Source organism: Streptomyces sp. NPDC001070 (genome assembly GCF_053598835.1).
Map to the genome: position 1 here is coordinate 1 of NZ_JBSFLB010000010.1, position 111,344 is coordinate 111,344.

Consider the following 111,344-nt stretch of genomic DNA (forward strand, 5'->3'; position numbering starts at 1 on the left):
AACGCGGTGTGGAGCTTCTGGATCGCGTACGTGCTGACCCGGCCCCTGGGCGCGTCGATCGGCGACTACCTGTCGCAGCCGACGGGCGACGGCGGTCTGGGCATCGGCACCGTGGTCACCAGCGTCCTGTTCCTGGCGGTCATCCTCGGGCTCGTCGTCTATCTGTCGGTGACGCGGCGCGACGTCGTCGAGGGCGACCGTCCGGCCCCGCAGGCGGGCTGACGCCCCCTCACCCGTCCGGCCGGCAGGTGTCGCTCCCCTGCCGGCCGGACATTGTGCCGGGTGGTCGGCCGCGGCATCCAACGCCCGCCCTGCCCCGCCCCGCGCTGCCCCGTGACGGCTACGCCCGGCCGGTCCGGGCGTCAGGGGCGATGCGGTAGAGCACGTTCGGGCGCAGCGGTCCTTCGGGGGCGCTGGGGTCGTCGAAGTCGCCGGCCGGGTCGCGGGTCATGCCGATGCGGCGCATCACCGCCTGGGAGCGGAGGTTGGTGGCGGTCGTCACCGCGAGGATCTCGGGGAGCCCGAGGGTGCGGAATCCGAAGGCCAGGACGGCCAGGGCGGCCTCGGTGGCGTAGCCCTTGCCCCAGGCGGCGCGGGCGAGGCGCCAGCCGATCTCCACACCCGTGAACGGCAGACCGTCGTCCACCGGATCCAGGCCCGCGAAGCCGGCGAACTCGCCGGTCTCCCGCACTTCGACCGCCCACCAGCCGTAGCCGCGCTCGTCGAACCCGGCCTGGAACCGGGCCACGGAGGCATCGCTCTGCTCCCGGGTCAGCACGTCCCCCAAGTGCTCCCGGACCTCGGGGTCGGCGTTCATCGCGGCCCAGGGTTCGAGGTCGGAGTCCCGCCATCGGCGGAGGATCAGGCGATCGGTGCGCAGTTCGGTCACGCCGCCCAGCCAAGGGGAATCGCCGCCTCGGCGGCAACGCATTTTCCGGGGCCGCTCAGCCCGGCGGCAGGGTGACCACGAAACGCGCTCCCGAGGGCCGGCGCGGCTCGTAGCGGACGTCGCCCCCGGCGGAGCGGGCGAGGCGGCGCGCGAGCGGCAGGCCCAGGCCCGCGCCCGGGTGCCCGTCGTCCGGATCGGCGCGCCGGCCCGGCTGGAACAGATACGCGACAAAGGAGGGCGGCACTCCGGGGCCGTCGTCGAGGACCTCGACGCGTACGCGGCCCTGGTCCCGGGCGGCCAGCACGACGACCTGTGCACGGGCGTGGCGCAGCGCGTTGTCCACGAGGGGGCCGACCATGCGCTCCAGCAGCGCGGCGGGGACACCGGCCGTCGGAGCGTCCCCGCCGGGGACGGCGAGCGAGACCGCCACGGACGAGTCGGCGGGCACCCCGGTGAGGCGTCGCAGCACCGGTACGACGTCGCTGGTCCCGGGAGCCGTGGCCGCGGAGCCCCGCGCGTCGTCGAGCAGGGTGTCGCAGATCGTGCGCATCGACCGGGCGGCCTCGGCGATGGCCAGATGGGCGGCGCGGGTGTCGGTGCCGGAGCGGGGGCGCGCCCGCAGCCAGTCGAGCTCGGCGGTGATCCGGGCCAGGGGGTTGCGCAGTTCGTGCGACAGCTCCCGTGTGAGCTGCTGCTCGTGGCGCAGCACGGTACGTATGCGATCCAGCAGCGCGTCCAGGGACGTGCCGAGCCGGGCGAGTTCGGCGGGCCGGTCCGTGTCGGCGAAGCGTTCCCGCGAGGCGATGGCGCCCCACCGCGCGGCCTGTTCGGTCATCGCCCGCACCGGACGGAGTGCGCGTCCCACCGCGAGTCCGGTCAGGACGTACATGCAGACGAGGACGGCTCCGTCCAGCGCCAGCGAGCCGGCCAGCAGGGTGCCGGCCGATGCGCGGTACGGGGACAGGTCCAGGGCCGTGACCACGACAGGGGGTGCTCCGGTGCGGGGGCCGTGGTCCGCGGCGGGCACCGAACACAGCCGTACGGGGCCGTCGTTCGCGAGCGTGGCGCAGTGCCGGCCGGGCTGTGCGGCGACCCGGGCGGCGGCGCGGGTCAGGGCGCTGCCGGCCGGGGAGGAGGCCGGGTGCTCGATCAGCCGGGTGCCGCTGTAGATCCACACGTTGGTGTCGAACAACGCGTCGTCCGGCATCTCCAGGACGCGTACGGGCACGTGGCGGGTGTCGACGGTGGCCGCGACGGCGTCGGCCCGGGTGCGCAGCTCGTCGTCCGCCTGGTGCTGCAGGTGGTCGCGGACGACGGTGTTGAACGCGACGGTGAGCACCACCATCAGCAGGGTCGCCGTGGCGAGGGCGGCCAGCGACAGCCGCCCGCGCAGGGTGCGGGGGCGCGGGCGGCCGGGAGTCGTCGTCATGCGAGGCGGTGCCCGAGTCCGCGCGCGGTGCCGATCGTCAGATCGCTGCCCGCCTCACGGAGTTTGCGCCGCAACCGGGTCAGGTACTGGTCGAGGGTGTTGTCGCTGACGTGGGCGCCGTCGGGCCAGCCGGCCCGGACGAGTTCGCGCCGGCGCACCATGCCACCGGACGCGGCCATCAACGCGGCCAGCAGCCGGAACTCGGTCGGCGTGAGGGCCACCTGGGTCTCCCGGACGGTGCAGCGGTATGTCACGGGGTCCAGCACCACGTCGCCGGCGGCCACGGGGGCCGGCGGCCCGGCCCGCCGCAACGCGGCGCGCAGCCGGGCGGTGAGCTCCGCCAGGTGGAACGGCTTGGGCAGATAGTCGTCGGCCCCGGCGGAGAATCCGCCGAGCCGGTCCGTCAGCCGATGGTGGGCGGTCAGGAAGAGGACGGGGGCGAGGAACCCGTTGGCGCGCATCGCCTGGCACACGTCGCGGCCGTCGGCGTCGGGCAGGCCCACGTCGAGGACGACGGCGTCCACGGTGTCGGCGACGAGGCGCAGGGCGGTGGCGCCGTCTCGCGCGGGCACCGTGTCGAAGCCCTCGTCGCGCAGGGCGCGCAGCAGCACGTCGCGCAGAGCCGGGTCGTCCTCGACGACCAGGATCCGCTGACGGCCACCGCCCGTGATCCACCTCACCGGCCGCCGTTCCCGGCTCGTCGCCGCTGGTCGCCGGCGGGCGCGTGGGGCAGCCACCGGGCGGCGAGGCCCAGGCACAGCCCGAGCCAGGCCAGGGCGAACAGCCAGCCTCCGACGACGTCGCTGAACCAGTGGACCCCCAGGTAGACACGGGTCAGTCCGACCGCCACGCCCCAGCAGGCGGCGGAGACCGCCAGCACCGTGCGGCCGGGTGGATCGCGCAGCAGGACGGCGACGACCAGCAGCCCGGCGATCGTCGCGGACGTGGCGGCGTGGCCGGAGGGGAAGGCGAACCCGGTGGCGTGGGCCGCCCACTCCTCCGCGTACGGACGCGGCCGAGCCACCAGTCGCATGACGGCGAACCGCGCCGCCTGCCCCGCCACCAGGCACCCCAGGGCGCCCGCGGCGGCGATGACGCGCTGCCGCGCGGTGCGCCCGGCGACGGCCCCGGCCAGGACGGCCAGCGCGTAGGCGATCACGCCCGTGCCGGTGGCGGTGACCAGGCGCGCCGCCGTCACGGCGACATCAGGGCGGTGCCCGGTCGACCAGGAAAGCAGGGTGCCGTCGACGAGGAAGGGTGTGCCGTGGCGGCTCGCCACGACGGCGGTGAGCATCGCGAACGCGGCCAGCGCCCCGAGGCCGACCGTGCCCGCCGGGCCCCGGAGCCCGCGCTGCGCGGGGGTCGTCGCGGCGGGGGTCGCGAACCGGCTCATCGGGCCGCCATCGTGCCGAGCGCTGTCAGGGACGAACGGGCGCCCCGGACATCGACGCCAGGCGCCGGCGCGGATCCGGATGCGGGTGCGGGTGCGGGCGGCGCAGCCGCGGGCGGTGCGGACATCGTCGCGGGCCCTCTCCTCGGTCGGATACGCGGCGCACGCGCCCGGGCGCACGAACACCTGGACAACTACACGCGCGTAAATCGTCTACAGCACTGTAGACGATCCAGCACCCCCGGCAGGTTCCCCGACACCTCCGACACCACCTGGGTTGCAAATCCCGATCCAGGTGGCCTAGGTTGGATGTACCTACTCAGCTGTGAACGGAAAGAGCAACCCATGGACATCAAGAACTCCGTTGCCGTGGTGACCGGCGCGAACCGCGGTCTGGGCCGGCACCTGGCCGCCCAGCTGCTCGAACGGGGCGCCGCCAAGGTCTACGCGGGCGCCCGCGATCCCGGCTCCGTCGACCTGCCGGGCGCGGTACCGCTCCAGCTGGACATCACCGACCCCGAGTCGGTCGCCAGGGCGGCAAGGACCGCCTCCGACGCCACCCTCCTGATCAACAACGCCGGCGTCAGCACCCACACGGGCCTCACCGACGGGGACATGGCCGACATCCGGCTGGAGATGGAGACCCACTACTTCGGCTCCCTCGGCGTCACGCGGGCCTTCGCGCCCGTCCTCGCCGCGAACGGGGGCGGAGCCGTCCTCAACATCCTCTCCGTACTGTCGTGGGCCCACTTCCCGGGATACGGCGCCTACAGCGCGGCCAAGGCCGCCGAGTGGGCGATGACCAACGTCGTCCGGCAGGAACTCGCCCCGTCCGGTATCGACGTGACCGCGCTCCACGTGGGCTACATGAACACCGACATGGCCGACTACGTCGACCCCTCCGACAAGGTCGACCCCGCCTGGGTGGCGGGCCTGGCCCTGGACGGCATCGAGCAGCGCGCGCTCGAGGTGGTGGCCGACGACAGGAGCCGCAACGTCCGGGCGGCCCTGTCCGGCGGGCTGGACCTGCTCTACCCCGGCCTGCCCGCCCCGGCGGCGCGGTGACACGGCGGCGCGGCGCGGCCGGACGCCCCGCTGAATTGGAAAAGGCAATTCAGAGGTAGAATAAGCCATGCCCAGCAGCAAAGCCTCCCGTGAAGAAGAGACCGCCTGCTCGATCGCCTGCACCCTCGAGGTCGTCGGCGACAAGTGGACGTTCCTGATCCTGCGCGAGGCGGCGCTGCGGGGGGTGACGCGCTTCGCCGACTTCCGCCGCGAGCTCGGGATCGCCGCCGACATGCTCACCGGCCGCCTCGCCGCGCTGGTGGACGAGGGGATCATGGAGAAGCGGCCGTACCGGGAGCCGGGCAGCCGTACCCGCTACAGCTACCACCTCACGCCCGCGGGCGAGGAGCTGCGACTGATCCTGGCGGCGCTCCAGCAGTGGGGGGACGTGCACCGCACCCCCGCGCGGGGCCCGAGCCACCTGCGGCGGTCGGCGGGCGGGGGACGCCCGGTCAGCGTCGCCTTCGTCGACGACACCGGCACCGTGCTCTCGGCGGACGAGGTGCGCTTCACCCCGGCGGAGGGCGCCGAGCACTGACCGCGAAGGCGCGCCCGCCGCCGGGCCGCCGCCGGGATCCGCACCGCGCGGGGCGCGGGACGCCGGGGAGGTTCACGACCAGCCGGGCGCGGTGCGGACGATCCTGTCCGCGCGGATGTGGCTCATCGGATTGCTGGTCACCCGGTAGCGGACGTTGGGGACTTGGGCCGCGGCCCGGACGATGCGCACGGTGACCGGGCCCGCCCACTCGTACCCGTGCCGGTCGGCGTGGCGGAGCAGGGAATCCGTCAGCTCCTCCCCCACTCGGGCCCGGTACGGCGTCAGCTCCCGGTGCGGGGTGTCGGCCAGTTCGACGGTGTACACATTGGGCACGACCACGCGCCTGGGGCCGCACACCACCGCCCGCGCGTCACACTCGCGGCGCAGGGCGGCGAGCAGTTCCACCGGCTCGCGTGGGCGCAGCCTCGCCAGCAGCGCCCGCTCCCACCGCTCGATCACCCGTTCCCATCGATTCAGCGTTCCCATGACGATGCGCCTGCCCCCGGCGCGCATCGTGATGCCGGCCTGCCACCCCATCAGCCGTACCGCGTCGATCCCGGCCGCCGGCCGCGGCGCCCCCTGGCGCCGCCGGACTCCCCCGGGCTCCCCCGGCCGATCCGGCGATCCTCACGCGCGTGGCGAGTGCTCTGGAGTGGCGAGGTGTCAGATCCGTCCATAGCGTCTGTTTTCGGCTGATCACATATCACGGAAAGCAGGTGCACACACATGAATCTCTGTCGGTCCCGCAGGGCCGTCGTCGCGGCGGCCGCCACGGCGACCATCGTGGGCGGCGCGGTCGGCTGCGGCAGCCAGTCGCAGACCTCGGCCTCGCAGTCCGCGGACGCGCAGAAGATCTCCGTTCGCGCGGGTGAATCCATCCAGGCAGCGGTGAACCGTGCGAAGCCCGGCCAGGTCATCGACATCGCGGCCGGTACCTACCACGAGAGCGTCCAGATCAGCACGCCGCGGCTGACGCTGCGCGGAGCGGGCACGGGCACCGTGATCGCCCCCAGCGCGAAAGGCAAGGAGAACGCCTGCGCCAAGGCGGGCGAGGGGATCTGCGTCAGCGGTACGGCGCAGAAGAAGACGTCCGACGTACGGCTGGAGTCGCTGACGGTCGCCGGGTTCAAGAAGGCCGGCATCCACGCGACACGGGCCGACGGGCTGCAGGTCCTCCGGGTGACGGCGCGGGACAACAAGCAGCAGGGCATCCTGCTGGAGAAGTCCGTCCGCGGCGTCTTCCGCGACAACACCGCCCACAACAACGGCGAGTCCGGCATCTTCCTCGCCAACTCCATGGACACCGAGGGCGGCGCGCTCGACACCCAGGGCGCCGTCATCAGCAACAACAAGCTGACCGAGAACCGGATCGGCGTCGGCCTGCGCCGCGTCCGGAACGTCACCGTCAAAAGCAACCAGATCACCGGCAACTGCGGCGGCGTCTTCGTCGTCGGCGACGAGGGCGTCCCCCGCGGCGGCGCCCTGACCGTATCCCACAACACGGTCACCGGGAACAACAAGTACTGCGCGCCCAACGCCCGCCTCCCCTTCATCCAGGGCACGGGCATTCTGCTCACGGGCGTGGAGAAGACCGTCGTGACCAACAACGAGGTCCGGGACAACCACGGCAAGTCCCCGATGTCCGGGGGCATCGTGCTGTTCAGCAGCGTCGTCGGCACGTCCAACTCCGAGAACTCCATCCGCGACAACGTCGCCCGCGGCAACAAGCCGGCGGACCTCGCCAACCGCGACCTGAAGGGCAAGGGCAACACGTTCGTCAACAACACCCTGGACACCACGGAGCCCAAGAAGCTGAGCTGACGTCCCCGGATCAGAAGCCGGGCAGACGACGGAAGACCGCCCGGGCCCACATCGGCGGGTCCGGCGGCGGTCCCGGTGGCGAGGGGATCGCGGCCGCCCGGGGCGTCACCTGCGTCGCCTCGTGGCCCGCGCCGCTCACACGCGCGGGGCCGCCCTCCTCGTGGCCGCTCGCCGCGGCACGCAGGGCGCCCACGAACTCCAGGCACGACTCGTAGCGGTCCTCCGGCACCTTCGCCAAGGCCCGGGCCATGACGTCGTCCATGGCCGGCGGGATGTCCGGGCGCCGCTCGGTCAGAGGTGGCGGCTGGTCGTACTGGTGCGCCCACAGCAGCGCCATGTCCTCCTCGCGCTCGAAGGGCAGGCCGCCGGTGAGGCTCTCGTAGACGACGCAGGCCAGGCTGTACAGATCGCAGCGGCCGTCCACCGGTCGCCCGGAGATCTGCTCCGGCGCCACGTAGTCCAGCGTGCCGACGAACTCACCGACGGTGGTGAATCCGGTCAGCGACAGCGATTTCTTCGTCAGCCCGAAATCCGTGAGATAGACGTGCTCCGGGTGCTCGCTGTCGGTGCCCTTGGCGACCAGGATGTTCCCCGGTTTCACGTCGCGGTGCACCAGGTCGTGATCGTGCGCCGCGTCCAGTGCGGACGCCACCTGGGTGCCGATGCGCAGTGCGGTGGGAATGGGGAGCGGGCCGTCCCGGTCGAGAAGTGCCCGCAGATCTAGGCCCGAGACATAACGCATGGCGATGTAGAGAACACCGTCCGTTTCCCCGGCCTCGAATATCGGCACGATATGCGGGTGGTCGATCGCCGCCGCCACGCGTGACTCGTGGGTGAACCGGCGGCGGAAGGTGTCATTGCGGGCCAACTCCGGGGCCAGCAGCTTCAGCGCCACCGTACGGTCCAGCCGGAGATCCTTCGCGCAGTACACCACGGCCATTCCGCCGCGGCCGATCTCCCGCTCCACGCGATACCCGGCGATCTGGGCCCCGATGAGCCCGGACGACCGCCCGGCGTACACGCTCACGTCATGCGGAATCGAACCCATCGCGCACCACCGTCACGCGACCGGATATGGGAGACCTTTCAACGACCATCGGCCCGGATTCCCCCTTCACGGCGAATGCGAACGCCGGCGTCACGTGCCGCCGCTCCTTTCCTGAATTGTATCGACTGGCCTCCCGTAATTCGCGGCCGTGCGTTCCCCCCGCCGGTTGGGGTACAGTTCCCGGGTCCTGTCGTCTCCGATAGAGGTGGACGTTGCTCGTCTGAGGTCCGCGAACATCGCGCGCCACGGCCCCGGTGCCGTACGCCGGTCACGCAGCAGCCGGCGCTCCCGCCGCCCGTGACCACGCGCGCTTGCGACCTCGGTGCACGAGCCGTCCCCGGTCTCCGGAGGACCGCACCCCCCGTCCCGTTCCGGTCGCCGCGTGGTGCTCGCACACGAAGCCCGCCTTCCCTGCGCTTGCGACTGCGAGAATCATCATGTCCAACCCCACCGCGCCCGGCGCGTCCGTGGCCTGCTCCGCCCTGTCCTTCCGGTGGCCGGACGGCACGACGGTGCTCGAGGGGCTCTCCCTGACCATCGGCCCGGGACGCACCGGGGTCGTCGGCGCCAACGGCACCGGCAAGTCGACCCTGTTGCGGCTGCTGGCCGGCCGGTTGCGCCCCACCCGCGGGTCGGTGACCGTCGGCGGCAGCCTCGCCCACCTGCCCCAGGACATCACCCTCGACACCGCGCTCCGCGTCGACCAGGCCCTCGGCATCGCCGAGCGGCGCGCCGCGCTGCGGGCCATCGAGGCCGGGGATGTCGGCGTGGAGCGCTTCGAGACGATCGGCGACGACTGGGACGTCGAGGAACGCGCCCTGGCGACCCTGGGCTCCCTCGGGCTCGGCGGCCTCGAACTCGACCGTACCGTCGGCCGGATGTCCGGCGGGCAGACCGTCCTGCTGCGCCTGGCGGCACTGCTCATGCGGCGCCCGGACGTCCTCCTGCTCGACGAACCCACCAACAACCTCGACCTCTTCGCGCGCCGCAGGCTCCACGAGGCCGTCGACTCCTGGCGATCGGGCGTCCTCGTCGTGGTCAGCCACGACCGTGAGCTGCTGGAGCGCATGGACCGCACGGCCGAGCTGCGCTCGGGCTCCGTGACCTGGTACGGCGGCGGCTGGTCGGCCTACGAGGAGACCGTGGCCGCCCAGCAGGAGGCGGCCGGGCGGACGCTGCGCGCCGCCGAGGCGGACGTGCGCCGGCAGCGACGCGAACTGGAGGAGGCACGCGTCAAGTCGGCGCGCCGCAGGCGGCACGGCCAGAAGATGGACGACCAGCGGCGCGCACCGCGCATCGTCGCCGGCGAGCGCAAGCGCTCCGCGCAGGAGTCGGCGGACCGGCTCCGCGGCGTGCAGGAGGACCGGCTCCAGCAGGCGCGCGAGCGCCGGGAGGAGGCGGCGGACGCGATCCGCGACGAGGCCGGGATCCGGGTGAGCCTGCCGCACACCGCGGTCCCCGCGGGCCGCACCGTGCTGACCCTGCGTGAACTGCGCCCGCGTTTCGGGACGTTGCGGGAGGGCAACCTCCACGTCCACGGGCCCGAGCGTGTCGCGCTCGTCGGCCGCAACGGCGCAGGCAAGACCACGCTGCTGCGCACCCTCACCGGTGAACTCGCCCCGCTGTCGGGCGAGGCGAGGGCGCACGTGCCGCTGAGGTTCCTGCCGCAGCGCCTCGACCTACTGGACGGGGAGCTGAGCATCGCGGCCAACGTCGCCCGCACGGCCCCCGGAGTCCCCGACAACCACATCCGCGCCCAGCTCGCGCGCTTCCTGTTCCGGGGTGCCCGCGCCGATCAGCTCGCGGGCACCCTCTCCGGCGGGGAGCGCTTCCGCGCCGCCCTGGCGGCGTCGATGCTCGCCGAACCCGCCCCGCAGCTGCTGATACTGGACGAGCCCACGAACAACCTCGACATGGCGAGCGTGGGGCAGCTGACGAGCGCCCTGGACTCCTTCGAGGGGGCGCTCCTGGTCGCCGGCCACGATCTGTCGTTCCTTGACGCGATCGGCATCACCCGCTGGCTGCTCGTCGGGGAGGAACTGCGCGAGACCACCGCGGAGGAGGTGCGGGACCTGCTCGAACGCTCCGGCGACGGCTGACCCCGGACTCCCCGCCGTCGCGGCGGGTTCCGGGTCGACGCCCCGGCACCCGCCGCGCGTGAGTTCCTCCCCCGCGGGTGTCCCCCGCGGGCCGTCAGTCCTCCGCGGCGCCGTCCCTGGCGCGCGGCACGGTGAGGGAACGGCGGTGCAGCAAGGTGGGGTTGATCACGGACGGCGGCCTGCGCAGCCGCGTGGCCTGCTCGTAGTCGTGGGCGTAGCCGAGTAGCACCGGCTCGCTCCAGGCCCGGCCCAGGAAGGTGATGTTGAACGGACGGCGGTTGGCCGCTAGGTAACCCGCGGGGACGGTGACCGAGGGATAGCCCGCCTTCGCCCCGATCGACGAGCTGCCGCTGCCCACGAACAGCAGGGCGGTGACGTCGTGTTCCGCCATGAGGACGTCGATGCGGTCCTTGCTCTCCTCCAGGTCGCGGGCGCGGGCGGCCTTGTACTCCACGGTGTCCGCGCTGTCCGGCCCGAGGTCCCTGGCCTGGGAGGCGACGGCGAGGGTCTGCCCGAACTTCAGGGCGACGCCCGCATGGGCCTCGTTGTACGCGATGACGTCGGCGAGGGTCCGCACCGGGGCGCCCTCGGGCAGGCGTGCCAGATAGGCGTTCAGGTCGCGCTTGAACTCGTGGCTCAGCACCGGGGAGGCGACGTCGTAACGGGGCCGCGCCTCGATGGTGACGTCGACCAGTACGGCGCCGCGCTCCGCGAGGGCGGCCAGGGCCGCGTCCCACAGCGTCCGCTCGTCGGTGCCGTCCTCGGGCGCCTGCTCCGCGACGACGCCGATGCGCGCGCCGTGCAGGGCGGTCGGGGACAGGTCCGCGGTGAAGTCGTGGCCCTCCAGCGGGTTGCCCTCGGTGGCGGGGTCCTCCGGATCTGTGCCGGTGATGACGGTCAGCAGGGCGGCGGCGTCCGCGACGGTCCGGGTCATGGGCCCGGCGGTGTCCTGGCTGGAGGCGATGGGCACGATGCCGGTGCGGCTGATCAGTCCGAGGGTGGGTTTGACGCCCACCCCGGAGGTGGCCCAGGAGGGACTGAGGATGGACCCGTCGGTCTCGGTGCCGATGGTGACGGCGGCGAGTCCGGCCGCGGCGGCCACGCCCGAACCGGCGCTGGAACCGCTCGGGGTCTCGCTCAGGTCGTACGGATTGAGCACCTGGCCGGCGAGCGAGCTGTAGCCGCTGGGCATGCCGAGCGTGAGGTAGTTGGCGAACTCGGTGAGATTCGCCTTGCCGAGGATCACCGCTCCCGCCTCGCGCAGCCGCGTCACGAGCGGGGCGTCCTGGGCGGGGTGGGAGTCGGCGAGGACCACCGAGCAGGCGGTGGTCGGCATGCCCAGGACGTCGATGTTGTCCTTCACGAGCACCGGTATGCCCAGCAGCGGCCCGCCGGGGCCGCCGCGCGCCCTCCGCTCGTCGGCGGCCGCGGCCTCGTCCAGGGCCGCCGGATTGACACAGCGCACCGCGTTCAGGGCCGGTCCGCCGACGTCCAGTTCCTCGATGCGCCGCAGATACGCGCGGGTGAGGGAGACACTGGTGGCGCCGCCGGAGTCGAGCAGGGCGCCCAGTTCGGCGACCGTCGCGATCTCCAGGTCGGCGGGAAACGGGTCCTGCGGCGCTGCCTGCGCAGCACCGGGCCGGCTGCCTGTCGAAGCCGGTTCGGGGCCGGTATTGACGTTGATGTCGCCCTCCAGGGTGAGCAATGCGTTGACGCGACCGGTGTCCGTGCGCCCCACGCGGCCGTCCCGCGGGGCACCACCATCATCGTCACCGTCCCCCCGCGGCGCGCACCACCTTCCCGAACACGCCCGAATGCGCCGGAGCGCCCGGGCGGGGCGGCCCGGGCGAGTGCGCTGCTCAGAGGAAGCGGCGGATGGGCGCGGTCGCCGCCTCCTGCGTCCGCTGGAGCGCGGAACGGCTGCGCCAGCGGGTGCCGTCGATGCGTTCACTGCGCAGCAGGTCGGCGTCGAAGTCGGCGTCGAGCCCGGCGGTGAAGGTCTCGTCGAGCACCGCCAGCATCACTTCCTCGTCGTGGTCGAGGGAACGGCGGTTGAAGTTGGTCGAGCCGATCAGGGTCGCGACTCCGTCCATGGTGATCACCTTGGCGTGCATCATGGTCGGCTGGTAGTGCCACACCTGGACGCCGCAGTCGATGAGCCGCTGGTAGTAGCGCTGCCCGGCCAGTTGGCAGACGCGTTTGTCCGTGTGCGGCCCCGGCAGCAGGATCTCGACCTCCACCCCGCGCCCCGCGGCGCGGCACAGGAGGTCGATGAAGTAGGGGTCCGGAGCGAAGTACGCGGTGGCGAGCCGGATGCGGCGCTCCGCGGAGGCGATGACCACGCGGAGCAGGGTGCGCATGTCCTGCCAGCCGACGCTCGCCGAGCCGCGCACCACCTGGACGACCGCGCCGCCGCTCTGCTCGTGCTCGCCGAACCGGTCGCGGTGGTCGAAGAGCCCGTCGCGCCGGCACTCGGCCCAGTTCTGCGCGAACGCCGCGGCCAGCCCGTCCACCGCGGGGCCGGTGACCCGGACGTGGGTGTCCCGCCATTCGCCGGGGTGACGGGCGTCTCCGCACCACTCCTCGGCGATGCCGACGCCGCCGGTGAAGGCCACCTGGGCATCGACCACCAGGACCTTGCGGTGGCAGCGGTGGTTCTGCTTGAACGGCGAGAGCCGTACGGGCTTGCGGAACCAGGCGACGTCCACGCCGGCCCGGTCCATGCTGTCGAGCAGCTCCCGTTCGATCAGCCGTCCGCCGAAGCCGTCCAGGAGCAGGCGCACCCGCACCCCCTCCTCCGCCTTGGCGGCCAGCGCGTGCGCGAAGTCCCGCGCGATCTGGCCGCGCCAGTAGACGAAGGTGGTCATGTCGACGGTGTGCTTCGCCGAGCGGATCGCGTCCAGCATCGCGGGGAAGATCTCGTCCCCGTTGCGCAGGGCCTGCAGGCAGTTGCCCTCGGTCGCGGCGATGCCGATCAGCCGTTCCAGACGGCGCCGCAGCTCCTGCTTGCGGTCGGCGGCGGCCGGCTCCGGCCGTGGTCCGTGCGTACGGTCGGTCTCCTCGAGCGAAGCGCCCATGCCGTCGTGCCCCCCAGTTCCGGAACCGCCGCGGCCGGTTCGGCCGCGGCGTCGCGTGGCATACTCCAGCCGTATGCCCGGCCGGAGGCGGCTTATCCGGAGTGGCTACGCGTTCCCGTGGGGCGCGGGGGTCTCCTCCCGCCTCTCCCGCAGCACCTTGGCTCGGGAGGCGAGCGGTACGGCCGCCGCGAGGAGCCCGGCCGCGAGCGCGGCCAGGCCCCAGGCGGGGGCCGGCCGCCACGTCAGGCCGAGCGTGTTGTCGAGCGACCAGGCGCCGGGCCCGGTGAAGCCGAGGACCGCGGCGACCGCGCCGTACCAGAACGGCACTTCGCAGCCGCCCTTCTGCGCCCAGAAACCGTTGGGCGCCGTCGCGGTGGCGGCCACCGCCATCGTCCCGACGACGACGGCGCACCCGCCGGGTGTCAGCAGCCCGGCCGCGATCGATGCCGCGCCGGTCAGCTCGGTCACGCCGGCCACCAGGGCCATCCGCGGCCCGGGGACGAAGCCCCAGCGCTCGAAGATCGCGCCGGTACCCGCGAGCCCCGCTCCGCCGAACCAGCCGCGCAGCTTCTGCGTGGCGTGGCCGAAGAGCAGGGCGGCGAGCAGCAGTCGGAGCAGCAGCAGCCCCATACTCATGCCTCGGACCTCCTTCGGTTCAGTGGCCGTGCGTCGAGGCGCTGCGGTAGTCGGTGTAGGTGTACGGGTTGTCGAGCACCTTCGTCTCGGGGACGTCGGGGTTCATGCCCTTGCGCCACTCCTCCTCGCCCATGGCCGAGCGCAGGTGGTCGACGGTCTGCTCGACCTCGCGGCGCACGGCGGCCAGGTCGACGCCGAGCAGGCGGTGCTCGTGCTTGACCACCCGTCCGTCGACGAGCACGGTGTGCACGTCGCCGCGCTGTGCCTGGAAGGCCACCTGGCCGTAGGGGTTGAGGAGCGGGAAGGAGACCGGCGAGTGGTCGTTCTTCAGCAGGACGATGTCGGCCTTCTTGCCCGCTTCGAGGCTGCCCAGGTCCTGCTCGCGGCCGAGAGCGCGGGCGCCGCCGAGGGTGGCCCACTCCACGACCTGGTCGGCGCGCAGGGCGCAGTGGGTGACGGTGTCGCCCTTGGCGTGCGCCTCCAGGTGCGCGCGGGCGCGGTCGGCGCCGAGGGTGGTGCGCATGGCGGAGAACAGGTCGCCGCTCCACCACACGCTGGTGTCCATGGACAGGGAGACGGGGATGTCGTGCGAGCGGATCGCCCAGGTGGTCGGGTAGCCCTGGCCCGCGCTCTGCTCGCTCTCGGTGGACACCGAGATCGAGCCTCCCGTCGCCGCTATGCGGTGGTACGAGTCCGCCGAGAGCGTCGACGCGTGGACGTACACCGTCTGCGGGGTCATGAAGCCGTTCTCGTACATCAGGCGGATCCCGTCGTCGTTGGTGGCGCCCCAGACCCCGGCGTGGGTGGTGACGGCGACGCCGAGGTCGCGGGCCACCTCGAAGGCGGGCTTCTCGGGGAAGGCCGGGTCGCCCGTGACGTCGAAGGCGAGCTGGAAGCCGAGCATGTCGTCACCGTTGATGCGGCGGCTGACGAAGTCGCGGAACTCCGGCGCGGCGGTCCATTCGGCGGGCGCCTGCTGGATGTTGCCGTAGGCCAGGACGAAGCGGCCGGGCACGGACCGCAGGGCGTCCACGGCGGCGTCGGCGTGGTCCACGGTCTGCAGGCCGTGCGACCAGTCGACGACGGTGGTGACGCCGGCGTCGAGGGCCTCCGCGGCGGCGAGCCGGTTGCCGGCGTGGACGTCCTCGGGGCGGAACTTCCTGCCGTGCTCCAGGTAGTACCAGACGAAGTACTGCGTGAGGGTCCAGTCGGCGCCGTAGCCGCGCATCGCGGTCTGCCACATGTGGCGGTGCGTGTCGATCATGCCCGGCATCACGATGCCGCCCGTGGCGTCGATCTCCACCGTCCCGTCCGGCACCGCCAGCCGGGGGCCGACCGCCGCGATCCGGTCGTCGACGACGAGGACGTCGGTGTCCGCGAGCACCTCGCGCTCACGGTTCACGGGCAGCACGGTGCCACCGCGCAGGACTACGGGCCGCCCCGGGGTGAATGCCTCGACCTTATCCATCACTGAACTCCCTTGGCCGCTTGACGGACATGAGTACGCTATTCGGTCAACGGGGTGAGCGCTAGCCTCGCGACATGGTTCGGAAGGCCTGCGTACGGTAGCCGCGGCGGACACTGTCCCAGGACGAGACACCGCAGTACGGGCAAGCCTCCGAGCAGCCAAGGCGGTGCCGGTCCCGCTTGACGACCTCGGCGTTCCGCAACAGAATCACAATGACGGACGGCTGTCCGTCCTGCGGTCAGACGAAAGGTGGCACTGGATGTCAGAGAGCACCGCGCCCCAGCGACCGGGCACAGCGGGCCCGCTGTCCGGGCTGCTGGTGGCCGACTTCTCCCGGATCCTGGCCGGGCCCTACGCCACGATGCTGCTGGCGGATCTGGGCGCGGACGTCGTGAAGGTCGAGGGGCCGCGGGGGGACGACACCCGGAGCTGGACGCCCCCGGTGCGCGGCGAGGCGTCCACCTACTACCTGGGCGTCAACCGCGGAAAGCGTTCCATCGCCCTCGACCTGCGCGACGAGGGCGACCTGGCGGCGGCGCGCGAACTGGCCCGCCGGGCGGACGTCGTCATCGAGAACTTCCGGCCCGGTGGCCTGGTCAAGTACGGGCTGGACTACGCGTCGGTGCGCACCGGGAACCCGGCCGTGGTCTACGCGTCCATCAGCGGCTTCGGCTCCGGCCCCGGACGCGACGTGCCGGGCTACGACCTGATGGTGCAGGCCGTGTCCGGGCTCATGAGCCTCACCGGGGACCCGGACGGCCCGCCGTTCCGTGCCGGGATCTCGGTCTTCGACGTCATGGCGGGGAACCACGCCACCATCGGCATCCTCGCCGCGCTGCGGCACCGCGACGCGACGGGCGAGGGCCAGCACGTCGAGGTCAACCTGCTGTCGTCGGCGCTGACCGGACTGGTCAACCACAGCTCGGCCTACGTGGCCGGCGGCGAGGTCCCGTTCCGCATGGGCAACGCGCACCCGAGCGTGTTTCCGTACGAGCCCTTCCCCACGGCCGACAACGACCTGATCGTGACCGCCGCCAACGACGGCCAGTTCCGCAAGCTGTGCGAGGTCCTCGGCATTCCCGGCGTCCCCGACGACCCGCGGTTCGCGCGCAACGCCGACCGCACCGCGAACCGCGAGGAGCTGCGGCCGCTGCTGGTCGAGCAGTTGGTCAGGCGCGGCGCGAACGAGTGGTTCGAGCTGCTGGTCGAGGCAGGCGTGCCCAGCGGCCCGATCAACACCATCGACGGCGGCTTCGCCATGGCCGAGCGGTTCGCGCTCGACCCCGTCGTCACCGTCGGCGAGGGCGACCGAGCGGTGCCCACGACACGGCACCCGGTGACATTCTCGGCCACTCCCGCGGTGTACCACCTGCCGCCGCCCGAGCTCGACGAACACGGTGCCGAGCTGCGCGCCTGGCTGGCCAAGGACCCGGAGGACACCCGTGACTGACCCGTCCGCGCCGAGCGGCTACCCCACCGCGCTGGGCGCCTCGGACCGCAAGAGCATCACCTTGCTCGGCCACGACCTCGCCGAGGACATCATGGGCACGGTCGGCTTCGGCGAACTGGCCTTCTGGCTGGCCACGCAGCGCCGGCCCGCCCGGGGCGAGACCCGGGTCCTCGAAGCCGTGCTCGCGGCCCTCGCCGACCACGGCTTCACGCCCACGGCCATCGTCACGCGGCTGACGTACCTGTCCGCGCCCGACTCCGTCCAGGGCGCGCTGGCCGCGGGCCTGCTCGGCGGGGGCTCCCGTTTCCTGGGCGTCACGGAGGACACCGGGACGTTCCTGCACGAGGCGCTCGCCGCGCACGGCGAACCGCCCCGCGACGAGGCGGGCTGGGACGAACTGGCGCTGCGTCTGGTGCGCGAGCAGCGGGCGGCCGGCCGCTTCGTGCCGGGCCTGGGCCATCACGTGCACAAGGACGGCGACCCCCGTACGCCCCGCCTGATGGGCATCGCCGCCGAGGAGGGCCTCTTCGGGCCGCACCTGTCGCTCTTCGCGGCCATCGGCCGCGTGCACCCCCAGGTGCTGGGCAGGACCCTGCCGCTCAACGGCGCCGGTGTGTGCGGGGCCGCGCTCGCCGACCTCGGGCTGCCGCTGCCGCTGCTGCGCGGCTTCGCGCTGCTCGCGCGCACCGCCGGACTCATCGGCCAGCTCGCCGAGGAGATGCGCAATCCGGTCGCCAACGACATCTTCCTCTCCGTCGACCTGAACAACCGGCCCGTACCTCCCCGGCCGGAGACCGACGGAGGCTCCCATCGCTGAGAGTGCCCGGCGGCAGGGCGCGCACCGCTGACGGCGGGTGTCCGGGGGCTCATCAACCGCTCCGGCAAACACCCGGGCCGTCGTCGGCGCGGCGGGCCGGCCGAAGCACTGGCGCCCTCACCGGCACGCACGACCGGCACGGATGAGCAGCACAGCGGTCATCACCGAACCCGCAAGGAACACCGAGGAGCAACCATGTTCGTCAACGAGGACAACATCACCGAGCTGGCGGCCCAGCGCTGGGCGACCTCGCACGCCCCGCGCCAGGCGGAGCTCATGTCCGCCCTGATCCGTCACCTCCACGCGTTCGCCCGCGAGGTGGAGCTCGCCGAGGACGAATGGATGGCCGCGATCCAGTGGCTGACCGCGGCGGGCCGGATCAGCGACGACAAGCGTCAGGAACTGATCCTCGCCTCCGACGTGTTCGGGCTGAGCACGCTCGTGGTGCAGCTGAACAACAAGTTCGCGCCCAGGGCCACCCCCGCCACCGTCCTCGGCCCCTTCCACATCGACGGATCCCCCGCCGCCCCGTACGGCTTCGACATGTCCGACGGCATCGCCGGAACGCCGCTGTTCATCACCGGCAAGGTCACCGGCCTGGAGGGCAAGCCCGTTCCCGGGGCCGTTCTCGACGTGTGGCAGGCCGACGCCGACGGCGCCTACGAGGCGCAGCTCCCCGAGATCGACGAGGCGCGGCTGCGCGCGAAGTACCGCGCCCGCGAGGACGGCACCTACTGCGTCCGCACCATCGCCCCGCGCGGTTACGCCATACCCATGGACGGACCGGTCGGCGACCTGATCAGCACCACCGACATCAGCCACTTCCGCCCCGCGCACGTCCACTTCCTCATCAACGAGCCCGGGTACGAGAAGCTGATCACCCATCTGTTCCAGGAGGGCAGCGAATACCTGGACAGCGACGTCGTGTTCGGCACGAAGGAAGCGCTGGTGGTGCGGTTCACCGAACGGCCGGCGGGATCCGCGCCCGACGGGACCGCGATCGACGTGCCGTACCTGCACGCCGAGTACGACTTCGTCCTGCAGTCCGTCTGACGCCGCGTCGGTCGCGGGCGCTTCGGGCGGGCACCGACGAAGGCGGACGAAGACGTCAGCCGGCGGCGATGCCCGCGCCCTCGGCGCCGCCGGGGTCCCCGGTCTCCGCGGCGCCGTGCGCGAACGCCGCGGCGGCGGGCCGGACCTCGGCGTGCGGCCGGCTCTGCCACAGCGCCCAGTCCGCCGATACCTCCCCCGCCGCGCGCAGCAGCAGGGGGAGGTGCTTCGTGGTGAGCACGTCCACCGCGGTCTCGGCGGCGTGCACGGTGACGTTCATCGCCGCGCGGACCACCCCGTCGCCGTCCCGCACCGGCACCGCGACCGACCGTACGCCGGGGGCGAGTTCCTCGTCGGCCAGCGCCCAGCCGCGGGCGCGCACCGTGCGCAGCTCCGCGGCGAGCTCCTCACGCGACCGCTCCGGGAACTCCGGCAGTCCCGAACGGCTGGGCTCGGCCAGGACGGCCTCCAGTTCCTCCGGGCCCAGGGCGGCGAGCAGCACCTTGCCCTGGGAGGTCTGCGGGGCGGGGAACCGGGTGCCGATGTCCACCCGCAGCGCGATGATCTTCGGCACGGAGACCCGGGCCACGTAGACGATGTCCGACCCGTCCAGCTGGGCCATCGAGGACGACTCCCCGGTCTGCTTGACCAGGGTCTCCAGGTGGGGGCGGGCCACATCCCACAGGCCGAGCGAGCTCACGTAGGCCATGCCCAGGCGCAGCACACGCGGTGTCAGGGTGAACGCGCCCTGGTCCGAGCGGACGTAGCCGAGCTCCTCCAGCGTCAGCAGCAGGCGGCGGGCGGTGGGCCGCGCCAGCCCCGTCGCCGCGGCGATCTCGCTCAGCGTCAGCCGGTGGTGCCGGGCGTCGAAGCAGCCGAGCACGTCCAGCCCGCGGGCCAGTGCCTCCACGAAGTCCGGACCGCTACCGCGCCCTGCCATCCGATGCCTCCCGCGTCGACGACGGCGATGCCCGGTACGTCGGTGACCGTAGGGCGGACCGCTCCCAGGCGGCGTCGCGCCTGCGTCCGTTCCCTTTTGCCGGCCCCCGACTGCACAGGCATCCTCTCGTCAGCCATTATACGGACGATCGTCCGCCGTGACGGCGGCACTCGGTCCCGTGGCCTCGCGCGTACCCGCGTCTGCCGGGAGCGGGCAACGAGCGCCCGGCCACGCCCCCGTCACCGGCAGGACGCTCCGCCGGGATCCCGCCGACTGAATGGGCACGTCCCGGACCCGAGACACCGGCAACGCTCTCCGCCTGGGACGACGGTGCCCCGGCGGGCCCGCGGGCCCGCCGTGAGCCCGGGTCAGTGCACGTTTCCCCGCGGCTTCAGGGGCACCCGCGGCAGTTCGGGCGCGGGCAGCGGCTCGCCGTCGTATCCCTTCACCTGGCCGAACCGGTCGCCGGTCATCCAGTCGGCGCGGGCCCGCTCGATGTCCTCCTGGGTGCGGCCGATGAAGTTCCACCACATGATGATCTGCTCCCCGAAGGGCGTCCCGCCGAGCAGCACGGTCCGGGCCGGGGAGTCGGAGCGGTTGGTCACCGTCAGCGTGTCACCGCCGGGGCGCAGATAGCCGAGTTCGGCCGGCCGCAGCCGCGTACCGGACATGTCGACGTCCCCGCTGTCGACCAGCAGGCCGTGCTCGAAGCGGGGGTCGATCGCCAGGGTGACGGTCGCTCCCGCTTCGATGCGGAGTTCGGCGCCGAGCAGGGGGGTGAAGGTGGGGACCGGCGAGGTGTCGCCGGCGAGGGAACCCAGGAACACCCGCGCCTCGCCCCCGCCGAGGGCGACCGGCGCCGGGACGTAGTGGTGGAAGTCGCGGGCGGTGTCCCGGTGCTCCTCGGGAAGCGCCACCCACAGCTGGACGCCGTGCAGCACCGTGGTGCGCTCGGTGGACACCTCGGAGTGGCTGATGCCGTGCCCGCCGGTCATGAGGTTGAGCTCGCCGGGGCGCACCAGGGCATGGGTGCCCAGGCTGTCGCGGTGCTCGATCTCGCCGCTGAAGAGCCAGCTCACGGTCTGCAGCCCGGTGTGGGGGTGGGGCGCGACGTCCATGCCGCCGGTGGCGGCGATGTCCTCGGGTCCGTAGTGATCGGCGAAGCACCAGGCGCCGATCAGCGAGCGGGACCGCTGCGGCAGGGTGCGCCGGACGGTCATCGCCCGGGGCCCGCCCAGGGGGACGTCGCGGGCGGACAGGATCTCCACGGTGGCCTCGGCCTGGGTCTCACTCATCTGTCGCGCTTCTCACACAACGGGTGCTTCCGATTTCAACAATCATGGAGTTGATGATACGGCGGTGCCCGCGAAGGACGACGGGCACCGCAGGGCGGCCGGAGACGGCCCGGCGAAGGAGTGATGGTGAGCGACACGACCGCGGTACGGACGGACAGGCGGATCTTCATCGACAAGCAGAGCCCGCGCGCCTACAAGGCGATGCGGGCGGCCGCCGAGACCGTGCGCGCCGTGGCCACGGAGGCCGGGCTCGACCGATCCCTGGTGGAGCTGGTGAACATACGCGTGTCGCAGCTCAACGGCTGTTCCTTCTGCCTGGACCGTCACTCCAGGGCGGCGCTTGACGCGGGCGAGACGCCGCAGCGGCTGTCCGTGCTGCCCGCCTGGCGCGACACCGAACTGTTCACCCCCCGCGAGCGGGCGGCACTCGCCATGGCCGAGGTGACGACCGACCCCACCGACGCCGCGGCCCAGGAGCAGGCCTACGAGGCCGCGCGCGAGGTGTTCAGCGACGACGAGCTCTCGGCCCTGATCTGGGTGGCCATCACCATCAACTCCTTCAACCGGGTCTCCATCCTCAGCAAGCACCCGGTGCGCCCGGCCCCACGGCCCTGACGCGCCGCCCGGGGTGAAGCCCACCCCGGACGGCGGGTCCGGCGGGGCCCGCGCCGGCCCGGGGCCGCGGTCAGCCGATCGGCTCCCGCTGGGCACCCGGGCCGCTCTGGACGCGCTCGATGTACTCGGGGGCCAGGCGGCTGACCTCGTCGAGCCGGGCGAGGTCGTCGTCGGTGAGCGTGAGCGAGGCCGCCGCCAGGTTGTTCTGCAACTGTTCCATACGGGTGGCACCGACGAGCACGCTGCTCACCCCGGGCTGGTGCATCACCCAGGCGAGCGCCACCTGCGCGACCGTGGCGCCGTGCCGCCCGGCGATCTCGTCGAGGCGGTCGACGATGTCGTACCCGCGCGCCTCGTCCACCGGCGGGTTCGACGCCTTCCCCCACCGCGTCGACCTGTCGTGCTCCATGCCGCGACGGAACTTGCCGCTCAGGAATCCGCCGGCGAGGGGGCTGTAGACGAGCAGCCCGAGCTCCTGGTCGCGGACGGCGGGAAGGATCTCGCGCTCGATGTCCCGGCCCACGAGCGAGTAGTAGGCCTGCAGGGAGACGAAGTGCTCCAGGTCGTGCAGGGCCGAGACACCGAGCGCCTTCATCAGCTGCCACGCCGCGAGGTTGGACGCGCCGATGTAGCGCACCTTGCCCTGGCGGACCGCGTCGTCCAGCGTGCGGAGCGTCTCCTCGAGCGGGGTCAGCGTGTCGAAGCTGTGGATCTGGTACAGGTCGATCCGGTCGGTGCCCAGCCGCCGCAGGCTGTCCTCCAGCTGGCGCATGACGTGCACGCGGGACAGGCCCATGTCGTTGGGACCGGCGCCCATCCGGCCGTAGACCTTCGTGGCGAGGACGACGTCGTCGCGCCGCCCGCCGAGTATCCGGCCGAGTACCTCCTCCGACTCGCCGGCGGAGTAGATGTTCGCGGTGTCGATCAGGTTCACGCCGGCATCGAGCGCGGCGTCCAGCATCTTGCCGGACTCGGTGTCGCCGAGGCCCCCGAGCACCTTCCAGAAGTCGTGGTCGCCTCCGCCGAAGGACATCGTGCCCAGGCCGAGCCGGGACACCAGAAGTCCGGTGTTGCCAAGTCGCGTGTAGCGCATGTCGTCGTCTGCCTTGCCTCTACGTGTCACTGCCCCGCGGACCGGACAGCGGTGCGCCGTTCAGGGGCACATTGGACAGTATGCACGACACTATGTCGGACACAGTGTCCGAGGCAGTACGGTGACATGCGGGACGAAGAGAATGGGCGTCCGGTCAACCAGGGAGCAGCAGGCATGGCATCGATCACCCGCCCGACCCGCCAGACCAGGCGCCGCGCGGACTCCGAGGCGGCGGTCCTCGCCGCCACCGAGCGGCTCCTCCAGGCCGGGGCCACCTTCACCGAGCTCGGCGTCCAGCGGATCGCCGCGGAGGCGGGCGTGGCCCGGTCGACCTTCTACCTGTGCTTCCGCGACAAGACCGACCTGCTGATCCGGCTCACCGCCCACATGAAGGAGGAACTGTTCCGGATCGGCGGCGACTGGCGGCCGACCGGACCGGACGGCGGCCCCGACGGCCTGACGGCGATCTACGTCGAGCAGCTGCGCTACTACCGCGAGCGCGGACCGCTGCTCGCCGCCATCGCCGAAGTGGCGGCCTACGACGCCGAGATGCGCGAGGCGAGGGCGCGGGAGATCGACCGGTTCACCCGGCACATCACCCTGCTGATCGAGGCGGAGCAGGAGGCCGGCCGTCTCCACCGGGGAGTGGACGCGGCGACCGCCGCGCAGGTGCTGGCCTGGGGCGGTGAGCAGGTCATCGCGCGCCAGGTGGCGATCGGTGACCCGGCCCGGGACGAGGCGGTGGCCCGTGACCTCGCCGAGTCGCAGTGGTACGGCACCTACCGCCGCCCGGAGGCCTGAGCCCTCGCGCACGGCGGAGCGGGCGCGACCCGAGATGCGACTCGGCCAACTCCCGCCTTTACGTTCGAGGGGCGGGGCGACGAGAGCAGCGCACCCCTCCCCCACCCACGGAGCGATTCCGCGCGAAGTGCTACGACTGCGTCCGGGAAGCCCGCCACCACAGCGACGGCATCGGCGTCCGCACCCGCTGCGGCCTGTCCACCTGCGCGGAGCACTCCCGCGTCGTCCGCCTCCTTGCCACCAGCCCAAGGGGCCGGGCCGGGCGACCGGCCGCCTCACCGCCCGCCGGGTCGTCTCCACCACCTGCCACACCGCCGAGACCGCCGACTGAGCACGGCCGCCCCGCGACCACCTCAGCTAAATTTGACTTCGTCAATTCTCGGGCGTAGCGTCGGTCAGCGCGCGGCTGTGGTGCGTGCCCGCGGTCCGCCACCCGCGCGGCGAGCAAGAAGGAGCGTGACGCCGGCCATGGAGCAGCCAGTGGGCGACCTGCTCAAGAGCAGGGGGCTGCGCAGTACGGCACAGCGCCGCGCCATCCTCACCGCCCTGCAGGGCCACCCGCACTCCACGGCATCCGAGCTCGAGGCGCGGATCGGCGTCGGCCCGTCCGCCCCGGGCGGGCTGTCCAAGCAGGGCCTCTACAACGTGCTGGAGGACCTCACCAAGGCGCAGCTGATCCGCTGCATCGAGCCCGCCGGCTCCCCCGCCCGCTACGAGCTGCGCGTCGGCGACAACCACCACCATCTGGTCTGCCGCAACTGCGGCCGCATCGAGGACGTCGACTGCACGGTCGGCGCCGCCCCGTGCCTGGACCCGGTGGAGAACAAGGGCTTCGCCATCGACGAGGCCGAGATCACCTGGTGGGGCCTGTGCGACCGGTGCCAGAAGGCCTCCACCGAGGCGTAGCCACGCCCTTGCGGCCCGCACGCCGCACCCCTCGGAACGTCGAGCCCTTGGATCCGCATCCGCACGAACCAGGGGCTTTCGTGCTGCCGGGAGCGCGGTCCGCCTCCTCCCCGGCCCATCCGCCCACTCTCGCCGCAAGCTCGGCGGCCACGCGGCGCGAGCGCGGCAGCCGCCCCGAACTCCCCGCATCCGCAAGGGCATCCGGCGGGAGCGATCACCGCCGGGGCGGTCGTCGACGGCGCCCCGGCGGACCGCACGGAGACCGCTCGGCGATCCGATCGACTCACGCACCGCCTAGATTTGACTCGGTCCAATCTGAGAGTAGTGTGGGAAGCACGACACCACGGGCCCACGCCGGCCCCACCTCCGGCATCAGCGATCCGGTGCCGCGCGCCCGCCCGCGGCGGGCCCGCCGCGGGCACGTCTCCCCCTTCGCCGGCCGGGGGCACACCTCAACACACCGACCGATCCCGGCCCGTGCCGCCGCCACCCGGCGCAGCAGGGGGCCGCCGCGGCGGAAGCGGATCACACCGCACACCGCTCACCCCTCGGAACGGAGTTCACCGTGACCTCGACCCTGCACGACTCCCGTACCGCCAATCGGCGCCGCGCCTACGACGCCGCGCCGTTCATCGCCTCCGAACCGCTGGCCACCACCCTCCAGGACGTCCTCGTCGACCTGCTCGAACTGCACACGCAGACCAAGCAGGCGCACTGGAACATCGTCGGCACCGGCTTCCGCGGCCTCCACCTGGAACTGGACGAGATCGCCGCCACCGCCCGGGACGCGGCGGACGAGTTCGCCGAACGGATGCGGGCCCTCGGCGCCGCCCCCGACGGCAGGACCGACGCCGTGGCGCGGAGCACCACGCTCCCGGAGTTCCCCCAGGGCCGCGTCGAGGTCGCCCGCGCGGCGTCCCTCGTGCTCGGCCGCCTCCACACCATCGGCTGCGTGCTGCGCGCCGCGTTCAGCGCGACGGGCGACGAGGACCCGGCCACCGGGGACCTGATCAACACCACGCTCCAGGCGATCGAGAAGCACGCCTGGATGCTGCGCGACCGGCTCGCCCACGCGTGACGCCCCACGGGGACCGCCACGCCCCGCTCCCGCCCTCCGGCGCAACCGGCGGGCGGGGGCACGACCGGCCGGCGGCCGTGCCGCGTGAACCTCCCGCCCCCTCAGCTCCGTTCGTACGGCCGCAGCGCGCCGACCGAGCGCCGGACGGCCTCGGCGTGCCCGAACAGCCCGGGCAGGCCGCCGGTGTGCAGGAAGACGGTCCGCTGCCCGCGGCGGATGTCCCCGTCGCGTACCGCCGCGACGAGTCCGGCCATGGCGCGCCCGGTGTAGGTGGGGTCGAGGGCGAGTCCCTCGGTACCGGCGGCCGTCATCATCGCCTCCATGACCGGCTCGTGGAGCGTGGCGTACCCGGCGCCGACCTGGTCGGTGCGGATGCGCAGCGATCCGGGGTCGACGGCGCGGTGCGCGACGGCCCCGGTCAGGCCGGCGACGATCGCCGCGGGCTCGTCCACGGCCCCGCAGTGGACACCCAGAACCCGTTCCTCGCCCAGCGCGGCGACGAGGCCGGCCATGGTGCCGCCGGAGCCGAGTGCCACCACCACGTGTGCGAGGCCGGGCAGTTGGGCGTGGAGTTCCTCACCGCACTCCACGTAGCCGTGGGCACCGGTGGGGCTCGAACCGCCGAAGGGGATCAGGTACGGAAGCGCGCCCTCGCTGCGCAGCTGCCCGCACACGTCCTCGGCGACGCCCGCGAGGGTGCTGGGCTCGCCGTCGCCCGCCCACAGGACCCGCGCGCCGAAGAGTCCGTCGAGGACGAGGTTGCCGGTGCCGGAACCCGCGTCGGGTGCCGTACCGGGGAACACGAGGACGACGTCGAGCCCGAGTCGCGCACCGGCGGCGGCGGTCAGGCGGGCGTGGTTGCTCTGCGCCGCGCCGACGGTCACCAGGGTGTCCGCGCCCGCGTCGAGGGCCTCGCCGATCGTCCACTCGAGCTTGCGGACCTTGTTGCCGCCACCGCCCAGCCCGGTGAGGTCGTCACGCTTGATCCACAGGTCGTCCGCGTCCAGCCCCAGCGCGGCGGCCAGGCGCGGCATCGGCTCGACGGGGGTGGGCCAGGTGGACAGCGTGATCTTGCCGGGCATCGACTGCGCTCCAGGGTCCGACTGCGGCGGGGACCGGCGCCCTCGACGGCGCCGGTGGACTCCATTGTGGGCCTCCCGGGGCGCAGACCTGCGCCCCGGGAGGCGGAGGAGGCGGACGGTGCCGCGTTGGCCGCCGCCGCGGCTCCGAGGGACACTCGAAGTCTCCCCCTGAGGAGGTGGGATCGCCGTGAGCGAGTACGAGCGCTCCATGAACATGACGGCCTCTGCCGACCGTGTTTTCGACCAGGCGGAGGACCTCGGCCGCATCGAGTCCTGGCTCCCCGACGAACTGCACGTCCGCTCCGCCGCCCCGCCGGACGTCACCGTGCACGACGACGACACCGGACGGGACGCCGACGCGCTCTTCCGGGCCGACCGCGCGCACAAACGGCTGGAGTGGGGCACCCGGGAGGACGACCGGTACTCGGGCTGGCTGCAGGTGGACCGCACGGACGAACGCAGCAGCGAGGTGACCATCCACCTGTCGTTCGTCGACGAGAGCATCGCGCCGCCGAGGAACGCCGTCGACCAGGCGCTGGACGAGAGCCTGCACCGTCTGTCGCGGATGGTCACCGCCTGATTCCGGCGGCGCGACCGCGCTGCCGGGGCCGCCTGTCGGCGCCGGCCGCACCGCCGAAACGAGAGGACGGCTCCCGGGGTGTCGCACATCCCGGCGGACCCGGGTCCGCCCTCCCGCTCCTCCGCCGTGAATCCCGGTTTGGACCGAATCAAATATGAGGCTGGGTCCGGAGCCGCGTCACCAGGGCAGCGGGCCCTCGGCGTCGAAGTAGCCCCCGGTCGGGCCGTCCGGGCCGATCTGGGCCATGCGGACGATGATCTCGGCGCCCTCCTCTACGGTCTGCGTGCCCGTGTTCCCGTTCAGGTCGGTCGCCGTGTAGCCGGGCTCCACGGCGTTGATGCGCATCTCGGGGAACGCCTTCGCGTACTGCACGGTGATCATGTTGACCACCAGCTTCGACGCCGGGTAGGCGACCCCCGGGTAGAGGTACGCCGGCGCGGACGGATCGGTGACCCGGGCCATCGACGCCAGACCGCTGCTGACGTTGACCACCACCGGGGCGGCGGAGCCCCGCAGCAGCGGCAGGAACGCGTGCGTCACGCGCACGACGCCGAAGACGTTCGTCTCGAAGACCGGCCGCATCGTCCCGGGCGTCACCTCCGCGGCGCCGATCACGCCGTTGCCCGGTGTGCGTCCCTCGATGCCCGCGTTGTTGATCAGCACGTCCAGGCCGCCCTCGGCCTCGACGGCCTTCACGGCGGCGGCGACGGACGCGTCGTCGGTGACGTCGATGTGCACCGTCCGCGCGCCCAGCCGCTCGGCGGCCAGGCGCCCGCGTTCGGCGTCCCGGCTGCCGATGTAGACGGTGTGCCCCGCGGCGACGAGCCTGCGGGCGGTCTCGAAGCCGAGGCCCTTGTTCGCTCCGGTGATCAGCGTTGTCGTCATGTGTCTGCTCCTGGTGTGAGCGCCAGTGATGTGCCTCCAGGCTCCGCCGGGCCGGCCCGGGCAGGCAGTCGACCCGTTTTCCTGGGACTGCGGGTACCAGGCAGGTGCCCGACCGGCGACGCACACTGGGGACCATGGCGGCAACGGAGTTCGGCAGGGCGGTTCGGCGGTGGCGCGACAGGGTGGCCCCGGACGCCGCCGGGCTGCCCGTCGGCGGGCACCGGCGGGCGGCGGGGCTGCGGCGCGAGGAGCTGGCCCAGCTGTCGGGGGTCTCCGTCGACTACGTCACCCGGCTCGAACAGGGCCGGGCCTCCCACCCGTCGGCGCAGGTCGTGGAGGCCCTGGCCAGGGCGCTGCGGCTGTCACCGACCGAGCGGGCGCACCTGTTCCAGCTGGCCGGGCTGGCGCCTCCGGGCCCGGACACGGTGCCCGCGTACATCACCCCGAGCGTCCAGCGGCTGCTCGACCGGCTGACCGGCACCCCGGTCGCGGTCTACGACGCGTCCTGGACGCTGCTCGTGGCCAATCCGCCCTACGCGGCGCTGATGGGCGATCCGTCCGGATGGCGCGGCAACCAGCGCAACGGCGTGTGGCAGCACTTCCTCGGCGGCGGCCGGGCCCGGCGCACTCCGGAGTACCTGCCCGCGTTCGAATCGGCGCTCGTCGCCGACCTCCGCGCGGCCGCCGGCCGCTACCCGGCCGACCAGCAGCTGCGGCAACTCGTCACGGAACTGCGCGCGCACAGCGACCGCTTCGCCGAACTGTGGGACGCCGGCGCGGTCGGCCGTCACGAGGCGGCACGCAAGACCATCGACCACCCGCGCGTGGGCCCGCTGACGCTGGACTGCGATGTGCTCACCGTGACGGGCAGCGATCTGCGCATCATGGTGTACACCGCGGAACCGGGCACCGAGGACGCCGAACGCCTAGCGCTGCTCACCGTGCTCGGCACCCAGCAGCTCACCGGGTAGCGGGCAGCCGTCATCCGCCGGCCCGGGCCCCGTCCACCCGGGCCGCGAGCTGCTGGAACGCCGTCGGGAACGTCCTGAGGGGCAGGAAGTCGCGGATGCGGCGGGCACACTCCACCGGGGACGTCGCGGTGGTGTCGCACTCGAGGTCGTACAGGCCGTGCGCGTGGACGAGGCCGAACTGGCGGACCGCCAGGCCCGCCGGACGGTCCCCTCGCTCCCGCTCGCGCCGCTCCAGTTCCCCGGGCGAGCAGTGCACCCCGACCAGGACGACATCCTCCGCAGGGAAGAGCCCGAGGCAGTCCCGCAGTCGCCACGGCTCGCTCAGGACATGGTCGACCACCACGTTGTTGCCGCCCGCGGCCATCCCGGCGACCGCGCGGTGGAAACCCATCCAGGTGCGCCGCAGGACGCCCGGCAGTTCGTCCGGGGTCACCTCGCGGCGGGAGCGCATGGCGTGGAAGGCGTCCACGGGCAGGTGGAAGTAGGTCTCGTCCAGGGTGCGCAGCAGTTCCCGCGCGATGCTCGACTTCCCCGAGCTGGACGTCCCGTTGAGGAAGACGATGAGGCCGGTCCTGGCGACGGCGTCGGGCAACGTGCCTCCTCCGCCGCCGGCCCGCCTCGGGCCGCGGGGGCGGCTGCCCTACGGCGCTTGCGTGCCGGGCGCGTTGGGGGCTGTCGACGGCTGGGTGGGGGGAGGACTCACCAACCGGTCCTCCACTGCGGACAGGACGAGCATCAGGCCGAGCAGGAACACCGGCAGCCCGAGCGCCAATGCGGCGATCATCGCAGATCCTCCGTGTGCGGCGGCGGCGTTCGCCGGCAGCGGGCGAGGACGTCGGACGAGCGGCGGCAGTCGTGGGCGAGGTGTGGCACGGGCGACATGGGCACCTCCACTTGGCGTCGCATGCCCGCCTTCCCCGCTTCGGGCGTTGTATGGCGGCGCCCGGGAACCCCGGCGCTCCCGCATGCCCGTCCCGGGCGCCGGGCCCGGTCGGGTCAGTAGCGGAAGGCGTCAGGGCCGTCGAGCCGGCCGAACCGCCGCGGGTGCGGAATCTGCTCCGGGCGCTGGGCCCACCGCGCACGGCGACGGCGGGCGCCTCCGTGCTCGCTCCAGTAGAGGACCGCGACGACGCCGGCCGTCGCGCACAGCAACGCGCCGACGACGACGCTGTACACGGTGCCCGCCGAGATCGCGCCGATCAGGGCGCCCAGCACGACTCCCAGCATTCCCGCACCGAAAACGAGCCTGCGAATCTTCAAATCCATGAAGAATCACTCCCTTTCGCCAGAACGCATTCCCCGGTGAACGCCCGTCAATCCACGAATCGCCTTAACGAGTGACAGCCGGGCCGGGTTTGTGACGAGCCATCAAGCCATTCCCGGCGAATTCCGGCGCCCGAGGGGACGGAGCGGATTCAGGTGAGGGCGGCCACGGCGGTGAGGTACAGGACCTCCTCGGCGCGCTCCCACGACCAGCCGTTCTCTACCACCAGGGTGCGCCAGCCGGTGGGGCCGAACCAGAACCAGAGCAGGTCCGCGGTCTCTTCCGGCGAGTAACGGTGGGGCACCGCGCTGATGTCCAGGAAGTGCCGGGCCACATCGCGTAGTGCCTGACGATATGCGGCCGTCGCCCTTTCCCAGAGCGCCTCCCCGTTCTCGTGGACGGGGAGTGCCTTGTGAATCGCCTCGTGCACCCTGAACTGACCCTCGTTGCCCGCGCGAGTTCCCCGCGAGAGCGCCTGAAGGACCGCCTCGGGCGTCCGCAGGGCCAGGATCTTCGCGACGGCCTCCTCGTAGCCGGACCGCACGACGGCCTTGTCGACGAGCCCGTCCAAGATGTCGGACTTGCTGCCGACGCTCGCGAAGACGGTCTTCGACGCGACTCCGGCCGCCGCTGCGATGTCCGCGACGGTCACCCGCCCGTAGCCGCGCTCGGCGAAGAGCTGCTCGGCCTGTTCGAGGATCAGCGCGCGCGTCCGGGCCGCGGCCTTCTCACGGAGCGGGGAGACATACACACGCTTGGCGGACATGGCGCCATCCTACGGGATATCCTTGCCGCTTTGACCTATCCAATCGGTCCTCTATAACCTCAATATCGGGTGCGCGGCTCGCGCACGCCGTGGGACCGACCCGTGCGGCGGGCGGGCGAAAGGTGGGAACGATGGCGATGGACGCCAAGGACCTGGCCGAGGGGCTGTTCCGGATCCTGGAGACGGGCGACGCGGAGCTGGCCGCCGCGGTCGTGGGCGCGGACAACCACAACCGCGAGGCGGCCGTCTCGCCGGCGGCGTGCTCGATACCGGGCCCCGCCGGAACGCTGGCCTCCGGCGCGTGGCTGCGCTCCGCCTTCAGCGATCTGCGGTTCCCCGTGCTGGGCATCGCCGGCAACGACGATCAGGTCTGGGTACGGCTGCGCATGCAGGGCCGGCACACCGGCCCGTTCGTGCGCTTCCGGGACGGCGCGCTCGACCAGGCGATCCCTCCCACGGGGCGCGAGATCGACTTCGAGCAGGTGCACCTGCTCGACATCCGCGAGGGCAAGGTCGTCCGGCACGAGGCGCTGCGCGACGACGTGACGATGCTGGGCCAGCTCGGCGTCTTCCCCCCGTCACCGGCCGTGGCCATGCGGATGGTGGCCTGGAAGGTCTCCGGACGCGCCGCGCGGGCTGCCGACCAGGTCACGAAGCTGGCCGCGGAGGCCGCCGGGCAGGCACGGGCGTAGCGGGCCGGCCCGGCCGTCACGTCGGCGGAGAGCCGGCGATGCGTCCTCGTAAGGGGTCCGTTCGGACGGTCCGGCGACCCGGCGTGCGGACACCTGGCCCAAGACCGCCAGGGAGGCGACGTGACGGCGGGCTCCGGCTCAGCGGCCGCCCGAGGCGCCCCTGGCCAGGAGGAGCAGGGCGTCGACCAGGTTCTCTGCGGAGCTGCCGGTGGCCAGGCGGCGCAGCTGCATGCCGAACACCAGGGCCACGACCGTCGACGCGGCCTCCTCGGCGTCCGGTACGCCGAGCGCGGTGAGGACGGAGGCGGCGAGGCGGTCGTAGGCGGCGAAACACTGGGCGGCCGCCCCGCGCAGCGCGGGGTCGCGGCCGGCCTGGACGTACAGCTCGAAGGGCGCGAGGTGCGTGCTGTCGAACGTCGTCACCTCGGCGACCTGACCGACCAGCGCGGCGGCGCCCTTGAGGTCGATGCCCTCCTCCTGGCCCTGCGCGGCCAGTTCGGTGAAGCGGCCGGTCTCCTCCTCCACGAAGTGCAGCAGGCTCTCCCGCAACAGGTCGTGCTGCGTGGCGAAGTGGTAGGTGACGGAGCCGAGGGACACCCCGGCCTCCTGGGCGATGCGCCGGTTGGTGACCGCGGCGACGCCGTCCTGGCCGATGATCCGCAGGACGGCGCGGATGATGTTCTGGCGGGTGCCGGCGGGGTTGGGCATGCCCGTCATTCTGTCACCGCCGGCGGGGCGCGCCGCTCGTACCAGCGCTGATCGCCCTCCAGCTGCGCGGCGAGGGAGACCAGCAGGGGTTCGCTGTGGGCCGGGCCCAGGAGCTGGGCTCCGACCGGCAGGTCGCCGCTGAAGCCGGCCGGGACGCTGACGCCGGGCCAGCCGAGGACGTTCCAGGGCCAGGCGTACGGGCAGGCGGCGATCACGGCCTGATCGGTCCGCCAGCCCGACAGCTCCGTCATGGCGCCGATCGACGGCGGCGGGGTGGCGGTGGCCGGGGTGAGGAGCACGTCGAAGCGGGTGAAGATCTCGCCGACGCGGCGGTGCTGGCCGCTCTCCGCGCGGCGCGCGCGCCGCAGGGCCGCCCCGGCGAGCAGGCGCCCGTTCCGGGAGGCGGCGCGGGTACGGGCGTCGAGGAGGGCACGGTCCGGGACCCGGTCGCTCCACTGGCTGATGCCGGCGAGGGCGCGCGGCAGGAAACTCAGGCCGATCAGGCCGTAGCGCGGCTCGGCCTCCTCCACGTGGTGGCCCAGCCGGGCGAGTGCCTCGGCCAGTTCGGTGACCGCGCGCCGTACGGCGGGGTCGAGCGGGACGCGGGCGGCGACGAAGGGGGGCCGCCAGGACAGGGCGATCCGCAGCCGGCCCGGTTCGCGTCCGGCCGCCTCGGCGGCGGCGATGTCCGGGGGCCGGTGGATGTCGCCCGGGTGCTGCCCGGCCGCGGCGTCCAGCAGCAGCGCGGCGTCGGCGACGGTACGGGCGAGCGGGCCGTTGCCCGTGAGACCGTGGAAGGACTCGGCGTCCGGCCAGGTGGAGACCCGGCCGCGCTGCGGCTTGATGCCCACCAGGCGGGTCCAGGCCGCGGGGATGCGGACCGAGCCCGCCCCGTCGGAGCCCAGCGCGGCGGCCACCACCCCGGCCGCCACGGCCGCGGCGGAGCCACCGGAGGAACCGCCGGGCGTGTGGCCGAGATTCCACGGATTGCGGGTCGCGCCGAAGGCGGGCCCCTCGGTGAACGGCCACTGCCCCAGTTCGCAGGTGTTGGTCTTGCCGACCACGATCGCGCCGGCCGCGCGGAGCCGGCGTACCGCCTCCGCGTCCTCGGACTTGTCGGGGAACGCCCCGGCGCACCCGAACGCGGTGGGCTCGCCCGCCAGGTCCATGTCGTCCTTGATCGCGACGGGGACGCCCAGCAGCGGCAGCCGCTCTCCGCGTTCCAGCCGCCGGTCGGCGTCCTCGGCCTCCGCCAGGGCGGCTTCGGCGCGCACGCGGCGGAAGGCGTTGACGGTCGGCTGGGTGGCCTCGATCCGTTCCAGCGCGTGGCGGACCAGGTCCGCAGAGGTGACGTCGCCTTCGCGCAGTGCCCGGGCCTGCGCGGCCAGGCCCTCCGTACGGGCAGTGGACATCGCCGCCCCCTCTCCCTATTGTTCGTTCGAACGAACGAGACGGGAGGTTAGACGGATGCGCATCGCTGGTGCAACTGTTCTGCTCACCGGCGCCACGGGTGGGCTCGGCCAGGACATGGCACGCGAACTCGCCGCAAGAGGCGCGCGGTTGACCCTCAGCGGGCGCCGCACCGACGTTCTCGAACCCCTGGCGAAGAGCCTGGACGCCCGTGTGGTGGCCGCCGACCTCGCCGACCGGGCGGACGTGGAACGGCTGGCCGCCGAGTGCGCCGGCGTCGACATCCTCGTCGCGAACGCCGCCCTGCCGAGCAGCGGCGACCTGCTCGACTACTCCCCCGATCAGCTCGACCGCGCCCTGATGGTCAACCTGCGGGCGCCGGTCCTGCTGGCACGGCTCCTGGCCCCGGCCATGGTGAAGGCCGGGCGCGGCCACATCGTCCTGATCGGATCCCTGTCCGGCAAGGCCGCCTCGCGGTCCACCTCCCTTTACAACGCCTCCAAGTTCGGGCTGCGCGGCTTCGCCCACGGATTCCGCGAGGACCTGCACGGCACCGGGGTCGGCGTGTCCCTGGTCCAGCCCGGATTCGTCCGGGAGGCGGGCATGTTCGCCGACACGGGGGCCAGGACACCTGCCGGCGCCCGTACGGTGACGCCGCGCCAGGTCACGGCGGGCGTCGTACGAGCCGTCGAGCGCAACCTCGGCGAGGTGAACGTCGCTCCGCCCGAGCTGCGCCTGCTCACCGCCGTCGCCGGTCAGTTCCCGGTCTTCGCGGCCCGTGTCCAGCGCCTCAGCGGGTCGGCCGAGCGCGCCACCCGGGACATCGTGAAGGCACAGCAGCACCGCCGCTGACCCGCGCGAGCCGCACGCCGCGGTCCCGTTCGCGGTGTGATGACCACCGGGCACGCCCAGCCGTGGGGGACGCGCTGCACCGCGCAGGGCCAGGCCATCTGGTCCGAACACCCGCTCCCGGACGGCGCGGGCGCCGTCCGCACGTGAAGGCACCCGCGCCCGTCGCGCCCGTGCACCGGCTCACGCGTCCGGGTACCGGCGGCGGCGCCAGATCCACGACACCGCGGCGGCCGCCACCGCCCAGCCGAACAGCACCAGGTACGGGAAGGCGTACTGGTTGTCCGGGAAGTAGATCGCGTTGTGCTGGGCGTTGACCGACGCCCCGGGCGGCAGCCAGCGCCCCACGGCCCCGAGCGGCTCCGGCAGGAGGAGCCACGACACCGCCCCGCCGGAGGACGGGTTGCCGAGCAGCACCATGAGCAGCCACGTCGGCAGGATCGCCCACCGGCCGAACAGCATGTAGAAGGCCGTGAACACCAGGGCCGACGTCACCATCGTGAGGGTGAGGATCCCCCACGACTCCGGAAACGGCAGCCGCAGCACGCGCAGGCCCCAGTCCACCACCGCGACGATCGACAGGCTGCCGAGCACGGAGTACGTGACGATCGTCAGGAACCGCTCCAGCGGCCGCAGATCCGCCGCGTGCACGGTCAGTTGCACCGCGCCCAGGAAGCCGACGATGACCGCGGCCAGCGTGATGTAGAAGATGGCGAGCCCCTGCGGGTCGCCGGGCTGCAGCGGCCTGAGGTTGCCCAGGGTGAGGCGCACACCGGCCTCCGCCGCCGCCCCCGGTGCCGCCGCCGCCAGCACTCGGGCCACCGAGGCGCCCGCGGCCGGCACCAGGTCCAGCGAGACACCTTGCCCCCCTCGGCTCGTCTGCAGGACGGCGAACACGTGCTGCCGGTCCACTGCGTCGACGGCCTGCGCGCGCGTGGCGAACCGCCGCTGGTCCAGCTGTGTGCTCAGCGCGGAGTCCAGGCCCGCCACGAACTTCCGCAGATCCGGGGAGTCGTCCACGACGCCGACCGGGACGTGGTGCGGCGTGGGGTGCGCCATGGCGAAGCTGTACGAACCGGCGAACAACCCCGCCCCCACGGCCAGGAGCAGCACGATGACCAGGGCCGGCCGGAAACGCGACAACCCGGAGGGGTGAGTCATCGGCATACGCGCATCCCATCCTCCGAAAGGCCGGGCCACGCCTCCGGGTCCGGCGTCACTCCGGCGTCACTACGGCGGCACCGCTTGCCGCGGCTACGTCGGCGCCTGGCAGCGGCGCGGGAGCACAGCCGGGATGCGGGGGCGGACCCGCGGCCCAAATTACTGGCGGTGCCACCTGCCCGCCACCTGACGGAGTACCGGGCGCACACACCGGCGGGACGGGTCCACTCCACGGTCCGGCCCGCTCACCCAGCGGCCTGCAGCGCCCGCACGGCCCAGTCAAGGGCGGGCTTCCGGCTCTCCAGGACGGGCCAGCCGTTGATCACCGCGAGCAGCCGGACGTACCGCTCCCGGCGCGGGTCGGAGGCGGCCCGCAGGCGCGTCAGCAGGCGCCGCCGGGGCCCGGCGCCGTCCGCGCCGCCGACGAGGTGCGCGCAGTCCGCGGTGAGCGCCGCGACGACCGGGCGCGCCCGTTCCGAGGCGGGGTCGATGCCGGCCGCCACCGCCGGGCCGGTCCGCTCGCCGACCGCGGCGACCAGGTCGCGGCACGGCACCGTGGTCCCGGCACGGGCCCGGTCGGCCGCGTGCTCCTCGGCCATCCGCCGCAGGACGGCCCGGAAGCCGGGGTCCTGGCACAGCTCGGCCAGCTCCACCCACGCCTGGAGCTGCCCCGCGTCGGGCTCGTCGGGCAGCGTCGGGGTCAGGGAACGGCGGTAGCCCGCGCGGGCGGGATCGTCGTCGAGTCCGCCGAGTACGGCGTCGAGGAAGTCGTCGATCAGCCGTCCGCGTCCCTCCGCGGACAGCCTTGCCAGTTCGTGCATGAGCTCCGTCTCCTCAGGGGTGGACCCGCGCCGGGCGACCGCCGTCAGCACCGCGCGCCGCAGCCGGAGGGTGCGGATCTGCGCCTCCAGGGCCTCGGCGTGTTGGGCGGCGACCTCGGGCAGGGACAGGTCCCGGTCCACGACCTTGCGGATCGTGGCCAGGTCCAGTCCCAGGTCGCGCAGGGTGCGCACGAGTTCCAGGCGGGCGACGGCGTCGCTGCCGTAGCGGCGGTAGCCGGCCGGGCTGCGGCCGGCTGGCGTCACGATCCCGCGGTCGGAGTAGAAGCGGATGGTCTTGACCGTGAGCCCGGTACGCCGGGCCAGGTCGCCGATCGAGTGGAGCGCGTCGCCGTTCATGGCCCCCACTCTCGCGTCTCCCCCTGAGGGAGACTCAAACCGGGGGCCACGGTCGGGGCCCACCCGTCGGAATTCGCCCGTCAGCCCCCGCCCGCGCGGGCCGCGACGGCCCGCGCCGCCGCGGCGACGCCCCCCTCGCGGGTCGCACCGGTGAGCGGATCGCTCGGCGCGTACCGCACTGCGACGCCGTACTGGGCGCAGCGGGCGGCGATGGCGGGGCAGGCGCGTTCGGCGAGGGCGGCGATGGTCAGGGAGGGATTGACGGTGAGGGAGGTGGGGACGGCGGAGCCGTCGGTGACGAACACGCCGGGATGGGTGCGCAGTTCGTTGACCTCGGTCAGCGCGGAGATCGCGGCGGAATCGCCGAGCCGGCAGGAGGCGAGGGGGTGGGCGGTGACGGTGCCCGCGACGTCCTCGCTCCAGGGGCGGACGGTGGCGAGGCCGTCCTGCTCCAGCACCGTCCGCGTGTGGGCGTCGGCCTCGGCCCAGCCGCGCCGTGTGTTGCCGGTCGGCGCGAACCGCATGCTGCCCAGGCCCAGGCCGTTGGCCAGGCGGGTGAAGCTGCCGGTGGGGGGCGGTACGCCGAAACTGCCCTCGGCCTCGTCCTCGGTCATGGCCAGAACGGTGAGCCAGGAGCGCCAGCGGGCCCGCATCTGTTTCTTGGCGACGCCCGACCAGCGCTGCGCGGCGGTCTGGGCCAGCGTGCCCGTGACGGCGGGGAAATAGATCTGCTGCAGGGTGAACCGGGAGAACTGCGGCGCCTCCGCGTCGAGCCGGTCGAAGGACGCGGTGGTGATCGGCATCCCGATGTGCAGGGCCTCGTACGCCACTGTCGCGCTGCGCGCGAGTCCGAGCAGCGAGCGGACCTTGCCCTCGTCCATCACCGCGACGCTGACCCGGTCGCCGTTGCCGGAGAAGTAGCCGCCGACGGCCGACGGGACGCCGCCGAGGGCGAGCGCCGACCGCTGCAGGAGGACCGGGGTGCCGACGGCGCCCGCGGCCAGCACCAGGACCTTGGTGTGCAGGGTGCCCGCTCCGGTGGGGCAGGTGTAGTCGTCCGGGTCGACGGTGGTGTAGTCGACGGCGTAGCGGTAGCCCGGCTCCGTGGACGCGCGGATCAGCTGGACCTCGTGCAGCGGCCGGATCTCGGCGCCGTGCGCCTCGGCGGCGGGCAGGTAGTTGAGCAGCATGGAGCGCTTGGCTCCGAAGCGGCAGCCGGACAGCATCCAGTTGCAGTCGGTGCAGCGGGCCCGGTCGACGGCGACGGGCACCGGATTGCAGGTGTGTCCGGCACGGTCGCACGCGGCGGCCAGTACTCCGCCCGCGTACGAGACGTCGGGCCAGTCCAGTTTGGTGACGGGCAGGGCCTGTTCGACCTGGTCGTACCAGGGGTCGAGGGCGGCGCGGCTGATGGAGGCGGGCCACAGGCGGCGCCCGGCCGCGTCGCGCCGGTCGAAGACGAAGGAAGGCGCGCGCAGGGAGGCGGCGAAGTAGACGACGCTGCCGCCGCCGACGCAGTTGCCCGCGACGACCGAGATCCCGTCGCCCTTGATGACGTCGACGATGCGGGGATACGCGCCGAGGTTGAGGTCGTGGGTGAAGTCCTCCGTGGCCAGGCGCGGTCCGCGTTCGAGGACGGTGACCCGGGCTCCGGCGGCGGCGAGTTGGTAGGCGGGGATCGCGCCGCCGAAACCGCTTCCGATGACGAGGACATCGGTGGTCTGGGGGCTCATGCGGGGCTCCCGGAGGGGGTGGTGGCTGGGTGCGGGGCGGCGAGGGCAGTGCCGTAGGAGTGGGCGGGGTACCGCCACAGGCCGTCCGCGTCGGGCTGCGGGAAGCCGATCCACACCAGGCCGGGGTGGCCTTCGGCGAGGGCCTGGGCGGTGTGGCGGTGGGCGGCGGTGTCGAAGGCCAGGCCGACGAGGAAGCTGAGCAGCTGCCAGACCGGGCGGTCGGGGTCGTCCGCCTGGAAGAGCCCGCCGACGACGGCCGTACGGTGGTCGAACGCGAGGCCGACGAAGGGCGGCCGATCGAGGGGGAGGAGGATCAGCCGGCTGACCGCGTAGGCGGTGGCACGGGCGTCCAGCAGTGCCGCGATGCCCGGCAGGAGCGGGCCCAGCGGCAGGTCGGGCGAGGTCAGCAGCGCGATGGCGCCGGCCTGTACGGCGCCGGGGCCGGGCGCGGCACCTGCCACCGCGCGGTCGGAGGGGGAACGTCGCTCTCCCGGTATCAGCGTGTCGGCGAAGGCCTCCAGTGTGGAGACCGGCCAGGAACCGAGCGCGGCGGCCCCGGCGGGAGTTGCCGCTGCCGCCGCCGTGCCCAGCGCGGGCAGGGCCGCGACTGCGGCGGCCAGACCGCGCAGCACGGCGCGCCGGTCGATGCCGGGGGCGGCGGGGAGGCCGGGGAGGCCGGGGACGCGAGCCACGGCTACTGCACCGCGCACAGCAGGCTGAAGGGCAGTGTGACGGCCAGTCCCGTCTCTCCGGCCTCGTCGCCGTAGGCGTCGAGGACGTCGGCGAGGTCCGGCAGATACGGACGCAGCGCGGCCACCAGGTCGCCGATGCCCGCGCTCACCCCGTTGACCTTGAAGTTCGTCAGGCGCATCGCCGCCCGGCGGCCGTGCTTGTCGAACCAGTACCGGCCGTCCCAGGAGACGTACGGGACCGCCCCGGTGGTGGACTGCACGCTCCAGTGGTCGCGCTGGTAGTAGCGGCACACGGGCAGGGCGAGGGCGAAGCGGGCGGGTTCTGCGAGCAGGAAGCGGAGGGCGCCGCCGTTGTCGAGGGTGATGTCGCGCTTGGAGTACTCCACGCACACCGGGTCGGACAGCCACAGCCAGGGGTCGGGCGTCTCGCCCTCCCCGTAGGAGTGCCAGTCGCACGCGGCGGCGAACGACGGCTCGGTGTAGGGGTCGGGGGCCGTGGCGGAGGCGGAGGCCGGGGTGGCGGCTGCGGCGGCGGTCGCGGCGAGCAGCACGGCCACGGCGGACGTCAGCAGGCGTGAGGAGCGGCGGAAGCGGGGCATGGGCAGACTCCGGCGGTCGTGGGAACGGGGCGTACGGGGCCTGGGCACCACGCAGGATGCCCCTGACGAGCTGTCAGAGCAAGAGGTTGAACACAGACTCATTGAATGAGTGGCTCATCCACTGCCTCAGTGTGTTGACGAGCCGCCCAACTCCTCGGTGGGCTTGGAGCAGACCACTTCGAGAGGACGGCCACGGTGGAGCCACTGCCCCGCGAGACCATCGTCGACGTACTGGAACGCCGCCTGCAGGACGACATCCTGGGCGGCACCCACGCCGCCGGCAGCCTCCTGCCCCCCGAGCACCGGCTCGCCCAGGGCTACGGCGTCACCCGCACCACCGTCAAGCACGCCTACGGCCGGCTCACCCAGGCAGGGCTGCTGGAGACCCGCCACGGCGTCGGCACCCGGGTCCGCGACTACCTGCGCCTGGGCGGCGCCGACCTGCTGCCCATGCTCGTCCGGCACAGTTCCGACTGGCTGGCCGACATCTTCGAAGTCCGCGGCAGCGTAGGCGCGTTGATCGCCGAGCGGGCGGCCGCGGCCGCCACTCCCCCGCAACGGGCCCGGTTGCGCGCGCTGCTGACCGCCGTCGCCGGTGCCGCCGACCCGGACGCCGTCCAGCTCGCCGACGCCGAGGTCCACCGCGCCCTCGCCCAGGCCACCGGCAACCGCGTCTACGTCCTCCTCACCAACACCCTCTTCGCCGCCTACCTGCCGCTGCGCGCCCGCCTCGTCGCGCCCTTCCGCGACCCCGCCGAGGCCGCGGCCCGGCTGGAGCCCCTGGTCGCGGCGGTCGAGGCCGGCGACTGCGCCGCGGCGCGGGCAGCGGCTCAGGCGTATCTGTCGGCCACGCAGCGGATCATGCTGGAAGCGCTCGAGGAGTCCGGCGGGCCGTCCCGTAACTGAGCCGCGGCGACGGTGTCCGCGGCCGGCCCGGGGCCCAAGGGCCGGCCGGCTCCGGCAAGGTCGCCTCGGACCGGCCCGTACGGCGCCCGTCAGGGGCAACCCCCGGACTCCTCCGCCGAACCGCTGCCGGCGGCCGCGGCGAGGCGGACGCCCAAGAGGCGTCCGGCGGCGTTGACGGTCACCCGCAGCGACGCCACGGCCGGATTGCGGTTGTCGCGGAAGGGTTGGGTGACGATCCACGTCGCTCCCTGGCCGTCGTCGGTACGCTCGGCCACCGGGCGCCTGGCGGACGCCGCGTGGCCCGGCGTGGTCGACGACCCGCACGTCGACAGCGGTTGCCAGGAGGCAGGCGACGGCCGCGACCGGCGACCGCGTCCACCTCCCGGGCGGCAACGGGCCGCACCTCGTCGACCGCGCCGACGGCCGGATGCACGTGATCGGTCCCGTGGACTACCTCACCGGGGAACGGGAGGCGGAGTACCGGGCTCGCGTCCGCGGGATGCCCGTGCGGACCGCGGTGGACGAGCTGGACGACCCGATCCGCGAGCGGACCGCCACCCGCGGCCGCGTCTTCGCCATGGTCGGGTTGCGGGAGCGGATACCGTCCCTGGCTCCTGGTGAGGCCCTGGCCGCAACGCGCCCCCGTGATCCGCCCCGTCTCGGAGTGAGCACGCGACGCGCCATGACCGGAGGCGCCGGCCAGGACGGGGGAGAGCCCGGCCGGCGCCGGTCTGTGTTGCGGGGCCGCGGTGGCGGTCGCCTCCCGGCGAGGGGCTCCGTGGGGCTTCAGCCGAACGATCGTCCCCACGGGCGATGGATGAGCCCGGGGTCACAGTCCCACTCACGGCACCCGCGAATCTTCCAACGGTGAACCAGCCCCGATTGTTCCCGCGTCCCGGTGGTAGGGAGCCGCGGCAGGCATGGCGGCGGCCCGCTGCGGGGAAGCGCGTTGCATGACGAAGACCGGTCTCCCGGACGGCATCCGGGCCTGCCTGTTCGATCTCGACGGCGTGCTGACCAAGACCGCGGTCGTGCACGCCGCCGCCTGGAAAGAGGTGTTCGACGACTTCCTGCGCCGCCGCGACGGCGCGGACTTCCGTCCCTTCGACAAGGTGGCCGACTACGACGAGTACGTCGACGGCCGTCCGCGCGCGGACGGCGTACGGGCCTTCCTCGCCTCGCGCGGCATCGAGCTGCCCGAGGGCGCCGACGACGACCCGCCCGAGCGCGACACGGTGCACGGGGTGGGCAATCGCAAGAACGAGATCCTGCTGCAGAAGATCCGCACCGAGGGTGTCGAGGCCTATCCGGGCTCGGTCCGCTACGTCGAGGCCGTACGCGCCGCCGGCCTGCGGACCGCCGTGGTGTCGTCGAGCGCCAACTGCCGCGACATCCTGGTCTCCGTCGGCATCGAGGACCTCTTCGACGTGCGGATCGACGGTGTCGTGGCAGCCGAGCGCAAGCTCCCCGGGAAGCCGCACCCCGACACCTTCCTGGAGGCGGCCCACGAGTTCGGGCTCGAGGCGAAGGCGGCGGCCGTCTTCGAGGACGCGCTGGCCGGCATGGACGCGGGCCGCTCCGGGCATTTCGGGTACGTCGTGGGGGTGGACCGCGTGGGCCAGGCCGACGCGCTGCGTGCGCACGGCGCCGACATCGTGGTCCGGGATCTCGCCGAGCTGATTGGAGCGGAAGCGTGATCACCCACTCCTCCTACGTGGTCGAGCCGTGGTCGGTGCGCGAGACCCGGCTCGACCTCGACGTGCTCGCCCAGAGCGAGTCGGTGTTCGCCCTGTCCAACGGCCATGTCGGCTGGCGCGGCAACCTCGACGAGGGCGAGCCGCACGGGCTGCCGGGCTCCTATCTCAACGGTGTGCACGAGCGGCATCCGCTGCCGTACGCCGAGGCGGGCTACGGCTATCCGGAGGCCGGCCAGACCGTCATCAACGTCACCAACGGCAAGATCATCCGGCTGCTCGTCAACGACGAGCCCTTCGACGTGCGTTACGGACGGCTCGTCTCGCACGAACGCGTCCTCGATCTGCGCGCCGGGCTCCTGCGCCGCACCTGTGAATGGACCTCCCCGGCCGGTTGCACCATCCGGGTGAGCTCCACCCGCCTGGTCTCGCTGACCCAGCGGTCCATCGCCGCGGTCGTGTACGAGGTGGAGGCCGTCGACGACGTCCGGCTGGTCGTCCAGTCGGAGCTGGTGGCCAACGAGCAGCTACCGAAGGTGTCCGGCGACCCCCGGGTCTCCGCCGTACTGGAGTCCCCCCTGCGGCCGGAGGAGAACCTGGCCCGGGACAACCGCCTGCGGCTGGTGCACTCCACCACCGTCACCGGGCTGCGGGTCGCCGCGGCGGCCGACCACTCCGTGCAGGGGCCGCCGTCCACCCAGAGCTTCAGCGAGAGCAGCGACGACACCAGCCGGCTCACTGTCACCTGCTCGCTGACGGCCGGGGAGACGGTACGCCTGGAGAAGATGGTCTCCTACGGCTGGTCCCAGGTCCGTTCGCTGCCCGCCGTCCGCGACCAGGTGGAGGCCGCGCTCGCGGGCGCCTGCAGTACGGGCTGGCAGGGGCTGTGCGACGAGCAGCGCGAGTACCTCGACGCCTTCTGGGCCCGGGCGGACGTCGAGATCGACGGCGACGCCGAGATCCAGCAGGCGGTCCGCTTCGCGCTGTTCCACGTGCTGCAGGCCGGCGCCCGCGCCGAGCAGCGGGCGATCCCGTCCAAGGGCCTGACCGGCTCCGGATACGACGGGCACTCCTTCTGGGACACCGAGGGCTTCGTCCTGCCGCTGCTCACCCTCACCTCGCCGGACTCCGTCGCGGAGGCGCTGCGCTGGCGTCAGGCCACGCTGCCCGCCGCGCGGGACCGCGCGAGCCAGCTCGGCCTCAAGGGCGCCGCCTTCCCCTGGCGGACCATCGACGGTTCCGAGGGCTCCGGCTACTGGCCGGCGGGGACGGCCGCGTTCCACATCAACGCGGACATCGCCGACGCCGTCGTCCGCTACGTCAGGCTCACCGGCGACGAGGGCTTCGAGCGGGAGACCGGCGTGGAGCTCCTGGTGGAGACAGCCCGGCTGTGGCACTCCCTCGGCCACCACGACCCGCACGGCGACTTCCACATCGACGGGGTGACCGGGCCCGACGAGTACAGCGCCATCGCGGACGACAACGTCTACACCAACCTGATGGCCCAGGCGAACCTGCGTGCCGCCGCCGACGTCGTCGAGCGCCACGCCAAGGAGGGCGCGGCGCTCGGCGTCGACGACGAGGAGACCGCGGCCTGGCGGGACGCCGCCGCGGCGATGACGATGCCGTACGACAGCGCGCTCGGCGTCCACGAGCAGTCGGCCGGATTCACCCGGCACCAGGTGTGGGACTTCGCCGGCACCCGTGCCGACCAGTACCCGCTGATGCTGCACTTCCCCTACTTCGACCTCTACCGCCGGCAGGTCGTCAAGCAGGCGGACCTGGTGCTGGCGATGGTGCTCCACCCGGACGCCTTCGACGACGAGCAGAAGGCCCGGAACTTCGCGTACTACGAGCCGCTGACCGTGCGCGACTCGTCCCTGTCGGCGTCGACCCAGGCGATCATGGCCGCCGAGGTGGGCCATCTGCGCCTGGCCTACGACTACCTGGGCGAGGCGGCGCTGATGGATCTGCACGACCTGGAGAACAACACTCGCGACGGCCTGCACATCGCCTCCCTCGCCGGCACCTGGGCGGCCCTGGTGGTGGGATTCGGCGGGCTGCGCTACCGGGAGGGCGACGTCGGCTTCGCCCCCCGGCTGCCCGAGAAACTGCGGCGGCTCGCCTTCACGGCGCAGGTGCTCGGACGGCGGCTGCGGGTGGAGATCACGGACTCTACGGCGACCTACACGCTGCTGGAGGGTGAGCCCTTCGAGCTCCGCCACTACGACGACAGGCTCACCGTCTCCACCGACCACCCGCAGAAGCGGAAGGTGCCGCCGCTGACCTCGCGTCCCGCCCCTGAGCAGCCTCCCGGGCGCAGCCCCCGGCACCGCTGAGACGGCGGGGCCGGGCCCGCCATGGTGCGGGCCCGGCCCCGTCCTGCGGGTCCGTGGTCAGTGCCGGGAGGTCAGGACGGGCTGCTCGGCCGGGGCGGTTCCGGCGACGACGCGGCCGGGGCGGACGCCGCGACGCTTCTCCAGTGCCGCGGAGGCGACTGCGAGCACCAGGGCGGAGGCGGTGAGGATCGCGCCGACGAGGTTCGGCGAGGTGTAACCGAGACCCGCGCCGATGACGACGCCGCCGAGCCAGGCCGACAGGGCGTTGCCGAGGTTGAAGGCACCGATGTTGACGGCGGAGGCCAGGGTCGGGGCGCCGGACGCCTGATCCAGGACGCGCTTCTGCAGGGGCGGTACGGTCGCGAAGCCCAGGGCGCCGATGAGGAAGATCGTCGCGCCCGCCGCGACCTTGTTGTGCGCGGTCAGGGTGAACAGCGCCAGCACGGCGGCCAGGGCTCCGAGCGCCGTGTAGAGCATCGGCATCAGGGCGCGGTCAGCGAACCTGCCCCCGGTCAGGTTGCCGAGGACCATGCCCGCGCCGAAGAGGACCAGCAGCCAGGTGATGGAGGAGTCGGCGAAGCCGGCGACCTCGGTCATCATCGGGGCGATGTAGGTGATGGCCGCGAAGACGCCGCCGAAGCCCAGCACGGTCATCGCCATGGCCAGCAGGACCTGGACGTTGCGGAAGGCGCGCAGTTCGTGGCGCAGGCGCACGCCCTCCGGCCTGGGCATGTCCGGCACCAGCTTGGCCACGCCGGCCAGGCCGAGGACGCCGAGGGCGGCGACGACGTAGAAGGTGACGCGCCAGCCGGCGCTTTGCCCGATGTAGGTGCCCAGCGGAACACCGACGACGTTGGCCACCGTGAGGCCGGCGAACATCATCGAGATGGCGCGCGCCCTCTTCTCCGGGGCCACCAGGTCGGCGGCGACGACCGAGCCGATGCCGAAGAAGGCGCCGTGGGTGAACGAGGCGAGGATGCGGCCGGCCAGCATGACTCCGAAGGCGGGCGCGAGCGCGGAGACCAGGTTGCCGAGGATGAACAGGCCCATGAGCAGCATGAGCATGTTCTTGCGGGACACCTTGGTGCCCAGGAGCGTCATGATCGGCGCGCCGATCATGACGCCGAGTCCGTAGCCCGTCACGAGCAGGCCGGCGGTGGGAACGGAGACCCCGAAGTCACTGGCGACCTCGGGCAGCAGGCCCATGATCACGAACTCGGTGGTACCGATCCCGAAAGCCCCGATGGCGAGGGCCAGGAGCGCGAGAGGCATGGCGGAGACCTTCCAGATCTTGCAACGTCACCTAACAGGCGCACACAATAGTTGCACGCGCGCTATAGCGTCAAACGCTGGACATCTGCACCGGGCGGCATACCATGGCCGGTAGCAGCGGTGAAACCTCCGCCCGCACCCGCACAAAGGGGACTTCGATGACCGCCACCGACCCGGCCCTGACCGCCCTCGCCCAGGGGTGGCACGCCCTGTCGCTGCTCCATGGACGGATCGAGGGCCGCATCGAGAAGCAACTGCAGACCCACCACGACCTGAGCGTGCGCGAGTACTCCCTGCTCGACGTCCTCAGCCGCCAGCACGACGGCGAGGGCGGCCACCTGCAGATGCGCCAGGTCGCCGACGCCGTGGTGCTCAGCCAGTCCGCGACGACCCGCCTGGTCACCCGCCTGGAGGACCGCGGCCTGCTCGCCCGCTACCTCTGCCCCACCGACCGGCGCGGCATCTACACGGACGTGACCGAGGCCGGCCTCAAGCTCCTGGAGGAAGCGCGGCCGACGAACAACGCCGCACTGCGCGCGGCCATGGACGAGGCGGCCCTCGTCCCGGAGCTCGCCCCCCTGGTCAAGGCGGTCGAGGACCTGCAGGGCGCGACCGTTCCGGCCGCCTAGCCAGTCTCTTGCGCACGCAACTATTCAGCGTTTGCAATTAACTGCGTGCGCAAGTAATGTGGTCGTGGAGCCCGGGGAGCGCACCCCGCCCCTCCCCGGGAATTCACCCGTCCGCCCTCGCACCGGCGGCCCTCGCCGGCCGCGACGCGAAAGGATCAGCACCATGACCACCCCCATCCCGAACGTCACGCTGAACAACGGCGTCACCATGCCGCAGCTCGGCTTCGGCGTCTTCCAGGTGCCCGACGCCGAGACCGCGGCAACCGTCACCGCGGCCCTGGAGAGCGGCTACCGCAGCATCGACACCGCGGCGATCTACGGCAACGAGGCCGGTGTCGGGCAGGCCCTGGCCTCCTCCGGCATCGCCCGCGACGAGCTGTTCATCACGACCAAGCTGTGGAACAGCGACCAGGGCTACGACCGGACCCTCGCCGCGTTCGACGCCTCGCTGGCCAAGCTCGGCCTCGACCACGTGGACCTCTACCTCATCCACTGGCCGACCCCGGCCCGCGACACGTACCCGGACACGTGGCGCGCCTTCGAGAAGATCCTCTCCGAGGGCAGGGCCCGCGCCATCGGCGTCTCCAACTTCCGGCCGGCGCACCTGCAGCGCCTCCTGGACAACAGCGACGTCGTCCCCGCGGTGAACCAGGTCGAGCTGCACCCCCAGTTCCAGCAGGCCGAGCTGCGCGCCTTCCACGCCCGGCACGGCATCGCCACCGAGGCATGGAGCCCGCTCGCCCAGGGCGCCGTCCTCAAGGACCCGACGGTCACCGGCATCGCCGACCGCCTGGGCAGGACCCCGGCCCAGGTGATCCTGCGCTGGCACCTGCAGATCGGCAACGTCGTCATCCCCAAGTCGGTGACGCCCGAGCGCATCCGCCAGAACATCGACGTCTTCGACTTCGCTCTCTCCGACGCCGACATCGCGGCCATCGCCGCCCTCGACAGCGGTACCCGGATCGGTCCGGACCCCGACACCTTCAACTGACCGCCGGGGACGGGGAGCCGTCGTACCCGCCGGGCCGCGGACCGTCCGCCACGGCCCGGCAGGCGGCGGGGCACCACGACCCTGCGGACCGTCCGGTGGCGGAGGCGTCACCCACCCGCCCCGCTCACCGAGCGCCGCGGCCCCGCCCGGTGAGGCTGGGAGGAGGGGTTCACCACGTGATCGCCCGACGGACACCGGGACAGCCGAAGAGCAGGCAAGGGAGCAGTGCATGCGCATCGATCTCACCGGACGGACCGCCCTGGTGACGGGGTCGACGCAGGGCATCGGAGCGGCCATCGCGGCGGGGCTCGCGCGGGCCGGGGCAAGGGTCGCGGTCAACGGCCGCGACCAGGAGAGGGTGGACGAGGCCGTCGCGCGGCTGCGGGACGAGGTCCCGGAGGGTGATTACATCGCGGCCGGCGCCGACGTCGCGTCCGAGGAGGGCGCCAGGCACGCGTACGAGCAGGTGCCGGACGCCGACATCCTCGTCAACAATCTGGGCATCTTCGGCGCCAGGGACGCCCTCGACATCGACGACGCCGAATGGCGCCGCTACTTCGAGGTGAACGTGCTCGCCGCGGTCCGGCTCACCCGGATGTACCTCCCCCGCATGCTCGAGCGGGACTGGGGCCGCGTCCAGTACATCGCCAGCGAATCCGCGGTCGTGATCCCCGCCGAGATGATCCACTACGGCATGACCAAGACCGCGCTGCTCGCCCTCGGCCGCGGCTTCGCCAAGAGGGCCGCCGGGACGGGCGTCACCGTGAACTCGGTCCTCGCCGGGCCCACGCACACGGCCGGTGTGGAGGACTTCGTCCTCGACCTGGTCGGCCGCGATCTGCCCTGGGAGGAGGCGCAGCGGACCTTCATGCGCGAGCACCGTCCGCAGTCGCTGCTGCGGCGCCTGATCGAGCCGCCGGAGATCGCCAACATGGTGGTGTACCTGAGCTCGGAGCAGGCCTCCGCCACCACGGGCGGCGCCCTCCGGGTCGACGGCGGCTGCGTCGACGCCATCGTCCCCTGAGACTCAGGCGACGGTCGTGACGACCGCGTGGCGGTCCGCCGGCAGCGGGACGATCCGCTCCAGGGCGAGGCTCCGGAAGTGGGCGCTGCCACGGTGGGCGTCCAGGGCCGCACGGTCGGCATAGCGTTCGACGAGTACGATGTCGCCCTCGTCCGTCCCGTCCGGCTGGCAGGTCTGACAATTCAGGCAGCCGGGCTCGGCCCGGGAGGCGCACACCGGGTCGGGGAGCGCGGCGCGGATCGTGTCGCGGGTGCCGGGCGCGGGAGTCCAGCGGGCGATCGCGACGATCCGGCCCGTTCGCGCGTCGGCCAGCGGCCAGATGTTCGCGGGGATGTCGCTCGTGGGCCCACTCACCTCACGGTCTGGGGGCGTGTGGCGGGACGGCCCGCGCCCCTTCCGCGCAGGACAGCCCCCGCCGGCACCCATAGGATAAAGATCATTATGGAATAGCACGTTTTGCCCGAAGGTGAGCGGTATGAGTGCGCAGGGCATGAAACCGGCGTCACCCGGCGACAGCCGGCCCGACGCACCGGCGACAGGCGGAGAAGGCCCCGCCGACCACAAGCAGCCGTCACAGCACGGCTACCACCACCCCGCTGCCGGCTGGGGCGCCGCCAAGAGCGTCACCCGGGTCCTGCTGCGCGAACGCGCACTGATCGACGGCCCCCGCGCGATCTTCAAGATGAACCACGAGAACGGCGGATTCGACTGCCCCGGATGCGCCTGGCCCGACGACACCAAGGGCCTCAAGCTCGACATCTGCGAGAACGGCATCAAGCACGTCACGTGGGAGATGACCCCCAAGCGCGTCGGGCGGGACTTCTTCGCCGCGCACTCCGTCTCCGAGCTGTCCACGTGGACCGAGTTCGCGCTCGAGGACCAGGGGCGGCTCACCGAGCCCATGGTGTACGACGCCGACACCGACCACTACATCCCCATCTCCTGGCGGGACGCCTTCGACCTCGTAGGAAGCGAACTGCGCGCCCTGGACAGCCCCACGAGGCCGCCTTCTACACCTCCGGACGGCTCGGCAACGAGGCCACCTTCCTCTACCAGCTCATGGCGCGGGAGTTCGGCACCAACAATCTGCCGGACTGCTCCAACATGTGCCACGAGGCGTCGGGCCGGGCCCTGCAGGCGTCCCTGGGCACCGACAAGGGCACCGCCGACCTCAAGGACTGGGAGACCGCCGAGGCCCTGTTCATCATGGGGGTCAACGCCGCCTCCAACGCCCCCCGCATGCTGACCGCCCTCGCGGACGCGTACCGGCGCGGGGCCCAGATCGTGCACGTCAACCCGCTGATCGAAGCGGCCGCCACCCGGACCATCGTGCCGCACGAGATGACGGACATGGCGCTGTTCAAGTCGACCCGGACCAGCACGCTCAACCTCCAGGTGCGCGCCGGGGGCGACATGGCGCTGCTGCGCGGGATGGCCAAGGCGGTGATCGAGGAGTCCCTCCACGACCCCAAGGCCCTGGACCGGGAGTTCATCGAGCGCCACACCCACGGATTCGACGAGTACCGCGACCTGTGCGAGAAGACGCCGTGGGAGGAGCTGGAGCACCAGTCCGGGCTGACCCGCGCCGACATCCTCAAGGCCGCCGAGGTGTACTCACGCTCCGACCGCACCCTGATGAGCTGGTGCCTCGGCGTCAGCCAGCACGAGCACGGCGTGGACACCGTCCGGGAGATCGTCAACGTCCTGCTGCTGCGCGGCAATCTGGGGCGGGAGGGGGCCGGCCCCTCCCCCGTGCGCGGTCACAGCAACGTCCAGGGCAACCGCACCTGCGGCATCGACCACCGCCCGACCGAGGCCTTCCTCGACCGGCTCGCCGAGGTCTGCGCCATCGACCCGCCGCGGGAGCACGGGCTGGACACGGTCGGCACCGTCGCGGCCATGCACGAGGGCAAGGTCAAGGTGTTCGTGGGGATGGGCGGCAACTTCGTGCTCGCCGCACCCGACACGCCGTACACCGCACAGGGCCTCGCCAAGTGCGCGCTGACCGTCCACGTGAGCACCAAGCTCAACCGCAGCCACATCGTCCACGGCAGGAAGGCCCTGATCCTGCCCTGCCTGGGCCGTACGGAGAAGGACGAGCAGCGGCGCGGACTGCAGGCGACCTCCGTCGAGGACTCCATGAGCATGGTCCACCTGTCCGTCGGCATGAAGCGGCCGGCCTCCCCGCATCTGCTGTCCGAGCCGGCCGTCATCGCCGGCATCGCCCGCGCCACCCTCCCCGACAGCGCCACACCGTGGGAGCACTACGTCGAGGACTACGACCGGATCCGCGACACCATGGCCAAGGTCCTGGACGGCTTCGAGGACTTCAACCGCCGCGTACGGCTCCCGCTGGGCTTCCGGATCTGCCAGCCCGCCCGCGAACTGGTCTTCTTCACCCCTTCCGGGCGTGCCGAGTTCTCCAGCGCACCGCTCCCGGACGTCGTGCCCCGCGACGGGACGCTCGTGCTGCAGACGATGCGGTCGCACGACCAGTGGAACACCACGATCTACTCCGACAACGACCGCTACCGCGGCGTGGAGAACCTGCGCACCCTGGTCCTGATGAACCCGGCCGACATGCGCGCCCGGGGCATCGCACCGGGCAGCCTCGTCGACATCACGGCGACGGCACGGGACGGCAGCCACCGGAGCCTCGAGCGCTACCGCGCCCTCCCCTACAACATGCCCCGCGGTTGCGCGGCGGGCTACATGCCCGAGATGAACGTCCTCATCGCCGCCAACGACTACAGCACGCAGAGCGACCAGCCGCTGATGAAGAGCGTCCAGGTCATCATCGCCCCCGCCGCCGGCGACTGAGACGGCGCGCTTCGCACCACCCGGAAGGGCACCGGCGAGGGCCGCGACGGTCTCTGCGCCACCCGGACGGCGGAGAGAGCGTCGCGGCGTGGGCGGGGCCGGGTCAGCCCGCGAGTGTCCGGTGGAGCGATTCGAGGCCGTCGCGGTAGATGCCGGTGAACAGCTCGACGGCCTCGGCCTCGCCTACCCCGTCGGGGGTGAACCGGCCGCTCCACACGACCTCGGCGGACTCCGCCTCTCCGGGCAGGGCGTACACCCGGAGGTCGGCGAGGTAGCCGGTCACGGGGAAGGGCGCCTCGAGGATCGCGTAGGCATAGTGGCGCTCGGCCTCGCTGAAGGACACCAGACGCTCGACGATCACGTCCCCTTCGGGATTGCGCAGGCGGCGCACCCTGCCGCCTTCCAGCGAGGTGCTCTCGGGGATGTAAGGGAGCCAGTCGGGCAGGGCGTGGAAGCCGCCGATGAGCTGCCACACGCGTTCGGGCGATGCCGGTACGACGCGGCTGACCGAAGTGGATGCCATGGTCTTCCTCCTGTGCTTGTGGGGGGGATCAGGCGCCGCCGGGGAGCGGCGCGGCGGGGCTGACCAGGCCGGACTCACGAAGCTCGGCCCAGAACGCGGCCGGGACGTCCTCACGGAGCGCCGCGAGGTCCTCGGCGATGCGGCCCGGCTTGGTCGCGCCGGGGACGGCGGCGACGGCCACCGGGTGGGCGAGGGAGAACTGCAGGGCCGCGGCCTTGACGCTCACGTCGTGGCGAGCGGCGATCTCCTTGATGCGCCGCACCCGCTCGACGATCTCCGGGGGCGCGTCCTGGTACTCGAAGTGGGTACCGCCGGCGAGGACACCCGAGCTGTAGGGGCCGCCGACGACCATGCCGACGCCCTGCTCCTGCGCCTTCGGCAGCAGCCGCTCCAGCGGGCGCTCGTGGTCCAGCAGTGTGTAGCGGCCGGCGAGGAGGAAGCCGTCGGGCCGCGGCTCGTCCAGGTCGAGCGTCAGCTCGATCGGCTCGACGCGGTTGACGCCGAGGCCCCACGCCTTGATGACGCCCTCGTCGCGCAGCCGGGACAGCACGCGGAAGGCGCCCGTACGGGCCTCCTCGAACTTGCTCAGCCACAGGTCGCCGTGGAAGTCCTGGGCGATGTCGTGCACCCAGACGATGTCCAGCCTGTCGACGCCGAGACGCTTCAGGCTGCCCTCGATCGACCGCTCGGTGGCGTCGGCCGTCCACTCGTGGACGATCTTGTTGGGGCGGCCGTGCTCGAACAGTCCGCCCTTCTCGCCGAAGTCCGGGGCGCCCGGCTCCGGCTCGTCGAGGACGACGCGCCCGACCTTGGTGGCCAGCACGTACGCGTCACGGGGCCGCTGTGAGAGCAGCTCGCCGAGCCGCAGCTCCGCCAGGCCCGCCCCGTAGAACGGGGCCGTGTCGTAGAAGCGGATGCCCTGCTCCCAAGCGGCCTCCAGCGTCGCGGTCACCTCCTCGTCGGGGATGGCGCGGAACATGTTGCCGAGGGGGGCGGTGCCGAAGCCGAGGCGGCCGGGGATGAGTTCCTTGAGCGACATGGTGGTGCCTTTCGACGACCGTCCGGGTGGCACGGAGTGCTCCACCGCGGGGTCGGGATGTATGGAGGTGCCTCTGGTTTGCCGGGGGATCGGCCTTCGGCCAGAGGTGCGCTCCGACGCGGCCTGCACGCCGTCGAGCGCCTTACGGGATCGAAGATACTTGCAGACGCGGACTAATGCAAACGCGCCATACCCGCGCCATGTAAAGTTTGACTCGGGGGCGCCAGGAAGCGGCGCACGGGAATTAATCGGCGTATGCAATTATTGCCTAAGCTCGTAGGGTGCTGACGCATGGATGATGACCCCACTCATCGACGCGCGGCCCGTCCCCGACCGCCCCAGAGGAGACAGCTTCGTGAGCACCACCCTGTTCGAGCCCTTCACCCTTCGCTCGCTGACCATCCCGAACCGGATCTGGATGGCGGCGATGTGCCAGTACAGCGCCGCCCCGGACGGGGATCAGGCAGGCGCGCCGAACGACTGGCACTTCGCCCACCTGGCGGCACGGGCCGCCGGCGGGACCGGACTGATCATCACCGAGGCCACCGCGGTGAGCCCCGAGGGCCGGATCAGCCCGTACGACCTCGGCATCTGGAACGACACCCAGGTCGAGGCCTTCCGGCGGATCACGGCGTTCCTCAGGTCACAGGGCACCGTGCCCGGCATCCAGCTCGCCCACGCGGGCCGCAAGGCCTCCACCGAGCGGACCTGGGTCGACCGCGGAGCCCCGATCGCCCCCGGCGAGCAGCACGGCTGGACGCCGGCCGGCCCCAGCGCCGTACCGTTCGACGCCGGGTCCACCACCCCGGAGGAGCTGAGCACCGAGCAGATCGGCCGGATCGTGCGGGAGTTCGCCGACGCCGCACGCCGCGCCCTTGACGCCGGGTTCGAGGTCGCCGAGATCCACGGGGCCCACGGGTACCTCATCAACCAGTTCCTGTCCCCCCACAGCAACCACCGCACCGACGCCTACGGCGGTGACTTCGGCGGCCGCACCCGATTCGCCCTGGAGGTCGTCGACGCCGTCCGCGCCGTCTGGCCGCAGGACCTGCCGGTCTTCTTCCGCGTCTCCGCCACCGACTGGCTGAGCGAGAACGCCGACGACGACCGCGAAGGCTGGACCGCCGAGGACACCGTCCGCCTGGCCAAGGAGCTCCAGGCCCGCGGCGTGGACCTCATGGACGTCTCCACGGGCGGCAACGCCCCGAACGCCAGGATCGTCGCTGCCCCCGACTACCAGGTGCCCTTCGCCGAGCAGGTCCGCAACGAGACCGGGATGGCCGTCGCCGCGGTCGGCCTGATCACCGAGCCCGAGCAGGCCCAGGCCATCGTCGGCTCCGGAAGGGCCGACGCCGTCCTCCTCGGCCGTGAACTGCTGCGCGACCCCTACTGGGCGCGCCACGCGGCCGACGAGCTGGGCGGCCGCGTCAACGTCCCGGTGCAGTACCACCGCTCGTGACCCAGCGCGCGCCCCGCCCCCGCCGATCACTGCCCGGCGGGGGCGGAGCGGTGTTGCCCTGCCGTACCCCTGCTGCGGCCGCCGCGCGCGAAAATCGCCTTGCGCGCGCCTGCCCGCCCCGTACAGCATCTCGTCCGTGATCCCTCACCACCGCACCCCGTCGCCCCTCCCCCACCACGGCAACACGGCATGCGAGGATCACGACCTTGACCTACACCATCCGTGAGTACACCCCGGCCGACGAGCCGTCCTGGCTGCGCTGCCGGGTGCTCTCCTTCCTCGGCACCGCCTACTACGACGACGTCGACCGCGCCAAGCCTGCGATCCCGGCTCCCGGCCTGGAACTGGTGGCCGTCGACACGGCGGGCGCCGTCGTCGGGATCATGGACACCGTCGTCGACGGCACCCTGGCCACCATCGACACCGTCGCCGTCCACCCCGACCACCAGCACCGCGGCCTGGGCCGCGGCCTCCTGCACCGCACCCGCGCGGCGGTCCGCGACCGCGGCGCGACGACCCTCGACGCCTGGACCCGCGACGACCCGGACACCCTGGCCTGGTACCGCGCGATGGGCTTCGCCGAGAGCGACCACTACCTCCATGTATACGCCCACCGCTACACCGCCCCCGGCGAACCCGACCGCGCGATCCTCCAACCGCGCCCCGACCTCAGGCTCATGGGCGCCTTCCTGCACGCGAGGCTGGAGGACGAGGCCCGCATGCGCGACGAGTTCAGCCGGGTGCACGTCTGCCGGCGCTTCGCGATGACGACGGACCATTCTCACCAGCAGGATTCCTCGGCTGAGAACGGCTGACAGCCTGGCCGCTGCGGGTGGGTCCACCGCGGCGCCCCTCGCGTCGTCCGTGATGTCCGGCGACGACGCTTCTCCGAGCCATTGCCCGGAAAAAGCCGACAGCGGCACAACGTCTGCCACGTGCCAGGCAGACGGACACACGGGATGGCCTGCCCTGCCACCCGGCCTCCAAGCCGCGGCTCGACACCCACGCCGGGCAACCGGCCGAGGCGATCGACCGCGACTTCTCGGGACAGGTGACACCTGATCCTGGTGAGTGACACCACCCTGAGGAACGCCGAAGCCGGACCGGACATCTGCCCTGCCCGTCCTCCAGGAACCGTACGGCGGTAGCATCGAGCCCCATGATCGTATGGCTCAACGGCACGCACGGCGCCGGCAAGACAACGACCAGTGCACTCGTGCAGCCACTGATCCCGGGCTCACGGGTGTTCGACGCCGAGAAGGTCGGCGAGACGCTCATGGACATCACGCCGGGGCTGCCCGCCACGGACAACTTCCAGCACTGGCCGCCGTGGCGGCCGCTCGTCGTCGAGACCGCCCGCCGCGTACTCGAATACACCGGCGGCACCCTGGTGATACCCATGACCGTCCTGGTCGAGCAGTACTGGCGCGAGATCAGTACGGGCCTCGCCCAGCATGCCATCCCGGTACGGCACTTCGTCCTCCACGCTGACCAGGAAACCCTCCGCGGGCGCATCGCGGGCGACACTGTCCAAGGCCCCAACTCCCCGTTCCGTCTCCAATACCTTGAACCCTACGCCGAGGCGGCCCGCACGTGGCTGCACAGCGAGGCCGAGGTCGTCGACACCACGCACCTCACGCCCGCCCAGGCCGCCCAGCGGATCGCGGAGGCCGTCAAGAGTTGAGGTCCCACCCGCCACGCGAAACCGGGCACAGGCGGCAACAGAGAACGACCTTCCGTTGTCAAGCAGCGCGAATGGACTCGACCAGGGTCCCGGCTCAGCCCGCCACCGCGGTGTCATCCACCCAGAGAAGTCGCAGCCATCGACATGGACACTCCGCTCGCCGGCTCACGTGCCGACTCGCCGAATGAAGCGCTCGGTCACATGACGTGTGACTCAGCGCTTCAGCCGGCCAGGCGGTCGCCAATCGGCGGCCGGGGCAGGTCAGAGGGCGCCGATGTTGAGCAGCCGGTTGGGAGTGTCGCTGCGGACGCCGCGCACGGCACCGCGGGTGGCCGTGTGGTCGAGCCAGACGTGGACCTCGTTGGCCGTGGCGTGAGGGTGTGCCGACAGGTACAGCGCGATCACACCGGTCGCATGCGGCGCGGCCCAGGACGTCGCGCCGTCGTTCTCCGTGGTCGTACCGCCGCCGGCGAGGGCTGCGGTCACCTTCTGGCCGGGGGCGTACAGGTCCACGCACCGTCCGTAACCCGATCCGTAGGAGCCGCCGTCGCTCCACGCGCGGTCGTTCGAGGTGGAGGCCGCCACGACGATCGTGCCGGGGACGCCGGCCGGGGAGTGCTTGCAGGCGTCGTCATGGAAGTTGCCGGCCGACACCACCGTCGGGATGCCCGCGTCGACCATCTTCTTCACGGCGGACTCCAGGGCCGCCGACCGGTGGTCGAGGTTGAGCGACATGTTCACCACCGCAGGCTTCTGCGCGTGCGCGGTGACCCACTCGACCGACTTCACCAAGGCTGCCTCGGCCGCCGCCGGGGAGCCGCCGCCCTCGCTCTCGCACGGGATGCCCTGGACCCGTACGAGCTCCGCCTCGGGCGCCACCCCGTACCTCGCCCCGCCGATGATGCCCGCGACGAATGTGCCGTGGCCGGTCCCCGCCTCACTGAAGCAGTCACCGGAGTCCTTCGGGCCCACGAAATCGGCGCCGAGGTGGGCGCGTCCGCCGAACTCCTTGTGCGCGATGTCCATCCCGGTGTCGATCACGTAGACGTGAACGCCCTTGCCCGTGGCGGTGGTGGTCAACTTCCCGTTCAGCGGGCGCGACCGCTGGTCGAGAATGTCCAGGTTCCACGGCACGTGGCGGGTGATGGGCGACGCCGCGGTCTGCGTGATCCCGGACAGCTTCCCCACGGTGCCGGAAGACGTCGGCGCCGACCCGGAAGATGTCGGCGCCGAACCGGACGACGCCCCGTCCCCGGAGGGCGCCACGGACTCTGCCTTCCCGAGCGCGGGGAGCTCACCGCCGCTCCCCCCGGCCGCCGCGCCGGCTTCCCTGCCGCAGGCCGAGGCCCCGAGCACTGTCGTGATGGCCACCACCATGAGACTTGCCTTCGTCACGATCCGCGTCACAACGTCCCCCACATCCCGGCTTCGCACACAGTCAGCGCACAAGACGACCACAGGGGGCGGCCGGTTCCGGCGGCGCCCTGCCGGCGTTTGCGGGACAGCCCTCGGGCCGGCGGTCCGCGTATGCCTGGGGCGGGTCATGGCGCGCGGGTATCGGACCAGGGCGCGGCGGGTGGTCGCGCCGGTGGTGGTGCCGGCCGTGGTGGCCTCGGTGGTGGCGACGCTGCAGCCGGAAGGGCTGACACAACGTGTTCCACTGACTCCGCACAGCTGACCACCAGCCCTACTGCGGCGCCCTCAAGCCACTGCTCGAAGACCACGCCGAGCAACTCGCCAAGGCGATCGACCACACCTATTCGGGATCGGTGCGGCTCTTCTGAAGTGAGCTCGTCGGTCGCATTACCAGCATCCTGACGTCTCCCAAAGCCCTCCCCCATGGCCCGGCCGAGCGATAAGGTCCAGTTGTGCGTTGATCTTCAGGGCGGCAGCCACGTGCAGCCGCGGACGGTGCAGGGCGCCTCGTAACCGGGGTCGCCCCAGCAGGCATACCCGTCATCACCACACCGGAGATCCACACCATGACTGCTCAGCAGCCGCTCACCTACGACGCGTTCGTCGAACTCGCCGTCGCCGACTCAGCCGTCCTCGGTCTCGTCCTCAAAGGTTCCCAGGCCCACGACAGCATGATCACCCCGCACTCCGACCACGACCTGTACGTGATCGTCGCCGATGACGCCATGACCGACCTGACCCGGTTCGCGAGTCACCGCGGCACCGAGCTCGACCTCGTCATCGTCACTCTCACCCAGTTCTGCGGAGCCGGGACGCCCGGTTGGGAACGCTATGCCCTCGCCCGTGCTCGGGTGGTGCTCGACCGGCTCGACGGAGGCATCGCCCGCATCCTTGCCGACTGGGCCCTGCTGGATGCCGATGAGGCGTTCCGGGACGCCGGCGAATGGCTCGACGCTTACGCCAATTCCCTCTACCGCTCGGTCAAGAACCACCGGGACGGCCTGGCTCTGGCCGCCCGCCTCGACGCGGCCGACAGCATGCGGTTCCTGCTTGAGTTGCTCTTCGCTCTCCACCGTCGCCCCCGCCCTTACAACAAGTACCTGGAGTGGGAGCTCGCCCGGTACCCGCTGCCGGGCTGGGACACCGACGTGCTGCTGCGTGCTGTGGATCGCGTCTCGGCAGCAGGTGACGTATCCCGGCAGCGGCAGCTGTTCGCCCTTGTCGAGAAGGCGGCCCGAGAGGCCGGACACGGCAAGGTGCTGGACGCATGGGGCGACGACCTTGAGTTCATGCGACCGAAAGAGGCAGACAGCGACACTCCCTGAGCTCTGCCCTGGTCTCACGGCATCGGAGCCGCCCGGGATGGTTCCCTTCGCCGGGCTGAGCCCGCGGCAGTTCACCGAGTCGATCAGCGCACTGCGGCGCGAGGGCGCCGATCCGGTTCCCACGGCTTCAGGCCACCATCAAGGCCCTGAACGGGAGGGCCAAGCCACCCATGAAGAGGAATGCCATGCTTGAACACTCCGGCGATCGAGCAGTGAATGACTGGTGCATCGAACACCTGGGCTACCCGGTTGCCGAGCGCACGTTCACGGCGGGGAACCTGTCCGTGGTCCACGGCCTCCGGCTGACGAACGGCCGCGAGGTGGTGCTGAAGATCCGCGACAACGATGACGATGCGCGGCTGGGAGCCTGTACCTGGGTGCAACGCCGGATGTGGGAGGCGGGCTTCCCATGCCCGGAGCCATTGACCGGTCCGTTGCCGCTGGGCAGGAAGGTCGCCAGCGCCGAGACTTCCGTGCCAGGGGGTGGAGAGCCCGCGCCCGCGGATGCTCCCCGACAGTTCGCCGGCCTTCTGGCCGACTTTGTGACCCGCGCAGAGGATTTGGATCCGCAGCCGCTGCTACGGCCGGCTCCCGCATGGGTCCACTGGTACCACAAGGAGGACGGCGTCTGGCCGGTCCCGGATGACCGCAACGTCGACCTCAATGCTGAACGGTGCTCTGCCACGGCGTGGCTCGACGAGCTCGGCGCGGCCGTACGCGAGCGGCTTGAGGAGGTCCGCGACGCTGCCTGCGTGTTCGGACACGGGGACTGGGACGGCCGCAATGTGAAGTTTCGCGAGGGCCGGCCGCTCGTGGTCCATGACTGGGACAGCGTGGTCTACGAGCCCGAGGTGGTGATCATTGGCCAGGCCGCCGCCATGTTCGAGGGCGGGCCCACTGGTGCAGGCGCCTCGGTCGAACGGACGGTGGCCTTCCTGGAGGGGTACCAAACCGCGCGCCGACGGGTGCTGAGCAACAACGAACTGCAGTTGTGCTGGGCAGCGGGCCTGTGGGTACGCACCTTCAACGCCAAGAAGTTCCATCTCGACCACTTCGATGCGCTGGGACGAGACGAAGCCGAGACGAGGATGAGGCATGCCGGGATCTGATGACGGTGGAGCTGCGAAGCTCCCCGCACCACGGAGAATCCAAGTTGCGTGCAGTTCATCTGAGAGGTCGCTTTCATCGGCAGTGCGATGCTTTGCGGCTTTTCTGGAACGGGTTGGGGTGGTAGTAGCGGGGCTGTGGGTGGCCTTGATCCGGACGCCGGGCCTCAGAACTCGAACTCGACGTAGTCGATGTCGGTGAAGTCGACCTGCAGCCCCTGGGCACGGCGGCCGCGATCCTTGAAGTAGATCTCCTGCAGCCCCTCCGCCGCGATGGCCCGCAGTCGGTCCTCGCCGGCGCCCGCGGCCTGGGCGTCGAAGAGGCGGGCGGCGTAGTCGGGCGGGAGGGCCTGGGTGATCAGACGCACTCGGGCGTCGTCGGTGGAGCCCGGGGCCGCGGTGAAGCCGAACCGGGCGCGGGTCTCGATCACGATGCCGCCGGTCGTCGCCGCGTGCCGCCTGGCGCGTTCGCGCACGCGGGGCTGCCAGCGCCTACGGACCTCCGCCGCGAGACGGGCGGCCAGGTCCTTGCGGGGGCGTTTGATCTCGCCGGTCAGATAGCGCTCGACGGTGCGCTGCGAGACGCCGAGCAGGCCGGCGACGGCCCTGGTGCCCTTCTCCTGCTTGACCAGGAACCGCATCTGCGCCTGCGCCGACTTGGGGACGGGGCGGGTGAGGGTGTTGGCCGTGGCCTTGTCGAGGCCGTCGCCGAGCATGCCCACCTGGCTCTCCTACTCTCCGTCGAGTGCGGCGTCGCCGCCCTTGATGTGGCGGGCGGGATTGTGGCCGTCCTCGAGCAGCTCCACGGCCCACATGAGGGATTGGGTGCCCTCGTGTTTGACCATGCCGGGTGAGACGCCGAGCCGGAAACCGCCGGGCAGGGGCTTCCCCTCGGGCGTACGCGGCAGGAAGTCCAACGGGCCGGGGCCGTCGGACAGGTACACCGCGCAGTCGGACAGGACGGCGACGGGGAAGAGACCGGCGGCGGCGAACCTCACCATCTTGCGGTGCATGTTGACCCGCGCGGTGGCGATGACCGCGGCACGGATGTCGGGTCGCCAGGTGGGACGGTCGAGGGCGGGCCAGGGCTCCCCAGGGCGGTAGCCGGCGCCCTGGGGGCGCTCGCGGAGCTTGCCGATGCCGCCCTTGACGGTGGCCTTGACCGCCGAGAGCACGGCGGCGCGGGCCGGGTCGGCCTGCTTGTGGTGCTCCATCGCGGCGAGGAAGTCGGCCTCCGGCATGCCCGAGACGACGCCGAGTTCGGCCATGGTGGTCATGTAGGCGTCGCGCAGGCGGGTGTACCAGGCGTCGAGGTACGCGCCGTGCTCGGGACGGACGTACGCCTCGAGGGGGCTCACGTCGTGGCCGAGTTCGGCGGCGTAGGCCACGGTGGGGGTGGCGTACCAGGCGGGGCCTTCGGGGCGGGTCCCGTCCGGGGTGAACGGGTTCGGCAGGCGCGGGTCGAGGTCGATGCGGGAGAGGTCGACGAGCCAGGAGCCGGGCAGCGCCTTGTCGAACCGGGGGGCGCGGGCGTGCACGGCGGGCCCCAGGCCGACGTTCAGGCGGTTGGCGGCGGCGGCGAACGCCATGTTGACGTCGATGCCGACCGCGAACTTGCGCGCGCACTCGGCGTCGGTGAGCAGTTGCGGGTCGCGGATCCATTCGAAGGCCTCTTCGTCGAGGACTTCGTCCGGGGTGCGCCGGTGCCCGCGCGGGTACCGCGTGGCGACGACGGGGTGCTCGTCGGGGGCCTCGGGCGGCGCCGGTTCCACCGGCCGGGTGAGGGATCCGGGGTTCGGTCCCGGTACCCAGGCGCCGGTCGCCGGGTCCCTGACGGCGCGGGTCGGCGGGCGCAGGGCGGTCATCAGCTCCAGGCCGCTCACGGCGGTGGAACCGCGCGGGGTGATGACGCGGTGCGCGTAGTCCGCCAGCACCTGGGCGAGTTCGGGCGGCGGCAGCCGTTCGGCGTCACCCCAGGAGCGGGTGTCCAGCGCGCCCCACGGGAGGACCGCGAGCTGCACGCACTGCCGGCGGCCGTCCTGCGCCGGTCGGTAGACGCGGGCCCAGGGGCCGAATCCGCGGCGGGTGAGCTGCCACTTGGCACGTGCGATCTGCCGAACGACCTTGTGGTCCGAGGGCAGGCGCAGGGTCCTGCGGTCCTCCAAGGCGCTGGGCAGACCGAGGACTTCGGCGGCCTGGGGGGTCAGCACGATCAGCGGGTCGGCGTCCTTGCCGTTGCGGTGCAGTCGGGGCGCGCCGAGCTTTGCCTCGGCGAGCGTCCACTCGACCAGTGACGGGACGTCGGTCGCCGGGCACCGCAGGACGAGGCCGCCCGCGCAGTACGCGGTGCCGTCGCCGTCCAGCACCGCCAGGGGGCCGTTGGCGAAGCGCGGGTCCACCGGGGCGGGCGTGGCCGGTGCGGCGACCGGCTTCCCGGGGGCGGCGGGGGCCGCCTCCTGCCGGGCGGGTTCGGGCGCCTGCCGGAGCGGGGCGGAGGGCACAGTCGGCGCGGACGGCGCCGCCGGAGCGGGCCCGGCCGCGGCGCCGAGCTGCGCGGCGATGCCCTCGAGGAGCCTGGCGTACGCGGCGCGGGTGGCGCCCTGCGGCTCACTGCGGCCGGCCTCCCAGCCGGCCACGGTCGTCCGGGTGACGTCGAGCGCCCCGGCGACCTCGGCCTGCGTCAGGCCGTACTCGGTGCGCAGCCGGGCACGTTCGGCGGGCTCCGGCAGGCGGGTCCGCCGCGGCCCCGACTGCAGCAGGGAGTCGACGGGATCGGACGTGCTGGCCATGCGGCGGTGGGCTCCTTCGCTGCTTCAGTCCCGGCCGGTGCCGGAAGGACGACGGGGTTCCGCGTCGAGGAACTCGAGCAGGTGCTGCCCCGTGAGGATACGGGCCGGGTTGCGTCCCGGCGGCAGCGGAAGCCTGCGGCCCAGCGCCCACCGGAACCGCCGTGCCGGTGCCAGGTCGAACTCGTACTTGCCGCCGGTCCGTTCGTCGTTGCGGCTGCCGCGGATCTCGAAGGCCCCGACACAGACGCCGCCGTCGACGAAGGCCAGCAGGAAGTCCCCGTGCTGGGCGACGGTCCGGGCCGAGAACCGCCAGGCCCGAGCGGCGCTCTCCTCGACGGTCCACCCGTCGCGCAGCGCCTGCCGGACGTCCACGGCCAGCATCCCCGGGCCCCCCTCCGCCGTATCGTTCGACCGCGGAGCTCGTTTCAAGCCCGCATGAAGTGACTTTATCGGCCGTTAAAGCGGTTACGGAACAGTGACGCGCGGGCGCAACCGCCCGACGTACGCTGGGGCGTCATGGACGACCTCGTGGGATATCTGATCGTCACCGGCTCACTGGCCGCGGTCATGGGTCTCTTCACGTGGCTGGCCCGTGTGATCCGACGCCACGGACTCGCCGGGCAGGCGCTTTCGGCCGCCCTGGCCTCCTACGAGGAGGCGTTCCGCGTGACGTCCTGTGAAGCGCACCAGGAGATCCGGGCACAGGCGGACCGCAAGGTCCCGTTCGAGTCCCCGGACGAACCGTGGCGGCCGGCCCGGGCCGGCCTCGGGCCCCGTCCCGGCGCCCGCCTCTCGCCGGGGCACCAAACGTGGTTCCGCCGGATCCGTCACCTGAGGCGCGGCCTCGGGCGGTGACGGCTCACCGCGACGACGGCTCCCCGCCGGAGGCGGTGCCCAGGCGCAGGACGGGGGCTTCCTCCCCGGGGGCGCCCTGACGGGCGGCTCGGCGGAGCCTGGCCGGCGTGTCGCCCGCGGCAAGCCGGAAGGCGCGGCCGAAGGCGGATTCGGAGCTGTACCCCACGGCTGCGGCGACGGCGGCGACCGGCTGATCGGTCCCGGTGAGCAGGTCCGCGGCGATGAGCAGGCGCAGCCGCGTGAGGAACTCCCCGGCGTTCATTCCGGTCTCCCGGCCGAAGTGCCGGATGAAGGTCGCCCTGGACATGGAGTTGAGCGCGGCGAACTTCGCGATGCCCCAGTCGTGGGCGGGGTCGCGCAGGACGGCGTCGGTGACGGTGCGTACGATGTCGCGGGTCGAGGCGAGCCACGCCGCCCGGCCCCCTCCGGACACGCTCCGCAGGGCCATCGTCAGCAGGACGTCGCACAGGGCGTCCAGGACGGCTTCGGTGCCGGGGCCCGCCGTGCCCGCTTCGTCGCGCATGAAGGCGGCGAGGAGAGTGAGCGGGGCTGCCGGACCGGCCCCGAGCGGGACGTGCAGCACCTCGGGCAGCATGGCCATCAGCACCTGCCCCGCGCCCGGCCCCCATGCGTAGTGGCCGCAGAAGAGGTCGACGGATCCAGGAGCCGGTTCGTTGCCCACGAGCGTGTACGGCCCGACGTCCCGGCGGTCGACGGAGGTGGCGGGGCGGGCCCCGTGCGTGTGCACGCGGTGCGCGGTTCCCCGCGGCAGGAGTACCAGGTCGCCGACGCGGAGCTCGATCCGCCGGTCGGGCAGTTCGAGGGTGCACTCCCCCTCCAGCAGCAGGTGGAACGGGGCGCGGCCGGTGCCGTCCGCGGGGTTGTCCAGGGTGTGGCGGCCCGCGATCAGGCAGCGGATGTCGACGCTGCCTCGCAGGTGGGCCAGCCGGACCACGCGGCTCAGAGTGTCCATGAGACTTTCTCGACAGGAATTGACATTTTCCGATCTTTTCATCTCACCCGGGGCGCGGGCAAGGTGTCGGTCATGGACACCATGCACGTCGACCTCCTCGTGATCGGATTCGGCAAGGGCGGCAAGACCCTCGCGGCACGGATGGGCCGTCTCGGCAGACGCGTCGCCATGGTCGAGCAGTCGGCCGCGATGTACGGCGGCACCTGCATCAACGTCGGGTGCGTGCCGACCAAGGCACTGATCCACCAGGCCGAGGAGCGGCGGCCCGGCGATACGCCCGAGCCGGCGTTCCGGGACGCCGTCCACCGCACCACGCGCCTGACGGACTCCCTCCGGGCGAAGAACTTCGAGGCACTGGACACCCTCGACTCCGTCACGGTGGTCACGGGGCGGGCGCGGTTCGTCGGCCCCGCGACCGTCGAGGTCACCGCCGGTGCCGACCGGCTGCTCATCGGCGCGGAGACGATCGTCGTCAACACCGGCGCCGAGCCGGTCGTCCCGGACACCCCCGGACTGCGCGACAGCGCGTACGCGAGGACGAGCACCGACCTGGTCCGCTCGCCGGACCGGCCCGGTCGCCTGGTGATCCTGGGGGCGGGCTACCTGGGGCTGGAGTTCGCCGGGCTGTACCGGAAGTTCGGCGCCGAGGTGACGGTCCTGGAGGCGGGGGCCCGGGTGCCGCCGCGCGAGGACGACGACGTGGCCGACGCGGTGGCGCGCATCCTCGCGGACGACGGCGTCACGCTGGTGACAGGGGCGACGGTCACCGGTGTCACCGACGCGCCGGGGCACGCCACCGTGCGCTACCGCACCGGCGGGCTCGACCGCGCCGTCGATGCCGACGCCGTCCTGATCGCGACCGGGCGCAGGCCCGCCACGGACGGGCTCGGCCTCGACTCCGCCGGCATCCGCACCGCGGACTCCGGTGCCATCGCGGTGGACGAGTATCTGCGCACCAGCGCGCCGGGCGTCTTCGCCGTAGGTGACGTCAACGGCGGGCCGCAGTTCACGTACATCTCGCTCGACGACAGCCGCATCGTGGGCGACCAGCTGCTCGGCTCGGGGTCCCGCTCGACGCGGGACCGCGTGGCGGTGCCGTACACGGTGTTCACGACGCCGCCACTGTCCCGGGTGGGGCTGACCGAGCGCCAGGCACGTGAGCAGGGGTACGAGGTCGGGGTCGCCGCCAAGGCGGTCGGCGAGATCGCCGCGATGCCCCGGGCGAAGATCCTCGGGGAGACGCGGGGCCTGATGAAGTTCGTGGTCGACACGGCCACGGACCGGGTGCTCGGGGCGGCGCTGCTCAGCGTCGATTCCCAGGAAATGGTCAACACGGTCGCGCTGGCCGTCCGCCACGGGGTCACGGCGAGCGAACTGCGTGACGCCGTCTACACGCACCCGAGCTCGACCGAGGCCTTCAACGAGGTGCTGGCCGGCCTACGGTGAGCCGGGCCGTGCTCCCGCCGCCCCCGTTCCGGCGGCGGGACTTCCGGGCGCTACGCCCCCGCGACCGCCCGGTGCCGCCCCACGGCGCGGACGGCGTACCGCAGGGTCGCCGCGTACAGGGCCAGGAAGGCCGCGCTCACCAGGGCGATCACCAGCCACGTCAGGCCCTGCCAGCCGGACAGTCCGGCCCCGTGCAGCCAGCGGACGAGGAAGTTGCCGGTGGATGCGGCGGGGAAGGAGAAGACCCAGTAACCGGTGTGGAACGCCTCCTGGCGCACGTGCGGCAGCAGGAACAGGACGACCAGGACGGTGAAGAACACCAGCCCGGCGAAGCCGTACCCCACCGCGTCGACCCGTCCGCCGTGCGCGGCGGTCCAGGCGAGGCCGCCGACGGCCGGCGGGATGGTCAGGATCGTCAGCGTGGGACGGGCGGGAGCGGGCAGGCCGCTCGCCACGAGCCGGCCGAGGATGACGGTGCCGAAAGCGAGCCAGTACAGCACCCCGACGGCGAAGGCGGCCGAGGCCGCGTCGGGCAGTCGGACCGCCGAGGCGGTGGTGCTGGCGATGAAGGGCGCGGAGACCACCGGCAGGAGGTATCCGGGGTGGAGGGTGGCCGAGCTGAGGCCACCGGTCACCCAGTGGGCGAGCAGCCGCGCGGCGATGACGGCGGCGCCGAGCGCGAACACCGCGTAGAACCAGCGGGCGCCGTCGACTCCGAAGCGGGCGAAGTGGCCGGTGGCCAGCATGCCGATGATCGGTACGTAGGCGAGGGCGAAGCCCTGACCGGGGTGGTGGAGGTCGTCCCGCAGATTCCGCCAGCGTGCCCCGCCGTGGCGCAGGTACTGCACCAGCAGCACCACCCACACCAGGCCGCTCACCACGAACAGGACGTCGCTCACCCCGACGGGAGCGGACACCGTGGTCCACGCCGACTGCCACACACCGCCCAGACCCGCGGTGCCGAGGGACACCGACATCAGTCCCATGCGCGTCGCCCGCCTGGCGCCGCCGTCGTCCACGGTGACGGCGGCGGCGTGCGAGCGTCGCGACGACGTGGCCGGGGGCGCGTCGAGTACGGGGGTGTCCAATGCGACCGACTGCATCTGGGGCTACTCCTAGGGGTCCGGGCGCCGCGCATGGGCGGTGGTGATTTCGGGTGGTTGCAAATTTAAACCAGCCGACCTCGCGAGACCTTCCCGCCGGCCCGAAATGACCGGCACCTGTCCCGATCCGAGGGGAAGAGGGCCCGGATCGGCCGCCACTCGTCTCCGGGTCCCCTGCGGCGCGGCCGCCGAGATGCCCCCACCTCGCGGCGGGGACCATGGTCCGCATATGGGAGCGCCCCGGCCGCGCCGACACGGCGTTCCCCGGCGGCGACCGGCCCCTTCGGCGCCGCGCGGGGCCGGTGAGCGATGGGCGGGCGCGCTCCGTACCGCGCCGCGTCGCAGGAGGAGGCCGCACTCGACCGTGTTCAAGGACCTCGACACCGATCTGTTCACCGGTTGCCGCTACGCCCAGCTGGACCTGCCGCGGCAGCGCGCGCTGTCGGCGAGCGCGGTCACCTGCCGGCGTTGCTGCGGTACCCGTCCGGTCGCACGGAGATCCCGACGTGCCGCCCGGGCTCCCGCTCGGCGTCGACGTCGCCGCGCACTACCGGAGCGCGGAGGTGCCCATGCCGCCGGGCATCGTGCTCACCCCGTTCACCGCCGGCCTCGTCGAACATCCCGGCACGGACCTGGACACGGCGCTCCGGGAACTCGCCGGCCGGCTCCCGGCCGCCCCCGTCCGGTCGCTCGACGACCTGGCCGACGGTCTCCTGCGGGAGGCGCAGCGGACGGCGGGGGGCCGCGACGACATCGCGCTGCTGCCGGTCGGCCCGGGGCCGCGGGACACGTGACGGGCGGGAGCGCCGCGCGGGGTCAGAGCGCCCGGTCCGCGAGCAGGAACCGGCCCAGCGCGTCCCGTCTCAGTCTGCGCACCTCGGCCCACGTCCCGTCGATCGCCGCGCCGTCGCGCAGGCGGTACTCCGTGGGCCGTGCCGCACATCGGTGCGCGCGGCGCAGCGCCTCGACGCCCCGGGCCGTGTCGGCCACCACGTAGTAGTGCCGGACCAGCGCTCCCGATCCGGCACGATGGCGCAGCCCGATCAGCCAGACCGTGCCGCCCGCACCGTCGCACATGGCCCCGTCCGCGGGCGCGGTCCCGTCCGCAGGCACAGCCGGTTCGCCGCCCGACCGCGCCGGGTCGTCCGGAGGGCCGTCGGGTCCGGCGGGGCCGCGGGGGAAGGTGTCGGTCATCTCTCGCTCCAGCCACCCGGTCCTGCTTCGGAATCCACGGTGGCTCCGGGCCCGTACCCGCGGCCATGACCACAGGGCCGCCTTGCCCTCACATCCGGTCAGGGCCGGTAGACCGCCCCGGGCTGCGGAGTGCCGGGCGCGAGCAGCTGCGGAACGGTCACGAAGGTGAAGCCGCGCTGCTTGAGTGCGTCGATGATGCCGGGGACGGCCGGCAAGGTGCCCCGGTAACCGGCGCTGCGCCCGGTGGGGACGACGTCGTGGAGCAGGATGATGCCGTCGCGGTCCGACTGCTCCAGGACCCGCTTGGTGATCAGGGCGGAGTCGTTGGTCTCGAAGTCCTTGGCGGTGACGCTCCACAGCACCTCGGAGAGCCCCATCTCGCGGGCGATGCCCTGGACGGTGTCGTTGGTGCGCCCCTGGGGCGGGCGCACCAGGGTGGGGCGATGGCCGGTGAGGCGCTGAATGGCGTCGTCGGGGCGGCTGAGCTCCTGGCGTATCTCCTCAGGACCGATCCGCGTGAGGATCTTGTGCGACCAGGTGTGGCTCGCCACTTCATGGCCCTCGGCGGCCATGCGCTTGACCATCTCCGGGTACGTGTCGATGTGCCTCCTGCCGAGGAGGAAGAAGGTGGCGGGCACCTGCTTCTCCTTGAGGACGTCGAGCAGGCGCCCGGTGTTCTTGCTCGGCCCCGCGTCGAAGGTGAGCGCGATGCACTTGGCGACGCGGCAGTCGACGCTGCCGAACGTACCCGTACCCTTGTCACCGGCCTCCTGCCGCACTGTGCTCGGTGCGGTGGTCTCCACGCGGGTGCAGCCGGTCAAAGCGAGCGCGAGCGCCAGCGCGGCGGCGGGCAGGGCCGCCCACCTCCGGGCGGTCCTGGTGAAGGCGGCGTTCGAGCGTGCGGGCAGGGGTCGTTGGGGCCTGGCAGATCGCATACCGGTGACTGTACACACCACGTATACGCGAGATGTATAGCGGGGGGTGTTAAACCGGTCACACCGATCCGGACACCACGTCTACACGATGTGTATACCTGAAATGTATAGTGACGCGCATGTCCATCGGTCACACCCTTCTCGGCCTCCTGGAATCCGGCCCGCGCCACGGCTACGACCTCAAGCGCGCCTTCGACGAGCGATTCGGCCACGACCGCCCGCTGCACTACGGACAGGTCTACTCGACCATGTCGCGGCTGCTGAAGAACGGCCTGGTCGAGGTCGAGGCGATAGAGCCCGGCGAGGGACCGGAGCGGAAGCGGTACGCCATCACGGAAGCGGGCGTCACCGACGTCGTGCAGTGGCTCGCGTCCCCGGAGAAGCCCGAGCCCTATCTGCAGTCGACGCTGTACACCAAGGTCGTCCTCGCCCTGCTCACCCACCGCGACGCCGCCGAGATCCTGGACATGCAGCGCGCCGAGCACCTGCGTCTGATGCGCGAACTGACCGCGCGCAAGCGCACCGGCGACCTGGCCGACCAGCTCATCTGTGACCACGCCCTGTTCCACCTGGAAGCCGATCTGCGCTGGCTCGAGATCACCGCCGCGCGCCTGGACAGGCTCGCCCAGGAGGTGCGCGCATGACATCGGCCGAACCGCTGCTCTCCTGCGCCGGCCTGCGCAAGAGCTACGGCCCGACACCGGCCCTGGAGGGGGTGGACTTCTCCATACGCCCCGGCGAGGTCGTCGCCGTGATGGGCCCCTCGGGGTCCGGGAAGTCCACGCTGCTGCACTGCCTCGCCGGGATCGTCGTCCCCGACGGCGGCACCATCACCTACCGCGGCCGCGAACTGTCGGCGATGAACGACGCCCAGCGCAGCGCGCTGCGGCGGACGGAGTTCGGCTTCGTCTTCCAGTTCGGCCAGCTCGTTCCCGAGCTCAGCTGCGCGGAGAACGTGGCCCTCCCGCTCCGGCTCAACGGCACCTCCCGCAAGGAGGCCGCGCGTACGGCCCTCGAATGGCTGCGGCGGCTGGAGGTCGAGGACGTCGCGGACCAGCGGCCCGGAGCCATCTCCGGCGGGCAGGGGCAGCGGGTGGCCGTCGCCCGCGCGTTGTCCACCGGCCCCCGCGTCCTGTTCGCCGACGAACCCACCGGCGCGCTGGACTCCCTCAACGGCGAGCGCGTGATGCAGCTGCTCACGGAGGCGGCGCGGGACACCGACGCGGCGGTCGTCCTGGTCACCCATGAGGCCCGGGTGGCCGCGTACTCCGACCGCGAGGTCGTCGTACGCGACGGGCGGGCCCGGGACATGGCGCACGTCGCATGACGAGGGGTGACACCCCCGGCACCTTGCTCCGGTCCCGGGTCGGGGACCTGTCCCTGGGCATCCGGTTCGCGGTCACCGGCGGCCGCGAGACCTGGACGCGCACTCTCCTGACCGCCGTCGGAGTGGGCCTCGGGGTGGCCCTGCTGCTGCTCACCACGGCCGTGCCCAACGCGCTGACACAGCGTCACGACCGAGAACGCGCCCGCAACGACATGACGTACACCTCGGTCGTCACGCACCGGGCGGCCGACACCATGCTGATCGCCACGGTCGACACCACCTACCGGGGCGAGGACGTCCGGGGCCGCCTGCTGCAGCCCGAGGGGGATCGGCCGCCCCTGCCGCCCGGCGTCGGGAAGCTGCCCGCACGCGGCGCGATGGTGGTCTCCCCCGCCCTGCGGCGGATACTGGCCGCAGCGGACGGAAGGCTGCTGCGCGAGCGGCTGCCGTACCGGGTCACGGGCACCATCGGTCAGGACGGGCTGCTCGGGCCCGACGAACTCGCCTACTACGCGGGAACGTCCGGGCTGAGCACCGGTGGCGAGGCCGGCCAGGTCGGCCGGGTACTGCGCATCCACGCCTTCGGCTCCGTGAACCCGGGCACGCCGATGGACCCGGTCCTGCTGCTGCTCGTGCTCATCGTCTTCGTGGCGCTGCTCATGCCGGTCGGCGTGTTCATCGCGGCGGCCGTCCGCTTCGGCGGGGACCGGCGCGACCGCCGGCTCGCCGCGCTGCGTCTGCTCGGCGCGGACGCGGCGACGACGCGGCGCATCGCCGCGGGCGAGGCCCTGGCGGGCACGCTGTGCGGACTCGCCGTCGGCGCCGTGTTCTTCACGGCCGGACGCGCCCTGGCGGGCCAGGTCAGCCTCTACCGCGTCAGCGTCTTCCCCAGCGACCTCACTCCCGCGCCCGTACTGGCGGCGCTGGTCGCCCTCGCCGTCCCGGCGGCCGCGGTCGCCGTGACGCAGCTCGCGCTGCGCGGCGTGGTGATCGAGCCGCTCGGGCTGGTCCGTACGGCCCGGCCTCCGCGCCGCCGGCTGTGGTGGCGGCTGCTGCTGCCGCTCGGCGGACTCGCCCTGCTCTACCCCATGATCGGGCAGGGCAACGACAACGGGAACTTCAACCAGGCACTGGTCGTCAGCGGCACGATCCTGCTGCTGATGGGCGTCACCGCGCTGCTCCCATGGGTCGTCGAGTCCGTCGTCAGCCGGCTCGGCACGGGCACCCCCTCCTGGCAGCTCGCGGTGCGCGGGCTCCAGCTGAACAGCGGCACCGCGGCCCGGACGGTCAACGGCATCGCCGTCGCCGTGGCCGGGGCGATCGCGCTCCAGATGCTCTTCGCGGGCGCGGACGACGCCTACACACGCCGGACCGGCAACGACCTCTCCCGCGCGCAGATGGAGGTCTCCCTCCCCGCGGCCGACTCGCCGGCCGACGCCGCCCGGCGGCTCACCGCCGGCGGGGGTGTACGGCGGACGACGTGGCTGTCCACCGGCATGCTCGGCGAACGCGCCGTGGAGCCCCAGCGGTACATGGAGCTGACGGTGGGCACCTGCGGCGCGCTGCGCGAGGTGGCGAAGCTGCCCGCCTGCCGCGACGGCGACGTCTTCACCGTCCAGGACGGGTACGACCGCGACACGCCCCGGACGGCGAAGCCCGGGAAGGTCGTGTACGTCGACCCCGGCTACACCCGCTCCCCGGGGCTCGAACTCGCCTGGCGCCTCCCGCGCGACCTGGCCAAGGCGTACACCCGCGCCGATCCCAGCGGCTACAAACGCGGCGGCCTGCTGGTCACTCCCGGCGCCTTCCCCGCGGCCGCCGCCCCGGCGGTCACCGGCAAGGTCTACGTCTCGCTCGACCGGACGGCCCCCGACGCCCGGGAACTCGTGCGCAACACGACCGCGGCGATCGACCCGCTGGCCGACGCGCGGGACTACGCCGCGCAGGCCCAGTCCGAGCGCTTCGCCTCCATCCGCACGGGGCTGTTCGTCGGGGCCTGCTGTGTGCTGCTGCTGATCGGGGCGAGCCTGCTGGTCGCGCAGCTGGAGCAGCTGCGCGAACGCAGGAAGCTCCTTTCGACCCTGGTGGCCTTCGGCACCCGCCGCAGCACGCTGAGCCTCTCGGTGCTGTGGCAGACCGCCGTCCCCGTCGGCCTCGGCCTCGCGCTCGCCTCCGCGGTGGGTCTGGCCCTGGGGGCGGTACTCCTGCGCATGGTCGACACGACCGTCACCGTCGACTGGCCCGGCGTCGCCGCCATGACCGGCATCAGCGCGGCGGTCGTCCTGCTGGTGACCGCGCTGAGCCTTCCGGCGCTGATGCGCATGCGGCCGGACGGGCTGCGCACGGAGTAGTCCGGCCGCCCGCCCCCGAGGGGTCACGCCGGCGGCGGCGCCGTCGTGGCCCGGGGGGTGAGGAGCGCGGAGAGGACGGTGGTCTCGGGGACGTCGTCGCGGCCGGCGAGCTTGGCCATGAGGAGCTCCACCGCCCGGGTGCCGATCTCCGCGGAGGGGATGGCGACCGAGGTGATGGGGACGGGGGCCTGCTCGGCGGTCTCGTCGGGGCAGATCGCGGTGACCGAGAGGTCGTCCGGCACCCGCAGTCCCATGGCGTGGAAGGCGGAGATGAGCGGCTGTGTGATCGGTTCGTTGTGGACGACGATCCCGGTCAGCCCCGGCTGCTCGCGCAGCAGTTGCTCCGCCATGGCCCGCGCGGCGGCCGGGGTCTCCGGGCAGGGGTGCACGGAGGAGCGCAGGCCGAGCCGGTCGGCGGCGGCCGTGAAGCCCGCGGCGACCCGGCGGGCGAAGCCGGTGCCCCGGACGTAGACCTCGGGCGGTGAGCCGACGAGGGCGACCGTGCGGTGCCCCAGCGAGGCGAGGTGCTCCACGCACACCTCGCCGGCGCCCGCGAAGTCCAGGTCGACGCAGGTCAGGCCGGCCGGGTCGGAGGGGAAACCGATGAGCACGGACGGCCGGTCCAGGGTGCGCAGCAGCGGCAACCGGCGGTCGTCCATCTCGACGTCCATGATGATGAACGCGTCCGCCATCGCGCTCTCCGCGACCCGGATGATGCCCTCCTCGCCCTCGCTCTGCGTGAGGAGGAGGACATCGTGGTCGTGCTCGCGGGCCGCGGTCAGCACGGAGGTGGCGAACTGCATGACCACGGGCACATGGACGCCCTTGCGCAGCGGCAGTACCAGGCCCAGCACCCGTGACCTGCTACTGGCCAGAGACCGGGCTCCGGCGTGCGGCCGGTAGCCCAGTTCCCGGATGCTGTCCTCGATGCGCTGCCGGGTCTCCGGGGAGATCGGCCGCTTGCCGCTGAGGGCGTAGCTGACGGTGCTCGGGGAGACGTTGGCATGGCGTGCGACATCGGTGATCTTGACCATACAACTCCCTTGCTCGACTCGCGTGTTGTGCCGGACCGCCCTCAGGAGCCGGACAGCTCCAGGGTGAGGACGGCGGTCCCGGCCGCCGCACGCGCGCCGGGTCCGCCGGCCACCTCGACACCCCAGGGAAGGGACGCGTCGGAGGTCTCGGCCCGCAGGGTCGAGCCCTCGCGCACGACGGTGATCTCGGCCGCGGTCGTGCCGTCCTCGCGGGGGATCCGCACGGTGGTCCGGGAGCCGTCGGCGGGCTCGAAGACCCGGACGGTCACGTCGTCCGCCCACGCGTAGTCGGGGCGGTCGTTGACCGAACCCACCGGGATCGCGGAACCGGGGCGGGCCAGCAGCGGCACGCTGAGGTAGTCGTGGGTCTCGCGCACCCAGCGCGGGCCGGTGACCTTCTCACCGGTCGTGAAGTGGGTCCAGGTGCCCTCGGGCACGTAGTACGACACCTCGCCGTCCTCGGAGAACACCGGCGCGACGAGCAGATCCCCGCCGAGCATGTACTGGCGCTCCAGGGACGCGCAGCCGGGGTCCTCGGGGAACTCCAGCACCATCGCGCGCATCATCGGGACGCCCTCGGTGTGCGCCTGGTGCGCGGCACCGTACAGGTAGGGCATGAGGCCGAGCTTGAGCTGGGTGAAGGCGCGCAGCACGTCCACGGCCTCCTCGTCGAAGAGCCACGGCACTCGGTAGGACGAGGAACCGTGCAGGCGGCTGTGCGACGAAAGCATGCCGAAGGCGATCCAGCGCTTGAACAGGCCGGCGTCGGGCAGGCCTTCGAAGCCGCCGATGTCGTGGCTCCAGTAACCGAAGCCGGACAGGCCGAGTGACAGACCGCCGCGCAGCGACTCCGCCATCGACTCGTACGTGGACTCGCAGTCGCCGCCCCAGTGCACCGGGAACTGCTGGCCGCCGGCCGTGGCGGAGCGGGCGAACAGCACCGCCTCACCCTCGCCGCGGTGCTTGCGCAGCACGTCGAAGACGGTCTTGTTGTAGAGCTGCGTGTAGTAGTTGTGCATGCGCTCCGGGTCGGAGCCGTCGAAGTAGGCGACGTCGGTGGGGATGCGCTCGCCGAAGTCGGTCTTGAAGCAGTCGACGCCCATGTCGAGGAGGGCTTCGAGCTTGGAGGCGTACCAGGCGCAGGCGTCGGGGTTGGTGAAGTCGACCAGTGCCATTCCGGGCTGCCACAGGTCCCACTGCCACACGCCGCCGTCCGGGCGCTTGAGCAGGTAGCCGGCCGCCTTGCCCTCGGCGAACAGCGGGGAGCGTTGGGCGATGTAGGGGTTGATCCAGACGCAGATGTGCAGGTCGCGTTCCTTCAGGCGGCGCAGCATGCCCTCGGGGTCGGGGAAGACACGCGGGTCCCACTCGAAGTCGCACCAGTTGAACTCGCGCATCCAGAAGCAGTCGAAGTGGAACGCCGACAGCGGGAGGTTGCGCTCGGCCATGCCGTCGACGAAGCCGGTGACGGTCTGCTCGTCGTAGGAGGTGGTGAAGGACGTGGTCAGCCAGAGCCCGAACGACCAGGCGGGCGGCAGCGCGGGCCGGCCGGTGAGCGCGGTGTACTTGCGCAGGATGTCCTTGGGCGTGGGGCCGTGGATGACGTAGTACTGCAGCTGCTGGCGCTCGGCGCTGAACTGGACGCGCGAGACCTGCTCGGAGGCGACCTCGAAGGAGACCTTGCCGGGGTCGTCGACGAAGACGCCGTAGCCGGCGTCGGTCATGTAGAACGGGATGTTCTTGTAGGACTGTTCGCTGCTCGTGCCGCCGTCGGCGTTCCAGATGTCGACGGTCTGGCCGTTCTTGACCAGTGGCCCGAAGCGCTCGCCGAGGCCGTAGACGGAGGTGCCGACGCTCAGCCGGAGCTGTTCGCGGATGTGGTGGCCGCCGTCGGCGGTCTCCATCAGCGCCATTGCCTTGACGTCGCTGCTGGTGAGGGTGCGGCCGTCGGCCTGGAACTCCATCCGCCAGTCGCCGTCGCGGCTGAAGCGCACGCTCAGGTCGCCGGAGGTGAGCACGGCCTGCTTGTCGTCGACCGTCACGACGGGCTCGTGCGGCTCGTGGTGCAGTTCGAAGTGGGGTCCGGTCTCGACCTCGCCCTCGAAGTGGGTGACGCGCACGCCGATGACACCGGGCATGGGCGCGGTGCAGTCGACCGTGATGACCGGCCCCTTGAGGAGGTCGCCGCGGTGCCGGATGTGCTGGGTGGGCGCGTAGATCCGAAGCGTGCCGGGGCCCGGAACGGCATCGAGGACCTCTGCCGGATACGCCGCCGTGACGCCTTCGCGCAGCAGCCAGTACCCGTCGGTGAACTTCATGGTCGATGCCTTTCCCGGTGGGCGGGGCCACCGGCGTTCTCGGTACGTGTGGGGGCGGGCGGGGGTGGCTCTGCCTTCTGCCCGGGGAGAGGCGGAAGGCAGAGCCGCGGGCGGACCGCAGGGAGGTCACCCGCCCGGAGGAAGGGCCGCGGACGCGATGGTCCGGGCGCGGATCACTTCACGGCGCCGACGGCGATGCCGCGGGTCAGGGTCCGCTGGAAGAGCAGGAAGAAGACGATCGCGGGCAGCGCGCCGAGCAGGCCGGCCGCGTTGGTCATCGTCGCGTCCATGAGTCGCTGGCCCTGGAGCACGCCGAGCGCGACGGAGACGGTCTGGTTGTCGTTCGACGGCAGCATGACCAGGGGCAGCAGGAACTCGTTCCAGGTCCAGATGAAGAAGAACACCAGCAGGACGCCCAGGGTGGGCCGGCTGACCGGGACCACCATCCGCCACAGGATCTGCCAGCTGTTGGCGCCGTCGATCCTGGCCGCCTCGATGATCTCCTTCGGGAAGGCCCCGAGCACGGAGGAGAGGAGGTAGGTGCCGAACGCCGCCTGCACGACGCTGAAGACGATGATCAGGCTCAGCCTGGTGTCGTACAGGCCCACCTGCTTGGACAGGTAGTACAGCGGGTAGACCAGGGCCTCCTGCGGCAGCACGTTGGCCAGCACGAAGAAGGCGAGGAAGTACGCCTTGCCCTTGATCCTCCCGATGCCGATCGCGTACGCGTTCAGCACCGAGAGGATGACGCCGAACACGGCCACCGAACCCGAGATCACGATCGAGTTGAGCAGCGTGTGCCCGAAGTTGACCCGGGTCCAGAAGTCCGTCAGGCCGTCCAGGTGGAGGCCGTGGGGCAGGGAGAGCGGGCCGTGCGCGGAGTAGTCGGCGGGCGACTTCAGCGCGTTGATGAGCACGATCAGGAGCGGCAGCACCATGAAGATCGCGCCGAGGATCATCGCCACCAGCACGGGGTAGCGCTTGAGCGCCTTCACTGTGCGTCCTCCGATCGGGTCTGGAAACGCAGGCCGACCGTGGTCAGCGCCAGGATGATCAGGGTGAGCACCGTCGCGATCGCCGAGCCGTAGCCCACGTCGGTCTTCTCGAAGAAGGTCGAGAAGGAGAAGTAGGACGGCACGATGGTCGAGTCGGCGGGTCCGCCCTTGGTGAGGACGTAGACCGCGCCGAAGACCTTGAGGGCCGCGATGGTGCACCACAGCATCACCACGTAGATCTCGGGGCGGATCTGGGGCAGCGTCACATGCCAGAAACGCTGCCACCAGTTCGTCCCGTCCAGCTCGGCCGCCTCGTAGAGCGAGGGATCGACCCGCTGGAGTCCCGCCATGAAGATCACGACGGGGAACCCCAGCTGCACCCAGACCATGACGGCCATCACGCTGTAGAGCGCGAACTTCGGGTCACCCAGCCAGTCCTGCTGGAGCGAGCCCAGGCCGACCGCCTTCAGCAGCTCGTTGAGCGAGCCGTTCTCGGGGGCCAGGATCCAGCTCCAGACGATGCCCGCCACGGTGATGGGCAGGACCTGCGGGAGGTAGAAGCAGGCCCGCAGCACGCTGGCCAGCTTCGAACCGAAGTGCTTGCCGATGAAGTCGAACAGCGCCGCGGCCACCACGAGGCCGACGGCGGTGGGGATGACCGCCATCGCCAGGACCATGGCGACGCTGTGCCGGAAGGACTCCCAGAACCGCGAGTCCTTCATCAGCTCCCGGTAGTTGTCCAGCCCCGCCCAGGCGGGCGAGCCGACGCCCTGCCAGTGCGTGAAGCTGAAATAGATGTTCATCGCGAACGGCACGATCACGACGGCCAGGAAGGCGATGACACCCGGGATCAGATACAGCGCGTAGGGATTGCGCAGCCGGAGCGGTCGGGCACTCATGACGTGGGCGCACCCGCGTCATAGGCCTTCTGCAGCTCGTCGAGGACCGCGTCGGGGCTCGCGCTGCCGGTGATCAGCTTCTGGGTGGCCGAGACCAGCACGTCGTAGAAGCCGGGGACCGGCCAGTCCGGGTAGAAGGCGAGACCGTCCTGGTCCGAGACCTTGTTGAAGTTCTCGATCAGCTCCTTGGAGCTTGGGTCGGTGATCGCCGAGGGCTCGGCCGCGACGGGCACGCCGCCGTTGTTGCCGAGGGTGTTCTGGATCTCCTTCTTCATCGTGATGTTGATGAAGTCGTAGGCCAGCTGCTTGTTCTTGGCGTTCTTCGGGACGACCCAGAGGTTGCCGCCCGAGCCGAGGGTCATCTTGGAGTCCGGGAAGAGGAACGAGCCCCACTTGAACTTGTTCTCGTCACGGAAGCGGCCGTACCACCAGCTGCCCGAGAAGAAGATCGGGGACTTGCCGCTGATGAAGGAGACGCCGGCGTCCTCGGCCTTGGCGCCGCTGCTCGTCTTGGCGATGTAGCCCTTCTTCACCCAGTCCGACAGGGTGTTGGCGGCGTACGTCCAGGCGGCGTCGTGGAAGTCCGCCTTGCCCTTGTAGAGCTCGAAGGAGTCGACCCAGCTGCGGTCGGCCTTGGTCAGGGCCAGCTGGTACATGTACTGGTGGGCCGGGTACTCGGCGCCGCCGTTGGCGAGCGGGGTGATGCCCTTGGCCTTGAACGCGGCCAGCGCGTCCTCGAACTCCTGGAACGTGGTGGGGACCTTCACGCCGTTCTTCGCGAAGAGGTCCTTGTTGTAGTACACCATCGTGTACTCGCCGAAGTTCGGGATGCCGTACCAGTTGCCCGAGCCCATGACGCCCTTGGCGTCGTAGCGGCTGGTCGTGGTCACGCTGGGGCTGAGCATCTTGTCCCAGCCGTACTTGGTGACCTGCGGGGTGAGGTCGGTGAGCAGCCCCTGCTTGGCCAGCAGGCCGGCGGTGGCGTTGCCCTTGTTGTACTCCATGAGATCAGGGGCGTTGCTCGAGTTGAGCACCATCGAGGCGGTCTTCTGGATCTGCTCGAAGCCCTTCGCCTCGAACTCCACCTTGACGCCGGGGTGCGTCTTCTTGAACTCCTCTATCGCCTGGTTCCAGGCGACGCCCATCGCGCTGTTCGGGGCTTCGTAGTGCCAGAGCTTGAGCGTCTTGCCGTCGCCCTCCGCACCGCTGCCGGAGCTTCCGCAGGACGTGATGAGCATGGCGCCCGCAAGGGCAGCTGCTGCGAGAGCCAGCGGTCTGCGCACCTTCAACATTGAAGTGACCTCCACCTGGGCCGAACGAGTGAGGCGTCCATCGAATGGTTTCGATGCGACGCGTCGAAGCGCTTCGACGGAGGACCGTATGCAGCGATCGCTGATATGTCAATGGTGTTAACAAATCGCCGACCAGCGACTTTGGAAGTGTTACCAAGGATCAACGGCTGCGCGATGCACGATGGACGCCCGGAGTGACGACGTGGGGACGCAACGGCGTCGACGGCGGGCCGGAAGCGCTTGACGGCGCAGCGAATCGACTGCCTCCGAGTTCCGGACGGATCTTCCCCACGCCCCGGGGACATCAGTCACCACATACGCCACATTTACCCCGTCAACCCCGAAGCCCCCAGGGGCCACACGGCGACGTGGATCGACGGGGCACTCAACACTCCACCCCAGGCAGCGCGTTCAGGGCGATCTGACGCAGCGAAACCCCCGCGCCACAGAACGTGAAAGGCCGTCACAGTGGTGCAAAATATACCAATATGCACTTTTTGCCAGATCCCTTTGACTGTCGGCGCAAAAGGTGTCTACCGTTCATATAGGGACGTCTTCAACTACAGACATCTGTTCCGGCGTTCCACGTCCTTGACGGTGCGCCCACACCGAAAGGCCCGCGCACCCCACCGCGCCGGGATCACGCGCACGATCCGGTGCCACGGCGGTCCGGCTCACGCGGACCGCGACCCGAACGTCCACACCCCCGAAGGGGGAGACATGCGCACGCTCACCATCCGCAGGATCACCGCTGCCGCTCTTGCGGCGCCTCTGATCGCTCTTGCCGGAGCCACCGCGGCCAGCGCGGCGACGCCACAGACAGCACCCACCACTACGCAGTCCGTCGTCGACCACGGCGGCGGCTGGGGCGGCGGCCACGGCGGCCACGGCGGCTGGGGCTGGGGAAACGGCTGGGGCGGCTGGGGCGGCTGGGGCGGCTGGGGCTGGGGCAACGGCTTCTACGGCAACGGCTTCTATGGCAACGGCTTCTACGGCAACGGCTTCTACGGACCCGGCTTCTACGGAGGCTTCTTCCGCTGAGGCAGTGATTTCCACGGCACTCTGCCCGTGCGTGCGGTGACGGCCGGCGTGACAGCGCACCCGCGACGAGAGCGGTTCAGCCGGGGCCTCAGGCCTGCCGGCCGGTTCACCCCGACAGAGTCCAGCTCGGTGAATCTCCCGCGGCCCCCGGAATCCGGGGGCCGCAGGCGTGCCCGGTACCCGTTCGGTATCCGTGGGCGGGCGCACCATCCCGGAGGCCGCGGCACTCGACGACCTCACAACGTCGGCGACGAACCGCGTCCGCCCCACACCCAGCCGGCGCAGCGCCCGCCCGTGGTCCACGGCCACCACGACGGCGGCGCCGGCCACCGGCAGCAGCCGCCACGCCGCCGTGACCTGCCGGCACGCGGACCGGGGCAGTGCCGCCAGGGAGGCTCGCAGCCGCTCGCATTGGAACGGCACGTGCCCCCGCTCGTCGTCGAGGATCCGGGCCGCGACCTTTCGGGTGAGCGGGTCCGTCGTACCGTCCCGCAGCCCCCGTTGGTAACGCAGCGCGACCCCTTCGGCGACCATCAGCACCAGCGGCTCGAGACACAGGCCCGGCAGACGCCGCAGGGCCAGGAAGGCCCTGTCGGTCCAGTGGCCTGTCGATGGTCGGCGCGCCTCCCGAGGCGAGGAGCCGCGCGGGCATCCGGGCGTGGTTCTGCCCGTCGGCGACGAGGAGGCGCATCGCGTCCGCGTTGTCGGGGTCCCCAGCCGCGTCCGCCTTGACGATCAGATGCTTCCCGTCACCGTCCTCACCGGCCTGGAAGCGCTGCACGCCCGCCCGTACAGCGTCGTCCGGCGCCGCCACCCGCTCCCACGCCGGATCACCCGTCGCGTGCCGGCGAGCGCGCTCTTCCTCGAAACGCTCGGTGCACCGAGCGAATCCGCTCGCGGCCACGCACCACGCCGCCCGTTCCCGTCGCTCGGCTCCACCGCGGCTCAGGCCCGCACGCGCGTCAGTCCCACAGGTCGCGGACCGGGTTGTGCGGCCACGAGGGCTCGGTGTCCGGGTAGGTGATCGTGAGCTTGGTGAAGTGCCGCAGGTGGGCATCGCCGGGCCAGGTTTTGCTGCCGGAGAGCCTGATCTTGACCGGGAAGGTGTGGAAGTGGCCCGCCGCGCAGTACGGGTCGCAGTCGTTGGCCTCCTCGTAGCCCGTGCCGACGGCCGAGTCGCTCCCCCAGTGCGACCAGTAGAGGCCGCCGAGCCGGTCGTTGCCGTCCCCGCAGGCGAGCAGGAAGTCCGGCGGCATGACCAGCGGCCGGCCGAAGCAGGTGACGATGACCGTCGCGTAGGTCGGGGCCGCCGCCCTGGGGGCGGCGGAGGCAGCCGGCACACCGACGCCGGCCGAGGCGGGTGCGGCCGCCACCGTGATCGCGAGGGCGGCGGAGGTCGCGGTCAGGGCGAGGGTACGGAGGAGTGGCATGTCGGTCTGCCTTCCTGGCCGCTGCCTGGGGGTGGTGGCGGTCCTTAAGCGAAGGTGCTGTCCGGAGTGCCGGTACGACGGCTGCGCCTGGTGACGGCTCAGGGGCGGAGTACGGAGTCGGGGCCGTTGTCCGACGGAGAGCGGGCGGAGGACGGCAGCGGTCCTCGGGCGCGCGGCGTACTGCCTCGAGCTCACGTTCCCCCAGGAGGGTGAGGCGCGCAACCCGGCGGCCCGGTCCGGGGCGGGTGTCACGCACAGTGATCGCCCCGGCACGTCCGGCACATGCGGGCAGCCCGGAACAAATCAGACACTTGTCCCGGTTGAACGCCCTGTCAACGAGATCGTCGTTCCACCGAGGTGATTGAGCAGTGGGCACGGATACGAGCAGTCTGACCACGGAGGCGTTCAAGCGCGCCGTGCTCTTCTTCAACCGGCAGCGCTACGCCGCCGCGGCCCGCACGCTCGCGCCCATCGCGGACGTGGCGCCGCGCAACATGGCGGTTCGCATGCTGCTGGCCCGGTCCTACTACTTCTCCGCACAGCTGTCGCGGGCCGAGGCGGAGCTGCGCGACATCCTGCGGGCCGAGCCGCAGGACGCGCACGCCCACCTCCTGCTCGGCCGCGCGCTCGAGCGCCAGGGCCGGCTCGCCGAAGCGGCACCCCACATGCGGTTCGCCGACGCGATGACGGCCTGGGACCTCGTCGTGGTCTGATCCTCCGGGCCCGGGCGGGCCGCGCGGCGCTCGACGCCGGCCGGCCACTCCCCCGGCCCATCCCCGCTTGTCCGGACCGTACCGCCTCCGCAGGCTGCTCACGTGGGGGCCATCGAACGACCACGGTTCGGAGACCGCAATGACCTGTCCGCACGTCCCGTCCATAACGCGACGCAAGGCACGCTGCGCCATCGCCCTCCTCCTCGCGGCCGCCGCGAGCCTCACCGCCTGCGGTGAACGGACGACGAACGCCGCACGCGTCGACCACGCGGTGCCCGCCGACACGCCCGCGCCGAAGGTGCCCTGCGGCAATCCCCCGGTGCAGCTCGACCCGCAGGACCAGGCCTTCCTCGACCAGCTGGCGGCAGCCGACGGCCCGCCGCTGTACACGCTCTCCTACGCGGCCGCCCGGGACGTGCTCAACAAGCTGCAGGCCGGCCCGGTGGACATGCTCCCGGCGCAGATCAGCAAGCGGACCGTGCCCGGCGGCCCGACCGGTCCGGTGTCCGTGCACGTCGTACGACCCGAGGGCGCGCGGGGGAACCTGCCCGGCATCGTCTACATCCACGGCGGCGGCTGGGTGCTGGGCAACTTCAAGACCCACGAACGCCTGATCCGGGAGCTCGCCAACGGCGCGAAGGCGGCGGTGGTCTTCGTCGACTACACCCCCTCCCCCGAGGCCCGCTTCCCCGTCCCGATCGAGCAGGCGTACGCCGTGTCCAAGTGGGTGGCCGCCAACGGCGGCCGGATCGGCGTCGACTCCTCGCGCCTGGCCGTCGCCGGCGACTCCGTGGGCGGCGACATGACCGCCGCCGTCGCGATGATGGCCAAGGATCGCGGCGGCCCCGAGTTCCGCAGGCAGGTCATGCTGTACCCGGTGACCGACGCCGACTTCGACACCGCGTCGTACAACCGCTTCGCGGAGAACTGCTGGCTCACCAAGCCCGCGATGAAGTGGTTCTGGAACGCCTACGCCCCCGACCTCAAGGACCGGCGGAACCCGCTGGCCGCGCCGCTGCGCGCGACCGTCGACCAGCTGCGCGGTCTGCCGCCCGCACTGGTGATCACGGACTCGGACGTGCTCCACGACGAGGGCACCGCGTACGCGAAGAAGCTCCAGGAGGCCGGGGTGCCCGTCCAGCTCACCCACTACCCGGAGATCACCCACGACTTCATGATGCTCAACGCCCTCCGCGGCACCGAGTCCAACAAGAGGGCGGTGGCCGAGACCACCGCCGACCTCCGTGAGGCGCTGCACGGGGAGGAGTCCGGCCCCGGCAAGTGAGGCGCGCGGCGCTCCGTGCGGGAGGGGCGGCCGGCGCTCCGGCCGCCCTTTCGGCGTTTTCAACGCCTAAGTTTCCTTTGGTAACAAATATCTGTTATCGTCGATTCATGGATGACAGGGTGACCACGCCCGCCAGAGAGCGGATCATGTCCGCCGCCGCCGCCCTGCTCGCCGAGGGCGGCCGCGACGCGGTCTCCACCCGGTCGGTCAGCAAGGCGGCGGCCGTGCAGCCGCCGACCATCTACCGGCAGTTCGGCGACATGCAGGGACTGCTCGACGCCGTCGCCGCCGAGGGCTTCGCGGCGTACCTGCACCGGAAGACCGCCCGGGAGCGGGCCGCCGACCCGGTCGAGGACCTGCGCTGGGGCTGGGACCTGCACGTCGAGTTCGGCGTGGCCAACCCCGAGGTCTACCAGCTGATGTTCGGCCAGCCCCGGCCCGGGGCTGAGCCGGAGGCCGTGACGAAGTCCTTCGACGTCCTGCGCGGCCTGGTGACCCGGGTCGCCGAGGCGGGCCGGCTCAGCGTCGACGTGGAACGCGCCATGCTGATGATCCATGCGGCCGGCTGCGGCGTCGTCCTGACGCTGATCGCCACGCTGCCCGAGAAACGCGACCCCGAACTGTCGCGGCGGACCCGCGAAGCGATCCTCGCCGCCATCACCACCGCGGAGCCGGAGGACGCTCCGGAAGGGGCGCGCCGGACCATCACCCGCACCGTGGCGTTCAAAGCCGTCCTGCCCGACATCGAGGAGATCCTCTCCCCCGGCGAGTGCGCCCTGCTCACCGAGTGGCTGGACCGCATCACGCACTCCGCCTGAGTCGTGTGCGGCCGGGCGGGTGGCCGGCCGCACACGACTCGCCTACGGCGGTGGCACTGTCCTGCGACAGCACGTCGAGTTTCGACGACGCGCAGGTCGATGCCCCAGCGGGCGGCTTGTTCGCGTACCGCCGCCGCGCGCCCGGCGTTGCGGCCGGCTGTGTCGCGCATGCTCGCGTAGACGGTGTGGCCCGCGGCGGCGAGGGCGTGGCCGGGGGCGCGGCCCCGGGATCAGGCCGCGCCGCCGTTCGCGAAGATCGTCTGGCCGTTGATCCAGCGACCGGGACCGGCCAGGAAGGAGACGACCTCGGCGACGTCCCCGGGGGTGCCCAGGCGCTCGAGGGGGTTCATCTTGGCGAACCGGTCGATGGTCGCCTCGTCCTTGCCGTCCAGGAACAGCGCGGTGGCGATCGGGCCGGGCGCAACGGCGTTGACGGTGATGTCACGGCCGCGCAGCTCGCGGGCCAGTACCAGGCTGATCGCCTCGACGGCGCCTTTCGAGGCGGCGTAGGCGGCGTAGGTCGGCGTGGCGATACGCGTCTGGGACGTGGAGACGTTGATCACAGCCCCCCCGTCGCGGACCCGGCGGGCGGCCTGCTGGCTGACCACGAAGGTGCCGCGGATGTTCGTCCTGTGCATGCGGTCCAGGGCGTCCAGGTCGAAGTCGGCGACGGTGCCCAGGACCATGACGCCCGCGGAGTTGACCACGACGTCCACCCCGCCGAACTCCCGCTCCGCGGCGTCGAACAGCGCCTGGACCGCCTTCTCGTCGGCGACGTCGGCCCGCACGGCGAGGGCCGAACCGCCGTTGGCGGTGATCTGCGCCACGGTCGCGTCGGCGTCGCCCTGGTTGCCGGCGTAGGCGATGACGACCGCCTGGCCGTCGTCGGCCAGGCGCAGCGCGACCTCGCGGCCGATACCTCGGGAGCCGCCGGTGACGACTGCGACGCGGCGGGGGGTGGTGGTGTCACTCATGGTGGTCTCCTGATCGCGGGGGGCGATTCGATCGCCCTGCTTCCACCGATAACGGTGTCACGTTAGCGATGGAAACGCAAGCGTCGATAACGTCGATCCGTCATCGGCGATTCACAGGAGTCCTCGGCGCGGTCCCGGCGACCCGCCGCCGCCCGCACACGCTCGGGCCGCCGCCCCTGTGCGGGGGCGGCGGCCCGGGGCACCGGGGGCCGTCACGCGTACGCGATCAGGCCCGCCGGAGGTCAGCGGAAGTGTCCACCGAAGAAGAAGGGGTCGAAGAAGAAGGGGTCGAAGAGGTACGAGCCGAAGAAGCCGAAGCGGTCGTGCCGGTAGAAGCCGTGGTGGCCGCGGCCTCCGTCGTGGCCACGGTCGTAGCCGCGGCCTCCGTCGTGGCCACGGTCGTAGCCGCGACCGTGGTCGCCGGTCACCTGGGTGACGTGGGAGCGGACGACGTCCGGGGTGGCGGCGCCTGCAGTCGTGGCACCACCCAGCAGAACGGCAGAGGCCACTCCAACAGCGGCCACAAAGCGGGAAACGCGCATACTGACTCTCCTGTCTCGGCGGGCACCGAGGTGGTGCCCGCAGGGTTCCGACATGGAGAGCCTGCGTCGAGGACATCCGCGCCGCACGACAGGATCCCGTTACGCTCCGTCACGCAACGGGTCGTCAGACGAGGCGAACGGTGGACTCCCGGGCCGGGCGTACGGCTTCTCCGGCCGATGATCACAGGCCCGAAGGGGTCTCAGCCGCGTCACCACGGACGGTAATCACGAACCGTCACGTCCGGGCATCCTGACGGGTGAATCCTCGTCACCGACCGCCCCGGGCAACCCTGCCCCCGGGCCACCCCGCCGGAGGGGGGCCCGGCCCCGCGCGGCACGCCTGCGCCCCTGGTCACGGGCCCGCACGCCGCCGCGGCCCCGGGCACTGCCCGAAGTCGCGGCGGCGCGCAAGCCCGGCCCGCCGTCCGAACACGACGGGCCCCCACCCGCCCGGGCGGCGGGTACGGGGCGCCGACGGCACGTCAGATGGCCACCGGCGGGGCGTCAGCAGTCCTTCTCACGCAGCGAGTGCAGGTACTCGCTCGACCTGCGGGCGAAGCTGAAGGAATCGGCCGGAACGTCGTGCTCCGTCTGCCAGTGGTGGGCGAGGCGGCCGCCGTGAGTGCGCGTCACGGCCGAGATGAACCGCTGGTAGTCGATGTCGCCGTCGCCGACGTCGACCATGCGGTAGCCGTCACGGACGGTCTCGTCGCGCTCGCCGTCCTTGACGTGGAAGAGCGGGTAGCGGTCGGGCTGCCTGAGGACGTAGCGCAGCGGGTCGAAGGGGGCGGGAGTGCCGTCCGCCCGCTTGGAGAAACGGAACTGGCCGGCGTAGGCCCAGTAGATGTCCATCTCCAGGTAGACCAGGTCGGGGTCGGTCTCGGCGAGGAGCACGTCGTACAGGCGTACGTCCGGCCGGTCGGTGGCGAAGGAGAACTCGTCCGCGTGGTTGTGCTGGTAGAACTTCATGCCCCGGGCCCTGGCGGCGGCGCCGAACTCGTTGAACTCCTCGGCGCAGCGCTTCCAGCCGTCGACGGTGCTGCCGTAGCGCCAGGGGCCGGACGCGGTGCCGATGTGCTTCAGCCCCAGGGCCTCGGCGTCGTCGAGGACCTTGGTCAGGTTCTGGGCGAAGGTGTAGGCGGCCGGGTTGTTGTCGTCGTAGTAGCCGACGTGGCTGCCGATGGCGCGCAGGCCGTGGTCGCGGGCGAGCCCGCGCAGCTGCGCGAGGGTGATCGCGCCGGCGGAGCCCTGGGTGTAGCCGGCGTACTCGATCTCGTCGTAGCCGTACTTCTCGAGTTCGGCGAACACCGGGGCGAAGCCGAGGGTGGAGACCTTGTCGCGCAGCGAGTAGAGCTGGATGCCGAGGCGGCCGGGGGGCAGGACGGGGCGGCCGTGGCCCTTGCCGTGGTCCTCGCTCTGGGCGGCGGCCGTGGGGGCGGCGACGCCGAGAAGGGCGGCGGCGGTGGCCCCGGCGGCGACGCCGAGCATGCCTCGTCTGCTGAGCTTGCGGCTGAGCTCCGGGTCGGGGGTGCTGCTGGTGCGACGGGTGCTGCTCATTGTGGATAACTCCTTGGCGTCGGAGACGTGTGGTTCAGTGGAGACCTGCCAGACGCAGAAGCAGGGACTTCACATCGGTGGCCGCGACGCGGCCGCTGATGGCACGGGGGATGGAGCAGAGAATGAGCGGACCTTCGTCATCGCTCGTCGGGAGGCGGCCGTGGCTGCCGCGAATAGCTGAGGGGTCGAGCGGCACGACCGCCATGCGGTAGCGCATGCCGAGCTTCTTGCTGGCCAGGGCCGCGACGGCCTTGACGCGGACGTAGGGGTCCGCGGGGTCCATGAACAGCTCGACGGGGTCGTAGCCGGGTTTCCGGTGGATCTCGACCAGGCGGGCGAAGTCGGGTGCCCTGTCGTCGTCGAGCCAGTAGTAGTAGGTGAACCAGGCGTCCGGGTCGGCGACGGCGACGAGCTCGCCGGAGCGCGGATGGTCCAGGCCGTGGCGCTTCTTGCCCTCGTCGCCGAGGAGTTCGGCGATCCCGGGCAGTGCTGCCAGGGCCTTGCGGGTGGTGTCGAGGTCCTCGGGTCGGCGCACGTACACGTGTGCGATCTGGTGGTCGGCGACCGCGAACGCGCGGGAGGCCATCGCGTCGAGGTACTCCATGCCGTCCTGGGTGTGGACCTCGAGCAGGCCGGCGCGGCGCAGCTCGCGGTTGATGTCGACGGGCCGGCTGACAGGGGTGATCGCGTACTCGGAGAGGGCGACGACGATACGGCCCTCGCGCCGTGCGTCGTCGAGGAGCGGGGCCAGGACCCGGTCCAGGTCGGCGGCCGCCCGGCGGGATCGGGGGTCGTCCGGGCCGTGGCGCTGCAGGTCGTAGTCGAGGTGCGGGAGGTAGCAGAGCGCGAGGTCGGGAGTGCGGGTCCGCAGGATGTGCCGGGTGGCGTCGATGATCCACCGGCTGGAGACGATGTCGGCGCCCGGGCCCCAGAAGTGGAAGAGGGGGAAGGTGCCCAGTTCCCGGGTGAGTTCGTCATGGAGCTCCGGGGGGCGGGTGTAGCAGTCGGGCTCCTTGCGGCCGTCGGCGTAGTAGACGGGGCGCGGGGTGACGGTGACGTCGGTGTCGGCGCCCATGGCGTACCACCAGCAGATGTTGGCGACGGTGTAGCCGGGGTGGGCACGGCGGGCGGCGTCCCAGAGTTTGTCGCCGGCGACGAGACCGTTGTGCTGGCGCCACAGCAGGACGTCGCCGAGTTCGCGGAAGTACCAGCCGTTGCCGACGATGCCGTGCCCGGCGGGCAGCGTGCCGGTGAGGAAGGTGGACTGGGCGGCACACGTCACGGCGGGCAGGACGGTGCCGAGCGCGGCCTGAGAGCCCGTGCCGGCGAGCTGCTTCAGACGCGGCATGTGGTCCAGCAGCCGCGGGGTGAGGCCGACGACGTCCAGGACGAGGAGGGGGGTCGGCCCGGTGGTGTCGTTCATGGGAGTTCCTTCAGGCCGAGGTCGTGGAGGAGATCACGGGCGAGGGCGAGTTCGGCGGCGATCCCGTCGGCGAGCTGTGCACGGGTGCGCGGACGCAGTTCGGCGGGGAGGGCCTGCCAGGTGTAGGTCTCGACCTCCAGGTGACGGGTCAGCGGGGCGGGACCGCCGACGAGACGGGCGAGGGCGTCCTTCAGGACGGGGACGGTGGAGGTGAGCGGTGGTGCGGGCGGGGCGTGCAGCGGCACGTGGAAGTGGGCACGCCAGGGGGCGCCGCTCGGGAGGGCCCCCTCGGTGAGCGCCTGGTGAAGGTCGTCGGTGCCGTGCAGGCCGTCGGCGGTACGAGTGCGTGTCTGGTGGAGGAAGCGGGGTTCGGAGAAGGCGGCGAGCGCGTCGCGTACGCCCGGGAGGTGCGGGTGTTCCGCGTGGAGGGCTGCGGAGAGCTGGACCTTGGGGATGGTGATGCCGGCGGCGGTGAGCTCGTGCAGTGCCGCGGCCGGTTCTTCGAAGGAGGTGGCGAGATGACAGGTGTCGACGCACACGCCGATGCGGTGGTGCGCGATGGCGGTGAGGGGCCCGATCGCGTCGGCGGTGGTCTCGACGGTGCAGCCGGGTTCGGGTTCCAGGGCGATCCGGATGGATTTGCCGGTGAGCTCGGCGAGCGCGTCGAGCCGTTCCGCGAGGGTGGTCAGGGCGGTCCGGGCGGCCGCGGCGGCGCGGTCGTCGAAGAGGGTGCGCCAGGCGAGCGGCAGGGTGGAGATCGACCCTTCGGTGACGTCGGCGGGGAGCAGTGCGGCGAGCAGGTCGGCGAGGCCGCTGGTATAGGCGAGGCGTTCCGGTTCGGTCCAGTCCGGCCGGTAGACGCGGTATTTCACCTCGGCGGCGCCGAAGCCCTGATAAGGGAAGCCGTTGAGGGTGACCACCTCGAGTCCGCGCCGGTCCAGTGCCGTTCGCAGCCCGCGCAGGGCCGCCGGATCGGTGGTGAGGGCGCGGGCGGCGTCCTTGGCGAGCCACAGCCCGATGCCGAGGCGGTCGCGGCCGAGGCGTTTGCGGACGGGTTCGCAGTGATCGCGGAGCTGGGCGAGGACTCCGTCGAGCGTCTCGGCGGGGTGCACGTTGGTGCAGTAGGACAGGTGGACGGTGGAGCCGTCGGGGTGCCGGAAGCGCATGGGTGCCGCCTCCTCATTCCCCGCCGCGGAGGATGGAGTTGCCCTCGTGCAGGACCCCCGGGGCAGGGGTGTCGAGGTGGAGTCTGCCGCTCTGGCCGTAGAAGGCGACGGGGTTGCGCCACAGGACCTGGTCGACGTCCTCGTCGGTGAAGCCGGCGGCGAGCATGGCGTCGGCGGTCCTGCGGGTCTTGAGGGGGTCGCTCTTCCCCCAGTCGGCGGCGGAGTTGACCAGCGTCTTCTCGGTGCCGTGGGCCTTGAGCACGGCGACCATGCGGTCCTCGTCCATCTTGGTGTCGGGGTAGATGGAGAAGCCGAGCCAGCAGCCGCTGTCGGCGGCCTCCTTGACCGTGGTCTCGTTCAGGTGGTCGAGGAGGACGTGCTCGGGGTCGAGGGCCGATTCGCGGACGACGTCGATGGTGCGGCGCATCCCGGCGAGCTTGTCGCGGTGCGGGGTGTGGACGAGGGCGGGCAGTCCGTGGTCCGCGGCGAGCTGGAGCTGGGCGGCGAGCGCGGCGTCCTCGGCCGGGGTCATGGAGTCGTAGCCGATCTCGCCGACGGCGACGACGTTGTCCTTGACGAGGTAGCGGGGCAGCGCCTCGAGGACGGGGACGCAGCGCGGGTCGTTGGCCTCCTTGGGGTTCAGGGCGACGGTGCAGTGGTGGGCGATGCCGTACTGGGCGGCGCGGAAGGGTTCCCAGCCGAGGAGGGAGTCGAAGTAGTCGAAGAAGGACTCGGGTGAGGTGCGGGGCTGGCCCAGCCAGAAGGAGGGTTCGACCAGGGCGCGGACTCCCGCGGCGTACATGGCCCGGTAGTCGTCCGTGGTGCGGGAGGTCATGTGGATGTGGGGGTCGAAGATGCGCATCAGGACTCCTCCGTCCGGGACGTCAGGGCGAGGACGCGGTGGAGGTCGGCGGGGACGTCCCGGCCCGCGGCGGTGCGTTCGGCGGCGTAGTCGCCGAGCATCCTGGCCAGTTCCGCGTCGCCGCGGGCCCGGTGCTCGAGCCCGTCGGCGGCGTCCACCGGGACCCCGGTGAACAGGCACTTGAGGAGGGCGTGGCGCCAGGCGTGCTGGCCGAGGTGCTCGGCGGCGTACGGGCCGACCGCGGCGGCGACGAGCCGGGTGTCGTTGGTGCGCAGGGCGTCCTCGATCAGGGGCAGACCGTCGGACGGACCGGGCGCGAGGTGGGACAGCGCGAGGAGGACGGCGCGGCGTTCGGCGGCGGTGCCCTGCCGGTACAGGCGGTTCAGGGTGGCGGAGTCCGCGCGGGCTTCGCGCAGGAGGAGGACACGGGCGGCGTCGGCGTGCTCCTGGCCGCAGTGGCGGCCGGCGGAGGCGAAGCGCAGCTCCCAGGCGGGCACGGAGGAGCTCGCGGCGGAGGGCACGGTGGGGGTCGCTGCGGGGTTGTCGTGGTCCGTGGTGGCGCTGCCGGCGGCTTCGGCCAGTGCTGCGTCGAGCCAGCCACGGGCGGCGTCGCCGAGCCGGCCGTGGAGGTCCGCGCGGGTGGGGGTCGTCATGCCGTGGCTCCGTTCGTGGGGGCGTGGGAGCGAAGGAAATCGATGGAGGTACGGGCGAGTTCGGGTCCGGCGTGGGAATGGCGGGGCAGCTCGACGACGGTCAGTCCCCGGTAGCCGGTGGCCGCGAGGGCCTGGAGGACGGGCGGGAAGTCGATCTCGCCGTCGCCGAAGGGAAGGTGTTCGTGGACGCCGCGGCGCATGTCCTCGATCTGGACGTGCCGCAACCAGGGGGCGGCCTGCTTGACGCACTCGGCGGGGGTCACCGGCTCCAGGCATTGGCAGTGGCCGATGTCGAGGGTGAGACCGAGGGGCTCGGGGTCGCCGAGCAGGGCGCGCAGGTGGTGGAAGTCGTCGAGGTACGCGAGGAGGTGGCCGGGCTCGGGCTCGACGGCCAGGGGGACGCGGGCGGAGGACGCGGCGTCGAGGACGGGGGTGAGGGCGGTTTCGAGGCGCTGCCAGGCGGTGGCGGGTGGTGTGCCGACCGGGGTGATGCCGCTGAAGCAGTGCACGGCGTGCGCGCCGAGGTCGGCGGCCACCTGGACGGCGCGCACGAGCAGCCGGGTGCGGGCGGCCCGGGCCTCGGGGTCCGGGTCGAGAAGGGAGGGGCCGTGTTTGCGGCGCGGGTCGAGGACGTAGCGGGCGCCGGTCTCGACGGTGACCTGGAGCCCGAGTTCGTCCAGGCGTCCGGCGAGGCGGCGGGTGCGGACGGCGAGGTCGGGCGCGAGGGGGTCCAGGTGCATGTGGTCGAGGGTGAGTCCGACGCCGTCGTAGCCCAGGTCGGCGAGGAGGGCGAGGGCGTCGTCGAGGCGGAGGTCGGTGAGGCCGTTGGTTCCGTAGCCGAGGCTCAGGCTCATGTGGGGCTCACCTTCCGGGCGAGCCGCCGGGCCGCCGGCCCGAGCGCGAGGACGGCCAGTGCGGAGCCCGCCGCGCCGGAGCGGGCCGCGAGGACGGCCTGCAGCGGGATCATGGCGCGGATTCCGGCACCGACCGCGCGTTGGGTGAGCGGCGGGGACGGATTGAGCGCGGCGTGGAGGAAGGGGGTGAGCGCGGTGCCGGCGTAGGCGGCGCAGGCCAGAGCCGTCACGGCGTGGGTCAGGTCCGGTGGTTGCTCCGTCCCTGGTGCCGGTCGCCCATTGCGGTCGGCACCCGTCCGGCCGGTTGCCGACGGCGGGCGTGTGGACGCGCGCAAGTGGCGCAGCGTCCTGGCGGCGTCGGTGGTGACGGCGGCGATCGCCGTGGTCGTGACCAGCGCGGCGAGCGGTGCCGTGCCGGAGCCGCCCTGCGTCTCGTGGCGGGAGACGGTGGTGACCGCGTATGTGTGCGCGCCGAGCAGGGCGGCGTGGGGCAGCGCGGCGGCGACGGCCCGGGGGCGGGTGGCCGTCGCGCCGAGCACGAGGTCGAGGGCGCGTGCCGCGGCCATGGCGGCCGGGCCCGCAGAGGTGTGCTTCAGGCGCAGGTCGTACGACCAGACCGTCGCCGCGAGGGTGGTGGCGAGGGCGAGCGGGGCGCGTCCCGCGCGGGCCGCGAGCGCCAGGCCGGCCGCGGTGAGCGCTCCGGCGGCCGTCAGGGCGGCGGCGGGGCTGATCCGGCCGGAGGGGATCGGACGGCCCGGGCGGTCGACGGCGTCCTCGTCGCGGTCTGCCCAGTCGTTGAGGGCCATGCCCGCGTGGTAGAGGCACAGCGAGGTGCCGACGGCGAGGAGCGTGCCCCGGTGGGGACGCCTGCCTGTGGCGGCCGCACCGGCGAGGGCGTCGCCGGGGACGGTGAACAAAGCGGAGACTCGCAGGAGTTCGGCCCAGGCCCAGAGCCGAGCGGCGCGCGCGGCCCGTCCGCCTCCTGCGGACGGGACTCGGCCGGGCCCGGCGCCCGGTCCGCGAGGACGGGCAGCGCGGGAAGCGTCCGGCGCGGTCCCCTCCGCCGCCCCGGGCCGGCCGGTGCCGTACGTTCCGGCCGGCCGGGGCCCGGCACCCCGCTCCCCCGGCGCCGGCGGCCCGGCCGCCGTCCCGGGGCCTCCGCCCGCGTCGTCAGCGGCCGCGGTGCGCGGTGCCGCGCGGCCCGCCGAGTCGCGCGGGGAGCGACGCGTGGCCAGCGCCGTCACGACGGCCAGGGCGCCCGCGACGGCCAGGGCACCGCGCCGCCCGGCTGCCGCCGGAGACGTCATCGGGACTCCCCCAGCCTTGCGGCGAAGGCCAGTAGTTCCCCGAACTGCTCGGAGAGCGCCGCGGGGGCGCCCGGGTCGGGGTCCTTGAAGTAGAAGCCGAGTTCGGGAAGGGGGCCGCTCAGACCGGCCGCGTGCGCGCGGGCCGCGAAGCGGGCGAGATCCAGGACAAGGGGCGCCGCGAGGGCGGAGTCGCACCCCTGCCATGTGGTCTGCAGGACCATGCGGGTGCCGAGGAAGCCGTCGAAGGCGACGTGGTCCCAGGCGGTCTTCCAGTCGCCGAGGGCCGGGACGTCGTCGATGTGCACCTCGCCCTCGGGGGCGGCGCCCAGGGCGTCGGTCAGGACACGTTCCTTGCCGGCGTTCTTCGCCGCGGCCGCCGCGGGGTCGGCGAGCACCGCCCCGTCACCGCCGCCGAGCAGGTTGGTGCCGGACCATGCCCGCACCGAGAAGGCACGTTGCACGAACATCGGGGCGAGGACGGAGCGGAGGAGGGTCTGCCCGGTCTTGCCGTCCCGTCCGGCGTACGGGAGTCCGCGCGCGGCGGCCGCCTCGGCGAGGGCCCCGGTCCGCATCCCGGTGGAGGGGGTGAAGTTCACGTAGGCGCAGCCGGCCTCGATCGCCGCCACCGCGTACAGGGAGCTCGCCGGCAGGCGGGAGCCACCGGGCCCGGGGACGGGCTCGGTGGAGGCGACGTTGACCACGACGGTCCGGGCGAGGGCGTGGCGACGCGTGAAGTCGGTGATGTCCGCCGCGAACGCCGCCGTCAGCTCCTCGTCGGTACGGGTGTCGCCGGGGAGTGGGCCGCCGGTGCGGATCTCCCGGTCCGCGGCGGCGAGTTCGGCGCGGAGGGCGGCGGGCAGTCCGTGCGGCAGCACGCCGCCCTCCGCGAGCTGCTCGGCCCGCTTGCCCAGCGGGCAGGCGGTCGTGTCGTGGCCGCCGAAGACCAGGGCCGACAGGGGTGGCAGCGCCGCCACGGCGAACGCCGGGCTCTCGGTCACCATCCCCGTCGCAGCGTGGAGCCCGGCGGTGACCGCCGCGCATCCGGCGACGGCGGTGGTGGCGACGGAGCCGCGGGCTCCGATGAGCCACACGCCGGTGCGCGCGGGCGACCGGCTGTCCCGGTCCGATGCCGGTGCCGGGGCGTGCGGATTCGTCACGGCTGCCTCCCTGCTGAGTGGGTGGGGGGCGGCGGGCGGGGGCACGGCGTCTCCCCGCCCGCCGCCGGCTCGTGGGTGCCGGCAGGGACTGCCCTACGAGGAGGGCAGTTCCTTGATCTGGATGTTGCGGAAGGACACCTGGTCGTCGGCCCCGTGGTTCTGCAGGCCGATGTAGCCGTCCTTCAGGCTGCGGACCGGGTCGGTGTTGGTGAAGTCGTTGATCTTGACTCCGTTGAGGAAGACCTGGAGCCGCTCACCCTGGACCTTGATCTCGTAGCTGTTCCACTGGCCCGGGGGCCGCAGGACCTGGTCGCGGGCCTTGAGGTTGGCCGACTTGAAGCTGTAGACGGAGCCGGTGGTGCGGTCGGGGGCGTCGGAGGCGTCGATCTGCACCTCGTAGCCGTTGTCCACCGCGGACCAGGGGTCGTCGGAGGCGGGGAAGCCCACGAAGACACCGGAGTTGTCGTCGCCGTCCATCTTCCAGTCGAGCTTCAGCGAGTACGCGCCGAACTGCTTGGCCTGGTACCACAGCAGGCCCATTCCGCCCTCGGTCCGCAGTTCACCGTCGACGACGTTGAACTTGCCGGGGCCCGCCTGCTTCCAGCCCTCCAGGGTGTGCCCGTTGAACAGGTCGCGGTAGCCCGTCTGCGGCTTGCAGTCGGCCTTGAGCTGTCCTGCCGCGTAGCGCAGTCCGCCCAGGAGGTGCTGGCGGAAGGCCGGCTCGGCGTACGACTCCTTGGTGTGGCCGCCACCGGTGTAGAAGGAGCGGCCGGACTCGTAGGTCTGGCACCAGGCGATCGGGTGGTCGCCCTTCATCGTGCCGCCCTGGTAGGTGGTCTCGTCCAGGGTGGCGAGGACGTGGGCCTGGCCGCGCGGGTTGGTGCGGTAGTTGTACCACTCGTCGGTGCGCTCCCAGCCGCCCTCGTCGAGGTGTGAGGTGGCGGGGTGGTCGTGGTCCTCGACGCGGACGGTGGCCTTCTGGATCTGCGGGTGCGACTGGAAGTAGGCGCCGACCAGGCCGCCGTAGAAGGGCCAGTCGTACTCGGTGTCGGCGGCGGCGTGGACGCCCATGTAGCCGCCCCCGCCCTTGACGTAGTTCTCGAACGCCTGCTGCTGCTCGGCGTTGAGGACGTCCCCGGTGGTCGACAGGAACACCACCGCGTCGTAGCGCGCCAGGTTGTTGCTGGTGAACTGCTTCGGCTCCTCCGTCGCGTCGACGGCGATGTTGGCGGTGGCGCCGAGCTCCTTCAGCGCGGCGACGCCGGTGGGGATGGAGTCGTGGCGGAACCCGGCGGTCCTGGAGAAGACCAGGACGCGCTTGGCGGCGCGGTCGGCCGGGACGTTGGAGAGCTCGAAGTCGTCGACGTCGTAGAGCGCCCCGGAGCCGCCCTTGAAGACCAGGAACAGCTCGGTGGTCTTCTTCGGCACGGCGCGCAGCGGCACGTCGACCTCCTGGAAGGTCTCCCAGCTGCCGGTCACGGGCACGGGTGCCGAGCCGAGGATCGGGCCGGTCGCCGAGCCGGTGCGCACCTCGAGGAAGCCGCCGGAGCCGCCGGAGGAGACCCGGGCGGTCAGCCGGACGGAGCCGGCGAGGTTGTACGGCTTGAAGGAGATCCAGTCACTGTCGTCGATGTTGCCGACGGTGCGGCCGCCGTGGGCCTCGGCCTTGTCGAAGAGGTCGACGCCGGACGAGGCGGTGAAGTGCTCGGCCTGCCGCAGGCGCGGCTGGAGCTGCGCCTGGTCGTGGGCGGTGAGTGCCGCCTGGCCGCCGCCCCCGCCGTCGGTGTACTCGGCGTCGAAGACACCGAAGATGTTGGCGTTGGGGTCGTGGCCGCCGTCGGCTGAGGTCTTGATGGTGCCGGTGCAGCCGTTGGCGGAGGTCACGGGGTGGCCGTGGCTGTCGTGGCCGAGGATGTAGGTGACCTTGACCTTGGAGCAGTCGACGGTCCCGTCCTCGGGATCGGTGACGGTCACCTTGAACGGGATCTCGTCGCCGAAGCTGAACAGGGCGCCCTCGGCGGGCAGGTCGAGGGTCACCTTGGGCGCGGTGTTGCCGACGACCACCTGGACGCTCGCGGACGCGGTGCGCCCGGTCGGGTCCTTCACGGTGAGGGTCGCGGTGTAGGTGCCGTTCGTGCGGTAGGTGTGCGCGGGGTCGGCCGCGGTGGAGGTGCCGCCGTCGCCGAAGTCCCAGCTGTAGGCGAGCGTGTCGCCGTCGGGGTCGGTGGTGCCGGCCGAGGAGAAGGTGACCTTCAGCGGCGCGGTGCCCGAGGTCTTGTTCGCGGACGCCTCGGCGCTCGGGGAGCGGCCGTCGGTGGCGTTCTCGATCCGGTAGAGGGCGGAGTGCTCGTCGCCGCCGAACCAGGCGGTGCCGTAGTCGAGGACGTACAGCGCGCCGTCCGGGCCGAAGGCCATGTCCATGATCTGCGTCCCCGTCCAGGGAACGTCGTTGATGGACTGGACGGTGCCGTTGTCGTCCTGCTCGATGCGCTTGATCCAGCGGCGCCCGAACTCACCGGCGAAGAAATCGCCGTCGTAGGCCTCGGGGAACTTCACCGGGGAGTCCAGCTGGGGGTCGTACCGGTAGACCGGGCCGCCCATCGGGGACTCGGAGCCGGTGCCGAACTCGGGTACGGAGCCGCCGTCGTAGGGGATCCACGCCGCCTGGGCGGGCGGCAGGTCGGTCAGGCCGGTGTTGTACGGCGAGTCGTTCTTCGGTGCGGCGCAGTCGAAGGTCTCGCCGGACTGCCCGGTCGCGAAGTCGTAGTCGACGTACGGGTCGTTGTCGCCGGTGCAGAAGGGCCAGCCGAAGTTGCCGGCCTTGGTGACGCGGGCGAACTCGACCTGGCCGCCGGGGCCGCGCTCGGGGTCGGCCGCGCCGGCGTCGGGCCCGTAGTCGCCGACGTAGGCGATGCCGGTCTTCTTGTCGACGCTGAAGCGGAACGGGTTGCGGAAGCCCATGGCGTAGATCTCGGGCCGGGTCTTGTCCGTGCCCGGGGCGAAGAGGTTGCCCTCGGGGATGGTGTACGAGCCGTCGTCGGCTACCTTGATCCGCAGGAGCTTGCCGCGCAGGTCGTTGGTGTTGCCGGAGGTGCGGCGGGCGTCGTAGGCGGGGTTGCGGCCCGGCCGGTCGTCGATGGGCGCGTAGCCGTCGGAGGCGAAGGGGTTGGAGTCGTCGCCGGTCGACAGGTACAGGTTGCCCTGGGCGTCGAAGTCGATGTCACCGCCGACGTGGCAGCAGATGCCGCGGGTGGTGGCGACGTCGAGGACCTTCTTCTCGCTGGCGTTGTCGAGGGTCCAGTCGGCCTTGAGCGTGAAGCGCGAGAGCCGGTTGACGCCGTCGAACTTGGCGAAGTCGGCGGCGGTCCCCTGGTCGGGGGCGTCGCCCGCGGGGGTGTCGAGCGGGGGCGCGTAGTAGAGGAAGATCGCGCGGTTCTCGTTGAAGTCGGGGTCGATGCCGACGCCCTGGAGGCCCTCCTCGTCGTGCGTGTAGACGGGGACGGTTCCGATCACCGTGGTCTTGCCGGCGGCGTCGGTCCTGCGCAGCTCGCCGTCGCGCGAGGTGTGCAGCACGCTGCGGTCGGGCAGGACCGCCAGGGACATGGGCTCGCCCGTCTCGGGCTCCCCCTTGGCGAGGGTGACCTGCTGGAACTCCGCCGCCGCGGCGGCGGGTTCCGCGTCGAGCGGTCGTGCCGCGGCGCCTGAGGGGGCGGAGAGGACGAGGGAGGTCGCGGCGAGAAGGCCGCCGGTGAGGAGCGCCAGTCCCTGCCGGAACCGGCTGCGGGATGCTCCGGGCCGTTTTCTGTGCACGTGTGTCCTCCGGGAAGGTCGTACGGGCGGATGCAGCTGCCGTGCGGAAGATCCGGGGACCGGCGTGCGCCGTCACGCTGGTCGGGTCACGCGTCAGGACCGGCCTCTTGTTTCAGGTCCGTGTCCTGTACACCTCAGGGACGGTAGCCGGGTTCGTCCGGGACCGAAAGCCCTTGCGCGGGAGATAAGTTGAACTTTCTCCAGGGTCAGGACAAAGCCGTGTCCGGGCACGCCGACAGGCCCGGCGGCGGTGGCCGCCGGGCTGCCGGCTGCGGGCTGTGGCCTGCGGGAACGCTCTAGTCGTTGCCTCCGAACGCCGCGTCGAAGGACGCCGTCGGCGGATCGAAGTCGTACCGCTTCAAAAGAGAGAGCGCTTCCGGGGCACCGGCGAGGCGGTCCATCCCGGCGTCCTCCCACTCGACCGAGATCGGGCCGTCGTATCCGATCGAACGCAGCATCCGGAACACGTCCTCCCACGGCACGTCGCCGTGCCCGGCGGACACGAAGTCCCAGCCGCGCCGCGGGTCGCCCCACGGCAGGTGCGAGCCCATGCGGCCGTTGCGCCCGTCGAGGCGCTTGCGGGCCTCCTTGCAGTCGACGTGGTAGATGCGGTCCTTGAAGTCCCAGAGGAACCCGACCGGGTCGAGGTCCTGCCACACGAAGTGGCTCGGGTCGAAGTTCAGCCCGAACGCCGGCCGGTGGCCGACCGCCGCCAGCGCGCGGTGCGTGGTCCAGTAGTCGTAGGCGATCTCGGCCGGGTGGACCTCGTGGGCGAAGCGGACCCCTTCGGCGTCGAAGACGTCCAGGATCGGGTTCCAGCGCTCGGCGAAGTCCTCGTAGCCGCGCTCGATCATCCGCTCCGGCACCGGCGGGAACATCGCGACCAGGTGCCAGATCGACGAACCGGTGAAGCCGATGACGGTCCGGACCCCGAAGGCCGCCGCGGCACGGGCGGTGTCGGCCAGCTCGCGCGCGGCCCGCTGCCGGACGCCCTCGGGCTCCCCGTCGCCCCAGATCCGGGCGGGCAGGATCCCCTTGTGGCGCTCGTCGATCGGGTCGTCGCAGACGGCCTGCCCCACGAGATGGTTGGAGACCGCCCAGCATTTCAGGCCGTACTTGTCCAGCAGCGCCCGCCGCCCGTCCAGGTACGCGGGGTCGGCGAGGGCCTTGTCGACCTCGAAGTGATCGCCCCAGCAGGCGAGTTCGAGCCCGTCGTAACCGAAGTCGCGGGCGAGGCGGCAGACCTCCTCCAGGGGAAGGTCGGCCCACTGGCCGGTGAAGAGGGTGAAAGGTCGTGGCACGGCGAGGACCTCCTCGGAACGGGCGTGGTCAGGCGGGCACGGGGGTGAAGACGGCGTTCTTCTCGGCACTCTCCTCCACGGCGGCCAGGACGCGCTGCACCTGCAGGCCGTCCGCGAACGACGGCGCCGGAGTGGTCCCCGCCGCGATGCCGAGCACCAGGTCGCGCGCCTGGTGGGTGAAGGTGTGCTCGTAGCCGAGGGCGTGGCCGGGCGGCCACCACGCCTCCAGGTACGGATGGCCCGGCTCGGTCACCAGGATCCGCCGGAAGCCGGCCGAGGAGGCGGGCTCGGTGTGGTCGTGGAACGCCAGCTCGTTCAGCCGCTCCAGGTCGAAGGCGAGCGAGCCGCGCTCGCCGTTGATCTCCAGCCGCAGGGCGTTCTTGCGCCCCGAAGCCATCCGGGTGGCCTCGAACGAGGCGAGCGCGCCCGAGGCCAGCCGTCCGGTGAACAGCGCCGCGTCGTCGACCGTGACCGGCCCCCGCTCCGCGCCGCCCGAACCCGAGAGCCCCGCCGAGGCGCCGGCCAGCAGGGGCCGCTCCCGGACGAAGGTCTCGGTGAGCGCCGAGACGCCCACCAGCGGCTCCCCCGCCAGGTACTGCGCGAGGTCCACGGCGTGCGCGCCGAGGTCCCCGAGTGCGCCGGAGCCCGCGTACTCGCGCTCCAGCCGCCATGTGAGCGGGAAGTCCGGGTCGACGAGCCAGTCCTGCAGATACGTGACCCGGACGTGCCGGATCGTGCCGAGCCTTCCGTCGGCGATCAGCCGGCGGGCGTACGCGACAGCGGGCACCCGCCGGTAGTTGAAGCCGACCATGGCCACCTGGCCGCGCTCGGCCGCCCGCTCGGCCGCCGCGGCCATGGCCTCGGCCTCGGCGACCGAATTGGCCAGCGGCTTCTCGCACAGGACGTGTTTGCCCGCATCGAGCGCCGCGATGGCGATCTGGGCGTGGCTGTCCCCGGGGGTGCACACGTCCACGAGGTGGACGTCGTCCCGGTCGACCAGGGCCCGCCAGTCCGTCTCCGCGGCCGCCCAGCCGTGCCGGGCGGCCGCGGCCCGGACGGCGGCCGCGTCCCGGCCGCCGATCGCGGCGAGGACGGGCCGCATCGGCAGCTCGAAGACGCGGCCCACGGTGCGCCACGCCTGGGAGTGCGTGGCGCCCATGAAGGCGTAGCCGACCATGCCGATGCCGAGCGCCGGCAAAGCGGCCCCCGCGTCGCTGTCTTCCTTACCGGCCATATCAGCCATGCCGTTGCTCCTCGTCGGTTGCTCGGTTCGGACGGGCGGGCGGAACGGTCAGATGAAGCCCGTCGGCAGGTACTCGTCGACGTTCTCCTTGGTGACGACGGCCGAGTAGAGGGTGATCGACGCGGGGATCTCCAGCTCCGACATCCCGCTGACGCCCTTCTTCTGGCCCAGGGCGCGGGCCAGGTCGATGGCGGAGGCGGCCATGGTCGGCGGGTAGAGGACCGTCGCCTTCAGCACTCCGTTGTCGGCCTTGATCGCGTCCATCGCCGACTTCGAACCGGCACCGCCGACCATGAGGAAGTCGTCGCGGCCGGCCTGGGCGATCGCGCGCAGGGCCCCGACGCCCTGGTCGTCGTCGTGGTTCCACAACGCGTCGAACTTCGGCTGCGCCTGCAGCAGTTGCGCCATCTTGGCCTGGCCGGTCTCGACGGTGAACTCGGCCGCCTGCCGCGCCACCTTCTTGATGTTGGGGTAGTTCTTGAGGGCGTCGTCGAAGCCCTGGGTGCGCTGGCGGGTCAGCTCCAGGTTGTCGATCCCGGCCAGTTCGATGACCTTCGCGTCGGGCTTGTCCTTGAGCTGCTCGCCGATGTAGCGGCCGGCGTTGAGGCCCATGCCGTAGTTGTCGCCGCCGATCCAGCAGCGGTACGCCTGCGGTGAGGCGAAGATCCGGTCGAGGTTGATCACCGGGATGCCTGCCTTCATGGCCTGCAGGCCGATCTGGGTGAGGGCCTTGCCGTCGGCCGGCAGGATCACCAGGATGTCGACCTTCTTGTTGATCAACGTCTGGATCTGGCCGATCTGGGCGGCGGTGTCGTTGGAGCCCTCGGTGATCTCCAGCGTCACGTCGGAGTACTTCGCCGCGCGGTCCTTGGCGTTCTGGTTGATGGCGTTGAGCCAGCCGTGGTCGGCCTGGGGACCGGCGAAGCCGATGGTGACCGGCGTACCGGGCTTGTCGTCGGCCGCCGGCGCCTTGGTGGCGGCCGTGTCGGCCTTCTTCGGCTCGTTGCTGGTGCAGGCGGTGAGGGCCGCTCCGGCGGAGACGGCGGCGGCGCCGAAGAGCAGTCCTCTGCGGCTGGTGACCGGGATTCGTGGCATGGCTGTGAAACCCTCCGGGATGGGGCGTGCGGGGCGCGTGCGGGTTGTCGGGGCGGAGCGGGGAGGCGATCGAACCGCGTCAGTTCTCGCCGTTGCGCACGGTGCTGCGCTGGACCAGGACGGCGGCCACGATGATCGCTCCCTTGGCGATCTGCTGGACGGCGCTCTCCAGGTTGTTGAGGGCGAAGATGTTGGTGATGGTGGTGAAGACGAGGACGCCCAGGACGGAGCCGACGATGGTGCCGCGGCCGCCGCTGAGCAGCGTGCCACCGATGATCGCGGCGGCGATGGCGTCGAGTTCGTACAGGTTGCCGTTGGTGTTCTGGCCGGAGCCGGCCAGGATCACCAGCAGGAAGGCCGCGATGCCGCAGCACAGTCCGGACAGCAGGTAGAGGTAGAGCCGCTGGCGCCGTACGTCGATGCCGGCCAGGCGGGCCGCCTCGGCGTTGCCGCCGACGGCGACGGTGCGGCGCCCGAAGGTGGTGCGGTTGAGCACCAGCCAGCCGATGACGGTGACCGCGGCGAAGACCAGGACCAGCGGCGGGATGCCGAGGACGTAGGCGTCGGGGACACCGAGGTCGAGCACCGACGTCACGGTGACGATCTGCGTCTTGCCGTCGGTGATCTGGAGGGCGAGCCCGCGGGCCGAGGCGAGCATGGCGAGGGTCGCGATGAACGGCACCATGCCGCCGTAGGCGATGAGCACCCCGTTGACCAGCCCGCAGCCCAGGCCCACGAGGATCGCGGTGAAAAGGATTCCGGCGAATCCGTACTCCTGGGTGGCGACGGTCGTCGCCCACACCGAGGCCAGCGCGACGATCGCGCCGACGGACAGGTCGATGCCCCCGCTGGTGATGACGAAGGTCATGCCGACGGTGACGACACCGATGACGGAGGCCTGGGTGAGCACCAGTTGGAGGTTGGAGACGGCCAGGAACGTGTCGGGCTGCGTGATGCCGCCGACGACGATCAGGGCGGCGAGGACGCCGAGCAGGGACAGATTGCGGACGTCGGCGCGGAGCCCCACCGCCGGACGCCGGCCGCCCTTCGTGACGGGAGACGCGTCCGCGGGCGGCGTCGGTGCCTGCGGGGCCTCGGAAGCGGGCTGCGTCATCAGCTCGGGCTCCCTTCCATGACAAGGTCGAGTACGCGGTGTTCGTCCAGCTCCGCGGCAGGCGCCGTGTGCACGACGCGGCCCTCGCGGAGCACCAGCACCCGGTCCGCGAGCCCCAGCACCTCGGGGACCTCGCTGGAGACGAGGAGAACGGCGAGCCCGTCGTCGGCGAGCCGGCGGATGACCGCGTACAACTCGGCGCGGGCGCCCACGTCGACGCCCCGGGTCGGCTCGTCTAGCAGCAGCACCCGGCAGCCGCGCAGCAGCCAGCGGGCGAGGACGGCCTTCTGCTGGTTGCCGCCGGACAGGGTGCGGACCTGTGCGTCGGGGTTGTCGGGACGCAGTGACAGGGCCCGCGTGGACTCCCGCGCGGCCCGGCGCTCCTCCCTGCGGTCCAGCCATCCGCCCCGGGAGAACCGGGAGAGCGTGGACACCGACACGTTGCGTGTGACGGACTCCAGCATCAGCAGGGCCTGGGCCTTGCGCTCCTCGGGCGCCAGACCCAGCCCCGCGCGGACGGCCGAACGGACGCTGCCGGGCTTGAGCGGGCGCCCGTCGACGCTGACCCGGCCCGCGGTGGGCTTCCTGGCGCCGTAGAGGGTCTCCAGGATCTCCGAGCGCCCGGAGCCGACCAGGCCGGCGAGTCCGACGATCTCACCCGGCCGCACCTCGAGGTCGACGGGAGCGAACTCGCCGTCGCGGGCGAGTCCTTCGACGCGCAGGACGGGGGCGCCGGCGGGAGGGGCGGCGGGGCGCTCGGGGAAGACGTACTCCACGTCACGGCCCGTCATGAGCGCGACGATGTCCCGCGTGGGCATGGACTTGGCGGGCAGTCCGCCGGCGATCGCACGGCCGTCCTTGAGGACGGTGACGCGGTCGCCGACACGGCGGATCTCCTCCAGCCGGTGGGAGATGTAGACGACCGCGACGCCCTCGGCGGTGAGCTGCCCGACGATGCGGAGCAGGTTGTCGGTCTCCTCCGGGTCCAGCGCTGCGGACGGCTCGTCCATCACGATGAGACGCACGTCGTGCGAGAGCGCCCGGGCCATCGACACGATCTGCTGCTGGGCCGCCGACAGGTCGCCGACCGCGCGGGCGGGATCGATCTCGGGATGGCCGAGGCGGCGCAGCAGGACGGCCGCCCCGCGGCGGGCGTCGCGACCGCGCACGACGAATCCCGCGGTGGTCGGTTCGTGGCCGAGGAAGACGTTCTCGGCGACGGACAGCCCCTCGACCAGGTCGAGTTCCTGGTAGATGGTGGCGATGCCGAGTCGCATCGCGGCGATCGGCGACCTCAGCGAAACCGGTTCCCCGCGCCAGGTGATCTCCCCGTCGTCGGGCTGGTGTGCCCCGGCGAGCACCTTGATGAGGGTGGACTTCCCCGCGCCGTTCTGGCCGAGGAGGCAGTGGACCTCACCGGCCTGGACGTCCAGGTCGACGCCGTCGAGGGCGCGGACGCCGGGGAAGGACTTGGTGATGCCGGACATCGTGAGCAGTGGGACGGCGGTCGGGGGCGGCGGTGCCGGTGGTTCTGGTGCCATGACGATCCCCTCGGCGGGTGCGGGTACACGTGCGCGTGCGGAGCGTGCCGGTGGAGCCGGTGGTGCCGTGGTGCCGTGGTGCGCTTGGCCGGTGGGGGGTCAGGCCGGGGAGAACACGTGGTCGCTGATGAGCCGGGCCGCGCCGATCACCCCGGCGGTGGGGCCCAGTTCACCCAGGACGATCGGCAGGTTGCCGGTCGCCAGCGGCAGCGACTGGCGGTAGACCTGGCTGCGGATGCTGGCGAGCAGGGTGTGGCCGAGACCGGTGACGCCACCGCCGATCACGACGAGCGCGGGGTTGAAGAAGCTGACGAGTCCGGCGATGACCTGCCCGACGCGGTTGCCGCCCTCTCGGATGAGTTCCAGCGCGGGCGCGTCACCGACCGCGGCCGCCGCGGCGACGTCCACGGCGGACAGCTGCCCGGCCGCCTCCAGCCGGGCCGCGAGCGCGGGTGACCGTCCGGACCTGGCGGCCTCCAGGGCGTCGAGGGCGAGCGCGGCGCCGCTGAAGTGGGCCTCCAGGCAGCCCGTGTTGCCGCAGGCGCAGGCGCGTCCGTCGGCCTCGACCCGGATGTGGCCGATGTCGCCGGCGCTGCCCGTCACACCGCGGTGCACCTCACCGCCGACGACGATGCCGCAGCCGATGCCCGTACCGATCTTGACGCAGAGGAAGTCGCCGACGGAGCGGGCGACCCCGGCGTGCTGCTCCCCCATGGCCATCAGGTTCACGTCGTTGTCGACCATGACGGGGCAGCCCAGTTCCTGGCTGAGCGCCTCGCGGACCGGGAAGCCGTCCCAGCCCGGCATGATCGGCGGCGCCACCGGCACGCCCTCGGGGAAGCGCACGGGCCCCGGCACGCCGATGCCCGCCCCGTCGAAGCCCTCGGCGAGGCCGGCGGCCCTGAGTTTGGCGGCCATCTCCAGGATCCGCTCGAAGACGGCGACCGGTCCCTCACGCACGTCCATCGGGTGGTTGAGGTGGCCCAGCACCTCCAACTCGGCGTTGGTGACCGCGACGTCGACCGAGGTGGCGCCGATGTCGACGCCGAGGAAGCGCAGGCTCGGGGCGAGCCGGATGTTGTGCGAACGCCGGCCGCCGCGCGAGGCCGCGAGCCCGTCCGCGACCACCAGTCCCGTCTCCAGCAGCCGGTCGACCTCGACGGCGAGCTTGGAGCGCGAGAGGTCGATCTGGTCCCCCATCTGGGCACGGGAGTTGGGTCCGCCGTCACGGAGCAGCCGCAGAAGCCGCGCCTGGTGCGCGTTGGCGGGTCGTGCTGTCATACGTCTCACGTGCCCCTCACCTCCCCCGGCCCTCGGCATGGGGATGCCCGGACCGGCATCGGCCGGCCCCGCTCCGTCAGGCTTTCGATGGGAAAGTAGCAGCGCCCGCCCGGAGGGGGAAGAAGTTGCGCAGGAATCAGGAAGGTCTTTTTCCGGTTCCAGGACAAAGTCTTGTCGTGGCGCCAACTCGGCGCACCGACGCGCGACATGGGTCCGGCGATGCCGGTGCCGCAGGCACGCCGGACAGGCCCGGCTACGGCACGGCCCGCGCGGGCGGCGCAAGACTGGGGGTGGGTCCGGGGGTCACACCGGCGAGAAGACGTGGTCGCTGATCAGACGGGTGGCGCCGATCACGCCGGCGGTCGGGCCGAGTTCGCTCAGGACGATCGGCAGGTTGCCGGTCGCCAGCGGCAGGGACTGGCCGTACACCTGGCTGCGGATGCTCGCCAGCAGCGTGTGCCCCAGGCCGGTGAGCCCGCCGCCGATCACGACGAGGCCGGGGTTGAAGAAACTGACCAGCCCGGCGATGACCTGGCCGGTGCGGTTGCCGCCCTGCCGGATGAGGTCGAGGGCGGCGCTGTCACCTCCCGCCGCGGCCGCCGCCACGTCGGCGGAGGTCAGGACCCCCGCCGACGCCAGCCGCGCGGCCAGCGCCGCAGATCCCCCGGTACCGGCGGTCGCGGTCGCGTCCCGAACGAGCGCGCTCCCGCCGAAGTATGCCTCCAGGCAGCCGTGGTTGCCGCAGGCGCACGGCAGGCCGCCCGGCACCACCTGGATGTGCCCGATGTCCCCCGCGCTGCCGGTGACCCCGCGGTGGACCTGCCCGCCCACGACGATGCCGCAGCCGATACCGGTCCCGATCTTCACGAAGAGGAAGTCGCGCACCGAGCGGGCGACGCCGGCGTGCTGCTCGCCCAGCGCCATCAGGTTCACGTCGTTGTCCACCAGGACCGGGCAGCCCAGTTCCTGGCTCATGACCTCGCGCACCGGGAAGCCGTCCCAGCCCGGCATGATCGGCGGCGCGACCGGCACGCCGTCCGGGAAGCGCACCGGTCCCGGCACGCCGATCCCGGCGCCGTCGAAGCTCTCGGCGGCTCCGGCGTCCCGCAGCTTGGCCGCCATCGCCAGCACCTGCTCGAACACCGCGACCGGGCCCTCGCGTACGTCGAACGGCTCGGCAAGATGGCCGAGCACCTCCAACTCGGCGTTGGTGACGGCGACATCGACCGAGGTGGCGCCGATGTCCACACCGAGGAAGCGCAGCGAAGGCGCGAGGCGCACGTTGTGGGAGGGCCGTCCGCCGCGTGAGGCGGCGAGCCCGTCCGCGACCACGAGACCGGTCTCCAGCAGGCGGTCGACCTCGACCGCCAGCTTCGACCGGGACAGTTCGACCTGGTCCCCCAGCACGGCCCGCGACTGCGGGCCCATGTCACGCAGCAGCCGCAGCAGCCGCGCCTGATGCGCGTTCGCCGGACGTGCCGTCATACGTCTCACGCCGGGCCACTCCCCTGCCGGTGTCCATCAGGTGCGCCTCGTGCGCCTCGTCGCCTTCGGGACGGGGCCACGACTGGTCCGGACCGTATCACCGGGGTCAGCGGCCAGGAAGCGTCTGCCGCGCGGACCGCGCGGGCCGTTCCCCGACGGCGGCGAAGTCCCGCTGTTTGCGGGCGTTCGCCGTTTTCCGGCATGGTGCGGGGCGACGGGAGACGGCACGGCGCTCCGTGCCCGGGGAGGGGGTTCGCGATGACATGGTCCCGGCTGCGGGTGGTCCGCGACGGCGTACGGCTGGAGTGCCGGGACTGGGGCGGTCCGGGACCGTCCGCGGTCCTGCTGCACGGACTGGCCGGCCATGCCGGCGAATGGGACGCCACGGCACAGTGGTTGAGGCGCCGCAATCGCGTGGTCGCGGTGGACCAGCGGGGGCACGGCGCGTCCGAGCGTCACCCGCGGGACGTCTCCCGCGCGGCCTGCGTCGCCGACGCCGCGGCCGTCATCGACCGGCTCGGCACCGGGCCGGTGATCCTGGTGGGCCAGTCGCTCGGCGGACACACCGCGATGCTGACCGCAGCGGCCCACCCGGAGCGGGTCCGTGCCCTTGTGCTGGTGGAGGCGGGGCCCGGCGGCCCGAACCCGGGAGTGCCGGCGGACATCGGGGCGTGGCTGGACTCCTGGCCGGTGCCGTTCGCGTCGCCCGAAGCCGCCGCCGTGTTCCTCGGCGGCGGCCCGGTCGGGCAGGGCTGGGCCGAAGGCCTGAAGCGGCGCGACGACGGCTGGTGGCCGCGCTTCGACCGCGACGTCATGGTCGCGTCCCTCCGGGAGAACGCGGAGCGTTCCTTCTGGAAGGAGTGGGACGCGCTGCGGTGCCCCACGCTGGTCGTCCTCGCCGAGAAGGGGTTCATCGGTCCGGAGGAGGCCCAGGAGATGTGCCGGCGGCAGCCGCGGGCGGTGGCCGTCGGCGTTCCCGGTACGGGCCACGACCTCCACCTGGAGCGGCCCGACGCGTTGCGCCATGTGCTGACCGGCTTCCTCGACGCGCTCGACTGACCGCGCGGACCGCGGATCACCATGCTGAGAGCAGGCGTGGATCACATCGCGCAAGGGCCGAATGTACTTGATTGAACATTCCAGATCGGTTTAGCCTTCAACCACCACCCGGAGCGCGAGGCCACACCCCGGCCCGGGATCTGTATCAATCAATCCAGAAAGAAGCGCCATGGACCTGCACCTCAAGGACAAGACCGTCGTCGTCACCGGAGCCAGCCGGGGCATCGGGCTCGCCGCCGTCCGCGCCTTCGCCGAGGAGGGCGCGCGGGTGGTGGCGGGCGCCCGCAATCCCGGCGCGGGCCTGGAGGAGCTCGCCTCCTCGTACGAGGTCGTGCCGGTGGCGGGCGACCTGGCGACCCCCGCCGGGGTCGAGCGGCTGGTCGCGACCGCCGTGGAGCGGTTCGGCCGTATCGACGTGCTGGTCAACAACGTCGGCGCCGTCCAGCCGCGACTGGGCGGCTTCCTCTCGGTCACCGACGAGGACTGGCTCGCGACCATGAACCTCAACCTCATGAGCGCGGTGCGGGCATGCCGGGCCGCCCTGCCGGAGCTGCTGACCGCCCGTGGCGCCATCGTGACGGTCAGCTCGGTGAACGCCTTCCTGCCCGACCCGGGCGTCATCGACTACACCGCCTCCAAGGCGGCTCTGACCAACTTCTCCAAGGCCCTGTCCAAGGAGGTCGGCCCGCTCGGGGTGCGCGTGAACTCGATCGCCCCGGGCCCGGTGTCCACCGACATCTGGACCGGTGAGAACGGCATGGCCGACCGTGTCGCGAAGGCCATGGGCAAGGACCTCGACAGCGCCGTCGAGGAGCTCGTCGCGGGCCTGGGCGGCTTCGCCACGGGGCGCATCACCACCCCCGAGGAGGTCGCGGACCTGATCCTCATGCTCGCCAGCGACCGGACGGGCAACGTCACGGGCGCCGACTTCACCATCGACGGCGGCCTGATCAAGACACTCTGATCCCCACCTCGCAGCACAGCCCGGTGAAGGGGCCCGCGCTCCCCATATGCTCGCCTACGATCCGACAACCTCCCCGACCGTTGAATTTTGAATCACCTCAGGAGATCGCCATGCCCGAGACACCCGGCACCGGGACCTCGGCCCCCCGCGAGGTCGCCGAGGCGATGTACGACGCCATGCTGCGCTCCGACCGCGACACGCTCGAGGCCATCACCTCGCCCGAGATCCGGATCCGGGTGACCGAGACACTGCCCTACGGCGGCACGTACTCCGGGCTCGCCGGGTTCGCCGCGTTCTTCAAGAAGACCTTCGACCTGATCGAGAGCCGCATCGAGATCGAGCGGCTCTTCGAGGCCGGCGGACAGGTCGTCGCGGTGGGCCGCACCCGGGGCACCGGGCGCGACACCGGACAGCCCTTCGACTCCGCGATCGTGCACGTCTTCACCGTCGAGGAGGGCAGGATCGTCGGGTTCGACGCCTACGTGGAGGACCGGCCCATCACCTCCGCGATCAACGGCACCGGCCCCCGGACCTGAGGCGGGTTCGCCGCGTCGGCCCGCCCTGTACGACGGGCCGGGCCGACGCCCGGGCCGTACTCGACGCGCCCTTCGCGGCCCTCGGCCGCGCCCTCGGCCCGTGGATCACCCGCTTCCCGCCCGTCCGTCCTGGTGGTGGGGGGCTCCGTCACGGGTGCCTGGGAAGTGATCTCCGGCTCCTTCGTCCGGGGCGTGCGCGACACCGCGGGGGCCGTCCTCCCTCCCCGATGTCCGTACCGCCGCGTACCCCCGGGACGCGGCGGTCATCGGCGCCGCCTCGGTGGGCCGCCGGGCCGCGTCGCCCGGCGGCCCCGCCCCGC

102 protein-coding genes and 3 pseudogenes are annotated in these 111,344 nt (G+C 72.3%); 41 read left to right on the forward strand and 64 right to left on the reverse strand.

Features of this window, described 5'->3' with window-relative positions; all coding sequences use genetic code 11:
- Positions 1-222: pseudogene (locus ACWDAS_RS14110) on the forward strand (hypothetical protein); the annotation flags it as partial.
- Between the two features lie 118 nt (positions 223-340).
- Here ACWDAS_RS14110 and ACWDAS_RS14115 read toward each other — a convergent pair.
- The 4 genes from ACWDAS_RS14115 to ACWDAS_RS14130 are packed head-to-tail and all read right to left on the reverse strand — an operon-like array spanning position 341 to position 3,711.
- Positions 341-889: a GNAT family N-acetyltransferase gene (locus tag ACWDAS_RS14115; RefSeq protein ID WP_450389617.1), complete on the reverse strand. Its 549-nt coding sequence runs from the start codon at positions 887-889 to the stop codon at positions 341-343.
- 55 nt (positions 890-944) lie between these two features.
- Positions 945-2,318, reverse strand: coding sequence for a sensor histidine kinase (locus tag ACWDAS_RS14120; RefSeq protein ID WP_450389619.1), 1,374 nt, complete (start codon positions 2,316-2,318; stop codon positions 945-947).
- Positions 2,315-2,998, reverse strand: a complete 684-nt coding sequence (locus ACWDAS_RS14125; protein ID WP_450389620.1) for a response regulator transcription factor — start codon at positions 2,996-2,998, stop codon at positions 2,315-2,317. Before ACWDAS_RS14125 ends, ACWDAS_RS14120 begins: the two co-directional genes overlap by 4 nt.
- Positions 2,995-3,711, reverse strand: coding sequence for a phosphatase PAP2 family protein (locus ACWDAS_RS14130; protein ID WP_450389621.1), 717 nt, complete (start codon positions 3,709-3,711; stop codon positions 2,995-2,997). Before ACWDAS_RS14130 ends, ACWDAS_RS14125 begins: the two co-directional genes overlap by 4 nt.
- A 342-nt stretch (positions 3,712-4,053) precedes the next feature.
- Between ACWDAS_RS14130 and ACWDAS_RS14135 the strand changes: the two genes are divergently transcribed.
- The gene (locus tag ACWDAS_RS14135) at positions 4,054-4,773 is read left to right on the forward strand and encodes an SDR family oxidoreductase (protein ID WP_450389622.1); all 720 of its coding nucleotides are present in this window, start codon (positions 4,054-4,056) and stop codon (positions 4,771-4,773) included.
- A 67-nt stretch (positions 4,774-4,840) separates the two neighbouring features.
- Entirely contained in the window at positions 4,841-5,311 is a 471-nt protein-coding gene (locus ACWDAS_RS14140) for a winged helix-turn-helix transcriptional regulator (protein ID WP_450389624.1), read from the forward strand.
- Positions 5,312-5,383: 72 nt separating this feature from the next.
- On the opposite strand, the gene ACWDAS_RS14145 is transcribed toward ACWDAS_RS14140, so the two are convergent.
- The gene (locus tag ACWDAS_RS14145; RefSeq protein WP_450390069.1) at positions 5,384-5,797 is read right to left on the reverse strand and encodes a DUF3662 domain-containing protein; all 414 of its coding nucleotides are present in this window, start codon (positions 5,795-5,797) and stop codon (positions 5,384-5,386) included.
- A 240-nt stretch (positions 5,798-6,037) separates the two neighbouring features.
- On the opposite strand from ACWDAS_RS14145, the gene ACWDAS_RS14150 reads away from it, so the two are divergent.
- Positions 6,038-7,132, forward strand: coding sequence for a right-handed parallel beta-helix repeat-containing protein (locus ACWDAS_RS14150; RefSeq protein WP_450389626.1), 1,095 nt, complete (start codon positions 6,038-6,040; stop codon positions 7,130-7,132).
- A 10-nt stretch (positions 7,133-7,142) separates the two neighbouring features.
- On the opposite strand, the gene ACWDAS_RS14155 is transcribed toward ACWDAS_RS14150, so the two are convergent.
- Positions 7,143-8,180, reverse strand: coding sequence for a serine/threonine-protein kinase (locus tag ACWDAS_RS14155; RefSeq protein WP_450389627.1), 1,038 nt, complete (start codon positions 8,178-8,180; stop codon positions 7,143-7,145).
- Between the two features lie 437 nt (positions 8,181-8,617).
- On the opposite strand from ACWDAS_RS14155, the gene ACWDAS_RS14160 reads away from it, so the two are divergent.
- Positions 8,618-10,279, forward strand: coding sequence for an ABC-F family ATP-binding cassette domain-containing protein (locus tag ACWDAS_RS14160; RefSeq protein WP_450389629.1), 1,662 nt, complete (start codon positions 8,618-8,620; stop codon positions 10,277-10,279).
- A 94-nt stretch (positions 10,280-10,373) separates the two neighbouring features.
- On the opposite strand, the gene ACWDAS_RS14165 is transcribed toward ACWDAS_RS14160, so the two are convergent.
- The 4 genes from ACWDAS_RS14165 to ACWDAS_RS14180 form a co-directional block, all read right to left on the reverse strand.
- On the reverse strand, positions 10,374-12,017 hold the full coding sequence (locus tag ACWDAS_RS14165) for an amidase family protein (protein ID WP_450389631.1): 1,644 nt from the start codon (positions 12,015-12,017) through the stop codon (positions 10,374-10,376).
- Between the two features lie 121 nt (positions 12,018-12,138).
- Positions 12,139-13,356, reverse strand: a complete 1,218-nt coding sequence (locus ACWDAS_RS14170; RefSeq protein ID WP_450389633.1) for a phospholipase D-like domain-containing protein — start codon at positions 13,354-13,356, stop codon at positions 12,139-12,141.
- 105 nt (positions 13,357-13,461) lie between these two features.
- Positions 13,462-13,992, reverse strand: coding sequence for a DoxX family protein (locus tag ACWDAS_RS14175; RefSeq protein WP_450389634.1), 531 nt, complete (start codon positions 13,990-13,992; stop codon positions 13,462-13,464).
- Between the two features lie 19 nt (positions 13,993-14,011).
- Complete coding sequence (locus ACWDAS_RS14180; RefSeq protein ID WP_450389636.1) at positions 14,012-15,460, reverse strand: amidohydrolase family protein; 1,449 nt, start codon at positions 15,458-15,460, stop codon at positions 14,012-14,014.
- Between the two features lie 259 nt (positions 15,461-15,719).
- Here ACWDAS_RS14180 and ACWDAS_RS14185 point away from each other — a divergent pair, with 259 nt between their 5' ends.
- The 3 genes from ACWDAS_RS14185 to ACWDAS_RS14195 all read left to right on the forward strand — a co-directional run bounded on the left by ACWDAS_RS14185 (position 15,720) and on the right by ACWDAS_RS14195 (position 18,780).
- A complete protein-coding gene (locus ACWDAS_RS14185) occupies positions 15,720-16,910 on the forward strand; it encodes a CaiB/BaiF CoA transferase family protein (RefSeq protein WP_450389637.1) in 1,191 nt (396 codons plus the stop codon).
- The gene (locus tag ACWDAS_RS14190; RefSeq protein ID WP_450389639.1) at positions 16,903-17,727 is read left to right on the forward strand and encodes a citryl-CoA lyase; all 825 of its coding nucleotides are present in this window, start codon (positions 16,903-16,905) and stop codon (positions 17,725-17,727) included. Before ACWDAS_RS14185 ends, ACWDAS_RS14190 begins: the two co-directional genes overlap by 8 nt.
- Positions 17,728-17,922: 195 nt before the next feature.
- Positions 17,923-18,780, forward strand: coding sequence for a dioxygenase family protein (locus tag ACWDAS_RS14195; protein WP_450389641.1), 858 nt, complete (start codon positions 17,923-17,925; stop codon positions 18,778-18,780).
- 55 nt (positions 18,781-18,835) lie between these two features.
- On the opposite strand, the gene ACWDAS_RS14200 is transcribed toward ACWDAS_RS14195, so the two are convergent.
- Both ACWDAS_RS14200 and ACWDAS_RS14205 read right to left on the reverse strand, forming a co-directional pair.
- A complete protein-coding gene (locus ACWDAS_RS14200; protein WP_450389643.1) occupies positions 18,836-19,717 on the reverse strand; it encodes an IclR family transcriptional regulator domain-containing protein in 882 nt (293 codons plus the stop codon).
- A gap of 368 nt (positions 19,718-20,085) precedes the next feature.
- Positions 20,086-21,012, reverse strand: a complete 927-nt coding sequence (locus ACWDAS_RS14205; protein ID WP_450389644.1) for a pirin family protein — start codon at positions 21,010-21,012, stop codon at positions 20,086-20,088.
- 201 nt (positions 21,013-21,213) lie between these two features.
- On the opposite strand from ACWDAS_RS14205, the gene ACWDAS_RS14210 reads away from it, so the two are divergent.
- Positions 21,214-21,627: a carboxymuconolactone decarboxylase family protein gene (locus ACWDAS_RS14210; RefSeq protein ID WP_450390072.1), complete on the forward strand. Its 414-nt coding sequence runs from the start codon at positions 21,214-21,216 to the stop codon at positions 21,625-21,627.
- Between the two features lie 70 nt (positions 21,628-21,697).
- On the opposite strand, the gene ACWDAS_RS14215 is transcribed toward ACWDAS_RS14210, so the two are convergent.
- Entirely contained in the window at positions 21,698-22,720 is a 1,023-nt protein-coding gene (locus ACWDAS_RS14215) for an aldo/keto reductase (protein ID WP_450389646.1), read from the reverse strand.
- Between the two features lie 174 nt (positions 22,721-22,894).
- Between ACWDAS_RS14215 and ACWDAS_RS14220 the strand changes: the two genes are divergently transcribed.
- The 3 genes from ACWDAS_RS14220 (at position 22,895) to ACWDAS_RS14230 (ending at position 25,505) form a co-directional block, all read left to right on the forward strand.
- Positions 22,895-23,521 (forward strand): TetR/AcrR family transcriptional regulator, encoded by a 627-nt coding sequence (locus ACWDAS_RS14220; RefSeq protein ID WP_450389648.1) that lies wholly within the window; start codon positions 22,895-22,897, stop codon positions 23,519-23,521.
- A 468-nt stretch (positions 23,522-23,989) separates the two neighbouring features.
- Positions 23,990-24,427, forward strand: coding sequence for a Fur family transcriptional regulator (locus tag ACWDAS_RS14225; RefSeq protein ID WP_450389649.1), 438 nt, complete (start codon positions 23,990-23,992; stop codon positions 24,425-24,427).
- Positions 24,428-24,992: 565 nt separating this feature from the next.
- Positions 24,993-25,505 (forward strand): Dps family protein, encoded by a 513-nt coding sequence (locus ACWDAS_RS14230; protein ID WP_450389651.1) that lies wholly within the window; start codon positions 24,993-24,995, stop codon positions 25,503-25,505.
- Between the two features lie 101 nt (positions 25,506-25,606).
- Here ACWDAS_RS14230 and ACWDAS_RS14235 read toward each other — a convergent pair whose 3' ends face one another.
- Complete coding sequence (locus tag ACWDAS_RS14235; protein WP_450389652.1) at positions 25,607-26,587, reverse strand: D-cysteine desulfhydrase family protein; 981 nt, start codon at positions 26,585-26,587, stop codon at positions 25,607-25,609.
- A gap of 187 nt (positions 26,588-26,774) precedes the next feature.
- Between ACWDAS_RS14235 and ACWDAS_RS14240 the strand changes: the two genes are divergently transcribed.
- Positions 26,775-27,167 (forward strand): SRPBCC family protein, encoded by a 393-nt coding sequence (locus ACWDAS_RS14240; RefSeq protein ID WP_450389654.1) that lies wholly within the window; start codon positions 26,775-26,777, stop codon positions 27,165-27,167.
- A gap of 177 nt (positions 27,168-27,344) precedes the next feature.
- Here the strand turns inward: ACWDAS_RS14240 and ACWDAS_RS14245 are convergent, their stop codons facing one another.
- Positions 27,345-28,052, reverse strand: a complete 708-nt coding sequence (locus tag ACWDAS_RS14245) for an SDR family NAD(P)-dependent oxidoreductase (protein WP_450389656.1) — start codon at positions 28,050-28,052, stop codon at positions 27,345-27,347.
- A gap of 134 nt (positions 28,053-28,186) precedes the next feature.
- Between ACWDAS_RS14245 and ACWDAS_RS14250 the strand changes: the two genes are divergently transcribed.
- On the forward strand, positions 28,187-29,023 hold the full coding sequence (locus ACWDAS_RS14250; protein WP_450389658.1) for a helix-turn-helix transcriptional regulator: 837 nt from the start codon (positions 28,187-28,189) through the stop codon (positions 29,021-29,023).
- 10 nt (positions 29,024-29,033) lie between these two features.
- Here ACWDAS_RS14250 and ACWDAS_RS14255 read toward each other — a convergent pair whose 3' ends face one another.
- From ACWDAS_RS14255 to ACWDAS_RS14270, 4 genes are all read right to left on the reverse strand, one after another.
- Positions 29,034-29,615, reverse strand: coding sequence for a chloramphenicol phosphotransferase CPT family protein (locus ACWDAS_RS14255; RefSeq protein WP_450389660.1), 582 nt, complete (start codon positions 29,613-29,615; stop codon positions 29,034-29,036).
- 48 nt (positions 29,616-29,663) lie between these two features.
- The gene (locus ACWDAS_RS14260) at positions 29,664-29,807 is read right to left on the reverse strand and encodes a hypothetical protein (protein WP_450389662.1); all 144 of its coding nucleotides are present in this window, start codon (positions 29,805-29,807) and stop codon (positions 29,664-29,666) included.
- A 212-nt stretch (positions 29,808-30,019) separates the two neighbouring features.
- On the reverse strand, positions 30,020-30,289 hold the full coding sequence (locus ACWDAS_RS14265) for a hypothetical protein (RefSeq protein WP_450389664.1): 270 nt from the start codon (positions 30,287-30,289) through the stop codon (positions 30,020-30,022).
- 149 nt (positions 30,290-30,438) lie between these two features.
- Positions 30,439-31,053 carry a TetR/AcrR family transcriptional regulator gene (locus tag ACWDAS_RS14270; RefSeq protein ID WP_450389666.1) on the reverse strand — a complete coding sequence of 205 codons (615 nt, stop codon included), beginning with the start codon at positions 31,051-31,053 and terminating at the stop codon, positions 30,439-30,441.
- 131 nt (positions 31,054-31,184) lie between these two features.
- On the opposite strand from ACWDAS_RS14270, the gene ACWDAS_RS14275 reads away from it, so the two are divergent.
- Positions 31,185-31,745 (forward strand): ester cyclase, encoded by a 561-nt coding sequence (locus ACWDAS_RS14275; RefSeq protein ID WP_450389668.1) that lies wholly within the window; start codon positions 31,185-31,187, stop codon positions 31,743-31,745.
- A 138-nt stretch (positions 31,746-31,883) separates the two neighbouring features.
- Here the strand turns inward: ACWDAS_RS14275 and ACWDAS_RS14280 are convergent, their stop codons facing one another.
- Both ACWDAS_RS14280 and ACWDAS_RS14285 read right to left on the reverse strand, forming a co-directional pair.
- A complete protein-coding gene (locus tag ACWDAS_RS14280; protein ID WP_450389669.1) occupies positions 31,884-32,453 on the reverse strand; it encodes a TetR/AcrR family transcriptional regulator in 570 nt (189 codons plus the stop codon).
- Between the two features lie 5 nt (positions 32,454-32,458).
- Positions 32,459-33,865, reverse strand: coding sequence for an amidase (locus ACWDAS_RS14285; RefSeq protein WP_450389671.1), 1,407 nt, complete (start codon positions 33,863-33,865; stop codon positions 32,459-32,461).
- A 55-nt stretch (positions 33,866-33,920) separates the two neighbouring features.
- Between ACWDAS_RS14285 and ACWDAS_RS14290 the strand changes: the two genes are divergently transcribed.
- The gene (locus tag ACWDAS_RS14290; protein WP_450389673.1) at positions 33,921-34,715 is read left to right on the forward strand and encodes an SDR family NAD(P)-dependent oxidoreductase; all 795 of its coding nucleotides are present in this window, start codon (positions 33,921-33,923) and stop codon (positions 34,713-34,715) included.
- A gap of 180 nt (positions 34,716-34,895) precedes the next feature.
- Here the strand turns inward: ACWDAS_RS14290 and ACWDAS_RS14295 are convergent, their stop codons facing one another.
- The 5 genes from ACWDAS_RS14295 to ACWDAS_RS14315 form a co-directional block, all read right to left on the reverse strand.
- The gene (locus tag ACWDAS_RS14295; RefSeq protein ID WP_450390075.1) at positions 34,896-35,873 is read right to left on the reverse strand and encodes an ABC transporter permease; all 978 of its coding nucleotides are present in this window, start codon (positions 35,871-35,873) and stop codon (positions 34,896-34,898) included.
- Positions 35,874-36,118: 245 nt separating this feature from the next.
- Positions 36,119-37,051 (reverse strand): MerR family transcriptional regulator, encoded by a 933-nt coding sequence (locus ACWDAS_RS14300; RefSeq protein WP_450389675.1) that lies wholly within the window; start codon positions 37,049-37,051, stop codon positions 36,119-36,121.
- 80 nt (positions 37,052-37,131) lie between these two features.
- Complete coding sequence (locus ACWDAS_RS14305; RefSeq protein WP_450389677.1) at positions 37,132-38,784, reverse strand: FAD-dependent oxidoreductase; 1,653 nt, start codon at positions 38,782-38,784, stop codon at positions 37,132-37,134.
- Entirely contained in the window at positions 38,781-39,476 is a 696-nt protein-coding gene (locus tag ACWDAS_RS14310) for a DUF5987 family protein (RefSeq protein WP_450389678.1), read from the reverse strand. Before ACWDAS_RS14310 ends, ACWDAS_RS14305 begins: the two co-directional genes overlap by 4 nt.
- A gap of 2 nt (positions 39,477-39,478) precedes the next feature.
- Entirely contained in the window at positions 39,479-40,075 is a 597-nt protein-coding gene (locus ACWDAS_RS14315) for a hypothetical protein (protein WP_450389680.1), read from the reverse strand.
- A gap of 195 nt (positions 40,076-40,270) precedes the next feature.
- Between ACWDAS_RS14315 and ACWDAS_RS14320 the strand changes: the two genes are divergently transcribed.
- Positions 40,271-40,981, forward strand: coding sequence for a FadR/GntR family transcriptional regulator (locus ACWDAS_RS14320; protein ID WP_450389682.1), 711 nt, complete (start codon positions 40,271-40,273; stop codon positions 40,979-40,981).
- 89 nt (positions 40,982-41,070) lie between these two features.
- Here ACWDAS_RS14320 and ACWDAS_RS14325 read toward each other — a convergent pair whose 3' ends face one another.
- A complete protein-coding gene (locus ACWDAS_RS14325) occupies positions 41,071-41,256 on the reverse strand; it encodes a hypothetical protein (protein ID WP_450389684.1) in 186 nt (61 codons plus the stop codon).
- 678 nt (positions 41,257-41,934) lie between these two features.
- Here ACWDAS_RS14325 and ACWDAS_RS14330 point away from each other — a divergent pair.
- Positions 41,935-42,678 (forward strand): HAD family hydrolase, encoded by a 744-nt coding sequence (locus ACWDAS_RS14330; RefSeq protein WP_450389685.1) that lies wholly within the window; start codon positions 41,935-41,937, stop codon positions 42,676-42,678.
- On the forward strand, positions 42,675-45,014 hold the full coding sequence (locus ACWDAS_RS14335; RefSeq protein ID WP_450389688.1) for a glycoside hydrolase family 65 protein: 2,340 nt from the start codon (positions 42,675-42,677) through the stop codon (positions 45,012-45,014). Before ACWDAS_RS14330 ends, ACWDAS_RS14335 begins: the two co-directional genes overlap by 4 nt.
- Positions 45,015-45,071: 57 nt before the next feature.
- Here the strand turns inward: ACWDAS_RS14335 and ACWDAS_RS14340 are convergent, their stop codons facing one another.
- On the reverse strand, positions 45,072-46,286 hold the full coding sequence (locus ACWDAS_RS14340) for an MFS transporter (RefSeq protein WP_450389690.1): 1,215 nt from the start codon (positions 46,284-46,286) through the stop codon (positions 45,072-45,074).
- 158 nt (positions 46,287-46,444) lie between these two features.
- Between ACWDAS_RS14340 and ACWDAS_RS14345 the strand changes: the two genes are divergently transcribed.
- The 3 genes from ACWDAS_RS14345 (at position 46,445) to ACWDAS_RS14355 (ending at position 48,930) form a co-directional block, all read left to right on the forward strand.
- Positions 46,445-46,915 carry a MarR family winged helix-turn-helix transcriptional regulator gene (locus ACWDAS_RS14345; RefSeq protein WP_450389692.1) on the forward strand — a complete coding sequence of 157 codons (471 nt, stop codon included), beginning with the start codon at positions 46,445-46,447 and terminating at the stop codon, positions 46,913-46,915.
- A 163-nt stretch (positions 46,916-47,078) separates the two neighbouring features.
- Positions 47,079-47,906 carry an aldo/keto reductase gene (locus ACWDAS_RS14350; protein WP_450389694.1) on the forward strand — a complete coding sequence of 276 codons (828 nt, stop codon included), beginning with the start codon at positions 47,079-47,081 and terminating at the stop codon, positions 47,904-47,906.
- 229 nt (positions 47,907-48,135) lie between these two features.
- Complete coding sequence (locus ACWDAS_RS14355; RefSeq protein ID WP_450389696.1) at positions 48,136-48,930, forward strand: SDR family NAD(P)-dependent oxidoreductase; 795 nt, start codon at positions 48,136-48,138, stop codon at positions 48,928-48,930.
- Positions 48,931-48,933: 3 nt separating this feature from the next.
- Here ACWDAS_RS14355 and ACWDAS_RS14360 read toward each other — a convergent pair whose 3' ends face one another.
- Positions 48,934-49,284: a putative quinol monooxygenase gene (locus ACWDAS_RS14360; RefSeq protein ID WP_450389698.1), complete on the reverse strand. Its 351-nt coding sequence runs from the start codon at positions 49,282-49,284 to the stop codon at positions 48,934-48,936.
- A gap of 121 nt (positions 49,285-49,405) precedes the next feature.
- Between ACWDAS_RS14360 and ACWDAS_RS14365 the strand changes: the two are divergent.
- Positions 49,406-51,750, forward strand: a pseudogene (locus tag ACWDAS_RS14365) (FdhF/YdeP family oxidoreductase).
- A 103-nt stretch (positions 51,751-51,853) separates the two neighbouring features.
- Here ACWDAS_RS14365 and ACWDAS_RS14370 read toward each other — a convergent pair.
- Both ACWDAS_RS14370 and ACWDAS_RS14375 read right to left on the reverse strand, forming a co-directional pair.
- Positions 51,854-52,273 carry an SRPBCC family protein gene (locus ACWDAS_RS14370; RefSeq protein WP_450389700.1) on the reverse strand — a complete coding sequence of 140 codons (420 nt, stop codon included), beginning with the start codon at positions 52,271-52,273 and terminating at the stop codon, positions 51,854-51,856.
- A 28-nt stretch (positions 52,274-52,301) separates the two neighbouring features.
- Complete coding sequence (locus tag ACWDAS_RS14375; RefSeq protein WP_450389703.1) at positions 52,302-53,312, reverse strand: aldo/keto reductase; 1,011 nt, start codon at positions 53,310-53,312, stop codon at positions 52,302-52,304.
- Between the two features lie 355 nt (positions 53,313-53,667).
- On the opposite strand from ACWDAS_RS14375, the gene ACWDAS_RS14380 reads away from it, so the two are divergent.
- From ACWDAS_RS14380 to ACWDAS_RS14390, 3 genes are all read left to right on the forward strand, one after another.
- Complete coding sequence (locus ACWDAS_RS14380) at positions 53,668-54,771, forward strand: NADH:flavin oxidoreductase/NADH oxidase (protein WP_450389705.1); 1,104 nt, start codon at positions 53,668-53,670, stop codon at positions 54,769-54,771.
- 206 nt (positions 54,772-54,977) lie between these two features.
- Positions 54,978-55,586: a GNAT family N-acetyltransferase gene (locus tag ACWDAS_RS14385; RefSeq protein ID WP_450389708.1), complete on the forward strand. Its 609-nt coding sequence runs from the start codon at positions 54,978-54,980 to the stop codon at positions 55,584-55,586.
- 344 nt (positions 55,587-55,930) lie between these two features.
- On the forward strand, positions 55,931-56,455 hold the full coding sequence (locus ACWDAS_RS14390; protein ID WP_450389711.1) for an AAA family ATPase: 525 nt from the start codon (positions 55,931-55,933) through the stop codon (positions 56,453-56,455).
- Positions 56,456-56,716: 261 nt separating this feature from the next.
- On the opposite strand, the gene ACWDAS_RS14395 is transcribed toward ACWDAS_RS14390, so the two are convergent.
- Positions 56,717-57,643 (reverse strand): S8 family peptidase, encoded by a 927-nt coding sequence (locus tag ACWDAS_RS14395; RefSeq protein ID WP_450389714.1) that lies wholly within the window; start codon positions 57,641-57,643, stop codon positions 56,717-56,719.
- A 794-nt stretch (positions 57,644-58,437) separates the two neighbouring features.
- Here ACWDAS_RS14395 and ACWDAS_RS14400 point away from each other — a divergent pair.
- Both ACWDAS_RS14400 and ACWDAS_RS14405 read left to right on the forward strand, forming a co-directional pair.
- Positions 58,438-59,196: a hypothetical protein gene (locus tag ACWDAS_RS14400; RefSeq protein ID WP_450389717.1), complete on the forward strand. Its 759-nt coding sequence runs from the start codon at positions 58,438-58,440 to the stop codon at positions 59,194-59,196.
- 185 nt (positions 59,197-59,381) lie between these two features.
- A complete protein-coding gene (locus ACWDAS_RS14405) occupies positions 59,382-60,305 on the forward strand; it encodes a hypothetical protein (protein ID WP_450389720.1) in 924 nt (307 codons plus the stop codon).
- Positions 60,306-60,469: 164 nt separating this feature from the next.
- Here ACWDAS_RS14405 and tpg read toward each other — a convergent pair whose 3' ends face one another.
- From tpg to ACWDAS_RS14420, 3 genes are read right to left on the reverse strand one after another with little or no spacing between them, the layout of a single operon-like run.
- Positions 60,470-61,018: a telomere-protecting terminal protein Tpg gene (tpg, locus tag ACWDAS_RS14410; RefSeq protein ID WP_450390077.1), complete on the reverse strand. Its 549-nt coding sequence runs from the start codon at positions 61,016-61,018 to the stop codon at positions 60,470-60,472.
- 15 nt (positions 61,019-61,033) lie between these two features.
- Positions 61,034-63,091, reverse strand: coding sequence for a telomere-associated protein Tap (tap, locus tag ACWDAS_RS14415; RefSeq protein ID WP_450389722.1), 2,058 nt, complete (start codon positions 63,089-63,091; stop codon positions 61,034-61,036).
- Between the two features lie 24 nt (positions 63,092-63,115).
- The gene (locus tag ACWDAS_RS14420) at positions 63,116-63,472 is read right to left on the reverse strand and encodes a hypothetical protein (protein WP_450389725.1); all 357 of its coding nucleotides are present in this window, start codon (positions 63,470-63,472) and stop codon (positions 63,116-63,118) included.
- A gap of 135 nt (positions 63,473-63,607) precedes the next feature.
- Between ACWDAS_RS14420 and ACWDAS_RS14425 the strand changes: the two genes are divergently transcribed.
- The gene (locus ACWDAS_RS14425; RefSeq protein WP_450389726.1) at positions 63,608-63,946 is read left to right on the forward strand and encodes a hypothetical protein; all 339 of its coding nucleotides are present in this window, start codon (positions 63,608-63,610) and stop codon (positions 63,944-63,946) included.
- Positions 63,947-63,950: 4 nt separating this feature from the next.
- Here ACWDAS_RS14425 and ACWDAS_RS14430 read toward each other — a convergent pair whose 3' ends face one another.
- Positions 63,951-64,919 carry a cupin domain-containing protein gene (locus ACWDAS_RS14430; protein WP_450389728.1) on the reverse strand — a complete coding sequence of 323 codons (969 nt, stop codon included), beginning with the start codon at positions 64,917-64,919 and terminating at the stop codon, positions 63,951-63,953.
- A 72-nt stretch (positions 64,920-64,991) separates the two neighbouring features.
- Between ACWDAS_RS14430 and ACWDAS_RS14435 the strand changes: the two genes are divergently transcribed.
- The gene (locus ACWDAS_RS14435) at positions 64,992-66,365 is read left to right on the forward strand and encodes an FAD-dependent oxidoreductase (protein ID WP_450389731.1); all 1,374 of its coding nucleotides are present in this window, start codon (positions 64,992-64,994) and stop codon (positions 66,363-66,365) included.
- A gap of 50 nt (positions 66,366-66,415) precedes the next feature.
- Here ACWDAS_RS14435 and ACWDAS_RS14440 read toward each other — a convergent pair whose 3' ends face one another.
- On the reverse strand, positions 66,416-67,468 hold the full coding sequence (locus ACWDAS_RS14440; RefSeq protein WP_450389733.1) for an SLAC1 family transporter: 1,053 nt from the start codon (positions 67,466-67,468) through the stop codon (positions 66,416-66,418).
- Between the two features lie 506 nt (positions 67,469-67,974).
- Between ACWDAS_RS14440 and ACWDAS_RS14445 the strand changes: the two genes are divergently transcribed.
- Positions 67,975-68,262, forward strand: coding sequence for a SpoIIE family protein phosphatase (locus ACWDAS_RS14445; RefSeq protein WP_450389736.1), 288 nt, complete (start codon positions 67,975-67,977; stop codon positions 68,260-68,262).
- Positions 68,263-68,284: 22 nt separating this feature from the next.
- Here ACWDAS_RS14445 and ACWDAS_RS14450 read toward each other — a convergent pair whose 3' ends face one another.
- Complete coding sequence (locus ACWDAS_RS14450) at positions 68,285-68,662, reverse strand: hypothetical protein (protein ID WP_450389739.1); 378 nt, start codon at positions 68,660-68,662, stop codon at positions 68,285-68,287.
- A 98-nt stretch (positions 68,663-68,760) separates the two neighbouring features.
- On the reverse strand, positions 68,761-69,597 hold the full coding sequence (locus ACWDAS_RS14455; protein ID WP_450389741.1) for a polysaccharide deacetylase family protein: 837 nt from the start codon (positions 69,595-69,597) through the stop codon (positions 68,761-68,763).
- 119 nt (positions 69,598-69,716) lie between these two features.
- Between ACWDAS_RS14455 and ACWDAS_RS14460 the strand changes: the two genes are divergently transcribed.
- The 3 genes from ACWDAS_RS14460 to ACWDAS_RS14470 are packed head-to-tail and all read left to right on the forward strand — an operon-like array spanning position 69,717 to position 73,275.
- A complete protein-coding gene (locus ACWDAS_RS14460) occupies positions 69,717-70,241 on the forward strand; it encodes a PadR family transcriptional regulator (protein ID WP_450389744.1) in 525 nt (174 codons plus the stop codon).
- Positions 70,238-70,924: an ABC transporter ATP-binding protein gene (locus tag ACWDAS_RS14465; protein ID WP_450389747.1), complete on the forward strand. Its 687-nt coding sequence runs from the start codon at positions 70,238-70,240 to the stop codon at positions 70,922-70,924. The genes ACWDAS_RS14460 and ACWDAS_RS14465 overlap by 4 nt, the downstream gene beginning before the upstream one ends.
- On the forward strand, positions 70,921-73,275 hold the full coding sequence (locus ACWDAS_RS14470) for an ABC transporter permease (protein ID WP_450389750.1): 2,355 nt from the start codon (positions 70,921-70,923) through the stop codon (positions 73,273-73,275). Before ACWDAS_RS14465 ends, ACWDAS_RS14470 begins: the two co-directional genes overlap by 4 nt.
- Positions 73,276-73,298: 23 nt before the next feature.
- Here the strand turns inward: ACWDAS_RS14470 and ACWDAS_RS14475 are convergent, their stop codons facing one another.
- The 5 genes from ACWDAS_RS14475 to ACWDAS_RS14495 all read right to left on the reverse strand — a co-directional run bounded on the left by ACWDAS_RS14475 (position 73,299) and on the right by ACWDAS_RS14495 (position 79,813).
- Entirely contained in the window at positions 73,299-74,309 is a 1,011-nt protein-coding gene (locus ACWDAS_RS14475; protein WP_450389753.1) for a LacI family DNA-binding transcriptional regulator, read from the reverse strand.
- Between the two features lie 41 nt (positions 74,310-74,350).
- Positions 74,351-76,627: an alpha-xylosidase gene (yicI, locus tag ACWDAS_RS14480; RefSeq protein ID WP_450389756.1), complete on the reverse strand. Its 2,277-nt coding sequence runs from the start codon at positions 76,625-76,627 to the stop codon at positions 74,351-74,353.
- 173 nt (positions 76,628-76,800) lie between these two features.
- Positions 76,801-77,586, reverse strand: a complete 786-nt coding sequence (locus tag ACWDAS_RS14485) for a carbohydrate ABC transporter permease (RefSeq protein ID WP_326580988.1) — start codon at positions 77,584-77,586, stop codon at positions 76,801-76,803.
- 32 nt (positions 77,587-77,618) lie between these two features.
- A complete protein-coding gene (locus tag ACWDAS_RS14490) occupies positions 77,619-78,521 on the reverse strand; it encodes a carbohydrate ABC transporter permease (protein WP_450389759.1) in 903 nt (300 codons plus the stop codon).
- Entirely contained in the window at positions 78,518-79,813 is a 1,296-nt protein-coding gene (locus ACWDAS_RS14495) for an ABC transporter substrate-binding protein (protein ID WP_450389762.1), read from the reverse strand. The genes ACWDAS_RS14490 and ACWDAS_RS14495 overlap by 4 nt, the downstream gene beginning before the upstream one ends.
- A gap of 720 nt (positions 79,814-80,533) precedes the next feature.
- Between ACWDAS_RS14495 and ACWDAS_RS14500 the strand changes: the two genes are divergently transcribed.
- Positions 80,534-80,854, forward strand: a complete 321-nt coding sequence (locus ACWDAS_RS14500) for a hypothetical protein (RefSeq protein WP_450390088.1) — start codon at positions 80,534-80,536, stop codon at positions 80,852-80,854.
- Between the two features lie 171 nt (positions 80,855-81,025).
- Here the strand turns inward: ACWDAS_RS14500 and ACWDAS_RS14505 are convergent.
- Positions 81,026-81,758: pseudogene (locus ACWDAS_RS14505) on the reverse strand (ferritin-like domain-containing protein); the annotation flags it as partial.
- Between the two features lie 58 nt (positions 81,759-81,816).
- Positions 81,817-82,284 (reverse strand): hypothetical protein, encoded by a 468-nt coding sequence (locus tag ACWDAS_RS14510; RefSeq protein ID WP_450389765.1) that lies wholly within the window; start codon positions 82,282-82,284, stop codon positions 81,817-81,819.
- Between the two features lie 368 nt (positions 82,285-82,652).
- On the opposite strand from ACWDAS_RS14510, the gene ACWDAS_RS14515 reads away from it, so the two are divergent.
- From ACWDAS_RS14515 to ACWDAS_RS14525, 3 genes are all read left to right on the forward strand, one after another.
- Positions 82,653-82,997 carry a tetratricopeptide repeat protein gene (locus tag ACWDAS_RS14515; RefSeq protein WP_450389767.1) on the forward strand — a complete coding sequence of 115 codons (345 nt, stop codon included), beginning with the start codon at positions 82,653-82,655 and terminating at the stop codon, positions 82,995-82,997.
- 139 nt (positions 82,998-83,136) lie between these two features.
- Positions 83,137-84,282, forward strand: a complete 1,146-nt coding sequence (locus ACWDAS_RS14520) for an alpha/beta hydrolase (RefSeq protein WP_450389770.1) — start codon at positions 83,137-83,139, stop codon at positions 84,280-84,282.
- A gap of 107 nt (positions 84,283-84,389) precedes the next feature.
- Positions 84,390-85,100 (forward strand): TetR/AcrR family transcriptional regulator, encoded by a 711-nt coding sequence (locus ACWDAS_RS14525; RefSeq protein WP_450389772.1) that lies wholly within the window; start codon positions 84,390-84,392, stop codon positions 85,098-85,100.
- 230 nt (positions 85,101-85,330) lie between these two features.
- Here ACWDAS_RS14525 and ACWDAS_RS14530 read toward each other — a convergent pair whose 3' ends face one another.
- From ACWDAS_RS14530 to ACWDAS_RS14615, 18 genes are all read right to left on the reverse strand, one after another.
- The gene (locus ACWDAS_RS14530) at positions 85,331-86,074 is read right to left on the reverse strand and encodes an SDR family oxidoreductase (RefSeq protein ID WP_450389774.1); all 744 of its coding nucleotides are present in this window, start codon (positions 86,072-86,074) and stop codon (positions 85,331-85,333) included.
- Between the two features lie 242 nt (positions 86,075-86,316).
- Entirely contained in the window at positions 86,317-86,616 is a 300-nt protein-coding gene (locus ACWDAS_RS14535) for a hypothetical protein (protein ID WP_450389775.1), read from the reverse strand.
- 504 nt (positions 86,617-87,120) lie between these two features.
- Positions 87,121-88,173, reverse strand: a complete 1,053-nt coding sequence (locus ACWDAS_RS14540; RefSeq protein WP_450389777.1) for a sugar phosphate isomerase/epimerase family protein — start codon at positions 88,171-88,173, stop codon at positions 87,121-87,123.
- A gap of 34 nt (positions 88,174-88,207) precedes the next feature.
- Positions 88,208-89,596 (reverse strand): alkaline phosphatase family protein, encoded by a 1,389-nt coding sequence (locus tag ACWDAS_RS14545; RefSeq protein WP_450389779.1) that lies wholly within the window; start codon positions 89,594-89,596, stop codon positions 88,208-88,210.
- Positions 89,593-90,762 carry a metabolite traffic protein EboE gene (gene eboE / locus ACWDAS_RS14550; RefSeq protein ID WP_450389782.1) on the reverse strand — a complete coding sequence of 390 codons (1,170 nt, stop codon included), beginning with the start codon at positions 90,760-90,762 and terminating at the stop codon, positions 89,593-89,595. Before eboE ends, ACWDAS_RS14545 begins: the two co-directional genes overlap by 4 nt.
- 13 nt (positions 90,763-90,775) lie before the next feature.
- The gene (locus ACWDAS_RS14555; RefSeq protein WP_450389784.1) at positions 90,776-91,624 is read right to left on the reverse strand and encodes a TatD family hydrolase; all 849 of its coding nucleotides are present in this window, start codon (positions 91,622-91,624) and stop codon (positions 90,776-90,778) included.
- Positions 91,624-92,277, reverse strand: a complete 654-nt coding sequence (locus ACWDAS_RS14560; protein ID WP_450389787.1) for an EboA domain-containing protein — start codon at positions 92,275-92,277, stop codon at positions 91,624-91,626. Before ACWDAS_RS14560 ends, ACWDAS_RS14555 begins: the two co-directional genes overlap by 1 nt.
- The gene (locus tag ACWDAS_RS14565) at positions 92,274-93,131 is read right to left on the reverse strand and encodes a sugar phosphate isomerase/epimerase family protein (RefSeq protein ID WP_450389790.1); all 858 of its coding nucleotides are present in this window, start codon (positions 93,129-93,131) and stop codon (positions 92,274-92,276) included. Before ACWDAS_RS14565 ends, ACWDAS_RS14560 begins: the two co-directional genes overlap by 4 nt.
- A complete protein-coding gene (locus ACWDAS_RS14570; protein ID WP_450389793.1) occupies positions 93,128-94,438 on the reverse strand; it encodes an SCO3242 family prenyltransferase in 1,311 nt (436 codons plus the stop codon). The genes ACWDAS_RS14565 and ACWDAS_RS14570 overlap by 4 nt, the downstream gene beginning before the upstream one ends.
- Positions 94,435-95,595, reverse strand: coding sequence for an inositol-3-phosphate synthase (locus ACWDAS_RS14575; protein WP_450389796.1), 1,161 nt, complete (start codon positions 95,593-95,595; stop codon positions 94,435-94,437). Before ACWDAS_RS14575 ends, ACWDAS_RS14570 begins: the two co-directional genes overlap by 4 nt.
- Before the next feature lie 93 nt (positions 95,596-95,688).
- The gene (locus ACWDAS_RS14580; RefSeq protein WP_450389799.1) at positions 95,689-99,405 is read right to left on the reverse strand and encodes a ThuA domain-containing protein; all 3,717 of its coding nucleotides are present in this window, start codon (positions 99,403-99,405) and stop codon (positions 95,689-95,691) included.
- Between the two features lie 296 nt (positions 99,406-99,701).
- Positions 99,702-100,706, reverse strand: a complete 1,005-nt coding sequence (locus tag ACWDAS_RS14585) for a sugar phosphate isomerase/epimerase family protein (protein ID WP_450389802.1) — start codon at positions 100,704-100,706, stop codon at positions 99,702-99,704.
- A 28-nt stretch (positions 100,707-100,734) separates the two neighbouring features.
- The gene (locus tag ACWDAS_RS14590) at positions 100,735-101,949 is read right to left on the reverse strand and encodes a Gfo/Idh/MocA family protein (protein ID WP_450389805.1); all 1,215 of its coding nucleotides are present in this window, start codon (positions 101,947-101,949) and stop codon (positions 100,735-100,737) included.
- Positions 101,950-101,997: 48 nt separating this feature from the next.
- Positions 101,998-103,044 carry a substrate-binding domain-containing protein gene (locus tag ACWDAS_RS14595; RefSeq protein ID WP_450389808.1) on the reverse strand — a complete coding sequence of 349 codons (1,047 nt, stop codon included), beginning with the start codon at positions 103,042-103,044 and terminating at the stop codon, positions 101,998-102,000.
- A 79-nt stretch (positions 103,045-103,123) separates the two neighbouring features.
- Positions 103,124-104,158, reverse strand: a complete 1,035-nt coding sequence (locus tag ACWDAS_RS14600; RefSeq protein WP_450389810.1) for an ABC transporter permease — start codon at positions 104,156-104,158, stop codon at positions 103,124-103,126.
- Positions 104,158-105,699, reverse strand: a complete 1,542-nt coding sequence (locus tag ACWDAS_RS14605; protein WP_450389813.1) for a sugar ABC transporter ATP-binding protein — start codon at positions 105,697-105,699, stop codon at positions 104,158-104,160. Before ACWDAS_RS14605 ends, ACWDAS_RS14600 begins: the two co-directional genes overlap by 1 nt.
- 99 nt (positions 105,700-105,798) lie before the next feature.
- A complete protein-coding gene (locus ACWDAS_RS14610; protein ID WP_450389815.1) occupies positions 105,799-106,980 on the reverse strand; it encodes an ROK family protein in 1,182 nt (393 codons plus the stop codon).
- A 303-nt stretch (positions 106,981-107,283) separates the two neighbouring features.
- Positions 107,284-108,465 carry an ROK family protein gene (locus tag ACWDAS_RS14615; protein ID WP_450389818.1) on the reverse strand — a complete coding sequence of 394 codons (1,182 nt, stop codon included), beginning with the start codon at positions 108,463-108,465 and terminating at the stop codon, positions 107,284-107,286.
- A gap of 258 nt (positions 108,466-108,723) precedes the next feature.
- Between ACWDAS_RS14615 and ACWDAS_RS14620 the strand changes: the two genes are divergently transcribed.
- From ACWDAS_RS14620 to ACWDAS_RS14630, 3 genes are all read left to right on the forward strand, one after another.
- A complete protein-coding gene (locus tag ACWDAS_RS14620) occupies positions 108,724-109,524 on the forward strand; it encodes an alpha/beta fold hydrolase (RefSeq protein WP_450389820.1) in 801 nt (266 codons plus the stop codon).
- A gap of 169 nt (positions 109,525-109,693) precedes the next feature.
- Positions 109,694-110,488: an oxidoreductase gene (locus ACWDAS_RS14625; RefSeq protein WP_450389822.1), complete on the forward strand. Its 795-nt coding sequence runs from the start codon at positions 109,694-109,696 to the stop codon at positions 110,486-110,488.
- Between the two features lie 110 nt (positions 110,489-110,598).
- Positions 110,599-111,024 carry a nuclear transport factor 2 family protein gene (locus ACWDAS_RS14630; protein ID WP_450389824.1) on the forward strand — a complete coding sequence of 142 codons (426 nt, stop codon included), beginning with the start codon at positions 110,599-110,601 and terminating at the stop codon, positions 111,022-111,024.
- Positions 111,025-111,344 lie beyond the last annotated feature (320 nt).

Coding starts and splice junctions, on each gene's coding strand:
- ACWDAS_RS14280 (WP_450389669.1), bottom strand. CDS start 32,453: ATGCCCAACCCCGCCGGCACCCGCCAGAACATCATCCGCGCCGTCCTG.
- ACWDAS_RS14495 (WP_450389762.1), bottom strand. CDS start 79,813: ATGTTGAAGGTGCGCAGACCGCTGGCTCTCGCAGCAGCTGCCCTTGCG.
- yicI (WP_450389756.1), bottom strand. CDS start 76,627: ATGAAGTTCACCGACGGGTACTGGCTGCTGCGCGAAGGCGTCACGGCG.
- ACWDAS_RS14305 (WP_450389677.1), bottom strand. CDS start 38,784: ATGAGCCCCCAGACCACCGATGTCCTCGTCATCGGAAGCGGTTTCGGC.
- ACWDAS_RS14490 (WP_450389759.1), bottom strand. CDS start 78,521: ATGAGTGCCCGACCGCTCCGGCTGCGCAATCCCTACGCGCTGTATCTG.
- ACWDAS_RS14210 (WP_450390072.1), top strand. CDS start 21,214: ATGCGGGCGGCCGCCGAGACCGTGCGCGCCGTGGCCACGGAGGCCGGG.
- ACWDAS_RS14195 (WP_450389641.1), top strand. CDS start 17,923: ATGTTCGTCAACGAGGACAACATCACCGAGCTGGCGGCCCAGCGCTGG.
- ACWDAS_RS14400 (WP_450389717.1), top strand. CDS start 58,438: ATGACTGCTCAGCAGCCGCTCACCTACGACGCGTTCGTCGAACTCGCC.
- ACWDAS_RS14430 (WP_450389728.1), bottom strand. CDS start 64,919: ATGGACACTCTGAGCCGCGTGGTCCGGCTGGCCCACCTGCGAGGCAGC.
- ACWDAS_RS14440 (WP_450389733.1), bottom strand. CDS start 67,468: ATGCAGTCGGTCGCATTGGACACCCCCGTACTCGACGCGCCCCCGGCC.
- ACWDAS_RS14565 (WP_450389790.1), bottom strand. CDS start 93,131: ATGAGCCTGAGCCTCGGCTACGGAACCAACGGCCTCACCGACCTCCGC.
- ACWDAS_RS14545 (WP_450389779.1), bottom strand. CDS start 89,596: ATGAACGACACCACCGGGCCGACCCCCCTCCTCGTCCTGGACGTCGTC.
- ACWDAS_RS14535 (WP_450389775.1), bottom strand. CDS start 86,616: ATGCGCGTTTCCCGCTTTGTGGCCGCTGTTGGAGTGGCCTCTGCCGTT.
- ACWDAS_RS14435 (WP_450389731.1), top strand. CDS start 64,992: ATGGACACCATGCACGTCGACCTCCTCGTGATCGGATTCGGCAAGGGC.
- ACWDAS_RS14295 (WP_450390075.1), bottom strand. CDS start 35,873: ATGACTCACCCCTCCGGGTTGTCGCGTTTCCGGCCGGCCCTGGTCATC.
- ACWDAS_RS14315 (WP_450389680.1), bottom strand. CDS start 40,075: ATGCCCCGCTTCCGCCGCTCCTCACGCCTGCTGACGTCCGCCGTGGCC.
- ACWDAS_RS14205 (WP_450389644.1), bottom strand. CDS start 21,012: ATGAGTGAGACCCAGGCCGAGGCCACCGTGGAGATCCTGTCCGCCCGC.
- tap (WP_450389722.1), bottom strand. CDS start 63,091: ATGGCCAGCACGTCCGATCCCGTCGACTCCCTGCTGCAGTCGGGGCCG.
- ACWDAS_RS14590 (WP_450389805.1), bottom strand. CDS start 101,949: ATGGCTGATATGGCCGGTAAGGAAGACAGCGACGCGGGGGCCGCTTTG.
- ACWDAS_RS14630 (WP_450389824.1), top strand. CDS start 110,599: ATGCCCGAGACACCCGGCACCGGGACCTCGGCCCCCCGCGAGGTCGCC.
- ACWDAS_RS14220 (WP_450389648.1), top strand. CDS start 22,895: ATGGCATCGATCACCCGCCCGACCCGCCAGACCAGGCGCCGCGCGGAC.
- ACWDAS_RS14215 (WP_450389646.1), bottom strand. CDS start 22,720: ATGCGCTACACGCGACTTGGCAACACCGGACTTCTGGTGTCCCGGCTC.
- ACWDAS_RS14370 (WP_450389700.1), bottom strand. CDS start 52,273: ATGGCATCCACTTCGGTCAGCCGCGTCGTACCGGCATCGCCCGAACGC.
- ACWDAS_RS14540 (WP_450389777.1), bottom strand. CDS start 88,173: ATGAGCAGCACCCGTCGCACCAGCAGCACCCCCGACCCGGAGCTCAGC.
- ACWDAS_RS14245 (WP_450389656.1), bottom strand. CDS start 28,052: ATGACGACAACGCTGATCACCGGAGCGAACAAGGGCCTCGGCTTCGAG.
- ACWDAS_RS14120 (WP_450389619.1), bottom strand. CDS start 2,318: ATGACGACGACTCCCGGCCGCCCGCGCCCCCGCACCCTGCGCGGGCGG.
- ACWDAS_RS14605 (WP_450389813.1), bottom strand. CDS start 105,699: ATGGCACCAGAACCACCGGCACCGCCGCCCCCGACCGCCGTCCCACTG.
- ACWDAS_RS14185 (WP_450389637.1), top strand. CDS start 15,720: ATGTCAGAGAGCACCGCGCCCCAGCGACCGGGCACAGCGGGCCCGCTG.
- ACWDAS_RS14560 (WP_450389787.1), bottom strand. CDS start 92,277: ATGACGACCCCCACCCGCGCGGACCTCCACGGCCGGCTCGGCGACGCC.
- ACWDAS_RS14260 (WP_450389662.1), bottom strand. CDS start 29,807: ATGATCGCCGCATTGGCGCTCGGGCTGCCGGTGTTCCTGCTCGGCCTG.
- ACWDAS_RS14625 (WP_450389822.1), top strand. CDS start 109,694: ATGGACCTGCACCTCAAGGACAAGACCGTCGTCGTCACCGGAGCCAGC.
- ACWDAS_RS14595 (WP_450389808.1), bottom strand. CDS start 103,044: ATGCCACGAATCCCGGTCACCAGCCGCAGAGGACTGCTCTTCGGCGCC.
- ACWDAS_RS14525 (WP_450389772.1), top strand. CDS start 84,390: ATGGATGACAGGGTGACCACGCCCGCCAGAGAGCGGATCATGTCCGCC.
- ACWDAS_RS14375 (WP_450389703.1), bottom strand. CDS start 53,312: ATGTCGCTCAAGGAACTCATCCCCGGCCGCCTCGGCTTCGGCACCGCC.
- ACWDAS_RS14425 (WP_450389726.1), top strand. CDS start 63,608: ATGGACGACCTCGTGGGATATCTGATCGTCACCGGCTCACTGGCCGCG.
- ACWDAS_RS14470 (WP_450389750.1), top strand. CDS start 70,921: ATGACGAGGGGTGACACCCCCGGCACCTTGCTCCGGTCCCGGGTCGGG.
- ACWDAS_RS14340 (WP_450389690.1), bottom strand. CDS start 46,286: ATGCCTCTCGCGCTCCTGGCCCTCGCCATCGGGGCTTTCGGGATCGGT.
- ACWDAS_RS14150 (WP_450389626.1), top strand. CDS start 6,038: ATGAATCTCTGTCGGTCCCGCAGGGCCGTCGTCGCGGCGGCCGCCACG.
- ACWDAS_RS14250 (WP_450389658.1), top strand. CDS start 28,187: ATGGCGGCAACGGAGTTCGGCAGGGCGGTTCGGCGGTGGCGCGACAGG.
- ACWDAS_RS14555 (WP_450389784.1), bottom strand. CDS start 91,624: ATGCGCATCTTCGACCCCCACATCCACATGACCTCCCGCACCACGGAC.
- ACWDAS_RS14225 (WP_450389649.1), top strand. CDS start 23,990: ATGGAGCAGCCAGTGGGCGACCTGCTCAAGAGCAGGGGGCTGCGCAGT.
- ACWDAS_RS14520 (WP_450389770.1), top strand. CDS start 83,137: ATGACCTGTCCGCACGTCCCGTCCATAACGCGACGCAAGGCACGCTGC.
- ACWDAS_RS14270 (WP_450389666.1), bottom strand. CDS start 31,053: ATGTCCGCCAAGCGTGTGTATGTCTCCCCGCTCCGTGAGAAGGCCGCG.
- ACWDAS_RS14620 (WP_450389820.1), top strand. CDS start 108,724: ATGACATGGTCCCGGCTGCGGGTGGTCCGCGACGGCGTACGGCTGGAG.
- ACWDAS_RS14510 (WP_450389765.1), bottom strand. CDS start 82,284: ATGCCACTCCTCCGTACCCTCGCCCTGACCGCGACCTCCGCCGCCCTC.
- ACWDAS_RS14570 (WP_450389793.1), bottom strand. CDS start 94,438: ATGACGTCTCCGGCGGCAGCCGGGCGGCGCGGTGCCCTGGCCGTCGCG.
- ACWDAS_RS14600 (WP_450389810.1), bottom strand. CDS start 104,158: ATGACGCAGCCCGCTTCCGAGGCCCCGCAGGCACCGACGCCGCCCGCG.
- ACWDAS_RS14350 (WP_450389694.1), top strand. CDS start 47,079: ATGACCACCCCCATCCCGAACGTCACGCTGAACAACGGCGTCACCATG.
- ACWDAS_RS14275 (WP_450389668.1), top strand. CDS start 31,185: ATGGCGATGGACGCCAAGGACCTGGCCGAGGGGCTGTTCCGGATCCTG.
- ACWDAS_RS14135 (WP_450389622.1), top strand. CDS start 4,054: ATGGACATCAAGAACTCCGTTGCCGTGGTGACCGGCGCGAACCGCGGT.
- ACWDAS_RS14610 (WP_450389815.1), bottom strand. CDS start 106,980: ATGACAGCACGACCCGCCAACGCGCACCAGGCGCGGCTTCTGCGGCTG.
- ACWDAS_RS14500 (WP_450390088.1), top strand. CDS start 80,534: ATGCGCACGCTCACCATCCGCAGGATCACCGCTGCCGCTCTTGCGGCG.
- ACWDAS_RS14475 (WP_450389753.1), bottom strand. CDS start 74,309: ATGGTCAAGATCACCGATGTCGCACGCCATGCCAACGTCTCCCCGAGC.
- ACWDAS_RS14345 (WP_450389692.1), top strand. CDS start 46,445: ATGACCGCCACCGACCCGGCCCTGACCGCCCTCGCCCAGGGGTGGCAC.
- ACWDAS_RS14130 (WP_450389621.1), bottom strand. CDS start 3,711: ATGAGCCGGTTCGCGACCCCCGCCGCGACGACCCCCGCGCAGCGCGGG.
- ACWDAS_RS14290 (WP_450389673.1), top strand. CDS start 33,921: ATGCGCATCGCTGGTGCAACTGTTCTGCTCACCGGCGCCACGGGTGGG.
- ACWDAS_RS14615 (WP_450389818.1), bottom strand. CDS start 108,465: ATGACGGCACGTCCGGCGAACGCGCATCAGGCGCGGCTGCTGCGGCTG.
- ACWDAS_RS14530 (WP_450389774.1), bottom strand. CDS start 86,074: ATGAGTGACACCACCACCCCCCGCCGCGTCGCAGTCGTCACCGGCGGC.
- ACWDAS_RS14140 (WP_450389624.1), top strand. CDS start 4,841: ATGCCCAGCAGCAAAGCCTCCCGTGAAGAAGAGACCGCCTGCTCGATC.
- ACWDAS_RS14300 (WP_450389675.1), bottom strand. CDS start 37,051: ATGAACGGCGACGCGCTCCACTCGATCGGCGACCTGGCCCGGCGTACC.
- tpg (WP_450390077.1), bottom strand. CDS start 61,018: ATGCTCGGCGACGGCCTCGACAAGGCCACGGCCAACACCCTCACCCGC.
- ACWDAS_RS14450 (WP_450389739.1), bottom strand. CDS start 68,662: ATGACCGACACCTTCCCCCGCGGCCCCGCCGGACCCGACGGCCCTCCG.
- ACWDAS_RS14420 (WP_450389725.1), bottom strand. CDS start 63,472: ATGCTGGCCGTGGACGTCCGGCAGGCGCTGCGCGACGGGTGGACCGTC.
- ACWDAS_RS14285 (WP_450389671.1), bottom strand. CDS start 33,865: ATGTCCACTGCCCGTACGGAGGGCCTGGCCGCGCAGGCCCGGGCACTG.
- ACWDAS_RS14465 (WP_450389747.1), top strand. CDS start 70,238: ATGACATCGGCCGAACCGCTGCTCTCCTGCGCCGGCCTGCGCAAGAGC.
- ACWDAS_RS14460 (WP_450389744.1), top strand. CDS start 69,717: ATGTCCATCGGTCACACCCTTCTCGGCCTCCTGGAATCCGGCCCGCGC.
- ACWDAS_RS14180 (WP_450389636.1), bottom strand. CDS start 15,460: ATGGATAAGGTCGAGGCATTCACCCCGGGGCGGCCCGTAGTCCTGCGC.
- ACWDAS_RS14170 (WP_450389633.1), bottom strand. CDS start 13,356: ATGGGCGCTTCGCTCGAGGAGACCGACCGTACGCACGGACCACGGCCG.
- ACWDAS_RS14485 (WP_326580988.1), bottom strand. CDS start 77,586: ATGATCCTCGGCGCGATCTTCATGGTGCTGCCGCTCCTGATCGTGCTC.
- eboE (WP_450389782.1), bottom strand. CDS start 90,762: ATGCGCTTCCGGCACCCCGACGGCTCCACCGTCCACCTGTCCTACTGC.
- ACWDAS_RS14330 (WP_450389685.1), top strand. CDS start 41,935: ATGACGAAGACCGGTCTCCCGGACGGCATCCGGGCCTGCCTGTTCGAT.
- ACWDAS_RS14235 (WP_450389652.1), bottom strand. CDS start 26,587: ATGCCCGGCAAGATCACGCTGTCCACCTGGCCCACCCCCGTCGAGCCG.
- ACWDAS_RS14390 (WP_450389711.1), top strand. CDS start 55,931: ATGATCGTATGGCTCAACGGCACGCACGGCGCCGGCAAGACAACGACC.
- ACWDAS_RS14145 (WP_450390069.1), bottom strand. CDS start 5,797: ATGGGAACGCTGAATCGATGGGAACGGGTGATCGAGCGGTGGGAGCGG.
- ACWDAS_RS14455 (WP_450389741.1), bottom strand. CDS start 69,597: ATGCGATCTGCCAGGCCCCAACGACCCCTGCCCGCACGCTCGAACGCC.
- ACWDAS_RS14265 (WP_450389664.1), bottom strand. CDS start 30,289: ATGGATTTGAAGATTCGCAGGCTCGTTTTCGGTGCGGGAATGCTGGGA.
- ACWDAS_RS14355 (WP_450389696.1), top strand. CDS start 48,136: ATGCGCATCGATCTCACCGGACGGACCGCCCTGGTGACGGGGTCGACG.
- ACWDAS_RS14155 (WP_450389627.1), bottom strand. CDS start 8,180: ATGGGTTCGATTCCGCATGACGTGAGCGTGTACGCCGGGCGGTCGTCC.
- ACWDAS_RS14200 (WP_450389643.1), bottom strand. CDS start 19,717: ATGGCAGGGCGCGGTAGCGGTCCGGACTTCGTGGAGGCACTGGCCCGC.
- ACWDAS_RS14160 (WP_450389629.1), top strand. CDS start 8,618: ATGTCCAACCCCACCGCGCCCGGCGCGTCCGTGGCCTGCTCCGCCCTG.
- ACWDAS_RS14405 (WP_450389720.1), top strand. CDS start 59,382: ATGCTTGAACACTCCGGCGATCGAGCAGTGAATGACTGGTGCATCGAA.
- ACWDAS_RS14175 (WP_450389634.1), bottom strand. CDS start 13,992: ATGAGTATGGGGCTGCTGCTGCTCCGACTGCTGCTCGCCGCCCTGCTC.